This window comes from Streptomyces sp. NPDC047002, assembly GCF_040704505.1.
Lineage (GTDB): Bacteria > Actinomycetota > Actinomycetes > Streptomycetales > Streptomycetaceae > Streptomyces.
Genome location: NZ_JBEYWC010000012.1, coordinates 1 through 115,343, shown reverse-complemented (window position 1 = coordinate 115,343; position 115,343 = coordinate 1). Strand labels below are relative to the sequence as shown.

95 protein-coding genes and 1 pseudogene (1 of these 96 running past the window's edge) are annotated in these 115,343 nt (G+C 74.4%); 49 read left to right on the top strand and 47 right to left on the bottom strand.

Annotated features, from left to right (window positions below):
* Together AB0910_RS14330 and AB0910_RS14325 are read left to right on the top strand one after the other, a co-directional pair.
* Positions 1-1,178 carry the 3' portion of a family 16 glycosylhydrolase gene (locus AB0910_RS14330; RefSeq protein WP_366744889.1) on the top strand. Its footprint begins 64 nt before the window's first position, so only the last 1,178 of its 1,242 coding nucleotides appear in the window; its start codon lies off the left edge, out of view; its stop codon occupies positions 1,176-1,178.
* Positions 1,178-3,430 carry an RICIN domain-containing protein gene (locus AB0910_RS14325; protein WP_366744888.1) on the top strand — a complete coding sequence of 751 codons (2,253 nt, stop codon included), beginning with the start codon at positions 1,178-1,180 and terminating at the stop codon, positions 3,428-3,430. Before AB0910_RS14330 ends, AB0910_RS14325 begins: the two co-directional genes overlap by 1 nt.
* Positions 3,431-3,453: 23 nt before the next feature.
* Here AB0910_RS14325 and AB0910_RS14320 read toward each other — a convergent pair whose 3' ends face one another.
* From AB0910_RS14320 to AB0910_RS14305, 4 genes are all read right to left on the bottom strand, one after another.
* Positions 3,454-3,957, bottom strand: coding sequence for a hypothetical protein (locus AB0910_RS14320; protein WP_366744887.1), 504 nt, complete (start codon positions 3,955-3,957; stop codon positions 3,454-3,456).
* A 146-nt stretch (positions 3,958-4,103) separates the two neighbouring features.
* Positions 4,104-4,625 (bottom strand): sigma-70 family RNA polymerase sigma factor, encoded by a 522-nt coding sequence (locus AB0910_RS14315; RefSeq protein ID WP_366744886.1) that lies wholly within the window; start codon positions 4,623-4,625, stop codon positions 4,104-4,106.
* A 208-nt stretch (positions 4,626-4,833) separates the two neighbouring features.
* The gene (locus AB0910_RS14310) at positions 4,834-5,811 is read right to left on the bottom strand and encodes an SCO0930 family lipoprotein (protein WP_366744885.1); all 978 of its coding nucleotides are present in this window, start codon (positions 5,809-5,811) and stop codon (positions 4,834-4,836) included.
* A gap of 51 nt (positions 5,812-5,862) precedes the next feature.
* Positions 5,863-8,751, bottom strand: coding sequence for a BTAD domain-containing putative transcriptional regulator (locus AB0910_RS14305; RefSeq protein WP_366744884.1), 2,889 nt, complete (start codon positions 8,749-8,751; stop codon positions 5,863-5,865).
* 222 nt (positions 8,752-8,973) lie between these two features.
* On the opposite strand from AB0910_RS14305, the gene AB0910_RS14300 reads away from it, so the two are divergent.
* The gene (locus AB0910_RS14300) at positions 8,974-9,264 is read left to right on the top strand and encodes a UBP-type zinc finger domain-containing protein (RefSeq protein WP_366744883.1); all 291 of its coding nucleotides are present in this window, start codon (positions 8,974-8,976) and stop codon (positions 9,262-9,264) included.
* Positions 9,265-9,315: 51 nt separating this feature from the next.
* Here the strand turns inward: AB0910_RS14300 and AB0910_RS14295 are convergent, their stop codons facing one another.
* Positions 9,316-10,098, bottom strand: a complete 783-nt coding sequence (locus AB0910_RS14295) for a VOC family protein (protein WP_366744882.1) — start codon at positions 10,096-10,098, stop codon at positions 9,316-9,318.
* Between the two features lie 96 nt (positions 10,099-10,194).
* Positions 10,195-10,926 carry a YoaK family protein gene (locus AB0910_RS14290; protein WP_366744881.1) on the bottom strand — a complete coding sequence of 244 codons (732 nt, stop codon included), beginning with the start codon at positions 10,924-10,926 and terminating at the stop codon, positions 10,195-10,197.
* Positions 10,927-11,204: 278 nt separating this feature from the next.
* Here AB0910_RS14290 and AB0910_RS14285 point away from each other — a divergent pair, with 278 nt between their 5' ends.
* The 4 genes from AB0910_RS14285 to AB0910_RS14270 all read left to right on the top strand — a co-directional run bounded on the left by AB0910_RS14285 (position 11,205) and on the right by AB0910_RS14270 (position 15,869).
* Entirely contained in the window at positions 11,205-12,518 is a 1,314-nt protein-coding gene (locus tag AB0910_RS14285; RefSeq protein WP_366744880.1) for a D-arabinono-1,4-lactone oxidase, read from the top strand.
* 26 nt (positions 12,519-12,544) lie between these two features.
* On the top strand, positions 12,545-13,549 hold the full coding sequence (locus tag AB0910_RS14280) for a serine hydrolase (RefSeq protein ID WP_366744879.1): 1,005 nt from the start codon (positions 12,545-12,547) through the stop codon (positions 13,547-13,549).
* A gap of 71 nt (positions 13,550-13,620) precedes the next feature.
* Complete coding sequence (locus AB0910_RS14275; protein WP_366744878.1) at positions 13,621-14,655, top strand: AraC family transcriptional regulator; 1,035 nt, start codon at positions 13,621-13,623, stop codon at positions 14,653-14,655.
* Between the two features lie 194 nt (positions 14,656-14,849).
* Entirely contained in the window at positions 14,850-15,869 is a 1,020-nt protein-coding gene (locus AB0910_RS14270; RefSeq protein ID WP_366744877.1) for an aldo/keto reductase, read from the top strand.
* Positions 15,870-15,913: 44 nt separating this feature from the next.
* Here AB0910_RS14270 and sthA read toward each other — a convergent pair whose 3' ends face one another.
* The 4 genes from sthA to AB0910_RS14250 are packed head-to-tail and all read right to left on the bottom strand — an operon-like array spanning position 15,914 to position 20,353.
* Positions 15,914-17,317, bottom strand: coding sequence for a Si-specific NAD(P)(+) transhydrogenase (gene sthA / locus AB0910_RS14265; protein WP_366744876.1), 1,404 nt, complete (start codon positions 17,315-17,317; stop codon positions 15,914-15,916).
* Between the two features lie 50 nt (positions 17,318-17,367).
* Complete coding sequence (locus AB0910_RS14260) at positions 17,368-18,252, bottom strand: ABC transporter ATP-binding protein (RefSeq protein ID WP_366744875.1); 885 nt, start codon at positions 18,250-18,252, stop codon at positions 17,368-17,370.
* 8 nt (positions 18,253-18,260) lie between these two features.
* On the bottom strand, positions 18,261-19,346 hold the full coding sequence (locus AB0910_RS14255; protein ID WP_366744874.1) for an iron chelate uptake ABC transporter family permease subunit: 1,086 nt from the start codon (positions 19,344-19,346) through the stop codon (positions 18,261-18,263).
* Positions 19,343-20,353 (bottom strand): iron ABC transporter permease, encoded by a 1,011-nt coding sequence (locus AB0910_RS14250; protein WP_366744873.1) that lies wholly within the window; start codon positions 20,351-20,353, stop codon positions 19,343-19,345. The genes AB0910_RS14255 and AB0910_RS14250 overlap by 4 nt, the downstream gene beginning before the upstream one ends.
* Before the next feature lie 400 nt (positions 20,354-20,753).
* Between AB0910_RS14250 and AB0910_RS14245 the strand changes: the two genes are divergently transcribed.
* Positions 20,754-21,776 carry an ABC transporter substrate-binding protein gene (locus AB0910_RS14245; RefSeq protein ID WP_366744872.1) on the top strand — a complete coding sequence of 341 codons (1,023 nt, stop codon included), beginning with the start codon at positions 20,754-20,756 and terminating at the stop codon, positions 21,774-21,776.
* Positions 21,777-21,823: 47 nt separating this feature from the next.
* On the opposite strand, the gene AB0910_RS14240 is transcribed toward AB0910_RS14245, so the two are convergent.
* On the bottom strand, positions 21,824-22,534 hold the full coding sequence (locus AB0910_RS14240) for a helix-turn-helix transcriptional regulator (RefSeq protein ID WP_366744946.1): 711 nt from the start codon (positions 22,532-22,534) through the stop codon (positions 21,824-21,826).
* A gap of 387 nt (positions 22,535-22,921) precedes the next feature.
* On the opposite strand from AB0910_RS14240, the gene AB0910_RS14235 reads away from it, so the two are divergent.
* The 4 genes from AB0910_RS14235 to AB0910_RS14220 all read left to right on the top strand — a co-directional run bounded on the left by AB0910_RS14235 (position 22,922) and on the right by AB0910_RS14220 (position 30,305).
* On the top strand, positions 22,922-24,751 hold the full coding sequence (locus AB0910_RS14235; protein WP_366744871.1) for an ABC transporter ATP-binding protein: 1,830 nt from the start codon (positions 22,922-22,924) through the stop codon (positions 24,749-24,751).
* Positions 24,748-26,727, top strand: a complete 1,980-nt coding sequence (locus AB0910_RS14230; protein WP_366744870.1) for an ABC transporter ATP-binding protein — start codon at positions 24,748-24,750, stop codon at positions 26,725-26,727. Before AB0910_RS14235 ends, AB0910_RS14230 begins: the two co-directional genes overlap by 4 nt.
* 126 nt (positions 26,728-26,853) lie before the next feature.
* Positions 26,854-27,681, top strand: a complete 828-nt coding sequence (locus AB0910_RS14225; protein WP_366744869.1) for an aldo/keto reductase — start codon at positions 26,854-26,856, stop codon at positions 27,679-27,681.
* 215 nt (positions 27,682-27,896) lie between these two features.
* Positions 27,897-30,305 (top strand): glycoside hydrolase family 95-like protein, encoded by a 2,409-nt coding sequence (locus AB0910_RS14220; RefSeq protein ID WP_366744868.1) that lies wholly within the window; start codon positions 27,897-27,899, stop codon positions 30,303-30,305.
* 60 nt (positions 30,306-30,365) lie between these two features.
* On the opposite strand, the gene AB0910_RS14215 is transcribed toward AB0910_RS14220, so the two are convergent.
* The 4 genes from AB0910_RS14215 to AB0910_RS14200 all read right to left on the bottom strand — a co-directional run bounded on the left by AB0910_RS14215 (position 30,366) and on the right by AB0910_RS14200 (position 36,509).
* Entirely contained in the window at positions 30,366-32,072 is a 1,707-nt protein-coding gene (locus AB0910_RS14215) for an L-lactate permease (RefSeq protein ID WP_366744867.1), read from the bottom strand.
* Positions 32,073-32,158: 86 nt separating this feature from the next.
* The gene (locus tag AB0910_RS14210; RefSeq protein WP_366744866.1) at positions 32,159-33,685 is read right to left on the bottom strand and encodes a heterodisulfide reductase-related iron-sulfur binding cluster; all 1,527 of its coding nucleotides are present in this window, start codon (positions 33,683-33,685) and stop codon (positions 32,159-32,161) included.
* A gap of 177 nt (positions 33,686-33,862) precedes the next feature.
* On the bottom strand, positions 33,863-35,008 hold the full coding sequence (locus AB0910_RS14205; protein WP_366744865.1) for an FAD-binding oxidoreductase: 1,146 nt from the start codon (positions 35,006-35,008) through the stop codon (positions 33,863-33,865).
* 1 nt (position 35,009) lies between these two features.
* Positions 35,010-36,509 carry an FAD-linked oxidase C-terminal domain-containing protein gene (locus tag AB0910_RS14200; protein WP_366744864.1) on the bottom strand — a complete coding sequence of 500 codons (1,500 nt, stop codon included), beginning with the start codon at positions 36,507-36,509 and terminating at the stop codon, positions 35,010-35,012.
* Positions 36,510-36,953: 444 nt separating this feature from the next.
* On the opposite strand from AB0910_RS14200, the gene AB0910_RS14195 reads away from it, so the two are divergent.
* Positions 36,954-37,184, top strand: coding sequence for a hypothetical protein (locus tag AB0910_RS14195; RefSeq protein WP_345651114.1), 231 nt, complete (start codon positions 36,954-36,956; stop codon positions 37,182-37,184).
* A gap of 79 nt (positions 37,185-37,263) precedes the next feature.
* On the opposite strand, the gene AB0910_RS14190 is transcribed toward AB0910_RS14195, so the two are convergent.
* The 3 genes from AB0910_RS14190 to AB0910_RS14180 form a co-directional block, all read right to left on the bottom strand.
* A complete protein-coding gene (locus AB0910_RS14190; RefSeq protein ID WP_366744863.1) occupies positions 37,264-38,472 on the bottom strand; it encodes a cysteine desulfurase-like protein in 1,209 nt (402 codons plus the stop codon).
* Between the two features lie 46 nt (positions 38,473-38,518).
* A complete protein-coding gene (locus tag AB0910_RS14185) occupies positions 38,519-39,154 on the bottom strand; it encodes an alpha-ketoglutarate-dependent dioxygenase AlkB (protein ID WP_366744862.1) in 636 nt (211 codons plus the stop codon).
* Positions 39,155-39,241: 87 nt separating this feature from the next.
* Positions 39,242-40,006: a DUF4097 family beta strand repeat-containing protein gene (locus tag AB0910_RS14180; protein WP_366744861.1), complete on the bottom strand. Its 765-nt coding sequence runs from the start codon at positions 40,004-40,006 to the stop codon at positions 39,242-39,244.
* A 131-nt stretch (positions 40,007-40,137) separates the two neighbouring features.
* On the opposite strand from AB0910_RS14180, the gene AB0910_RS14175 reads away from it, so the two are divergent.
* Both AB0910_RS14175 and AB0910_RS14170 read left to right on the top strand, forming a co-directional pair.
* Positions 40,138-40,875 carry a beta-phosphoglucomutase family hydrolase gene (locus AB0910_RS14175; RefSeq protein WP_366744860.1) on the top strand — a complete coding sequence of 246 codons (738 nt, stop codon included), beginning with the start codon at positions 40,138-40,140 and terminating at the stop codon, positions 40,873-40,875.
* Positions 40,872-43,238 (top strand): glycosyl hydrolase family 65 protein, encoded by a 2,367-nt coding sequence (locus tag AB0910_RS14170; RefSeq protein WP_366744859.1) that lies wholly within the window; start codon positions 40,872-40,874, stop codon positions 43,236-43,238. Before AB0910_RS14175 ends, AB0910_RS14170 begins: the two co-directional genes overlap by 4 nt.
* Positions 43,239-43,313: 75 nt before the next feature.
* On the opposite strand, the gene AB0910_RS14165 is transcribed toward AB0910_RS14170, so the two are convergent.
* From AB0910_RS14165 to AB0910_RS14150, 4 genes are all read right to left on the bottom strand, one after another.
* On the bottom strand, positions 43,314-43,796 hold the full coding sequence (locus tag AB0910_RS14165; protein ID WP_366744858.1) for a spore-associated protein A: 483 nt from the start codon (positions 43,794-43,796) through the stop codon (positions 43,314-43,316).
* 159 nt (positions 43,797-43,955) lie between these two features.
* Entirely contained in the window at positions 43,956-44,687 is a 732-nt protein-coding gene (locus AB0910_RS14160) for a type 1 glutamine amidotransferase (protein WP_366744857.1), read from the bottom strand.
* Positions 44,688-44,770: 83 nt separating this feature from the next.
* A complete protein-coding gene (locus tag AB0910_RS14155) occupies positions 44,771-46,225 on the bottom strand; it encodes a cellulose binding domain-containing protein (protein ID WP_366744856.1) in 1,455 nt (484 codons plus the stop codon).
* Between the two features lie 315 nt (positions 46,226-46,540).
* A complete protein-coding gene (locus AB0910_RS14150; protein WP_366744855.1) occupies positions 46,541-47,407 on the bottom strand; it encodes an SDR family NAD(P)-dependent oxidoreductase in 867 nt (288 codons plus the stop codon).
* 203 nt (positions 47,408-47,610) lie between these two features.
* Here AB0910_RS14150 and AB0910_RS14145 point away from each other — a divergent pair, with 203 nt between their 5' ends.
* Together AB0910_RS14145 and AB0910_RS14140 are read left to right on the top strand one after the other, a co-directional pair.
* The gene (locus AB0910_RS14145; protein ID WP_366744854.1) at positions 47,611-48,108 is read left to right on the top strand and encodes a DUF6153 family protein; all 498 of its coding nucleotides are present in this window, start codon (positions 47,611-47,613) and stop codon (positions 48,106-48,108) included.
* Positions 48,109-48,261: 153 nt separating this feature from the next.
* Positions 48,262-49,020 carry a DUF305 domain-containing protein gene (locus AB0910_RS14140; protein ID WP_366744853.1) on the top strand — a complete coding sequence of 253 codons (759 nt, stop codon included), beginning with the start codon at positions 48,262-48,264 and terminating at the stop codon, positions 49,018-49,020.
* A 104-nt stretch (positions 49,021-49,124) separates the two neighbouring features.
* Here AB0910_RS14140 and AB0910_RS14135 read toward each other — a convergent pair whose 3' ends face one another.
* Positions 49,125-50,354 carry a serine hydrolase domain-containing protein gene (locus AB0910_RS14135; RefSeq protein ID WP_366744852.1) on the bottom strand — a complete coding sequence of 410 codons (1,230 nt, stop codon included), beginning with the start codon at positions 50,352-50,354 and terminating at the stop codon, positions 49,125-49,127.
* A 245-nt stretch (positions 50,355-50,599) separates the two neighbouring features.
* Here AB0910_RS14135 and AB0910_RS14130 point away from each other — a divergent pair, with 245 nt between their 5' ends.
* From AB0910_RS14130 to AB0910_RS14085, 10 genes are all read left to right on the top strand, one after another.
* The gene (locus AB0910_RS14130) at positions 50,600-51,058 is read left to right on the top strand and encodes a DUF6194 family protein (protein WP_366744851.1); all 459 of its coding nucleotides are present in this window, start codon (positions 50,600-50,602) and stop codon (positions 51,056-51,058) included.
* Positions 51,055-51,699 carry an AAA family ATPase gene (locus AB0910_RS14125; RefSeq protein ID WP_366744850.1) on the top strand — a complete coding sequence of 215 codons (645 nt, stop codon included), beginning with the start codon at positions 51,055-51,057 and terminating at the stop codon, positions 51,697-51,699. The genes AB0910_RS14130 and AB0910_RS14125 overlap by 4 nt, the downstream gene beginning before the upstream one ends.
* 188 nt (positions 51,700-51,887) lie before the next feature.
* The gene (locus AB0910_RS14120; protein WP_366744849.1) at positions 51,888-53,279 is read left to right on the top strand and encodes an MSMEG_0569 family flavin-dependent oxidoreductase; all 1,392 of its coding nucleotides are present in this window, start codon (positions 51,888-51,890) and stop codon (positions 53,277-53,279) included.
* 14 nt (positions 53,280-53,293) lie between these two features.
* On the top strand, positions 53,294-54,109 hold the full coding sequence (locus AB0910_RS14115; protein WP_366744848.1) for an amidohydrolase family protein: 816 nt from the start codon (positions 53,294-53,296) through the stop codon (positions 54,107-54,109).
* A 74-nt stretch (positions 54,110-54,183) separates the two neighbouring features.
* The gene (locus tag AB0910_RS14110; RefSeq protein ID WP_366744847.1) at positions 54,184-54,705 is read left to right on the top strand and encodes an MSMEG_0572/Sll0783 family nitrogen starvation response protein; all 522 of its coding nucleotides are present in this window, start codon (positions 54,184-54,186) and stop codon (positions 54,703-54,705) included.
* A 10-nt stretch (positions 54,706-54,715) separates the two neighbouring features.
* Entirely contained in the window at positions 54,716-55,825 is a 1,110-nt protein-coding gene (locus AB0910_RS14105) for an MSMEG_0568 family radical SAM protein (protein WP_366744846.1), read from the top strand.
* 7 nt (positions 55,826-55,832) lie between these two features.
* Positions 55,833-57,308, top strand: a complete 1,476-nt coding sequence (locus AB0910_RS14100; protein ID WP_366744845.1) for an MSMEG_0567/sll0787 family protein — start codon at positions 55,833-55,835, stop codon at positions 57,306-57,308.
* Entirely contained in the window at positions 57,305-58,165 is an 861-nt protein-coding gene (locus AB0910_RS14095) for a carbon-nitrogen hydrolase family protein (protein ID WP_366744844.1), read from the top strand. The genes AB0910_RS14100 and AB0910_RS14095 overlap by 4 nt, the downstream gene beginning before the upstream one ends.
* An 18-nt stretch (positions 58,166-58,183) precedes the next feature.
* A complete protein-coding gene (locus AB0910_RS14090; RefSeq protein ID WP_366744843.1) occupies positions 58,184-59,071 on the top strand; it encodes a carbon-nitrogen hydrolase family protein in 888 nt (295 codons plus the stop codon).
* Entirely contained in the window at positions 59,068-60,159 is a 1,092-nt protein-coding gene (locus tag AB0910_RS14085; RefSeq protein WP_366744842.1) for an MSMEG_0565 family glycosyltransferase, read from the top strand. Before AB0910_RS14090 ends, AB0910_RS14085 begins: the two co-directional genes overlap by 4 nt.
* 20 nt (positions 60,160-60,179) lie before the next feature.
* On the opposite strand, the gene AB0910_RS14080 is transcribed toward AB0910_RS14085, so the two are convergent.
* The 7 genes from AB0910_RS14080 to AB0910_RS14050 form a co-directional block, all read right to left on the bottom strand.
* Complete coding sequence (locus AB0910_RS14080; protein WP_366744841.1) at positions 60,180-62,567, bottom strand: GH92 family glycosyl hydrolase; 2,388 nt, start codon at positions 62,565-62,567, stop codon at positions 60,180-60,182.
* Between the two features lie 165 nt (positions 62,568-62,732).
* Positions 62,733-65,153: a SpoIIE family protein phosphatase gene (locus tag AB0910_RS14075; protein ID WP_366744840.1), complete on the bottom strand. Its 2,421-nt coding sequence runs from the start codon at positions 65,151-65,153 to the stop codon at positions 62,733-62,735.
* 403 nt (positions 65,154-65,556) lie between these two features.
* Positions 65,557-67,242, bottom strand: a complete 1,686-nt coding sequence (locus AB0910_RS14070) for an ABC transporter ATP-binding protein (protein ID WP_366744945.1) — start codon at positions 67,240-67,242, stop codon at positions 65,557-65,559.
* A 125-nt stretch (positions 67,243-67,367) separates the two neighbouring features.
* Positions 67,368-68,357 carry an ABC transporter permease gene (locus tag AB0910_RS14065; RefSeq protein ID WP_366744839.1) on the bottom strand — a complete coding sequence of 330 codons (990 nt, stop codon included), beginning with the start codon at positions 68,355-68,357 and terminating at the stop codon, positions 67,368-67,370.
* Positions 68,354-69,412 carry an ABC transporter permease gene (locus AB0910_RS14060; protein ID WP_366744838.1) on the bottom strand — a complete coding sequence of 353 codons (1,059 nt, stop codon included), beginning with the start codon at positions 69,410-69,412 and terminating at the stop codon, positions 68,354-68,356. Before AB0910_RS14060 ends, AB0910_RS14065 begins: the two co-directional genes overlap by 4 nt.
* A gap of 16 nt (positions 69,413-69,428) precedes the next feature.
* On the bottom strand, positions 69,429-71,144 hold the full coding sequence (locus AB0910_RS14055) for an ABC transporter substrate-binding protein (protein ID WP_366744837.1): 1,716 nt from the start codon (positions 71,142-71,144) through the stop codon (positions 69,429-69,431).
* Between the two features lie 158 nt (positions 71,145-71,302).
* Positions 71,303-71,395, bottom strand: coding sequence for an Ms4533A family Cys-rich leader peptide (locus tag AB0910_RS14050; protein ID WP_345651043.1), 93 nt, complete (start codon positions 71,393-71,395; stop codon positions 71,303-71,305).
* A gap of 289 nt (positions 71,396-71,684) precedes the next feature.
* Here AB0910_RS14050 and AB0910_RS14045 point away from each other — a divergent pair, with 289 nt between their 5' ends.
* Both AB0910_RS14045 and AB0910_RS14040 read left to right on the top strand, forming a co-directional pair.
* On the top strand, positions 71,685-73,091 hold the full coding sequence (locus AB0910_RS14045) for a cytochrome ubiquinol oxidase subunit I (RefSeq protein ID WP_366744944.1): 1,407 nt from the start codon (positions 71,685-71,687) through the stop codon (positions 73,089-73,091).
* Between the two features lie 47 nt (positions 73,092-73,138).
* Positions 73,139-74,194 carry a cytochrome d ubiquinol oxidase subunit II gene (locus AB0910_RS14040; protein ID WP_366744836.1) on the top strand — a complete coding sequence of 352 codons (1,056 nt, stop codon included), beginning with the start codon at positions 73,139-73,141 and terminating at the stop codon, positions 74,192-74,194.
* Between the two features lie 307 nt (positions 74,195-74,501).
* Here AB0910_RS14040 and AB0910_RS14035 read toward each other — a convergent pair whose 3' ends face one another.
* Together AB0910_RS14035 and AB0910_RS14030 are read right to left on the bottom strand one after the other, a co-directional pair.
* Positions 74,502-75,851: a ThuA domain-containing protein gene (locus tag AB0910_RS14035; RefSeq protein WP_366744835.1), complete on the bottom strand. Its 1,350-nt coding sequence runs from the start codon at positions 75,849-75,851 to the stop codon at positions 74,502-74,504.
* A 124-nt stretch (positions 75,852-75,975) separates the two neighbouring features.
* On the bottom strand, positions 75,976-77,199 hold the full coding sequence (locus AB0910_RS14030; RefSeq protein ID WP_366744834.1) for a cytochrome P450: 1,224 nt from the start codon (positions 77,197-77,199) through the stop codon (positions 75,976-75,978).
* Positions 77,200-77,466: 267 nt separating this feature from the next.
* On the opposite strand from AB0910_RS14030, the gene AB0910_RS14025 reads away from it, so the two are divergent.
* Positions 77,467-77,937 carry an SRPBCC family protein gene (locus tag AB0910_RS14025; protein WP_366744833.1) on the top strand — a complete coding sequence of 157 codons (471 nt, stop codon included), beginning with the start codon at positions 77,467-77,469 and terminating at the stop codon, positions 77,935-77,937.
* An 89-nt stretch (positions 77,938-78,026) separates the two neighbouring features.
* Here AB0910_RS14025 and AB0910_RS14020 read toward each other — a convergent pair whose 3' ends face one another.
* On the bottom strand, positions 78,027-78,359 hold the full coding sequence (locus tag AB0910_RS14020) for a helix-turn-helix domain-containing protein (RefSeq protein WP_366744832.1): 333 nt from the start codon (positions 78,357-78,359) through the stop codon (positions 78,027-78,029).
* A gap of 215 nt (positions 78,360-78,574) precedes the next feature.
* On the opposite strand from AB0910_RS14020, the gene AB0910_RS14015 reads away from it, so the two are divergent.
* On the top strand, positions 78,575-78,886 hold the full coding sequence (locus tag AB0910_RS14015) for an STAS domain-containing protein (RefSeq protein ID WP_366744831.1): 312 nt from the start codon (positions 78,575-78,577) through the stop codon (positions 78,884-78,886).
* Positions 78,887-78,903: 17 nt separating this feature from the next.
* Here AB0910_RS14015 and AB0910_RS14010 read toward each other — a convergent pair whose 3' ends face one another.
* The gene (locus AB0910_RS14010; protein WP_366744830.1) at positions 78,904-79,278 is read right to left on the bottom strand and encodes a MauE/DoxX family redox-associated membrane protein; all 375 of its coding nucleotides are present in this window, start codon (positions 79,276-79,278) and stop codon (positions 78,904-78,906) included.
* Between the two features lie 275 nt (positions 79,279-79,553).
* Between AB0910_RS14010 and AB0910_RS14005 the strand changes: the two genes are divergently transcribed.
* The gene (locus AB0910_RS14005; protein WP_366744829.1) at positions 79,554-80,747 is read left to right on the top strand and encodes an acyl-CoA dehydrogenase family protein; all 1,194 of its coding nucleotides are present in this window, start codon (positions 79,554-79,556) and stop codon (positions 80,745-80,747) included.
* Between the two features lie 85 nt (positions 80,748-80,832).
* Here the strand turns inward: AB0910_RS14005 and AB0910_RS14000 are convergent, their stop codons facing one another.
* A complete protein-coding gene (locus AB0910_RS14000) occupies positions 80,833-81,003 on the bottom strand; it encodes a hydrophobic protein (RefSeq protein WP_366744828.1) in 171 nt (56 codons plus the stop codon).
* Between the two features lie 175 nt (positions 81,004-81,178).
* Here AB0910_RS14000 and AB0910_RS13995 point away from each other — a divergent pair, with 175 nt between their 5' ends.
* From AB0910_RS13995 to AB0910_RS13980, 4 genes are all read left to right on the top strand, one after another.
* Positions 81,179-82,189: an SPFH domain-containing protein gene (locus tag AB0910_RS13995; RefSeq protein WP_366744827.1), complete on the top strand. Its 1,011-nt coding sequence runs from the start codon at positions 81,179-81,181 to the stop codon at positions 82,187-82,189.
* Positions 82,186-83,064: a hypothetical protein gene (locus AB0910_RS13990; RefSeq protein ID WP_366744826.1), complete on the top strand. Its 879-nt coding sequence runs from the start codon at positions 82,186-82,188 to the stop codon at positions 83,062-83,064. The genes AB0910_RS13995 and AB0910_RS13990 overlap by 4 nt, the downstream gene beginning before the upstream one ends.
* 50 nt (positions 83,065-83,114) lie before the next feature.
* Entirely contained in the window at positions 83,115-83,747 is a 633-nt protein-coding gene (locus AB0910_RS13985) for an AAA family ATPase (RefSeq protein ID WP_366744825.1), read from the top strand.
* A 70-nt stretch (positions 83,748-83,817) separates the two neighbouring features.
* Positions 83,818-84,090 carry a hypothetical protein gene (locus AB0910_RS13980; protein ID WP_366744824.1) on the top strand — a complete coding sequence of 91 codons (273 nt, stop codon included), beginning with the start codon at positions 83,818-83,820 and terminating at the stop codon, positions 84,088-84,090.
* 168 nt (positions 84,091-84,258) lie between these two features.
* On the opposite strand, the gene AB0910_RS13975 is transcribed toward AB0910_RS13980, so the two are convergent.
* The gene (locus tag AB0910_RS13975) at positions 84,259-84,816 is read right to left on the bottom strand and encodes a DUF4232 domain-containing protein (protein ID WP_366744823.1); all 558 of its coding nucleotides are present in this window, start codon (positions 84,814-84,816) and stop codon (positions 84,259-84,261) included.
* Between the two features lie 276 nt (positions 84,817-85,092).
* Here AB0910_RS13975 and AB0910_RS13970 point away from each other — a divergent pair, with 276 nt between their 5' ends.
* Both AB0910_RS13970 and AB0910_RS13965 read left to right on the top strand, forming a co-directional pair.
* Complete coding sequence (locus tag AB0910_RS13970) at positions 85,093-86,193, top strand: aldo/keto reductase (protein ID WP_366744822.1); 1,101 nt, start codon at positions 85,093-85,095, stop codon at positions 86,191-86,193.
* 127 nt (positions 86,194-86,320) lie between these two features.
* A pseudogene (locus AB0910_RS13965) lies at positions 86,321-86,542 on the top strand (SIP domain-containing protein); the annotation flags it as partial.
* Positions 86,543-86,584: 42 nt separating this feature from the next.
* On the opposite strand, the gene AB0910_RS13960 reads toward AB0910_RS13965, so the two are convergent.
* Complete coding sequence (locus tag AB0910_RS13960) at positions 86,585-87,637, bottom strand: PP2C family protein-serine/threonine phosphatase (RefSeq protein WP_366744821.1); 1,053 nt, start codon at positions 87,635-87,637, stop codon at positions 86,585-86,587.
* A 368-nt stretch (positions 87,638-88,005) separates the two neighbouring features.
* Positions 88,006-89,508, bottom strand: coding sequence for an alpha/beta hydrolase (locus AB0910_RS13955; protein WP_366744820.1), 1,503 nt, complete (start codon positions 89,506-89,508; stop codon positions 88,006-88,008).
* 289 nt (positions 89,509-89,797) lie between these two features.
* On the opposite strand from AB0910_RS13955, the gene AB0910_RS13950 reads away from it, so the two are divergent.
* From AB0910_RS13950 to AB0910_RS13925, 6 genes are all read left to right on the top strand, one after another.
* Positions 89,798-90,592, top strand: a complete 795-nt coding sequence (locus AB0910_RS13950) for a response regulator transcription factor (protein WP_366744819.1) — start codon at positions 89,798-89,800, stop codon at positions 90,590-90,592.
* Complete coding sequence (locus tag AB0910_RS13945) at positions 90,589-92,193, top strand: HAMP domain-containing sensor histidine kinase (protein ID WP_366744817.1); 1,605 nt, start codon at positions 90,589-90,591, stop codon at positions 92,191-92,193. Before AB0910_RS13950 ends, AB0910_RS13945 begins: the two co-directional genes overlap by 4 nt.
* 40 nt (positions 92,194-92,233) lie before the next feature.
* The gene (locus AB0910_RS13940) at positions 92,234-93,643 is read left to right on the top strand and encodes a glycosyltransferase (protein ID WP_366744816.1); all 1,410 of its coding nucleotides are present in this window, start codon (positions 92,234-92,236) and stop codon (positions 93,641-93,643) included.
* On the top strand, positions 93,640-95,853 hold the full coding sequence (locus AB0910_RS13935; RefSeq protein ID WP_366744815.1) for a glycosyltransferase family 39 protein: 2,214 nt from the start codon (positions 93,640-93,642) through the stop codon (positions 95,851-95,853). Before AB0910_RS13940 ends, AB0910_RS13935 begins: the two co-directional genes overlap by 4 nt.
* 135 nt (positions 95,854-95,988) lie before the next feature.
* Entirely contained in the window at positions 95,989-96,405 is a 417-nt protein-coding gene (locus AB0910_RS13930) for an ATP-binding protein (protein WP_366744814.1), read from the top strand.
* 99 nt (positions 96,406-96,504) lie between these two features.
* The gene (locus AB0910_RS13925) at positions 96,505-97,113 is read left to right on the top strand and encodes a GPP34 family phosphoprotein (RefSeq protein ID WP_366744813.1); all 609 of its coding nucleotides are present in this window, start codon (positions 96,505-96,507) and stop codon (positions 97,111-97,113) included.
* A gap of 29 nt (positions 97,114-97,142) precedes the next feature.
* On the opposite strand, the gene AB0910_RS13920 is transcribed toward AB0910_RS13925, so the two are convergent.
* The 3 genes from AB0910_RS13920 to AB0910_RS13910 all read right to left on the bottom strand — a co-directional run bounded on the left by AB0910_RS13920 (position 97,143) and on the right by AB0910_RS13910 (position 101,901).
* Positions 97,143-99,002 carry an alpha-L-fucosidase gene (locus tag AB0910_RS13920; protein WP_366744812.1) on the bottom strand — a complete coding sequence of 620 codons (1,860 nt, stop codon included), beginning with the start codon at positions 99,000-99,002 and terminating at the stop codon, positions 97,143-97,145.
* A gap of 4 nt (positions 99,003-99,006) precedes the next feature.
* Positions 99,007-101,076, bottom strand: coding sequence for a family 20 glycosylhydrolase (locus tag AB0910_RS13915; protein WP_366744811.1), 2,070 nt, complete (start codon positions 101,074-101,076; stop codon positions 99,007-99,009).
* A gap of 75 nt (positions 101,077-101,151) precedes the next feature.
* Positions 101,152-101,901: an SIS domain-containing protein gene (locus tag AB0910_RS13910; RefSeq protein ID WP_366744810.1), complete on the bottom strand. Its 750-nt coding sequence runs from the start codon at positions 101,899-101,901 to the stop codon at positions 101,152-101,154.
* A 302-nt stretch (positions 101,902-102,203) separates the two neighbouring features.
* Between AB0910_RS13910 and AB0910_RS13905 the strand changes: the two genes are divergently transcribed.
* The 3 genes from AB0910_RS13905 (at position 102,204) to AB0910_RS13895 (ending at position 104,458) form a co-directional block, all read left to right on the top strand.
* Positions 102,204-103,148 (top strand): MurR/RpiR family transcriptional regulator, encoded by a 945-nt coding sequence (locus AB0910_RS13905; RefSeq protein WP_366744809.1) that lies wholly within the window; start codon positions 102,204-102,206, stop codon positions 103,146-103,148.
* A gap of 33 nt (positions 103,149-103,181) precedes the next feature.
* Positions 103,182-104,150 (top strand): BadF/BadG/BcrA/BcrD ATPase family protein, encoded by a 969-nt coding sequence (locus tag AB0910_RS13900; protein ID WP_366744808.1) that lies wholly within the window; start codon positions 103,182-103,184, stop codon positions 104,148-104,150.
* A 113-nt stretch (positions 104,151-104,263) separates the two neighbouring features.
* Entirely contained in the window at positions 104,264-104,458 is a 195-nt protein-coding gene (locus AB0910_RS13895; protein ID WP_366744807.1) for an antitoxin, read from the top strand.
* A gap of 71 nt (positions 104,459-104,529) precedes the next feature.
* Here the strand turns inward: AB0910_RS13895 and AB0910_RS13890 are convergent, their stop codons facing one another.
* The 4 genes from AB0910_RS13890 to AB0910_RS13875 form a co-directional block, all read right to left on the bottom strand.
* Positions 104,530-105,084, bottom strand: a complete 555-nt coding sequence (locus AB0910_RS13890; RefSeq protein ID WP_366744806.1) for a DoxX family protein — start codon at positions 105,082-105,084, stop codon at positions 104,530-104,532.
* Positions 105,085-105,324: 240 nt separating this feature from the next.
* Positions 105,325-105,567: a hypothetical protein gene (locus tag AB0910_RS13885; protein WP_366744805.1), complete on the bottom strand. Its 243-nt coding sequence runs from the start codon at positions 105,565-105,567 to the stop codon at positions 105,325-105,327.
* Positions 105,551-105,802, bottom strand: a complete 252-nt coding sequence (locus AB0910_RS13880) for a DUF6400 family protein (protein WP_366744804.1) — start codon at positions 105,800-105,802, stop codon at positions 105,551-105,553. Before AB0910_RS13880 ends, AB0910_RS13885 begins: the two co-directional genes overlap by 17 nt.
* A 386-nt stretch (positions 105,803-106,188) precedes the next feature.
* Positions 106,189-109,950: a kelch repeat-containing protein gene (locus AB0910_RS13875; RefSeq protein ID WP_366744803.1), complete on the bottom strand. Its 3,762-nt coding sequence runs from the start codon at positions 109,948-109,950 to the stop codon at positions 106,189-106,191.
* 360 nt (positions 109,951-110,310) lie between these two features.
* Between AB0910_RS13875 and AB0910_RS13870 the strand changes: the two genes are divergently transcribed.
* Together AB0910_RS13870 and AB0910_RS13865 are read left to right on the top strand one after the other, a co-directional pair.
* The gene (locus AB0910_RS13870) at positions 110,311-110,487 is read left to right on the top strand and encodes an LAETG motif-containing sortase-dependent surface protein (RefSeq protein ID WP_366744802.1); all 177 of its coding nucleotides are present in this window, start codon (positions 110,311-110,313) and stop codon (positions 110,485-110,487) included.
* A 138-nt stretch (positions 110,488-110,625) separates the two neighbouring features.
* On the top strand, positions 110,626-111,171 hold the full coding sequence (locus tag AB0910_RS13865) for a hypothetical protein (RefSeq protein ID WP_366744801.1): 546 nt from the start codon (positions 110,626-110,628) through the stop codon (positions 111,169-111,171).
* A gap of 278 nt (positions 111,172-111,449) precedes the next feature.
* Here AB0910_RS13865 and AB0910_RS13860 read toward each other — a convergent pair whose 3' ends face one another.
* Positions 111,450-114,113, bottom strand: a complete 2,664-nt coding sequence (locus tag AB0910_RS13860; protein WP_366744800.1) for a Helicase associated domain protein — start codon at positions 114,111-114,113, stop codon at positions 111,450-111,452.
* Positions 114,114-114,191: 78 nt separating this feature from the next.
* A complete protein-coding gene (locus tag AB0910_RS13855; protein WP_366744799.1) occupies positions 114,192-114,764 on the bottom strand; it encodes a hypothetical protein in 573 nt (190 codons plus the stop codon).
* Between the last annotated feature and the right edge of the window lie 579 nt (positions 114,765-115,343).

Here is a 115,343-nt window from a genome sequence, read left to right as displayed (position 1 = left end):
CCACCGCAGCCACCGCGGCGCCCGCGGCCCCGCGCGCCGCCGCCGCGACGTTCACCGACGACTTCGACGGCCCCGCGGGAGCGGGCCCCGACGGCAGCAGGTGGAACACCGAGACCGGTGACAACGTCGACAACCACGAACGCGAGTACTACACCCCGGGCAACGCCAACGCGAAGCTGGACGGCCAGGGCCACCTGGTGATCGAGGCGCGCAAGGAGAACCCCGGCAACTACCAGTGCTGGTACGGCCGTTGCGAGTACACCTCGGCCCGTCTCAACACCTCGGGCAAGTTCTCCGCGCAGTACGGGCACGTCGAGACCCGGATGAAGATCCCGCGCGGCCAGGGCATGTGGCCCGCCTTCTGGATGCTCGGCAACGACATCGGCAGCGTCGGCTGGCCCAACAGCGGCGAGATCGACATCATGGAGAACGTCGGCTTCGAGCCAGGCTCCGTGCACGGCACCATCCACGGCCCCGGCTACTCCGGGTCCGGCGGCATCGGCGCCGGCTACACCCTCCCCGGCGGCCAGGCGTTCGCCGACGCCTTCCACACCTTCGCCGTCGACTGGTCGCCGAACTCCATCACCTGGTCCGTGGACGGCAACGCCTACGAGACCCGTACGCCCGCCGACCTCGGCGGCAGGAGCTGGGCGTTCAACAAGCCGTTCTTCCTGATCCTCAACCTCGCGGTCGGCGGCTACTGGCCCGGCGACCCGGACGGCTCCACCCCCTTCCCCTCCCAGCTCGTCGTGGACTACGTCCACGTCACCACGAGCAACACCACACCGCCGCCCTCGGGCACCCACACCATCACCGGCATCGGCGGCAAGTGCATGGACGCCGCCGCCGCGAGCAACGCCAACGGCACCCCCGTACAGCTCTACGACTGCAACGGCTCAGGCGCCCAGGCGTGGACGGTCGGTTCCGACGGCACCCTGCGGGTGCTCGGCAAGTGCCTCGACGCCACGGGCAACGGCACCGCCGACGGCACCCAGCTCCAGCTGTGGGACTGCACCGGCGGCCCCAACCAGAAGTTCACGCCCAACGCCGCCCACGACATCACCAACGCGCAGGCGAACAAGTGCGTGGACGCCACAGGCCAGAGCTCGGCCAACGGCACCCGGCTGCAGCTGTGGACCTGCACCGGCACCGCCAACCAGAAGTGGACGGTGAACTGATGGCCCCCTCCCGCGCTGCCCGGCCGGGCAGCGCGGCCACCGGGCCGGGGAGCCGCAGGCGGCGCGCCCTGCTCGGCGCGCTCGCCGGCGCGGCCGCCCTGTGCGCCTCCGTCCTCGTCGTCCCGCACGGCACGGCGGCCGCAGCGCCCGTTCGCGCGGCCGCCGTGCCCACCGGCTGGCTCGACGTCGTCGGCAAGGGCAGCGGCAAGTGCGTGGACGCGGCCGCCGCTGCCACCGCCGACGGCACCGCGGTCCAGCAGTACGCCTGCAACGGCACCACCGCCCAGAACTGGCAGTTCACCGCGACCAGCGGCGGCTACTACCAGGTCGGCAACCGCAACGCCCCCGCGCAGGCCTGGGACGTCACCGACGTCTCCACCGCCGACAACGCGAAGATCCAGCTGTGGAACTACACGGGCGGCACCAACCAGCAGTGGCTGCCCGTCGCCGAGTCCGGCGGCGCGTACCACTTCGTCAACCGCAACAGCGGCAAGTGCCTCGACGTGCCGGCGGCCTCCACCGCCGACAGCGTCCAGCTCGGCCAGTACACCTGCAACGGCACGGCGGCCCAGTCGTTCACCCTGCAGCCGGCCGACCCGCCGCCGCCCCCCGGCACCCCCGACCTCGGCCCGAACGTCACGGTCTTCGACCCCTCGATGTCCGCCGCGAGCATCCAGTCCAAGCTGACCTCGGTCTTCAACCAGCAGGAGACCAACCAGTTCGGCAGCCGGCGGCAGGCGTTCCTCTTCCGCCCCGGCACCTACAGCGCCGACGTCAACGTCGGCTTCTACACCCAGGTGGCCGGGCTCGGCCTCAGCCCCGACGACGTCGACATCAACGGCGCGGTGCACGCGGAGGCCGACTGGTTCCCGCCGAACAACGCCACCCAGAACTTCTGGCGCGATGCCGAGAACCTCTCCGTCACCCCCACGGGCGGCACCGACCGCTGGGCCGTCTCGCAGGCCGCCCCCTACCGCCGCATGCACGTGCGCGGCAACCTCGCGCTCGACGACGGCGGTTGGGCAAGCGGCGGATTCATGGCCGACAGCACGATCGACGGCCAGGTCAGGTCGGGCACCCAGCAGCAGTGGCTGTCCCGCAACGACAACTGGGGCAGCTGGAGCGGCTCCAACTGGAACATGGTCTTCGTCGGCGACCGCAACGCGCCGGCCAACTCCTTCCCCAACCCGCCCTACACCACCGTCAACCAGACACCGAAGGTCGCGGAGAAGCCGTTCCTCTACGTGGACGGCGCGAACAACTGGAACGTCTTCGTACCGGCCCAGCGCACGGCCACCACCGGCACCACCTGGGGGAACGGCAACCCGCCCGGCACGTCCCTGCCCCTGAGCCAGTTCTCCATCGTCAAGCCGGGCGCCACCGCGACCGACATGAACAACGCGCTGGCCCAGGGCAAGAACCTGCTGGTGACCCCAGGCGTCTACCACCTGGACCGGACGCTGGACATCACCCGCGCGGGCACCGTCGTCCTCGGGCTCGGCCTCGCCACCCTCGTACCCGACAACGGCATCGAGGCCGTCAGGACCGCCGACGTCGGCGGGCTCAGGCTCGCGGGCCTGCTCATCGACGCGGGCACCACCAACTCCGCCCGCCTGATGGAGATCGGGCCCGACGGGTCGAACGCGAGCCACGCCTCCGACCCGGCCGAGCTGAGCGACGTGTTCTTCCGCATCGGCGGCGCGGGCGTCGGCAAGGCCACCACCAGCCTCGTCGTCAACAGCCGCGACGTCATCGGCGACCACATGTGGCTCTGGCGCGCCGACCACGGCAGCGGCGTCGGCTGGAACACCAACACCGCCGACACCGGGCTCGTCGTCAACGGCGCCGACGTCACCATGTACGGCCTGTTCGTGGAGCACTACGAGAAGGACCAGGTCGTCTGGAACGCCGACGGCGGCCGCACGTACTTCTTCCAGAACGAGATGCCCTACGACCCGCCGAACCAGGCCGCCTGGATGGACGGATCCCAACAGGGACACCCCGCCTACAAGGTGGCGGACAACGTCACCAGCCACGAGGCGTGGGGCCTCGGCAGCTACTGCTTCTTCAGCACCAACCCGTCCGTCACCGCCGAGCACTCCTTCGAGGTGCCGAACACGGCGGGAGTGAAGTTCCACGACATGGTCTCGGTGTCCCTCGGCGGCACGGGCACCATCCGGCACGTCATCAACGACCGCGGGGGACCGGCCAACTCCTCCTCCAACGTGGCCGACCTGGTCAGCTACCCCTGACCCGGCAGCACACCGCACGACCCTCAGGACGCCGGGCCCCGCACCGCGGGCCCGGCGTCCGCGGGTTCCACCTCCAGACGGCGCCGCCGCCGCGGCCCCCGGTAGAGCAGCGCCTCCCAGCCGTGGCGTGCCAGCACCCCGGCGCACCGCCGCAGCGCGTCCTCCTCGGCGAGCGCCGCGCCGGAGCCGGGCGGGCCGAGCCACTCCACCACCGCCGTGCCGGGGCGCTCCCCTTCCCGTACCGCGTAGCCCGCGGCCGTACGGGCGCCCCGCGCGTCCACGGCGGACGGCGGCAGGTCCGCGGCCTCGAGCAGCAGCGCCACCGCGCGCACCGGCCGCGCCCGCTCCCAGGGCGCGGGCGCTGCCGCCGGATCGCCGGGGCCCGTGCCGGTCAGGCGCCGGATCTGGAGCAGCCCCTCGTACGCCACCGCAACCTCGGCGCGGCGCGCCCCTGCGCCGCCGGCCGGGCCCGGCGCGTGCCCGGTGGCCGCGGTGAAGCCGCCCTGTCCCGCGTGCTCGTCCGCCACACCGCATCCAAACACGGCGGGCCGCTCCGCGTCACCGCGCTGCCGTGTCGAACCCCGGGCGCCTCCCCCTCGTGTGAGAGGGGAGGAGGGCCCAGGGCCCCTGGCGGGAGACGGGTGAGGACATGGGGAGCGGAGCCGGTGCGCGGTCAGCGCCTGCCGCGGGCCCGCAGGTTGCCGAGCGCGTAGTGCTGGCGCGACTTGACGGTGCCGACGGGCACCCCGAGTATCCCCGCGGTCTCCTGCACGGTCCTGCCGCACAGATAGGTGTGCACCAGCACCTCGCGGTGCTCCGCCGAGAGCTGGCGCAGCAGGTGCAGCGCGTCCACGGACGCGAGCACCGCGTCGGCGTGGTCCCGCTGGGTGACGTCGGGGTTGTCGGCGCCGACCGTCTCGTACCGCGACGACGCGCTGCGCATCCGGTCGATCACGAGGTTGCGGGTCACCGTCAGCAGCCAGCCGCGCACCGATCCCTCGGTGCTGTACAGGCGCTCCGTGTGGTTCCAGGCGCGGATGAGCGTCTCCTGGACGATGTCCTCGGCGAGGTGCCGGTCGCTCAGCAGCCGCTCCGCGTACGAGAGGAGGGCCTTGGCGTGGTCGGTCACCAGAACGTGCAGGAGGTGTTCCCGGCGTGCGGTGGGGGAGGCGTCGGGAGCGGCGATCGTCGTCATGGTCTCTGTTTCCTGAGGGGGAGGTCGTGCGGGTGCCACGCGCGCGGAGCTGCCCCGTCCGCCGCCTGGCCAAGGGGCTCGCGGGCAGGGAGTTCCGACGAGTCGAGCGTAGGAAGAGGCCGGTGACGAAGGAGTGACGTATTTCTGTACGCGCCCGGCCCGGCCCGGCACCGGCGCGGCGGCCGCCGCGGGCCGCCGGGCCGGCTGCTCAGTAGCCGTAGCCGGAGCCCGCGGGGGCGCTCGCCGCGGTGGAGCCCTGCGCCGCGGGCGCCTGCGGCCCCTTGGCGGCGGGCACGGTCTTGCCCCGGTCGATCGCGGTGATGTGCTGCCTGACGGCGAACCACACGCCCTTGACGTTCTGGCCGTTGGTCTGGCCGGGCGCGGTGTCGCCCTTGAAGGTGTAACCGGGCCAGCAGTTGAACGACTCCTGGCGGGTGCCGTCCGGGGTGGTGAAGGTGAACAGAGCCTTCTCCGGCAGCCCCGCGGCCTTCGCGTCCGCGTTCGTGACGACGCCGGTCGGCGTCCACGCCGCCAGGCAGTCCGAGCCGCAGGCCGTCTTCATGGGCCAGGGCTGGTCCTTCGTGAACAGGTACAGCGTCCTGCCGTCCTTGTCCTGGAGCACCTTGCCCAGCTTCGGGTCGTCGAGCACGCCGAGCGCGGGGCGGGTCACGCCCGCCTTCCAGCCGTCGGGTGCGGACGCGTACCAGACACCGCCGACACCCTGGCCCTTGACGTCGCCCGGCCTGGCGTCCTTCGCGTAGTAGTAGAGCGGCTTGCCCGCGAGCGTGAGCTGCTTGGAGCCGTCGGCGCGGGTGAGGGAGCCCAGCAGGTCAGGATTGAGGCCCTGGCCCGCGGAGGCGCCCGCCGCCGGGACCGGCGGCCACAGGGCGGCGCAGTCGCCCGCGCAGTTCGAGGTGCCGGGTGTGTCCTTGTCGAACACGTAGAGGGACATGCCCCGGCCGTCCGCCACCACCGACTTCAGCTTCGGGTCGGTGTGCAGCGCGAGCGTGCCTGCGGTGGCGGAAGCGGACGGCGCCGCGGACGCGGCGCCCGCCGCTGCGGAAGCCGCCGGGCTCGCGGGGGCCGAGGGCTTCGCGTCGCCACTGCCGGCGCCGCAGGCCGAAACGGCGGCAAGGGCGGTGGCCGCGGCCCCGAACAGCAGGGCGGTGCGGATTCTCTTCGTCATCGTATTCCTAGGTGGTCGCCTGGCGTCCGCCCCTGGGCGGCGCCTCCACCCCTATATACGGAGACGCGAGGGTCCCGCGTTCAGCTCGGAGTTCCGCACTTTGCCGCGGATGTGCGCGGCGTCCGGATGGCCGATGTCCTCCAGGATCTCCGCCGCGTCGCGCCATGCGAGCACCGCGCGGGCCGGCTCGCCCGACGCCTGGAGTGTGTCGCCGATGTGCACCAGTGTGTCGGCCTCCAGAGAGCTGTCGCGTATCTCCCGGTACACGTCGAGCGCGTGCCCGAAGCACTCAAGTGCCCTGCGGTGCTCGCCGCGGTGGTGGTACGCGTAGCCGAGGCTGTCCCAGGCCGCCGCCTCGCCGTTGCGGTCGCCGATCCGCTGGTGCGCGTCGAGCGCGAGGCGGCACGCGTCCAGCGCCTCCCCGTACGAGCCGAGCAGGATGTACGTCCAGCCGACCTCGTTGAGGACGCCCGCCTCGCCGCTGAGCTCCCCCGTCGTGCGGTACAGCGCGGACGCCAGGCGGTAGTGGTCGAGCGCGTCGACGTGCCTGCCGCGCGTGTTGGCGAGAAACGCCAGGTGCCTGTGGGTGCGGCCCTGCCCCGCGGTGTCGCCCGTCTCGCCGAACAACTCCAGCGCGTGCAGCAGGTGTTCACGCGACTGGTCGGCCTGCCCCAGCCGGCACGCCGTCAGGCCGAGCGCACGGTGCGCGTAGGCCTGCCCGCGTACGTCGCCGAGCTTCTGCGCGGTCAGCACGGCCGTCGACTGCGCGGTCAGCTGCTCCTGCCAGCGGCCGTGCCGGTCCAGATAGCGTTCGAGGACGGACGCCAGGCGCCAGCAGTACGGCGCCCTGCCGCGCCGCGCGCCCTGCTCGACGGCGCCGAGCAGCACCGGGCGCTCCGTGTCGAGCCACTGGCGCGCCGCGGTCTGGTCGTCGAAGGACACCGGCTCGGAGCCGGGCGACGGCGCTTCGAGCGCGACGCGCTCGCGGTAGGGGGCCAGCACCCGGTCGGCCGCGTGGGCGCTGTGCAGGAGGTGGTCGTACAGCCGCAGGGCCGCAGCCTCCGGCTCCTCGGGCCGCCCCTCCTCTTCGACGAGCTCCGCCATGTACGCCCGCAGCAGCTCGTGCGCGCAGAAGCGGCCGGGCACCGTCTCCAGCATCAGGTGCGCGCGCACCAGTTCGGCGAGCAGCGGCCGCACCGCGCGGGTCGGCAGCGCCACCAGGCTCGCGGCGGCGCGCACCGAGCAGTCGGGCCCCGGGTGCTGCGACAGCAGCCGGAAGAGGCGCGCGGCCCCCGGGCTGAGCGTGCGGTACGACCAGGAGAAGACGCACCGCGCGTCGGTGAGCGGGTCCTCGCCCGCGAACGCGTCGAGACTGCCGTGGCTCTCCCGCAGCTCCGCAGCGATGGAGGCCAGCGAGAAGCCCGGGTGCACGGCGGCCCGCGCGCTGACGATCGCCAGCGCGAGCGGCAGCCGGCCGCAGCGCGTGATGATCTCCTCCACCGCGCGCGGCTCCAGCACGACCCGGTCGGGCCCCAGCCGGTTGGCCAGCAGCTCCCGCGCCTCCGCCTCGGTCAGCAGGTCGAGCGTCATCGACCGGGCACCGTCGCTCGCGACAAGACCGTTCAGCTGGTTGCGGGAGGTGACGACGGCGAGGCAGCCGGGCGACGCGGGAAGCAGCGGCCGCACCTGCTCGGAGTCGCGCGCGTTGTCCAGCACCACCAGCACCCGGCGGTCCGCGAGCAGGCTGCGGTAGAGCGCCGTCTGCGCGTCGAGCCCGGACGGCACCTGCTGCGCCGGCACCCCGAGCGCTTCGAGGAACGACAGCAGCGCCTCGCCGGGCGGCATCACCGCGCCCGCCGGGTGGAACCCGCGCAGATTCACGTAGAGCTGCCCGTCGGGGAAGCGGTCGGCGACCTCGTGCGCCCAGTGCACCGCGAGCGTGGTCTTGCCGACCCCCGCCATGCCGCCGATCGCGCTGATGACCACGGCGCCCGGCTGCTCGCCCGCCGCGGACAGCAGCGCCCTCGACCGGGTCAGCTCGGCCCGCCGTCCGCTGAAGACCGCGAGATCCGGCGGGAGCTGGGCGGGCCGCACCCGCGGCCCTGCGGCCGGGCGTACGGCGTCCGCGGCCCCGGCCGGCTCCTGCGGCTGCGCATCCCCGGCCGCGCCGGGCGCCGCTGCCACGCTCTGCCGCAGCACCTGCTCCTGCGCGGCCCGCAGCTCGGGACCCGGGTCGATCCCGAGGTCGTCGGCGAGCCGGGTGCGCACCGCCCGGTGGACCTCCAGCGCCTCGGCCTGGTGCCCCGTCGCCGCGAGCACCAGCATCAGCCGCGCCTGGAGCGCCTCGTCGAGCGGATGGTGCGCCGCGGCCCGCCTGAGGGTGATCAGCACCCGCTCGGTCACCCCTGGCCCCGCGGCCAGCGCGTGCTCGGCGGCCTCCTTGAGCGCGAGCAGGTGCTCGCGGTCGACGGCGGCGAACACCGGGTGGGAGCGCGCCTGCGACGGTATGCCGGAGGCGGTGGGCCCGCGCCACAGCCCGAGCGCCTCGACCAGCAGCTCCGTTGCCTTCGCCGGCTCGCCGTCCCGCGCGAGCCGCTCGGCCTCCTGCCGCATCGAGCGGAACCGCAGCAGGTCGAGCGCCCCGGGGTCGACATCGAGCCGGTACCCGCCGGAGCCGCGCACCAGGCACCGGGACGCGCCCCGGCCCGGCAGCCCGGGCTCCAGCAGGCGGCGCAGCGCGCCCACGTGCCGGTGGACGACGTTCACCGCGCTGTCCGGCGGGTCCTGGCCCCAGAGCACGTCGACGATCTCGTGCATCGCCACCGGGTGGCCCGCCTGCGTCAGGAGCAGCGCGAGCAGGGCCCGCTGCTTGGGCGGGCCCAGTGCGAGCTCGCTCTCGCCGCGCCATGCCCTGACAGGTCCCAGTACTGTGAAGCGCACGGTGAGTGAGTCTAGGACCGCCCCCGAGGCTCCCGTACCGCGCGTCCGCCATGCGCACAGGTCTGTCACACCTCCGATGTCCGCCCCCGCGGCCGCGGGGCATGTCCTGCTGGCGGGACGCCCCGCACAGCCGTACGGTTGTCGTGCGACCGACTACGCGACGTGACCGGAAAGGTCGGACGGGCGGACACCATGGCTCAGAACGAAGAACCCGCGGCGCGAATGGCGATCTGCAGCCACCTGGCGGATGTGGAACCGGTGACCGCGGACAGTGAGGACACCTGCCCCGACTGTGTGGCGCTCGGCGACACCTGGGTGCACCTGCGCGAGTGCCAGAACTGCGGGCACGTGGGCTGCTGCGACTCCTCCAAGAACAAGCACGCCACCGCACACCACGACGCGACAGGACACCCGCTGATCCGCAGCTACGAGCCCGGCGAGGGCTGGTGGTGGTGCTACGAGGACGGCGTGGCCTTCGAGGTCGAGGGCATGGGACCGGTCCGCCCCCTCTGACCCCGTACGGCCCCGCGCCCCGGCAGCGGCGGCGCGGGACCGCCCCGCGGCTCAGGCGGGCGTGACGGTGAACAGGGCGCCGTCCGGATCGCGCAGCGTGGCGTCGCGCTCCTGCGCTCCCTCGGCCGTGGACGCCACCAGCGAGCCGCCGCCCGCGACGGCCGCGGCCACGGACCCCGCCACGTCGGGCACCCGGAAGTACACCCGCCAGCGCGGCCTGGCCTCCGGGTCGGGCGACGCGGGCACCGCCCCGCCGCCGATGCGCGCCACCATCCGCCCGCCCTGCCGCAGCACCGCGTCCCCGTCCTCGTACACCGGGGACAGCGCACTGCCGCCCTCCGACCAGCCGAGCACCGGCTCGTAGAAGCCGGTCGCCGCGGCCGCGTCCCGGGTGCGCAGCTCCAGCCACGCGGGCGCGGAGCCCCGCCCGACCGTCCAGTCGGAGCGTACGGACCCCTCCCAGATGCCGAAGGCCGCGCCGTCCGGGTCGCCGGCGAGCGCGGCGCGCCCGGTGTGGAACGCGAGCGGGCCCACGGCGACGGTCGCGCCACGCTCCCGGATCCTGGCGGCCGCGGCGTCCACGTCGGTCACCGCGAAGTACGGCGTCCAGGCTGCGGCCACCTGGAGCGAGGAGGCGAGGCCCCCGATGCCCGCGACGGGCGAGCCGCCCGCGAGGGCGACGCAGAAGCCGTCGCCGAGGCTGGTGTCCCGGTAGGTCCAGCCCAGCACGTCGGCGTAGAAGCGCTGCGCTCCCGCCAGATCGCGGGAGAGCAGGGTCACCCAGCACGGTGCCCCCGCGACCGTCTCAGAACGCGCTCTCTGCACCTGCTCCATGCGGCTCTCACTCCACCCGGTTCGACGGCGTCCCCGCGGCCTTACTCTGCCAGGTCCGCGCGGGCGCGCCGGTGCCCGGGTACGGGGCCCAGGGCCTCAGCGGACCGGCAGCGCCGGGCCGCCCCCGGGGTCCGCGTGCGCCGGCGGGGGAGCCAGCAGGAAGCAGGCGGCCGCGCAGCCGACGAGCACCGCGGCGAGGCCGACCACCCCTGCGGAGGTGACCCGCAGCAGCAGCGCGCCCGCCGCCGCGCCCGCCAGCATCGTCACCACCGACGCGGCCTTGCGCAGCTGGCTCGCCTCTGCGCCCTGGCCGAGCGCGCTGCCCGCGGCGAACCCGGCGAGCGACTGGGTGATGACCGTCGTGGTCACGTCGCGTGCGCCCATGAGCCGCACGACGGACGTCTGGGCGCCGAGGCAGAGCGCGAGGACCGCGATCAGCACGTAGCGCGGCCCGCCCGTGGTGGCCAATGGGCCCGCGCCGACCAGGGCGGCGAGGGCCGCGAAGACCAGCGCCTCACCGGCGAACGCGGCCCCCGGCCGCCGCCCGCCGTGCCGTCGTGGTCCGCCGGGCCCGGCCGCCTGCCCGATCCTGCCGCCGAGCAGCGATCCCGCGGCGAACGCGGCCATCGCCGTCAGCGGGCCCGCCACGGACAGGCCGGAGCCCGGGGCCACGGAGAAGCCGAGGAGCAGGACGTTTCCCGTCATGTTGCCGACGAAGGCGCGGCCGAGGCGCAGATAGCAGAAGGCGTCGACAAGGCCGGTCGAGAAGGTCAGGAACAGCAGCGCCGGCACCGCCCACCGGTCCGCCACGGGCAGCCGCCCGGCCATGGACCCCACCTGCCTTCCACCGGACCGGGCCCGGCGTGTCAGAGTTCTCGCAGTTCTCGCAGTTCTCGCAGTTCCGGCAGTTCGCGCAGCGCCGGCCGTTCCCGCACTGCCCGCAGTGCGGGAACGCCCCGCTGCTCCCGCAGCATCCGTTGTTCCCGCAGTCCACGCTCATTCGACCACGATCGAGCGCCGGGTCCTCCCGCCCCGGCGCAGCGGGCCACCGCCCGGCGGGCCCACCGCCGCGAACGGGACCCGCGCCGCAGCAGAAGGAGACAGTCGTGCGCCCCACGCCAGGAGCGACCCCCGCAGCGAGCCGCGCCAACTGGGCAGGCAATATCGTCTTCCGCGCCGCGCGCCTGCACACGCCGGCGACCGTCGAGGCACTGCGCGCCACCGTCGCGGCAGGCGACCGGGTCAGGGTGCTCGGCAGCGGCCACTCCTTCAACGCGCTCGCCGACACGACGGGCGACCTGGTCTCCGTCGCCGGGCTGCCCGCGACCGTGGACATCGACGCGGAGGCGCGCGCCGCCGAGGTCTCCGGCGGCCTGCGGTTCGCCGGGTTCACCGCAGCCCTGCACCGCGCGGGGCTCGCCCTGCACAACCTGGGATCGCTGCCGCACATCTCCCTCGCCGGCGCCTGCGCCACCGGCACCCACGGCTCGGGTGCGGGCAACGGCTCGATCGCCACGGCCGTGCGCGCGCTGGAACTGGTCACCGCCGACGGCTCCTCGCTCACCCTGGAGCGCGGCGACGAGGGCTTCGACGGCGCCGTCGTCAGCCTCGGCGCCCTGGGCGTCGTCACCCGCGCCACCCTCGACCTGGTCCCCTCCTTCGACGTGCGGCAGTGGGTGTACGAGGGGCTGCGGGGCGCCGTGCTGCGCGAGCGGTTCGACGAGGTGCTGACGGCCGCGTACAGCGTGAGCCTGTTCACCCGCTGGCGCGCCGACGAGATCGAGCAGGTCTGGCTCAAGCAGCGCGTCGGCGACCCGGTGCCGGCCACCGAGGGCACCACGGGCGACGCGCCGGGCACCTGGCTCGGCGCGCGCCTCGCGGACGGCCCGCGCCACCCGGTGCCCGGCATGGACCCGGCGCACTGCACTGTCCAGGGCGGCGAGACGGGCCCCTGGCACGAGCGGCTGCCGCACTTCCGCGCCCAGTTCACCCCGAGCAACGGCGACGAGCTCCAGAGCGAGTACTTCGTGGCACGCGAGGACGGCCCCGCCGCCTACGAGGCGCTGCGCGCCGTCGCCGACCGCATCGCCCCCGTGCTCCAGGTCGGCGAGATACGCGCCGTCGCCGCCACCGGCCTGTGGCTCGACCCGGCGCACGGCCGCGACTCGGTCGCCTTCCACTTCACCTGGGTCCAGGACCTCGAAGCGGTCACGCCCGCGCTCGCCGCCATCGAGGAGGCGCTCGCACCGTTCGCGGTCCGGCCGCACTGGGGGAAGGTGTTCCTCATGGGCGGCGACCGGCTGCGGGAGCTCTACCCGCGCTTCGACGACTTCCGTGCCCTGGCCGCACGGCTCGACCCGGAGGGTGTCTTCCGCAACGAGCTGACCTGCGATTTCTTCGGCTGGGAGCTGGGCGGCTGACCGCGCGGGGAGCTGGGCGGCTGACCGTGCGGGCGGCCCCGGCCGCATCCCCTCGCCGCCCCCTGCTCTGCGCCGCCGCGGTCGCCGCCCTCCTCGCCGCCGCCTGGGCGGCGGCGGACGGCGCAGGCACCGCCGACGCCGCCGACGGCCGGGCCCCGATGACCGCGCTCACCACGCCGCAGCTCACCGCGATACCGGCCCCGCGCAGCGCCCCGCCTTCCCCTGTCGTCCCCGCGGCGCCGGCCCCCGCCACCTCCGTGGCCGCCCCGACACGGGCCGCGCCAGCCGCGGCCCACGGCACACCGGAGCACGCCGTGCGCGAACTGCCCATCACCCTCGACAAGGGCTCGCACGCCGCGCTCTCCGTCGCCGCGCTCGACCTCACCGACGGCCGCAGGGCCGGATACGGCACCTCGGACGAACCCGTCTTCGACACCGCGAGCATCGTCAAGGCCGACGTGCTCGCCGCGCTGCTGCTGCGCGCCCAGGACTCGGGGCACGCCCTCACAGCGGCCCAGCGCGGCCTCGCGTCCGCCATGATCAAATCGAGCGACAACCAGTCCACCGACCGGCTCTGGAACACCATCGGCGGCACCGCGGGACTCACCCGCGCCAACCGCACGCTCGGCCTGACGCACACCACGGCAGGCGCGGGCGGCCTGTGGGGGCTCACCCAGACCACCGCGCACGACCAGCTGACGCTGCTGTCCGCCGTGTACGGCACCGGGCACTCGCCGCTCACCGCCGCATCCCGCGCCTACGCGCGCTCCCTCATGGCCGGGGTGGAGGCGGACCAGCGCTGGGGAGTCTCGGCCGGCGGCACCCCGACAGGACTCAAGAACGGCTGGCTGCCGCGCAGCGCCACCGGCACGTGGGACATCAACAGCATCGGCGCCGTCACCGCGGGCGGGCACCGCGTCCTGCTCGCCACCCTGTCGTCGGGCAACTCCGGCATGGACGCGGGGATCTCCCTCGTCGAGAAGGGCGCGCGGGCCGCCGTGGCCGCGCTCGGCCTGCACGCCACGACCTGACGCGCCGGGGCCCCGGCGCGACCGCCCCGCGCGGTATGGGACGGGCCGCGCCCGGACGTACGGTGGTCCGCATGGCAGCCCCGTACCGGCGTCGGGAGCCGGCGCCCGCGGAGTCCGCGGGCGACCCCCTCTCGGACGTCCTCTCCTCGCTGAACGTGCGCACCGGCTCGCTGTCCGGCTTCGACGCAGGCGGCGACTGGTCGTTCTCGTTCGGCGTGCACGAGCACATCAAGATCGGCGTCGTCCTCAGCGGGGGCTTCTGGCTGTCGGTGGACGGCGGGGACTGGCTGGAGCTGCGGGCCGGGGACTGCTACCTCCAGGCGGCCCGCGCGTCCTTCAGCGTCGCCTCGCGGCCCGGCCTCGCCACGGAGCCGGGCGAGCCGGTCTTCCAGGCCTCCCGCACCAGGATCGTCGCCTTCGGCGACCCCGCGGCATCCCGCCGCACCCGGGCGCTCGGCGGCAGCGTGACCTTCCTCGACACCACCGTCGCCCTGCTCCTCGAAGGGCTGCCGCCCGCCGTCACCGTCCCCGCCGGCACCCCTGAGGCGCTCGCCATGCGCCCGCTGCTCGAACTGCTGATGGCGGAAACCGCGTCGGACCGCCGCCTCGGCGGCGCCGTGATGTCGGAGCGGCTCACCGAACTCCTCTTCGTCCAGGCGCTCAGGGCGCTCGCCGCCGGCGGCAGCGGGCACCGGCTGAGCGGCTGGCTCGGCGCCCTGGGCGACGACCGCATCGGCGAGGCCCTCGTCCTGATGCACCAGGACCCGGCGCACGGCTGGACCGTCGCGGAGCTCGCCGGCAAGGCCGGCATGTCACGCGCCGCCTTCGCGTCCCGCTTCCGGGCGCTGGTGGGCCTGCCGCCGCTCGACTACCTCCAGCGCTGGCGCGTGCTGGCGGCCGGGCGCGAGCTGCGCACCGGCGACCGCACCGTGGCGTCCGTCGCCGCGCGCTGGGGGTACGGCTCGGAGAGCGCCTTCGGCAACGCCTTCAAGCGCGTCACCGGGGTCTCGCCCGGTCGCTACCGCGAGGGCGCGCACACCCAGGGCACCCTGCCGGGCGGCTGGCCCGCGGCCCCGTTCAGGACGGACGGCGCCGGCCGGGTCTGAGCCGCAGCGGGGAGGCGGGCAGGGCGGCCCGCGGTGTCAGGCACGGACCGCCGCGGGGTGTCCGATGCGGTCCGTCCTGGACGCACGCGCAAGTTTCCTGGACCCTGCGCCATGGCCGGGGCCCGCCACGCTCCGTAGCGTCGCAAGGGTGAGCCCCGTGGACCGCGCGGGGGCCGGAAGACGGTGGGACCACCTTGAAATACACGCAGCTCGGCAGCACCGGCATCTTCGTCTCCCAGGTGTCGCTCGGCACCATGACCTTCGGCGGCAAGGACGTCGAGCCCTGGGACCGGATGGGCGCCCTCGACCAGAAGGCGGCCGACGAACTCGTGGGCATCGCCCTCGACGGCGGCGTGAACCTCTTCGACACCGCGGACGTCTACGCGGGGGGCGAGAGCGAGGAGATCCTCGGCAAGGCACTCGGCAGGCGCCGCGACGGCATCGTCCTCGCCACCAAGGCGTTCGCGCCGATGGGACCGGGCGCCAACGACCAGGGCCTGTCCCGGCTGCACCTGACCCGCGCCCTCGACGCGAGCCTGCGCCGCCTCGGCACCGACCACATCGACCTCTTCCAGCTGCACGGCTTCGACCCGTACACCCCGCTGGAGGAGACCCTCGGCGCGCTCGACGACGCGGTGCACCAGGGCAAGGTCCGCTACATCGGCGCGTCCAACTTCGCGGCCTGGCAGCTGATGAAGGCGCTCGGCGTGTCCGACCTCAGGGGCCTGACCCGCTTCGCCTCGCTCCAGGCGTACTACTCGCTCGTCGGCCGGGACCTGGAGGACGAGATCCTGCCCGCCGTGCGGGACCAGGGCCTCGGGCTGCTCGTGTGGGGTCCGCTCGCCGCGGGCTTCCTGACGGGGAAGTACACGCGCCAGGGCGCGACCGACGAGGACGGGCGCCGCCTGAAGGGCGGCCTGCCGCCCGTGGACGCCGAGCGCGGCCACGACGCCGTCGACGCCCTGCGGGCGGTGGCGGAGCGGCACGGCGCGGACATCGCGGCCACCGCACTCGCCTGGGTGGCCGCACAGCCCGGCGTCAGCAGCGCTGTCGTCGGCGCCAAGCGCCCCGAGCAGCTGCGGGCCAACCTCGCAGCCGCCGACGTCGACCTCACCGCCGACGACCTCGCGGAGCTCGGCGCCGCCTCGGCGCCCGCGCCCACCTACCCCGGCTGGATCACCCCGGACCCGGCGGGCCGCATCCCGCGCGGCTGACGCCCGGCCGGCGGGCGCGGCGGCCCACCGCCGCCGCGCCCCGGTCAGCCCTCCATGCGGTCGACCTGGCGCATCTTGTTGGTGACGTCCAGGGCGGCGACCTTGTACGACTCGGCGAGCGTCGGGTAGTTGAAGACGGCGTCCACCAGGTAGTCGACCGTGCCGCCGCAGCCCATCACGGACTGCCCGATGTGCACGAGCTCCGTCGCCCCGGTGCCGAAGCAGTGCACCCCGAGCAGCGAGCGGTCCTCCGGCGACACCAGCAGCTTGAGCATGCCGTGCCCGTCGCCCACGATCTGGCCGCGCGCCAGCTCGCGGTAGCGGGCCACCCCCACCTCGAACGGCACGCACGCCGCGGTGAGCTGCTCCTCCGTGCGGCCGATGAAGCTGATCTCGGGGATCGTGTAGATGCCGATGGGCTGGAGCCGGTCCGTCTCGTCCACCGGCTCGCCGAACGCGTGGTACGCGGCGACCCTGCCCTGCTCCATCGAGGTGGCGGCGAGCGCGGGGAAGCCGATCACGTCGCCGACGGCGAAGATGTGCGGGACGCCCGTGCGGTACTGCTTGTCGACGGCGATCCGGCCGCGCTCGTCGGCCTCGAGTCCCGCCCGGTCGAGCCCGAGCCCCTCGGTCAGACCCTGCCGGCCCGCGGAGTACATGACCGCGTCCGCGGCGATCTTCTTGCCGCTCGCCAGCACCGTCAGCGCGCCCTGCTCGTGCTGCTCCACCGCGGCCACGGTCTCCCCGAAGCGGAACGTGACGCCGAGGTCGCGCAGTTCGTACCTGAGCGCCTCGGTCACCTCGCCGTCGCAGAAGTCGAGCATCGACGTGCGCCGCTCCACCACGGTGATCTTGGTGCCGAGCGCCGCGAACACCGAGGCGTACTCCATGCCGATCACGCCGGCGCCCACGACGACCATCGACCGCGGTACCCGGTCCATGTTGAGGATGCCGTCGGAGTCGATGATCGTACGGTCGTCGAACTGGACGCTCGCGGGACGCGCGGGCCTGGTGCCGGTCGCGATCACGACGTTGTCGGCGGTGACAAGGCGCTCCCTGCCGTCCTGGTCGCGCACGGCGACGGTGTGCGGGTCCTCGAACCGGCCCACACCGCTGATCAGGGCCACCTGGTTGCGGCTGAGCTGGCTGCGGACGACGTCCACCTCGCGCCGCGTCACATGGTCGGTGCGGGCGGTCAGGTCGCCCACGGTGATGTCGTCCTTGACGCGGTAGCTGCGGCCGTACAGGTCGCGCTGCGAGAGCCCGGTCAGGTAGAGCACCGCCTCGCGCAGTGTCTTGGAGGGGACGGTCCCGGTGTGGATGGAGACCCCGCCCACCATCTGGGGCCGGTCCACGACGGCGACCCTGCGCCCCAGTTTGGCGGCGGCGATGGCGGCCTTCTGACCGCCGGGGCCTGAACCTATGACAAGCATGTCGAAGTCGCGCACGGCTGAAGTCTGGCACCCCGCCCCCCGTCCCGTAACCCCGGGACCGGCGCTCACGTGGCCTCGCGTCCTGCCGCCTCCCGGGCCCCGCGCGCACCGCCGCTGTGGTGGCGGCCGACCGGCAGGACCAGCGGCGTCCCCGACACCTCGTCGGCGACGACCCGGCACTCCATGCCGAACACGGTGCGCACGCACTCCTCGGTGACCACCTCGGCCGGGCGGCCCTCGGCGACGACGGTGCCCTCCTTCATGGCGATGAGGTGGTCCCCGTACCGGCAGGCGAGGTTGAGGTCGTGCAGGACGGTGACGACGGTCGTGCCGCGCGCCCGGTTGAGGTCCGTCAGCAGGTCGAGCACCTCCACCTGGTGCGGCAGGTCCAGATAGGTCGTCGGCTCGTCCAGCAGCAGGACACCCGTGCGCTGGGCGAGTGCCACCGCGATCCACACGCGCTGACGCTGGCCGCCGGAGAGCTCGTCCACCGGCCGGTCCGCGAGCCCGAGGGTGTCCGTCGCGCTCAGCGCCTCGGCGACCGCCTCGTCGTCCGCCGGGGTCCAGCGCCTGAACCACCCCTGGTGCGGATAGCGGCCGCGGCCCACCAGGTCCGCCACACGGATGCCGTCGGGCGCCACCGGGGTCTGTGGCAGGATGCCGAGCCGTGCCGCGACCTCCTTCGTGGGCACGGAGCGGATGTCGGCGCCGTCCAGCAGCACACTGCCGCCGGCCGGTGCGAGCAGCCGCGCGAGCCCTCGCAACAGGGTGGACTTCCCGCAGGCGTTGGCGCCCACCACCATCGTCATCGCCCCGGTGGGGAGGTCAGCGCTGACCCCGGCGACCACCGTCCTGCCGTCGTAGCCGAGCCGCAGCCCACGCGCCGCGAGGGTGCTCGGCGCCGCGGCGGCGGCGCTCCCGGCCGGCTGCGCGGCCCGTACGGTACCCATCGTCTTCCTCACCCTCCCTGGCCGACCCGGTTGGCCCGGGCCAGCAGCCACAGCAGACAGGGGGCGCCGACGACCCCCGTGATCACACCGACCGGATAGCCGGCGGGCCCCGGCAGGTGCTCGCCCACCAGGTCGCACCCGAGCAGCACCGCGGCGCCGGTCAGCGCGGACAGCGTCAGCGCAGGGCCCCGGCCGCCCACGAGGCGCCGTGCCAGCGGACCGGAGAGGAACGCCACGAACGCCACGGGCCCGGTCGCCGCCGTCGCCACCGCCGCGAGGCACACCCCCGTCAGGACCAGGACGAGCCGCCCGCGCTCCACCCGCGCACCGAGGCCCTTCGCCGCGTCGTCGCCGAGCGCGAGCGCGGGCAGCACGCGCGCGGCGGCCCACGCCACGGCGAGCAGCGGCGCCAGGCAGAGCAGCAGCGACCTGGCCTTCGGCCAGTCCGCGCCGTTCACACTGCCCGTCAGCCACATCAGCGCCTGCTCGGCGGTGTGCACCTCGGAGGTCGTCAGGAGGTACGACACGACGCTGCCGAGCGCCGCCGACACCCCGATGCCGACGAGGACGAGGCGGTAGCCCGTCACGCCCCTGCGCCACGCCAGCAGGTAGATGCCCGCGGCGGTCAGCAGGGCGCCCGCCACCGCGACGCCGGACACCGCGGCGCCGCCGAGCCCGAACACCACGATCGCCACCACCGCGGACGCGCTCGCCCCCGAGGTGATGCCGATGACGTCGGGGCTGGCCAGCGGGTTGCGGATCAGGTTCTGGAAGAGGGAGCCTGAGAGGCCGAAGGCCACGCCTGCGCCGATCGCGGTCAGCGCGCGCGGCAGCCGCACCTTCAGCACCACGAAGCCGGAGGCCGCGTCGCCCCTGCCGGTGAGCGCGCGCACCACCTCGGGCAGCGGCACCCGGAAGTCGCCCACCGACAGGGCCGTGGACAGCAGCACCGCGAGCAGCACCACCAGGGCGGCCGCCACCAGGGCGGTGCGCCGCCTCGGGCCGGTCCGCGCCGCCCGCAGGGCGCGCACCGCTGCCGCGTCGACCCGCACGAGCGCGGGCGCCCCCGGGGCGGGGGACCGGTGCGCGCTCACAGGCCGGCCGCCCTGCTGCGCCGCACCAGCACCACGAAGACCGGCGCGCCGAGCACCGCGGTGACGATGCCGACCTGCACCTCGCCGGGCCGCGCCACCACCCGCCCGAGCGTGTCGGAGAGCAGCAGCAGCGCGGGCGCGAGCAGCGCGGCGTACGGCAGGACCCACCGGTGGTCGGGCCCGGTGAAGGACCGTACGGCGTGCGGCACGGCGAGGCCGACGAAGGCGAGCGGCCCGGCGAGCGCCGTGGCCGAGCCGCACAGCAGCACCACCGACACCGCGCACAGCACCCGGGCAGCCGTGACGTTCTGGCCGAGCCCGCGGGCCGTGTCGTCGCCCAGGGCCAGCGTGTTGAGCAGCCGCCCCGAGCCGAGCGCGCACACCGCGCCGACCGCGAGGAACGGCGCGGCCTGCCAGGCCACCGGCAGGTCGCGACCGGCGAGCGAGCCGACCTGCCAGAACCTGAACTGGTCGAAGGTGCGGGTGTCGGTGAGCAGGACCGCGTCGGTGAACGAGGCCAGCCCCGCGCTCACCGCCGCGCCCGCGAGCGCGAGCTTCACCGGCGTCGCGCCCTCGCGCCCCAGCGCCCCCACCGCGTACACCAGCACGGCGGCCGCCGCGGCACCGACGAAGCCGAACCACACGTACCCGGTGAAGGAGGTGACCTTGAAGACACTGATCCCGATCACCACCGCGAGCGCGGCCCCGGGGCTGACGCCGAGCAGTCCGGGGTCGGCCAGCGGGTTGCGCGCCAGCCCCTGCATCACGGTCCCGGAGAGGCCGAGCGCGGCCCCCGCGAGCAGCCCGATCACGGTGCGCGGCAGCCGCAGCGACGTGATGAGGACCTGGCCGGGGTCGCGTGGGTCGTGGTGGAAGACCGTGTCGAGCACGGTGTGCAGCGGCACGGACTTCGCGCCGACCGCCAGGCTCAGCGCCACCGCGGCCGCGAGCACCGCGGCCGCCGCGACAAGGCCGAGCGCGAGCGGTCCGCTGCGCGCGCCGTTCATCCGGTTCTCCTCGACGGTCCCTGTGGTGTGGATAAGGGGAGGCTAACCTGACCCATTTCGCCCCACGGCCCGCCAAGGGCCGGTTTGCGGTGGTTCCGCGGATGGCGCGATGGCGGCCCCCGGGCCAATCGATAGCGCTGGACGGACAGCGCTCTGTCCGCGGTCCCGGCCGTTCCCGAGGGGACGGGAAGGGCCGTACTGCCCTGTGTCGCACGGGGATTGGAGTCGCGGGGCGTCCGACTCGCGCCGGGCGGTGTGTTCCAGGTGTGGCAGTTCCGCGCTATCCGATGTCCGTGTGTGCCGTGGGGCCCGCCGGGGTCCGCTTAGAGTGGCCGAAGTTAGGTAAGCCTAAGTGGGGTGTGGTGGACGTCACCGCGGCCCCCGCCTCCCGGAGGTTCCCATGCCCCTGCCGTCCACGACGCCCACGCCGCGGGCCGCGGCACCCACCCGCCGCCGCCTGCTCGGTGCCACCGCGGGAGCCGTCTCCCTCATGGCGCTCGCCGCCTGCGGGGGCAAGGACGCCGGCACGCACAGCGGCGGCGGGAAGTCCGGGTCGGCACCCGGCACCCGCACTGTCGACTCGGCCAAGGGTCCCGTCCGCGTCCCCGCGCGTCCCCGGCGCGTCGTCGCCATCAACGACTTCCCGATGTCCGCCATGTTCGACCTCGGCCAGACCCCCGCAGGGGTCTTCGACGCGGGCGAGGAGTACGTGCCCGAGCGCGACCTCGCCCGCTGGCGCGCCGTCCCCAAGGTGTCCGACGGCGTCGGCGGCGCCGTCCAGGTCGAGAAGGTCGCCGCGCTCCGCCCCGACCTGATCATCGGCATCGACGCCCAGCAGAACCTGCCCTACGACCAGCTCAGCGACATCGCCCCCACCGTGCTGCTGCCCTTCTCCAAGTCCGCGGCGCCCTGGCGGGACATGTCCGTGCAGACTGCAGGCGTCCTCGGCGTGCCCGCCGCGCTCGACGCCCTCAAGAAGCGCTACGCCCAGCGCACGGCCGCCCTGCGGAAGACGTACGCCGACGTCCTCGCCCGCACCCGCTGGGACCTGCTCCAGGGCGGGTTCGACGAGGGCCAGTGGTGGCTGTACGGGCACGGCTCGCCGATCGGCGGCATCCTCGCGGACGCCGGCGCCCGGTTCGCCACGGCGAGCACCCGCCTCGCGGTGCAGCAGTCCGTCTCCTACGAGCTCGTCACCAGCAGACTCGCCGACGCCGACGCGCTGTTCTACTACACGACCAACGACGGCAGGCCCGCCAACCTCGGCCCGAAGCTGTTCGCGCAGCAGGCGTTCGCGCGGCTTCCCGCCACCCGCGCGCACCGCCTCTTCGGCAGCGAGTACTTCCTGCCCGGCGGGTTCGAGGACGCCCTCGCCGCGCTCGACGACTTCGAGTCCGCGCTGAAGAAGCTGAAGGCGGCATGAGGCGCGGCCGTGCGCCCGGCCTGCCGCCCGGGGCCGCGGCGGTCGCGTCAGCGCGCGCCGCGGTCGCCCGCGGCGAAGTACGCGCCGGGCGTGCGGCCGGTCTCCGCCCGGAACGCCGCCACGAACGAGCTCGGCGTCGTGTACCCCACCTGCCGCGCCACCGCGGCCAGCGGCCGGTTCGCCGCCATGTGCTCGAGCCCGGCCCGCAGCCGCACCCGGGTGCGCCAGCGACCGAAGGAAAGACCCGTCTGCGCGCTGAACAGCCGGGCCAGCGTCCGGGCGCTCGCGCCCACGTCCCGTCCCCACTCGGCGAGCGCCCGCGGGTCGGCGGGCGAGGCGATCAGTGCGTGCGCGACCCGCAGCGCCCGCTCGTCCGTCGGCATCGGGACCTCGATCGTCGTCACGCCGACCGGCCGCAGCAGGTCGAAGAGGACCGCCTCGGCCCGGCGGCGCGGCCCCTGCTCCAGGTCGGGGTCGCCGAGGTGCGGTATGAGCTCGCGCAGCAGCGGGCCGACCGAGACGACCGTGGGCCGGGTCCAGCGGACGGGGCACCGCTCGGGCAGCAGGTACACGCTGCGCATCAGCGCGGGGCGGGTGGCGGTCGTGGCGTGCGGGACCCCCGCGGGGATCCACAGCGCGAGCGTCGGCGGCAGCACCCACTCGTGCTCCTCCACGTCCACGCCGAGTACGCCGGCCGACGCCCACACCAGCTGGTGGACATCGTGCTCGTGCTCGTCGAAGTGCTGGCCGCGCGGCATGTCGAAGTTGATGACGCGCAGGGCGTCACCGGAGGCGTGGTGCGCGTCCCGCCCCCCGCCGCCCGTGCGGCGCGCGGCGGGGACCCGGGCCGGGTCGGGGGGTCCCGCCGGCGCCGCGGCCGCACGGGCGCCCCGGCCGGCCACCGCGCCGCGGGCGTGCGCCGGTGCGTCCTGCTGTCCTGCGTGTCCGTTGAGCGACATGAAACGGCACTGTATCGCCTGTTGGCCAGTGCCGTGCCGCCGATAGGCTCCCTCCCGGGTGCTCCGCGCCCCCGGCCGGCCCGCCAGGTCCGGCAGACCGCGGCTGCCGGGCGGCCCGTGCCCCGCGCACGCAGGCAGCACCGGCGGCCCACCGCCCCCACGTCCCCGGAGAGGTGACCCCCCAGCATGTCCGACGCCCCGGCCGGCCACGAACCCGACCGCCCGCCGTCCGCGGCCGAGCGGCCGCCGGGCCCCGACGCGCTGCTCCTCGCCACCGCGCGCTCGCTGCGCGGCAAGCTCTCCTTCGCCGCCCTGCTCGCCTGCACCCACCAGGCGGGCGAGGCGCTCGTGCCGGTCCTCGTCGGCGTCGTCGTGGACCGCGCCGTGGACGGCGGGAGCGTCCACGAGCTCGTCCTCTGGCTCGGCGTGCTCGCCCTCGACTTCCTCGGGCTCTCCCTCTCCTTCAGGTTCGGTTCGCGCTCCGCGATCCTCTCCTCGGAACAGGCCGCGCACGATCTGCGGGTGCGGGCGGCGAGCCGCCTCCTCGCCCCCGGCAGCGCCACCGATCCCGGGATCCGCGGCCGTACCCCCGGCGAGCTGCTGTCCGTGGCGACCTCGGACGCCCAGCGCGTCGGCCAGTTCAACGCCGGCCTCGTCGTCACGGCGGGCGCCGTCGTGGCGCTGGTGCTCGCCGCGGTCCTGCTGCTGCGGATGTCGCTCGGGCTCGGCCTCCTCGTCGTCATCGGCACGCCCGCCGTCCTCCTCGGCATGAACAGGCTCGGCCGCCCGCTGGAGCGCAGGGGCGCCGCCGAGCAGGCCGCGGCGGCACGCGCCGCGGGCACGGCCGTCGACCTCGTCGCCGGGCTGCGGGTGCTCAAGGGGCTGCGGGCCGAACGCCCCGCCTACGCGCGGTACGTGGCGGTCAACGGCGCCAGCCTGCGCGCCACCCTCTCCGCGGCGCGCTCCGAGGCACTCCTCGACGGCGTGGCGCTGCTGCTCGCCGGGGCCCTCGTCGCCGCCGTCGCCCTGGTCGCAGGGCGGCTCGCGCTCACCGGATCCATCAGCCTCGGCGACCTGATCGCCTGCGCGGGCCTGTGCCAGTTCCTGATCGGGCCCACCCAGACGCTGATGTCGTTCGGACCCGACCTCGCCCGTGCCCGCGCCTCCGCAGGCCGGATCGCCGTGCTGGTCCCCGACCCCGGCAGCCCCGCGACCGCCCACGCCGCCGGGCCGACGGCGACCACCCACGACGGTCCAGGGGGCCAGGAGCCGCAGGACGCCCCGGGGCAGGCACCACCCGACACTCCCGGCGCACTGTCCCTGCGCGGCGTCGCCACGGGCCACCTGCGCGGGGTGTCGCTCGACATCGCGCCGGGCGAGCACGTCGGCGTCGTCGTGCCCGACCCCGCGGCCGCCGAGGAGCTGATGGGCTGCCTCAACGGGGAGCGGCCACCCGAGTCAGGCACCGTCGCGCTCGACGGCACGCCGCTGTCCGACCTGCCGCTGGAGAGCGCGCGCGCCGCCGTCCTGGTCGCGCCGCACCACCCGTACCTCTTCGACGGCAGCGTCGCCGACAACCTGCGCATCCCCGGCAGGGCGGGCGACACCACCCCCGCGGACGAGGCCGACAGGCGCGCGCTCGCCGCGGCGGCGGCCGACGAGGTCGTCGACGCGCTGCCGGACGGCGCCCGTACCCGGATCGGCGAACAGGGGGCCTTCCTCTCCGGCGGCCAGCGCCAGCGCGTCGCGCTCGCCCGTGCCCTGCGCGCCGATCCGCCCGTACTCGTCCTGCACGACCCCACCACCGCGGTGGACTCCGTGACGGAGGCGCGGATCGCCGACGGCGTCCGCGCGCTGCGCCCCGGGCGCACCACCGTCGTCGTGACCTCGTCGCCGACCCTGCTCGCCGCCTGCGACCGGGTCGTCCTGCTGACCGGCGGCGCGGTCGCCGCCACCGCGCCGCACGCCAGCCTCGCCGCGTCCCACGCGGACTACCGCGCGGCGGTGTTCGCATGAGCGACGTCGTCAGGGAACTGCTCCCCACCGCGACCGGGGCGCGCACCCGCCGCGCCGCCGTCGAACTGCTCGCACGCCACCGGTGGCTCACCCTCCTCACCGTGGCCGTCTTCGCGGGCGGCGCGGCGGCGGGGCTCGTCGCGCCCTTCGCCCTCGGCAGGATCGTCGACGCCGTGACCGAACGGCAGGGCTCGGGCGCCGTCACCGCGGCCGCCGCGGTGCTGCTCGCGGGGGCGCTCGCCCAGGCGGCGCTGGGCGCCGCGGGCGACGCGCTCAGCGCGCAGGTCGGCGAGAGCGCGCTCGCCAGGCTCCGCGAGCGCGTCATCGCCCGCGCCTTCGCGCTGCCGGCCCAGCGCATCGAGGAGGCGGGCGCCGGCGACCTCGCCGCCCGCATCGGCGACGACTCCTCCCTCGTCGCCGCCGCCCTGCGCAACGTCCTGCCGAAGGTCACCTCCGCCTCGCTGACCATCGTCTTCACCCTGCTCGGCCTCACCGCGCTCGACTGGCGCTTCGCCGTCGCCGGGCTGTGCGCCGTGCCCGTACAGGCGGCGACGCTGCGCTGGTACCTGCGGACGTCGACCCCGCTGTACGCGGCGCAGCGCGTCGCGGGCGGCGAGCGGTCCCGGCAGATCCTGGAGTCCGTGTCGGGCGCCCCCGCCGTACGGGCCTTCCGGCTGAGCCGGGAGCACACCGGCAGGGTCGCGGAGCGCTCCTCCCAGTCGGTGGACTACGCGGTGCGCGCCGCCGTGCTGCGGTCCCGCTTCTTCGGCCGTCTCAATGTGGCCGAGTACGTCGGGCTCGCGCTGATCCTCGTGGCCGGCTACGCCCTCGTGCACACGGGCGCCGCCCGGGTCGGCGAGGCCACAGCGGCCGCGCTGATGTTCACCCGGCTCTTCGACCCGGTCAACGTCCTGCTGGCACTCGCAGGCACCGCCCAGGAGGCGGCCGCGGGCCTCGCCCGCCTGGTCGGCGCCGCGGACCTGGCCCCCGCGACGGGCGCGGACGCCGCGCCCGGCGCGGAGGGCGCGCGAGGCGCGGTGAGCGCCGACGGCCCGGGAAGCGCGGTCGGCGCGGTAGGAGCCGAAGGCCCTGCGGCCACGGGGGCCGCCGCGGGCCCCGCGGACGCCCAGGCCGCCGCGGCCACTCCGGGGGCCCCGGGCAAGCCGCCCGCCGTGCTGGCGCGGGGCATCACCCACGACTACCGCCCAGGCCATCCGGTGCTGCGCGGTGTGGACCTGCGGATCGCGCCGGGGGAGCAGGTCACGCTGGTCGGGCCGAGCGGCGCGGGCAAGTCCACGCTCGCCCGGATCGTCGCGGGCGTACACCCGCCGACCGGGGGAGCGGTGGAGATCGAGCCCGGGGCGGGCGCGGAGCACGCGTCGGCCGTGAGCGAGGGGCCCACGGTCCTCCTGCTCGATCAGGACACCCATGTCTTCGCCGGGACGCTCGCCGAGAACCTGCTCCTCGCAAGGCCCGGCGCGCCGGCCTCCGCGCTGCGCGCCGCGCTCGACAGGGCGGGCGCGCTCGCCTGGGCCGAGGCCCTGCCCGAGGGTCTTGAGACCGTGGTCGGATCGGGCGGCGCCGGCCTCACCGCCGTACAGGCGCAGCAGCTCGCGCTCGCCCGGCTCGTCCTCGCGGACCCGCCCGTCGCGGTGCTCGACGAGGCGGCGGCCGAGGCGGGCAGCGCCGGTGCGCGGCAGCTCGCGGCCGCGGCGCGCGAGGTGCTGAGGGGCCGCACCTCGCTCGTGGTGGCGCATCTGCTCGACCAGGCCGTCACCGCGGACCGGGTGGTCGTGCTCGAAGGCGGCAGGATCGCCGAGGAGGGCACCCCCGACGAGCTGGCCGCGTCCGGCGGCCGGTACGCCGCGCTGTGGGCGGCCTGGTCGAGCCGCGGCGCCCCCGCCCCCGCGCTGCCGGAGCAGCGCGCGGCGGGGCAGGCGGAGCCCGGGGCGGGCGCAGCCCCGCCCGGCGCCTGAGGCCCCGGCCTGTGCCACCCGCACGCCCTGGGCCGTGCGGGTGGCGACCGCCGGGTAGGCGTTTCCGCCCGTCGATGAGGGGGACCCGATGGTGGTGACTGCTGCGCCCACGACGGAGGTAGGAACGTGACCGAGGTACCGGCCATCACCCTCAACAACGGTGTCCGCATTCCCCAACTGGGCTTCGGAGTCTTCCAGATCCCGCCCAAGGACACCCGGGCCGCGGTCCTGAAGGCCCTGGAGACGGGCTACCGCCATATCGACACGGCGCAGATGTACGGGAACGAGAAGGAGGTCGGCCAGGCGGTCAGGGACTCCGGGCTCGACCGCACCGAGATCTTCGTCACCAGCAAGCTGGACAACGACGCGCACGACCCGGAGAGCGCGAAGGCCGCCTTCCGGCGGACTCTCGAAACCCTCGACATCGGCCATGTCGACGCCTTCCTGATCCACTGGCCGCTGCCCAAGGCCGGCGACTTCGTGGAGACCTGGCTCGCGCTCGAGGAGATGTACCGCGCGGGCGACGTCAACGCGATCGGCGTGTCGAACTTCCAGGTCCACCACCTGCGCAGGCTGCTCGACGGGTCCACGATCGTGCCCGCGCTCAACCAGATCGAGATCCACCCCTACCTGACCCAGCAGGAGCTGCGCGCCTTCGGCGCCGAGCACGACATCGCGACCGAGGCATGGTCCCCGATCGCCCAGGGCCTCGTCCTCGACGACCCGGTGATCACGTCGATCGCGGAGCGGCTCGGCAAGACGCCCGCGCAGGTCACGCTCCGCTGGCACATCGACAGGGGCGACATCGTCTTCCCGAAGTCCGTGACACCGAAGCGGATCGAGGAGAACTTCGACCTGTTCGACTTCGCGCTGAGCGAGGACGACATGGCCCAGATCACCGCGCTCAACAGGGACGAGCGGACCGGCTTCGACCCGGACACATTCAACGGCTAACGCGGGCGGCGCGGCCCGCACGCCGCAGGGGGTGTATGGAGGTCCGACCAATGGGTCGGGCCTCCTTTTTGGCGCGCCCTGAATGCCGTTGACACAGACGGAACTTGGCAGTCTGCTACCGTCGCGTACTCCCTTGACGGCCCGATACCTCCGATGTTCACTGCGTGTAGTGCACCTGTCATCCCGCCTGTCGCCGTACGTGGGAGTGCCACACGATGAGATCCCCCCGCCTGCTCGCCGCGCTGCTCGCCGCCCTCTGCGTGTCGGGCGGCCTGGCCGCCCTGCCGTCCGCCTCGGCGGCGCCCGCCGCCGCGGCCGACGTCGCGTTCGACCCCGGGACCGGGGCGCTCGACGTCGACTACGCGCACTACCTCTCCCGGCACGACATCGTCTACAACGAGCCCGAGACCGACCCGGGCCGCGGGCTCACCGTGGGCAACGGCCGCGTGGGCGCCATGGCGTGGGCGCAGAACGGCCTCTCGCTCCAGGTCTCCGGCGTCGACGCGTCCGAGCAGAGCGTCTTCGGCGCGGGCGACCTCGGCCTCGCCACCACCCCCGCCATGGACAGCGGCTACCGCACCTACCAGCAGCGCCTCTCGCTGTACGACGGGACGCTCACCACGAAGTACGACGGCGACCGCACCGTCACCGTGATGGGCGAGGCCGGCTCCGAGGTCATGGGCATCCATGTGGAGGACGCGCGCACCGACGTCTCCGCCGTCACCCTCGACCTCGGCCTGTGGGACGTCAGCAAACTCGCCAACAGCGGCGACGTGCCCGACCTGGACACCTGGAAGACCGTCTCCGCCTACGCCGATGCCGACAGCGCGGGCATCAGCCGCGGCCAGGCCGACCCGAACGGCTTCGGCTACACACTGGCCGCGACCGTCGAGGGCGCGCCGTTCACCGCGAAGGTGGTGGACGGGCGCACCGTGCGGCTGACCATCACCCCCTCGTCCAGCTACACCGTCTGGTTCACGTCGAGCAGCAGGCTCGACGCGCCGGGCCACGACTCGCTCACCCAGGCGAAGAAGGCCCTGGGATCGGTGCGGTCCGCCGGGTACGCGAAGGCGCTCGCCGGCTACCTGGACTGGTGGCACGCGTTCTGGCAGAAGTCCTTCGTGCAGTACGCCAACGCCTCGGGCGACGCGGACTACCTGGAGAACGTGTACTACCTCGCCACCTACCTGATCGCGGCGGGCGGCCAGGGCAATTACCCGTTCCACTTCATCAACGGCGTCTTCCGCGCCACCGGCGACGACACCAAGTGGTCCAACGCGTACTGGTACTGGAACCAGCGGGACGTGTACCACTCCTTCCTCGCCTCCGGCCACGCCGACATGACCGCCACGTTCAACAACCTGTACAGCAGGAACGCCGCCGCGCTGAAGGCGTACACGAGAACCCGCTACGGCGTCGAAGGGCTGTGGGTGCCGGAGACCATGGGCTGGGACGGCAACGCCCGCGGTACGGTGAACAGCGACTACACCAAGAACATCCTCTCCACCGGCACCGAGGCGGCGGAGAGCATGTACGCGCAGTACCAGTACACCGACGACACCGCGTATCTGCGCGACACCGCCTACCCGTTCATGCGCGACGTCGCCGTCTTCTACACGAAAATGCTCTCCAAGGACGCCTCGGGCACGTACTACATGGCGAACTCCAACGCCCACGAGACGTACTGGAACGTGCGGAACGCCATCACCGACCTCGCCGCCGTGCGCAGCCTCTTCCCCGCCGCCGTCGCCGCCGCGAGGCGGCTCGGCAGGGACGCCGACCTCGCGGCCCGGTGGCAGGACGTGCTCGACCACCTCGTCGCGTACCCCTCGGACACCGCGAAGGACACCTATCTGCCGCACACCCCGCCGCTCGCGCAGACCCGCAACGACGAGAACGTCGCCTCGGAACTTGTCTGGCCCTACGGCGTCACGGGCATCGGCTACCCCGACCGGCCAAAGGCCGTCGACACCTGGAACGCGCGCCCCTTCCCCTACGACAACGTGTGGGCCAACGACGCGATCCAGGCCGCCAGGCTCGGCCTCGGCGACCAGGCGTACGACGGCATGAAGAAGATGCTGCAGAAGTACCAGAACTTTCCCAACGGGCTCACCGCCAACACCAACGGCGTCTTCGAGTACCTCGGCGTCAACCTCTCCGCGATGAACGAGTCCCTGCTCCAGTCGTACAACGGCAAGATCCGGGTCTTCCCCGCGATCCCCTCCGACCCCTCCTTCACCGGCAGGTTCACCCTGCGGGCGAGCGGCGGCTTCACCGTCAGCGCGGAGCGCGCAGCCGGCGAGACCGCGTACGTCGGCATCCGCAGCCTGTACGGCAACAGCACCACCGTCGTGAACCCCTGGGGCACCCAGCAGGTGCGGGTGCGCAGGCTCTCCGACAACGCGGTCCTGCAGACCACCAGTGCCGCCGAGTTCACCCTGGACACCGCGAAGGACACCGGGTACGTCGTCGAGCGCACCGCCAAACCGCTCGGCGACTACGGGCACACGACGCTCACCGGCACCGCCAACCAGGGCGTGAAGACCCTGGGCGGCACCGCGTCGTCACTCGGTGTCGGCGCGGCACCGGCCCCGGCGGCAGCCGCCCGCAGGGCCGCGCGGTAGCGGCGTCCCACCGCGGAGAGGGGGCGGGGGCCCGACAAGGCCCCCGCCCCTCTCGCCGTCCTACACCGTCATCCAGCCGAGCACCGGCGTGGACTGGAGGTACACCAGCACGCACATGAACGCCAGGAACACCACCGACCAGACCACGACCCGGCGGAAGATGATGCCCTCCTTGCCCTGCATCCCCACGGCGGACGCCGCGATCGCCAGGTTCTGCGGCGAGATCATCTTGCCCAGCACGCCGCCCGACGAGTTGGCCGCGGCCATCAGGGTGGGGGAGAGGCCCGCCTGGTGCGCGGCGGTGACCTGGAGCGCGCCGAACAGCGAGTTGGAGGAGGTGTCCGAGCCGGTCACCGCCGTGCCGAGCCAGCCGAGGACCGGCGAGAGGAGCGCGAAGAAGCCGCCGGCTCCCGCCACCCACAGGCCGAGCGTGGTGGTCTGGCCCGACTCGTTCATGATGAAGCCGAGGCCGAGCACCAGCATCACCGTGAGGATCGCGTACTTCAGCTGGTCCAGCGTCCGGCCGTACGCTCTGAGGGCCCGCAGCGGTCCCACGCCGAGCAGTGCCATGGTGACCAGGCCCGCGATCAGCAGCAGACTCCCGGCCGCCGAGAGGAAGTTGAGCTTGAACGTCGTCGCGACCGCGTCGCCCGCCGCGTTGGTGACGTGCAGTCCAGGCCAGTCGACGATCCGGGTGACGGACTCGATGCCCGTGCCGGAACGGCCGACGCCCGTCGGCGGTGTGCCCTGGATCGCAGGAACCCGGGTCGCCAGCACGAACACCACGATGATCACCAGATAGGGCGCGTACGCCCGGAAGACGTCGAGCGGCGCGTCACGCCGCCGCGCCTCGTGCGCACCGCCGGCGGCCGGGCCGGAGGCACCGGGGGCGGTCCCGGGCGCCTCGTCCCGCGCGCCGGCGGCGCCCTCGTGGTACGTCTCGGCAGGACGCCACACCCTGGTCAGCGCGACCACCGCGAGGGCGGCGGCCAACGAGGCGACGATGTCGGCGAGTTGGACCGACCAGAAGTTCGCGGACAGGTACTGGAACACACCGAAGACCACACCGGCGACCAGCGCGGGCAGCCAGGTCTGCCGCAGTCCCTTCCTGCGGTCCACGATGAACACCAGGGCGAGCGGCACGAACACCGAGAGCACCGGCGTCTGCCGGCCCACCATCGCCCCCAGGTCGTCGAGCGGCAGGCCCGTCACCCCGGCGAGCGTGGTGACGGGCACGGCGATCGCGCCGAACGCCACCGGTGCGGTGTTGGCGACCAGGGTCACCGTCGCCGCCTTCAGCGGTGTGAAGCCCAGCGCCATCAGCATCACGGAGCTGATGGCGACCGGTGTGCCGAACCCGGCAAGCGCCTCCATCAGCGCCCCGAAGCAGAAGGCGATGATGATCGCCTGCACCCGCTGGTCGTCGCTGACGGAAGCGAACGACCTGCGCAACACGTCGAAGTGGCCCGTCGCCACGGTGAGGTTGTAGACAAAGATGGCGTTGATGACGATCCACATGATCGGGAAGAAGCCGTTGGCGGCACCCAGCGCGCCGCTGTTCAGCGCGTCGCCCGTCGGCATGCCGTACGCGGCGACGGCGATCACCACGGCGACGGCGGTGGAGATCAGGGACGCCAGCCAGGCCCGCATCCGCACCACACCGAGCAGGACGAACAGCACGAGCAGCGGGAGTACGGCGACCAGCGACGACCAGCCGACCGAGTCGGCTATCGGACGGTAGTTCTGTTGGTAGGCGGCAAGCAGCACGGTGCACCCCTTATCGGACGGCGGGGAAACCTGCGGCCCCGGCGCCGGGACACACCACCGGGGAGATCCTTCAGCGGTGCCGGGCGCTACTCCGGCGCACCCCCTCGCGGCGGTCGCGCGCCCGCGGGCCGCACGGGCGGCAGCGCCGTGCCCGGCCCGTCGAGCGCCCGCGCGAGCACCCGCTCCACCGGCACACCGCGGATCGAGGCGTCGAGCACCTGCACGGTGTGCGCGACCGGCATCCGCTCGCCCATGCCCGCGAGGGTCGTCGCCACCTGCATCCAGCAGCCGGGGTTGGCGGTCACCATGAGGTCGGCGCCGGTCGCGAGGACCGCGCGCGCCTTGCGCGCACCGAGCTCGGCCGCGGGCTCCGGGTGCAGCAGGTTGTACGTGCCCGCGCTGCCGCAGCAGATCTCCGCCTCCGCGAGCTCCCTCAGCTCGACGCCCGGCACCCCGCGCAGCAGCCGCCGCGGCTGGTCGCGCACCCGCTGGGCGTGCGCCAGATGGCAGGCGTCCTGGTAGGCGACGGCCATCGGCAGCGGATGGCGCTCGGCCACCGGTCCGAGCTCGTCGAGGAGTTCGGTGATGTCGCGGACCTTCGCCGCGAGCGCCGCGGCACGCTCGGGCCAGCCGGGCTCGTCGCGCAGCAGGTGCGCGTACTCCTTGAGGTGCGAGCCGCAGCCGGCCGCGTTGACCACCACGGCGTCCACTCCGGCCCCGTCCCGCGCGCCCTCGAAGGCCTCGATGACGCGCTTGGCGAACCCCAGCGCCTCGGGTTCCCGGCCCGCGTGCGCGGAGAGCGCGCCGCAGCAGCCCTGCCCCTGCGGCACCACGACCTCGCAGCCCTCCGCGGCGAGCACCCGGGCCGTCGCCGCGTTGACGTCGGGGAAGAACGCGCCCTGCACGCACCCCGTCAGCAGCCCCACGGTGGCGCGGCGCGCGCCGCGCGCCGGGACGCACGGCGGCAGCGGGCGGGTCCTGCCCAGCTTCGGCGCGAGCGACTCCATCGCCCGCAGCGGCCCCGGCAGCCGGTCGAGCAGCCCCGACCTGGCGAGCAGCCGTCCGAGCCCGGCGGCCTGGTACGCGCGCAGCGGCCCCCGCAGCGCCCGCAGCCTGCGCGGGTACGGGAACACCGCGAACACCGCCTCCCGCAGCAGGCGTTCGGACCGCGGCCGCTCGACGCGCCGCTCCAGCTGCGCCCGCGTCGCCTCGATCAGCTTGTCGTACTGCACCCCGGAGGGGCAGGCCGTCACGCACGCCATGCAGCCGAGGCACTGATCGAGGTGGCGGACGCTGCTCGCGCCGAACGCGTCGCCTTCGAGCGCGCCCTTCATGATGTCGATCCGGCCGCGCGGGCTGTCCATCTCCTCGCCCCACAGCACGTACGTCGGGCACGTCGGCAGGCAGAAGCCACAGTGCACGCAGTCCCCGACGAGCGCGGCGTCCGGCGGGTGGTGGGCGTCGAACGGCCCGTCGGGCGGCGGCCCGCTGCCCGGCATGCCGAGCCCCACGGTCGCCGAGGCGGCGGTCGCGGCGATCGGCCCGCCCTGCCCGACGGACAGCGGCCCCCGCGCCCCCACCACCTCCGCAGCCGCCCGGTCGGCGGCCCGCACAGCCCCACTCCGCCCCCCGCTCCGGGCGCGCTCCTGTTCCGCCGGGCCCCGGGCGCCATCCGCCGCGTCGTCCCGCGCGACCGGGCCCCGGCCATGATCCTGTCCCGCCGCCGGGCCGGGCCCGCCGTCCTGTTCCGCCGGGTCGCGGTCCTCGGGCGGTTCGGGTGACATCGCCATTCAGAGCCCTCCGAGCAGACGGCCGGGCGACAGGCGCCGCGCCGGGTCGAACTGGTCCTTCACCCGTGTCATCAGGCCGAACGAGTCGGCCACAGGCCCCCAGTGGGCCGCCGCGTCCAGCGGCTCCGGCGCGGCCAGCACCACGGCGGAGCCGTCGTACGGGGCGAGCGCCGCGCGCAGCGCGCCCAGATCCGTGTCCGCGTCGACCGCCGCGTACGCCACCCCCGTGCACGCGGATGCCGTGCCGGACGCTCCCTCGGGCAGCGCGGCGAGCACGGCGGCGAGCGCCGCCGGCTCGTACGCGAGCCGCAGCACCAGCGGGCCCGCAGGCCTGCGGCCGAACCACCCGGGCACGGCCGGCAGTTCGCTCCCGCCGCCCAGCAGCGCGCGCGCCTGCGCCGACTGCGCCCGCACGGACGCCTCGATCGACTCGAACAGCAGCACAAGATCACCGCCGCCGCCCGGCGCGAACCGCAGCTCCACCGCGCTCGGCGTGAGCGTCGAGCGGGCCACGAGCCCCGCGAGCCTGCCCGCCTCCGCCGGGCCGGCGACGGGCACGGACACCGCGCCCGCGGCCCGCGGCAGCGGATGCAGCCGCCACACCGTCGACACCACGACGCCGAGCCCGCCGTGCGCGCCCGTGTAGAGCTTGCCGAGGTCGTAGCCCGCGACGTTCTTGACGACCTTTCCGCCCGAGCGGGCGAGCGTGCCGTCGGCGCGGGCCACCGTCACCCCGATCAGCAGGTCGCGCACCGTGCCGTAGCGCAGCCGGCGCGGGCCCGAGGCGTTCGCCCCGACGATCCCGCCGAGCGTGGCGCCCTCCTCCGGCGGGTCGAGCGCCAGCATCTGGCCGTGACCCGCGAGGTGCCGCTGGAGCGCGCCGAGCGTGACCCCGGCCTCCGCGACCACCACCAGGTCGCCCGGCTCGTGCGCCACGATCCGGTCGAGCCCCGTGGTGCGCAGCAGCACGTCGCAGGAGGCGGGGCGCGCCGCCCAGCCCGTCTTCGTGGCCGCGCCGACCGGCACCACGCTGCCGCCGGTCGACCGGAGCACCTCGGCGACCTCGTCGGCGGTGGCCGGCGCCACCACCTCGGCGGGCACCACGCCGCCGACCGCGTCCTCGGCGCCGCCGCGCACGGACGCCACCTCAGAACACCTCGCCGAGAGCCGGGTCGTGGGCATCACGCGCGGTGCGGGCGCCGGGCCGCTCCCCGCACAGCCGCGGCGTGGGGAACAGCTTGCCCGGGTTGGCGAGCCCCGTGGGGTCGAAGGCGCACCGCACCAGCTGCATCGTGTCGAGGTCCGCCTCGGTGAACTGCCGCGCCATGCGGCTCCGCTTCTCCACGCCGACGCCGTGTTCGCCCGTGATCGAGCCGCCGAGCTCCACGCACAGGTCGAGGATGGCGAACCCCAGCTCCTCCGCCTTCTCCGCCGCGCCCGGCTCGGTGTCGTCGAAGAGGATCAGCGGATGGAGGTTGCCGTCGCCCGCGTGGAAGACGTTGGCGACCCGCACCCCGGCGTCGTCGGCGAGCCGCCCGATCGCGGCGAGCACCTCGGGCAGCCGGGTGCGGGGGATCACGCCGTCCTGCACGTAGTACGCGGGACTGATCCGGCCCACGGCGGCGAACGCGGACTTGCGGCCCCGCCACATCAGCGCCCGCTCGGCGTCGTCCCGCGCGTTCCGCGTCTCGAACGCGCCCCGCGCGCCCGCGATCTCCTCGACCTGCCGGAACTGCTCGTCGACCTCGGAGCGCGGCCCGTCGAGCTCGATCACCAGCACCGCGACGGCGCCGTCCGGATAGCCGCACTGCACGGCGGCCTCCGCCGCCTCGATCGCCAGCGCGTCCATCATCTCGATCGCCGCCGGCAGGATGCCCGCCGCGATGATGTCGCTGACCGTGCCCGCCGCGTCCGCCACCGAGTGGAAGCCGACGAGCATGGTCCGCACGGTCTCCGGCGCCTGGATGGTGCGCACGGTCACCCGCGTGGCCACGCCGAGGGTGCCCTCGCTGCCGACGAACGCGCCGAGCAGGTCGAGGCCGGGGTGCTCGGGCGCGGTGCCGCCGAGGTGCACCACCTCGCCGTCCGGCAGCACCACTTCTGCGCCCGTCACGTGGTTGACGGTGAACCCGTACTTGAGGCAGTGCGCGCCGCCCGCGTTCTCCGCGACGTTGCCGCCGATCGAGCAGACCTGCTGGGAGGACGGGTCGGGCGCGTACGCCTGCCCGTAAGGTGCCGCTTCGCGCGTCACCCACAGATTGACGACACCCGGCTCCGCGACCACCCGCGCGTTGTCGGGGTCGACGGAGACGATCTCCCGCAGCCGGGACAGCACGATCAGCACCCCGTCGGCGACGGGCATCGCGCCGCCCGACAGGCCTGTGCCGCTGCCCCGCGCCACGAACGGCACGCCCTCGCGCGCGCACATCCGCACGGTCTCCACCACGTCGTCCCGGCTCCCCGCGAGCACCACGACCGCGGGCCGCACCCGGAAGGTGGCGAGGCCGTCGCACTCGTATGTGCGCACCTGGGCCGGGTCGGTGAGCACCCGGTCGGCGCCGATCAGCGCGCGCAGCCGCTCCGCGAGACGCAGCGCGCGTGGCGCCCGTCCGCCGGGGGCCTCGGCCCGCGCCAGGTGCTGACTCATCGCGTCTCCTCGTCGCTCGGGTGACCGCCCGCCGCGGCCGGACGGCGGCCCCGGTCCTCGCGAGGTCCACTGTCCTGCGCCTCACCCCTCCTGTCCCGGTGCCCCGGCCGTGGCTGCGGCGGATCACCGCACCGACGCAGTACGGGAGCGTCACGCGCCCGCACCGCCTCGACGGCGACTACCGAATACCGGTAGCTGGCTACCGGATGCCGGAAGAATGCAACTGCGGCGTTGGGGTGTCAAGAGTCCTGGCACGCTCCCCCCTCTGCACGGGCTCCCCGCAGCTTTCCCCGCGGCCCGCCCCCTGACGCCCCGTCACCGCCGCCTGGGCGGGCGCAACGGGCGGGACCCCAGGGGCCGAGGGTGCGACGAGCCCCCGGCGGTGCGCCGGTGAGCCCCCGCGCCGCCCTGCCCCCGGCTGCCGTCCCGCGGACCGTCGGGAACGTGAGCGAGTGGGAGCGCGCCTGCGCGGGCTGCGGTCGGCGGTTCGCGGCAGAGGAACTGGCCGAGATGGACGACGACACCTACCAGTGCGAGCGCTGCCTCGAACAGCTCGCGCTCGACCACCTGGTCCCCGAGCGCGCTCCGGAGCGGGACGACGGGCCCACCAGGCCGCTCGGCGACCCTGGCGAGTCGGGCCGGGGCGCCGGGCCGGGCCGCGGCACGGCGGCCTGACCCGCGCGCCCACGGCCCCACAGCGCCGCGCGCGGCCCCGGCCCCGCGCGCCCGCGGCCCCTCAGGCCCCTCAGCCCCCTCAGGCGCCGAGGAAGGCGGCGAGCCCGGCGAGCAGCCGGTCCACGTCCTGCGTGTCGTTGTACGGCGCGAGCCCGACGCGCAGCCCGCCCGTGTCGCCGAGGCCCAGCCTGCGGGACGCCTCCAGCGCGTAGAACGACGCGGCGGGCGCCGCGACGTCGCGCTCCGCCAGGAACCGGTAGGCGTCCGCGGCGTCCCGCCCCTCGAACGTCATCAGCAGCGTCGGCGTGCGGTCGGCCGCGCGCGAGTGCACCGTGAGGCCGGGCAGGGCCGCGAGCCCCGCCTCGATCCGGGTGCGCAGCACCTCCTCGTGGCCTTCGAGTGCCGCGAGCGAGCGGGCGATGCGCTCCCTGCGCGTCCCGCCGCCTCCGCCGCTCGCGAGCCCGGCGAGGAAGTCCACGGCCGCCTCGGCGCCCGCCAGCAGCTCGTAGGGCAGGGTCCCCAGCTCGAAGCGCTCGGGCACCGCGTCCGACGACGGCAGCAGCTTGTCGGGCCGCAGCTGCGCGAGCAGCTCGGGCGAGCCGGCGAGCACGCCGAGGTGCGGCCCGAGGAACTTGTACGCGGAGCAGACGTACGTGTCGGCGCCGAGGGCTTCGAGGTCCACCAGCGCGTGCGCGGTGTGGTGCACGCCGTCCACGTGCAGCAGGGCACCCGCCGCGTGCACCGCCCCGGCGATCCGCGCCACCGGCGGCCGGGTGCCGATCAGGTTGGAGGCGGCCGTCACCGCCACGAGGCGGGTGCGCCGGGTGAGGACCGCCGCCACGTCCTCCTCCGTCAGCTCGCCGGTCGCCGGGTCGAAGTCCGCCCACCGCACGACGGCGCCCGCCGCCGCGGCGGCCTGCACCCACGGCCGGATGTTCGCGTCGTGGTCCAGCCGGGTGACGACCACCTCGTCGCCCGGCTCCCAGGTCTTCGCCAGCGTCCTGGCCAGGTCATAGGTGAGCTGGGTCGCACTTCGCCCGAAGACCAGGCCCCCGGGCGGCGTGCCCAGCAGGTCCCCGAGCGCCGCCCGCGCGCCGGTGACGATCCGGTCCGCGTTGCGCTCGCCCCTGGTGAGGATCCCCCGGTTGGACAGCGGCGCCGCCATCGCGGCGGCGACGGCGTCGATCACGGGCCCTGGTGTCTGGGTGCCCCCCGGGCCGTCGAAGAAGGCGACGTGGCTGTCGAGGGCGGGGAAAGCGGCGCGTATGGCGGTGATGTCGTAGGTCACGGGCCCACGGTAGATCGCCGGCGCCGCGCGCGGGCCGCCGCGCGGCTCAGCGCACGCCGTGCGGCCGGAACTGGACGCTGATGCGGGGCCCGGCTCGCCGCGCCGTCTTGAGGACGGCATGCTCCCAGGTGCGCTGGCACGAGCCGCCCATCACCACCAGGTCCCCGTGGCCGAGCGGCACCCGGCGGGCCGCGCCCCCGCCCCGGGGCCGCAGCGCCAGGTCGCGCGGCTCGCCCACGGAGAGGATCGCCACCATGGTGTCCTCGCGCGCGCCCCGGCCGACGCGGTCGCCGTGCCAGGCGACGCTGTCGCGGCCGTCCCGGTAGAAGCAGAGCCCCGCCGTGGTGAACGGCTCGCCCAGCTCCCCGCCGTAGTGCGCGCTGAGCGCGTCCCGCGCCTGCGGGAGCACGGGGTCGGGCAGCTCGTCACCGGCCCCGTAGAAGCAGAGCAGGCGGGGCACCGCGACCTCGCGCTCGTACATCCGGCGCCGCTCCGCGTGCCAGGGGACGTCGGCGGCGAGCCGTTCGAAGAGCGTGTCGGCGCCCGTCAACCACCCGGGCAGCAGATCGAGCCAGGCCCCTTCGCCGAGCACCGCGCGCCGGACACCGGCGAGCGGTCCGAGCCGGGGCGTCGCGGCCTGGTCGAACAGCGATCCCTGGAACGGGGCGGGTGATACGGACATACCGGCCAGCGTACCGCCGAAACCGAACAGGTGTCCTATCGAATATCCGTGCGATCCGTCACGGGGCCGCCCGCGGCGCGGCCCGGCTCAGGGGCCCTCCCGGGCCGTCACGTCGCCGTTGACCGTGCGCAGCGCCAGGGTGACGGGACCGCCCTGCCGGGTCGGCACCGCGATCCGGCGCTGTCCGCTGCCCGTCGCGGCGCCGACCGTGTACGGGGGCGCGCCGCGCGGCACGGTCAGCCGCACCGAGCCGTTGGTGGTGGCCGCGTCCACCGAGGCGGGCGCGTGCGCGCAGTCCAGGTCCACGTCGCCGTTGACCGAGGACGCGGCGAGGCTCGACGCCGCGAGCCCGGTCGCCCGCACCGAGCCGTTGCGGGTCGCGAGCGACACCGGCGCACCTGCCGCGCCCAGATCCGCGACGGTCACGTCGCCGTTGACCGTGGTCAGGCGGAGAGCACCGGTGAGCCCTGCCGCGTCGATGCCCGCGTCGCGCGCCGACACGGTGACCCGGGCGCCCGGGGGCACCTCCACGGTCGGCGTCCGGTCGCAGGGCCCGCCGTCCCGGCAGGCGAGCGTCAGCACCCACGCCCCGCCGTGGTGCGACCAGCGGGCCTCGACCCTCCCGGACACCCGGGTGCGGCCGTCCGGCGCAGGCCGCAGCCGCACCCCGCCGGGCGTCGTGACCGCCAGGCGGTCCACCGCTTTGCCGGGCGCGGCGGACGCGGCGGGGGAGGAGCCGTCGGGCCAGGCACCCCCGCCCCCGACCCCGCCGGGGCCGCAGCCCGCGGCCCCGGCCGCGAGCGCCGCGCACAGCGCGCCCAGCACCACTCCCGTACCCCTCTGCCTTCTCATGACGTCCGTCTGCCCCCGCCGGGCGGGGGCACCGCGCCCGCGCCGCCTCCCCGGCCGCGGCGGGAGTGACACGCGCCTCGTCCGCGCGTCCCGCCGGGAGAGACCCGCGCAGGAGAGGGAAGGTGGGTGCCATGAAGAAACTCGGACTGCCGGAACATATCCGCGCGTGCCTGTTCGACCTCGACGGCGTCATCACCAAGACCGCCGTCGTCCACGCCGCGGCGTGGAAGGAGATGTTCGACGAGTTCCTCAGGCGGCGGGACGGCGCGGACTTCACCCCGTTCACCCCTGACGACTACGACCGCTATGTAGACGGGCTGCCGCGCGCCGACGGCGTACGGTCCTTCCTCGCCGCCCGCGGCATCGAACTGCCCGAGGGCAAGGACGACGACCCCGAGTCGGCCGACACCGTCCACGGCCTCGGCAACCGCAAGAACACGCTGGTCCTTCAGAAGATCCGCACCGAGGGCGTCGAACCGTACGAGGGCACGCTGCGCTACGTGCGCGCGGCGCGCGGACTCGGCCTGCGCACCGCCGTCGTCTCCTCCAGCGCCAACTGCCGCGACATCCTGCGCTCCGTGCACGCCGAGGACCTCTTCGAGGTGCGCATCGACGGCGTCGTGGCCGCCGAGCGCCGCCTGCCGGGCAAGCCGCGGCCCGACACCTTCCTCGCCGCCGCCCACGACCTCGACGTCCCGCCGGGCGACTGCGCCGTCTACGAGGACGCGCTCGCCGGCATGGACGCGGGCCGCTCGGGACACTTCGGGTACGTCGTGGGGCTCGACCGGGTCGGCCAGTCCGACGCGCTGCGCGAGCACGGCGCCGACATCGTCGTGAAGGACCTCGCCGAACTGGAGGCGGACGCGTGATCACCCACTCCAACTACACGGTCGAGCCCTGGGTCCTGCGCGAGTGCGGGATCAACCTGGACATCCTCCCGCAGAGCGAGTCCGTCTTCGCGCTCTCCAACGGCCACGTCGGCTGGCGCGGCAACCTGGACGAGGGCGAGCCGCACGGCCTGCCGGGCTCCTACCTCAACGGCGTCCACGAACTGCACCCGCTGCCCTACGCGGAGGCGGGCTACGGCTACCCCGAGTCCGGCCAGACCGTCATCAACGTCACCAACGGCAAGGTCTTCCGCCTCCTCGTCGACGACGAGCCCTTCGACCTGCGCTACGGCACCGTGCGCGAGCACGAGCGCATGCTCGACCTCAAGACCGGCCTGCTGCACAGGACCTGCGAGTGGGTCTCGCCCGCGGGCTGCGCCGTCAAGGTCCGCTCGACCCGCCTGGTCTCCTTCACCCAGCGCGCCGTCGCCGCCGTACGGTACGAGGTCGAGGCCGTCGACTCCGACGTGCGCCTCGTGGTGCAGTCCGAGCTGATCGCCAACGAGCAGCTGCCGCAGGGCGGCGGCGACCCGCGGGCGGCCGTCGCCCTGGAGTCCCCGCTCCTCGCCGAGGAGCACTTCGCCTCGGGCGCGCGGCTGCGGCTCGTGCACACCACGGCCCGCAGCGGCCTGCGGGTCGCCGCCGCCGCTGACCACGCCGTCACCGGGCCCGAGTCGACCAGGACGAGCAGCGAGAGCGGCGACGACGTCGGCCGCGTCACCGTCACCTCGCACCTGCGGCCGGGCGAGGTGCTGCGCGTCGACAAGGTCGTCGCCTACGGCTGGTCGTCGACCCGCTCCCTGCCCGGCGTGCGCGACCAGGTCGACGCGGCCCTCGCGCAGGCCGTCGGCACCGGCTGGACGGGCCTCGTGCGCGAACAGCGCTCCTACCTCGACGACTTCTGGGCGCGCGCCGACGTCGAACTCGACGGCGACGAGGAGATCCAGCAGGCGGTGCGCTTCGCCCTCTTCCACGTCCTCCAGGCCGGCGCGCGCGCCGAGCAGCGCGCCATCCCCGCCAAGGGCCTCACCGGCTCCGGGTACGACGGGCACAGCTTCTGGGACACCGAGATGTTCGTGCTCCCGCTGCTGACGTACACCGCGTCCGACGCCGTCCAGGAGGCGCTGCGCTGGCGCCACAGCACCCTGCAGGCGGCGAAGGACCGGGCCGAGCAGCTCGGCCTCAAGGGCGTCGCCTTCCCCTGGCGCACCATCGAGGGCTCCGAGTGCTCCGCCTACTGGCCCGCGGGCACCGCCGCCTTCCACGTCAACGCGGACATCGCGAGCGCCGCCGTCCGCTATGTCAGCGCCACCGGGGACCGGGGGTTCGAGGAGGAGATCGCCGTCGAACTCCTCGTGGAGACGGCCCGGTTGTGGCGCTCCCTCGGCCACCACGACCACCACGGCGTGTTCCACATCGACGGCGTCACCGGCCCCGACGAGTACAGCGCCGCGATGGACGACAACATGTACACGAACCTCATGGCGCGGGCCAACCTCAGGGACGCGGCCGACGCCGTCGAGCGCCACCCGCGCCGCGCCGCCGCACTCGGCGTGGACGACGAGGAGAGCGCCGCCTGGCGGGACGCCGCCGACTCCATGCACATGCCCTACAACAGCGAGCTCGGCGTGCACGAGCAGCACGCCGGTTTCACGGGGCACCAGGTGTGGGACTTCGCCGGCACCCGGCCCGACCAGTACCCGCTCCTGCTGCACTTCCCCTACTTCGACCTCTACCGCAAGCAGGTGGTCAAGCAGGCCGACCTGGTACTCGCCATGTACACCTGCGGCGACGCCTTCGACGCCGAGCACAAGGCCCGCAACTTCGCCTACTACGAGCCGCTGACCGTCCGGGACTCCTCCCTCTCCGCCTGCGTGCAGTCGGTGATGGCGGCGGAGGTCGGCCATCTCCGGCTGGCCTACGACTACTTGGTCGAGGCGGCCCTCATGGACCTGGAGGACAAGGAGAACAACACCCGCGACGGCGTGCACATCGCGTCCCTCGCGGGCACCTGGATGGCGCTGGTCGCCGGCTTCGGCGGCATGCGGCACAACGGGGAGCGACTGGAGTTCACCCCGAAGCTGCCTGAGCGGCTGCGCAGGCTCGCCTTCAAGGTGCACATCTTCGGGCGCAGGCTCCGGGTGGAGATCAGGGCGACCGCGGTCACGTACACGCTCCTCGAAGGGGAGCCGCTGACGCTGCGGCACTGCGGGGAGGAGCTCACCGTCACGGCGGAGGTCCCGGTCGAGCGCAAGCTGCCGCTCTGGTCGGTGCACCCGGCCCCGGCGCAGCCGCCGGGCCGCGCCCCCTCGCACGACCACGACCACGACCAGACCCCGTCCTGACGGGTCGGCGGTGGCCGGGGAAGCGGGCCGGGAGCCGGTGGCGGCCGTCCGCCGGCTCCCGGCCCGCCGCAGGCATCAGCGCGCGAGCGCCGCGCAGTTGGTCTGGTTCTTGCCCGCCACGGTGCCCGCGATCTCACCGCGCCAGCTGACGCACTGGCCGGGGGCGGAGAGGTACACGGGACCCGCGTACGTGGTGTAGTTCCCCTCGTCCACGACGTCCCTGGTGTGCGAGCCGAGGCCGAGCGACGCCGTCATGTGCACGGCGCTGCCCGGGTTCGCGCGGACCGTCACGACGCAGTTCTTCTTGGTGGTGGCGCTGTACGTGAGGTAGACGGTGCCTGCGGAGCCGATGGGTGCGGAGTTGACCACTCCGTACCCGGTGCCGCAGGCGTTGTTGTAGGCGGTGGCCGGGGCCTTCGCGGACTTCGCCGCCGCCGGAACGGCGTGCGCGGACGCCGCGGGCGCGGCGGCCGCCCTGCCGGACGACGGTGCGGCCCCGGCGACGGGCGCCAGGGCGACGGCGGTACAGGCCAGGCCCGCGAGTACGGTTCCGGCCACGGCACCACGCTGAGTGAACTTCATTGTTCTTTCCCCCTGCTCTCGCAGTCATGACGTCGGTCAACGTCACGCACAGTCAGACCGGCGGAGGTGGGGGAGAGTTGTACGGATGCGGCGCTGTTACACGCCCGGGACAAACACGGCCCGCAGGGGCGGGGCTCAGGCGGCGGCGACCTCGGCGAAGCGGTGGGCCACCCGCCGCCACACCGCGCACGAGGCCGCGTCGTCGCGCAGTGCCGCCCGGTGCAGCGCCGCACGGTCGGCCCCGTACCTGCCGAGGCGCTCCTCGCTCCAGCACCGGATGCGGTCGGCCGCGGCCTCCGGGTGGAACTGCACGCCCCACGCCCGCACGCCCACCCGGAACGCCTGGTACGGGCAGTGCTCGCTGCGCGCGAGCCAGGCGGCGCCCGGCGGCAGTGCGGTGATCCGGTCGACGTGGTTCTCGATGGCGGTGGGGTGTGGCGGCAGCCCGGCGAAGAGGGGGTCGTCCGCCGCCTCCGGGCGCAGCGCGAGCGGGGTGCTGCCGAACTCGGGCGCGCCGTGCGCGCCGCGCACGGCGCCGCCCGCCACCTGCGCGAGCATCTGGCCGCCCAGGCAGATCCCGAACACCGGGACGTCCCGGTCGAGGGCCTCGCGCACCAGCGCCCTGGTCGGCGCGAGCCAGGGCGCGCGGGCGTCGTCGTCCGGCAGGTAGGCGCCGCCGAGCACGATCAGCGCGCGGTGGCCGCCCAGCGACGCCGGGAGGGGCGCCCCGCCGTACGCGGCCACCACGTCGGGCGCGACACCGCCCTCGGCGAGCCACTCGGTCCATCGGCCGAGGCCGCCGTTCTCGCCGTGCTGCACCACCAGTGCCGCGGCCTTCGCCACGCCCGCCACCTGCCCCTTCTCCATGCGCCCTGCCGCCGTCCACCCTACGCGGTGCCCGCGCGGGCGAACGGCGGCAGCCGGCGGGGCGGCGGGACCGGCCGCTCGCGTCACTTGTACGCGGCGAACGCCTTCGTGAAGTCCAGCGGCTGCTGGTCGATCGAGCTGCACGTCGGGTCCGCCGAGTCCTTGGCGCCGCCCGGGCACGCCGTGTCGCGGGCCGCCGACCACATCGAGAGCCAGGCGAGGTGCTTCGAGGAGGCGAAGTCCACCAGCTTCTTCGCGTCGTCCACGGTGAACTTCTCGGTGTTCACATCGTTCACGCCGATCATCGGCGTCACTGCGACGGCCTGCCACGCGGCGTCGTCCGAGAGCCCGAGCACGCCCTTGATCTGCGCCTGCGTCGCGGTGGCCGCCTGGATCGCGTACTGGCCCATGTCGCCGCTGTACGAGGCGCCGTAGTCCATCGCCATCACATTGACGGCGGAGACCTGCACGCCGTTGTCCTTGGCGTTCGCCACGAGGTCGACGCCCGGCTGGGTCAGCCCCTCGGGCAGCACCGGGAGGGTGAACGACACCTGGAGGCCGGGGTGGGACTTCTGGAGCTGCGCGATCGCCTGCGCGCGGCGCGTGTTGGCCGCGGTGTCGGGGAGGGCGGCGCCCTCCACGTCGAAGTCGACCTTCGTCAGCTTGTACTGGTCGATGACCTTCCCGTACGCCGACGCGAGGTCCGCGGCGGACGAGCAGGCGGCGGCCAGCTCGGTGCCGGACGCGCCGCCGAAGGAGACGCGCACGTCGCCGCCCTTGTCGCGCAGCGCGCCTATCTGGCCCGCCACCCCCGAGTCGTCGACGGGGCTGCCGCCGCCCCACTTCGGGTCGCAGCCGCCGCCCGAGGTGACGAACGCCAGGTTGAAGGTGTTCACCCCGGTCTTCGACGCGGTGTCGAGCAGGTCGTAGGCCGGGTAGAGCGACGTGTCGACGTACGGCGCGAAGCCCGCGTCCGCCGCGTCGGGCGAGCCTGCTGCCGGCGGTGTCGTCGCGGGCTCCGAGGGGTCGGTGGCGGGCGGCGTCGTCGCCGGCGGCGTGGGCTGCTCGGAGGGCCGCCCGCTCGGCTGCGGCGCCGCGCCGTCGTCCACGGAGCACTTCGCCGAGTCGATCAGGCAGGAGGTCGGGTCGGCGGCCTTCCCCGAGGAGGAGGTCACGAAGCCCACGGTGACGGACCCGCCGGGCGCGATGTCCTTGTTCCAGCTCTCCGGCTTCACCGTGACATGGCGTCCGCTGACGGTGTGCGTGCCGTTCCACAGCGAGCTGACGGCGGTGCCTGCCGGCAGGTCGAACTCCAGCGTCCAGCCCGAGACCGTCTTGTCCGTGGCGTTCCTGACGACGTACTGCCCGGTGTAGCCGCCGTCCCAGGCCGCCGTCCTCGTGTACGCGGCCCCCGTCGTGGCGGCGCTCGCGGTGCCGGCGACCGCGAACGCGGCCCCGCCGATCACGCCCGCGGCGACCACGGCTCCGATCGCCTTCGTCCTGCGGGTCATCGTGCGGCGGTGTGTGCTGTTGGCCATCGCGTCTCTGCCTCTGCGTTGCGGGGAGTGTGAGCGGGGAACGGTGCCGTTCCACGGGCCAGCACACTAGCCCCGCCCGATGGGCTGAAACCCCCTTTAACAGGCGTCCGTTGAGCTTCTTAGGGTCCGCTTAAGGAACCCATCGGGGCCGGTTAAAGATCAACACCATGGGCGCGGTCCCCGTCTCGTACGTCCGCACGAGACGGGGACCGCGCCTTCCGTCGGAAACCACACCGGCTCACGGAAGCAGCCGCCACCGGCCCCCAAGCAACGAGCCCCCGGCCGCCGCCTCGCGGCCGGGGCGGGGACAGGTGCTCAGGCGCCGTCCTGGTAGCGCGGCGCGAGGGACGCGCCGGTCGCCGCGCGCAGCCCGAGCTCGGCGGCGGCCAGGCGGTCGACCGCGGCGGCCTCGTCGAGACCCGGCACGCAGACCGTCTCGCCGGTGCGCAGCGCGGCGAGCGACGCGGCCACCACGTCCTCGACCGGCATGCCGCCCGCGTCGTGCACCCGCGGGGTGTCGCCGGCCACGGGCTCCTCGCCGCGCGTGAGGTGGAACTCGGTCGCGGTGAGCCCCGGGCAGAGGAGCTGGACGTGGACAGGCGCCTGTGCCAGCTCCGCTGCCAGCGTGCGGGTGAAGGTGACGACGAACCCCTTCGTACCGCCGTACACCGCGCGCTGCGGCAGACCGCCGGGCGACGGCGGGAGGCTCCCGGCGAACGCCAGCGTCGACGCCACATTGACGACGGCTCCCCGGCCGCGCTCCAGCATCCCCGGCAGCGCGGCGCGGCTCAGGCCCGTCAGCGCCGTCACGTTCAGCGCGACCACCTTGGCCAGCAGGGCGGGGTCGGCCTCGGCGAACGGCCCGTACCCGTTGATGGCCGCGCTGTTGACCAGCAGGTCCACGGCGTCGCCGCCGACCCGGGCGGACACGGCCGCGAGCCCCTCGGGCTCCGCGAGGTCGGCGGGCAGCTCCTCCACCCGCACGCCGTGCGCGGAGCGCAGCCGCTCCGCGTGCAGCGCGAGCCGCCGGGCCCGCCGCGCCACGAGCACCAGGTCCCAGCCGAACGCCGCGAGCCGCTGCGCGTACGTGAATCCGATGCCGGACGACGCGCCCGTCACCACCGCTGTCCCGGTCCCCTCCAGCACGCTCCGCACCCCGCCACCGCCGAGTTCGCCGCTCACACCTTGCTCCTGTCCTCCGTGGCCGTTCATCCGGACCTGTCCTGCCCCGTACCCGCCCGATGATCCACCCTCACCGGAACCCATCAGTCCGCGACGGGCCCGCCTCCCGGGGCGGCCCCCTGCGGCCGGCGCCGGAGCGGGAGGCGCGCGGCCCGGTCCGCGCGACCCGGCGTGCCCGTCGCGCGCCCCTTACGATGGCGCGCATGCCAGTGACCGGTCCGTGCCTTCCGCCGCCCCGCGCGGCCGGGGCGCGCGCCCTGCTGGTCCTGGCCCTCCTCGCAGGCGTCCTCGCCATGCACGGACTGCCGATGCGGGCGGACGCCGGGCGCCACCTGACGACCGGAACGGCCGGCGTGGCCGCCCCTTCGGCCGACGCACGGCCCGCCGCCCCCGCGGACGGCCCGCACCGCGCGGCCGTCCGCGCAGGCGGCCCGCGCGCGCCCGCCGACCCCGGGCAGGCCAGGGCAGCGGCCGGCCGCGGGCCCGCCCCGTGCGGGGGCGGCGCGGCGGGCGGACACGGGCACGCGGCGACGATGTGCCTCGCCGACGCCGTCGCCACCGGGTACGCGCCGCCCGCTCCTGCGCCCGCAGTCCTGGCCGCCCCGGCCCCCGGCCCCGCAGCACCCGAGGGCCGCGCGCCCGCGGCGGCCGAGAGCCGGGCACCTCCCGACCTGAGCGAACTCCAACTCCTGCGGATCTAGAGGCGCGTCCGCTCGGCACGGCGTCCGCACGCCGCGCCGCGCCCCGGACGCGCCCACGGCACCCCGACGCCCCCCTGGGGCGCCGCCGCCATGGGGGCGCATCCGGACCGGCTGTCCGCAGATCCGCAGACCTGTACCAGGAGTCGCACCGGCATGACCGCCACCACGACCACGAAGACCACAGCGGCCCCGGCCGCCCACCCCCGCACCGCGGCCCGCGCCCTGTCCGCTTCGGCCGTCGCCGCGCTCGCCGTACTCGCCCTCACCGCCTGCGGCGGCGACCGGCAGACGGCCGGCACCGCCCAGGCGACCGGGGGCGTTTCTGCGCCCGCAAGACCCGGGCCGCACAACGCCCAGGACACCGCCTTCGCGCAGGCCATGATCCCGCACCACCGGCAGGCCGTCGCCATGGCCGCCCTGGCACCCGGCCGGGCGGACAGCGCGGCAGTGCGCAGGCTCGCCGCGCGCATCAGGGCCGCCCAGCAGCCGGAGATCGCCCTCATGACCGGCTGGCTCACGGCCTGGGGCGCGGGCCAGGCGCCCACGGCCACGCCGGGCCACGACGGCATGCCGGGGATGCCCGGCATGATGGGGGAGGACGACATGGCCGACCTGCGGCGGCTGCGGGGCCAGGCGTTCGACCGGGCGTTCCTGACGATGATGATCGGCCACCACGAGGGCGCCCTCGCGATGGCCCGCACCGAGCGCTCCGGCGGCGTGTACGCGCCGGCGAGGAAGCTCGCGGCGTCGATCGAGACGTCCCAGAGCACCGAGATCGCGCGGATGCACGCGCTGCTCGGCGACGGGCACCCGGCGCACGCCACACCGGACACGCACGGCACCCCGGACACCCGCGCCACGCACGACATGCGGGGGATGCACGGCATGCACGACACATCCGTCCGCAGCTGACGACGGCACCGCGGGGCGCGCCAGACCCGCCTGCGCGCCCCGCGGCACCCGCGCGCCGCCCATCCCCTTTGGTCCCCTCAGTCCCCTCAGTCCCCTCAGTCCCCTCAGTCCACGAGTGCCTGCCGTACCAGGCTCCGCAGGTACGCCCTGATCGGGTACGTGCTCGACGGCATCAGCTGGGTGAAGAACGACACGGTGATGTCCTCGCGTGGGTCCACCCAGAAGGCGGTGCTTGCCGCCCCGCCCCAGCCGTACTCGCCGGGCGAGGCGAGCCCGTGCAGGGCCACCGGGTCGGTGACCACGGAGAAACCGAGGCCGAAGCCCGTGCCCTCGAACGGCGTCTCGGCGAACAGCCGCCGCCCGAAGCTCTCCAGGTCGGCGCCGCCCGGCAGCTGGTTGCGCGCCATGTGGTCGACCGTCCGCGAGCCCAGCAGCCGCACCCCGTCCACCGCGCCGCGCCCGCGCAGCATCTGGGTGAAGCGGTGGTAGTCGGACGCCGGGCCGATCAGCCCGCCGCCGCCCGAGAGGTGCGCGGGCGGCGTCTGCGCCCTGCCGGACGTGCCCGTCCTGCTGAGGACGCCGCCGGGCCCGCGCACATACAGGGACGCCAGCCGGTCGGCCCGCTCCCCGGGGACGTGGAAGCCGGTCTCCTCCATGCCGAGCGGCTCGAAGATCCGGGTGCGGAAGAAGGCGTCGAGGCTCTGCCCCGACGCCACCTCGACCACCCGGCCGAGCACGTCGGTGCTGAGCGAGTAGTTCCACTCGGCGCCCGGCTGGAACAGCAGCGGGATCCCGGCCCACGCGTCGCACGAGTCGGCGAGCGTGTACCCCTCGGGCGTGCCCCACTCGAACCCCCGGGCACGCAGCATGGCGTCGGCGGGGTGCGCCCGCAGGAAGCCGTAGGTGAGGCCCGAGGTGTGCGTGAGGAGGTGCCACACCGTCATCGGCCGGTCGAGCGGCACCGTGACCGGCTGGAGGTCGCTGCCGCCCGCGAACACCCTGAGGTCGGCGAACGACGGGACGAACCGCTCCACCGGGTCGGTGAGCTGGAGCGCGCCCTCCTCGTAGAGCATCATCGCGGCCACCGACGTGACCGGCTTCGTCATCGAGTACCACCGCCAGAGCGTGTCGGGTTCCACCGGCCGGCCCGACGCCACGTCCCGGTGGCCGTACGCGGACAGGTGCACGAGGCGCCCGCCCCTGCTCACCGTGATCAGCCAGCCCGGCAGCCTGCCGTCGTCCACGTAAGGACGGAAGTACCGGTCGATGCGCGCCAGCCGCTCCTGGTCGAAGCCGAGCTCTCCGGCCTCGGCCTCCACCGCGAAGTCCGCCATGTGCCGCCTCCTGTGCCGCCGTGCGGGACGCCGCCCCCGCCGTCCCGCACGGCGGCTGCGTCCCTGGACCGTGGCAGCCTGCCACCCCGCGCGACCTGCGGCAAGGCCGCCCCGGCGGGTCGCGCCCCGGAGCGAAACGCGGTGGAACCGCGCCCGGCACGCCGGGCAGACTGGCGGCGGCCCGCACCCGGGCCCGGCGCCCGGCCCGGGCGCCCGAGCACCCGGCAGCGAAGGGACGCGCCCCCATGACCGAGGACGAGATCATCCGATACGTACGGAGCCTGCCGGGCGCCGTGGCGCTCACGGCGGGGGAGGAGACCGGCGCGCCCGAGGCCGCGTGGGGCGACTCGTTCTTCTTCCACGACCCGGACGGCGACACCCCGCAGGCCCGCAGGTTCCCGTTCGCCACCCTCGTCACCCACGACTACGCGGGCTTCGACACGGCCTCCCGCCTCGACCGCCCCGGTGCCTTCCGGCTCAACATCGCCGTGGGCCGGGAACTGTTCACCGAACTCCTCGGCCAGGGACCGGAGGCGGCGCCCGCCACCGCGCCCGACTACACGGCCCCCGACCGTCTCCTGCCGCACCCCGTCTACGCGGCCCAGGGCTGGATCGCCGTCGTCAACCCGGCCGGGTCCACCGCAGCCCGCGTGCCAGGACTGCTCGCCGCGGCCCATGACCGCGCCCGCGCGAGGCAGGCGTGACGGCGACGCCCGGCCCCCACGCCGAGGCCCGGACGCCGGACGAGTCGGCCGTCCCCGACACCGGCGCCCCCGGCACGGTCATCCTGCTCAACGGCGCGTCCAGTTCCGGCAAGTCCAGCATCGCAGCGGAACTCCTGCCGCTGCTCGACGAAACCTACTTCCACTTCCCCGTGGATGCCTTCCACGCGCTGCGGGTGCGGCGGGACATCGCGGACGAGGACCTCCAGGGCGAGATCGACAGGACCGTGAAGGGGTTCCACCGGGCCGTTGCCGGCATGGCGGCCGCGGGCAACAACCTCGTCGTGGACATCCCGATGAGCCAGCGTTGGCGGCTGCTCGACTGTGTGGAGCTGCTCGATCCGCGCCGGGTCCTCCTCGTCCACGTGTACTGCCCGCTGCCCGAGCTGCTGCGCCGCGAGGCGGCGCGCGGCGACCGCACACCGGGCCTCGCCGCCGCGCAGTTCCCGCGGGTGCACGCGCACGGCGTCCACGACGTGGCGTGCGACACCAGCCGTGCCACGCCCCGCGCCTGCGCCGAGCTGATCAGGGAGCGGCTGTACGCGCCCCGCAGGCCCACCGCCTTCGAGCGGCTCGCGCGGGAGCTGCCCGGCGCGCGGCGCGGCCGACGATCGCCCAGGTGAACAGGTAGACGCGCTGTCAGCACGGCGGAACACGGCCGTGACACGGCCGCGGCGACAGCAACCCCTCTTTATTCCGGAAGACTTCATTCGGAAATCTGCCGCCGGTGAAGTAGTGGCCGTAAGCGGTACTGAGGCCACCGGGCACCTGCCCCGGCGGCCCGCCCCGGAATCCCGCCCGGAGGTGGCGCATGCCCGACTCCACGACCATCGGCACACCCGCTGCCGCGCTCCTGCCGTCGAAACCGGCGGCCCCGTACGCCCCCGCCCCCGGCTCCCACCACCCCGTCGCCGTCGTCGGCGGCGGCCAGGCGGGCCTGTCCGTCAGCTACTGCCTGCGGGAGCGCGGCATCGACCATGTCGTCCTGGAGTCCCACCGCATCGGCCACGAGTGGCGCACCCGGCGATGGGACACCTTCTGCCTCGTCACACCGAACTGGCAGTGCAGGCTGCCGGGGCACCCCTACCGCGGCGACGACCCCGACGGCTTCATGGTGCGCGACGAGATCGTCCGCTACCTGGAGGAGTACGCGGCACGCTTCCAGCCGCCCGTGGCCGAGGGCGTGACCGTCGAACGGCTGCGCCACGGCGCGCAGGGCGCCTACGAACTGCGCACCACCGCAGGGGAGTTCACCGCCGACCAGGTGGTCGTCGCGACCGGCCCCTACCACCGGCCCGCCGTGCCCCGCCTCGCCGAGCGGCTGCCCGCCGCCGTGCACCAGCTGCACTCCTCCGAGTACCGCAACCCGCACGACCTGCCCGAGGGCGCCGTCCTGGTCGTCGGCACCGGCCAGTCCGGCTGCCAGATAGCCGAGGACCTCCACCTCGCGGGCCGCGAGGTCCACCTCGCCGTCGGCAGCGCGCCCCGCGTCGCCCGCACCTACCGCGGCCGCGACTGTGTCGCCTGGCTCGACGCCATGGGCCACTACGACAAGACCGTCGACTCCTTCCCCGACAGCGACGCCGTCCGGATGCGCGCCAACCACTACGTCACCGGCCGCGACGGCGGCCGCGACATCGACCTGCGGGCCTTCGCGCGCGACGGCATGCGGCTGTACGGGCGCCTCACCGGCGCCGACGGGGCCTCCCTCGCCTTCGCCGACGACCTCGCCGCACACCTCGACCACGCCGACGCCGTCGCCGAGTCCATCAAGGACTCCATCGACGCCCACATCGACGCGTACGGCATCGAAGCCCCCGCCGAAGCCCGCTACACACCGGTGTGGCGGCCCGCGCCCGCCGGCAGCCCCGCCTCCCCGCACACCGCGCTCGACCTCGGCCGCGCCGGTGTCACCACCGTGGTGTGGGCCACCGGCTTCAGCCGCGACCACCGCTGGATCGAGGTGCCCGTCTTCGACGGCCGCGGCTACCCGATGCACCGGCGCGGCATCACCAGCAGGCCCGGCCTCTACTTCATCGGCCTGCCCTGGCAGCACACCTGGGGCTCGGGACGCTTCGAGGCCGTCGGCAGCGACGCCGCCTTCCTCGCCGGGCACATCGACGCCGCCCGGCGCGTGGCCGACGTGTGCGGCGCCCTCACCGGCGCGCCCACCGCCCTGTCCGCCGCGCTCCCCGTCGGCTGAGAGGACACACAGCCATGCACCACGACGCACACCGCCACATCGGGGTCCTGCCCGCCCACCCCTTCTACGGCGGCCCGCCGGTCCACCCCGACACCACCGCGCGCGCCACTGTCAAGGAACTCGTCGCCGACCTCGACCGCGAGGGCACGGAACGCGCGCTCGTCCTGCCCAACTACGGCGTGCCCGACCCGTCGGTCGCCTTCACCTTCAACGAACTCGCCCTGGAAGCAGCCCAGTGTGACGACCGGCTGCGCGCCGCCCTGTGGGTGTCGCCCCGGCCGCAGGACGCCGGGCGCACCGAGCAGGCCCTCGCCCTCGCGGGCGAGGACGGCGTACGCGCCCTCAAGCTCAGCTTCCTGCTCGGCGGCCACCCCACAGACCCGGCCTGCCGCCCCCAGCTCGACCGCATCTTCGCCACCGCCGAGGCACACCGCCTCGTCGTCCACATCCACACCTCGCCCGGCGCCGCATCCGACATCGACCAGGTCGGCCGGCTCGTCGAGTGGTACGGCGACCGCGTGCGGATGCACCTCGTGCACTTCGGCGGCGGCATGAGCGGCCACATCAAGCTCGTCGGCTCCCGCTTCTTCGACTGGATCGACGCGGGCAAGCAGGTCTACACCGACCTGTCCTGGGCCATCGGCTTCGCCCCGCACTGGCTCGCCCGGGAGATCGAGCGGCGCGGCAGCGGCCACGACCGGGTGCTGTTCGCCAGCGACCAGCCGTGGGGCGACTTCGCGGGCGAACACGCCCGCATGGCCGCGGCCGTGGGCGACGGCGAGCTCGCCCGCCGCGTCTTCCGCACCACCTTCGCCGACCTCTACGACTGACCGCGCCCCGCCCCAGACCACCCCTCCCCACTGCCCGTCCGCACACCCACCCACCCACACCCAGGAGACCCACCATGTCAGAGACCGCAGAGCTCACCGAGGTGGAGCAGAAGTCGCTCGCCGAGATCGCCCACCCCTCCCTGCCCGAGGGCTCCACGATCTACGGCACCACCAAGGTCTTCCCCGACTACAAGGCGGAGGACGGCGAGACCTACTTCACCCTCGTGCACGGCATCGCCCACGAGTCCTCCGTGAGCTTCGTGGCCGTGCTCCAGGCGACCCGCGCCCTGCGCAAGGGCTTCGAGACCGCCCTCTACTTCTACGGTCCAGGCTCGCTCAACTGCCTCGCCACCCGCGGCTTCCCGACCACCGGCAACTCCGCGTTCCCCGGCGAGCACAACATCAACAACCAGCTCAAGACCTTCATCGCCGAGGGCGGCAAGGTCTACTGCTGCCGCTTCGGCCTCTCCCTGCACGGCGCCCGCGAGGAGGACCTCATCGAAGGAGTCATCCCCACCCACCCGCTCGACGTCCAGGACGCGCTGATCCACTACGCGCGCAAGGGCGCCATCATCAACTCGACCTACCAGCTGTAGGAGGTACGCGGTGAGCGCCGACACCGGAACGGCCCGCGAGGCCGCACAGCACGCGAACCCCGTGGACGTCCGCATCCTGACCCGCGCCGACCTCGCCCTGCGCGGGATCAGTACGGACACCCCCCTGAGGCGTCCCGACGGAGCGGGACCGAGCGACGACGGCCACGTACGCGTCGACGGTGTGGGCGCCGCCCTGCCCATCGACCCGGCGAGCCCCTACGCCGTACGGGATGGCAGGGTCTGGCTCGGTGAGGACGACACCGGCCTGACCCTGACCCCCGTACGCAGGCCCCGGTTCTACGACCTCGCCACCGCCGACGGGGTCCCCTACGAGCACATCGCCAGGCTGCACGGCACCGACGTGCTCGCCACCACCGTCGTACAGACCTGCATGCGCTACGCCGAGAGCGACCGCTGCCGCTTCTGCACCATCGAGGAGTCCCTGCGCGCCGGCGCCACCGTCGCCGCCAAGACCGCCGCACAGCTCGCCGAGGTCGCCGAGGCCGCCGTACGGCTCGACGGCGTACGGCAGATGGTGATGACCACCGGCACCACCACAGGGCCGGACCGGGGCGCACGCGCCCTCGCCAGGTCGGTGCGCGCCGTCCTCGGCGCCGTGCCGGGGCTGCCCGTCCAGGTCCAGTGCGAACCACCGGCCGACCTGCGCTGGATCAGTGAGCTGCACGACGCGGGCGCGACCGCCATCGGCATCCACGTCGAGTCGCTCGACGAGGGCGTGCGCCGCCGGTGGATGCCGGGCAAGGCGAGCGTGCCGCTCGCCGCCTACGAAGAGGCGTGGGACGAAGCGGTCCGCGTCTTCGGCCGCAACCGCGTCTCCACCTACCTCCTCGTCGGACTCGGCGAGGACCCCGACGAGCTGATCGAGGGCGCAGGACGGCTCGTCGACCGGGGCGTCTACCCGTTCGTCGTGCCCTTCCGGCCCATGCGCGGCACCCTCGCGGCCCGCGACGGGGCCGCGGCGCCCGCCGCCGACCTGCTGGCCCGCGTCACCGCCGCCGTCGCGGCGAAGCTGCGCGCCGCCGGCATGCGCGGCGCCGACCAGGGTGCGGGCTGCGCCGCGTGCGGCGCCTGCGGCGTCCTGTCCACGGCGGGCGGGTGAGCGGGCCGTGACGACACTCGACGGCGGACCCCCGCCGCTGCCCCACGCGGCACCGCCGCAGGACATCCTCGCGCTGCTCGGCGACCGCAGCACCCTCACCGCGCGGCGGGGCGCACCGCCCGCCTTCCGCGTCGAGGAGGCCGAGGACCCCGCAGCCCTCGGCGCCTACCGGCGGCTGCGGCACGACGTGTTCGTCACAGAACAGGGGCTGTTCGAGCGGCACGACCGCGACGGGCACGACGACGACCCGCGCACCCTCAGCCTCGTCGCACGCGACCCGTCGGGCGCGGTCCTCGGCGGCGTGCGCCTCGGACCCGCGCAGAGTGGCGAGGACATCGGCTGGTGGGCCGGCGGCAGGCTCGCCGTCCACCCCGCAGCCCGGCACCGCGGCGGCGTCGGCGCCGCCCTCGTCCGCGCCGCCTGCGCCCGCGCCGAGGCGGCGGGCGCCCTGCGCTTCGACGCGACCGTCCAGGCCGCCAACGAGGCGCTGTTCACCCGCCTCGGCTGGCAGAGCGTGCGCCCCCTGCGGCTCGCGGGCCGCCCGCACGTCCTCATGCGCCATCCCGTCGGCCGCCTGCAGGCGCTCGCCACCGCTGCCAAGGGCCCCCTCGGGGACCTGCTCTCCGCGCTCGCGGACGGCGCGCCGGGCACCCTCGGCGGCCCCGGATACATCGGCGACGACGGCGCGCCCGTACCCGGGGGCGGCGGCCTCGTCGCGGCCTGCGACGCCATCCTGCCCTCGCTCGCCGAGCGCGACCCCGAGTGGGCCGGCTGGTGCTCCGTCCTGGTCAACCTCAACGACCTCGCCGCGATGGGCGCGCGGCCCGCCGGGCTGCTCGACGCCGTCGCCGCGCGCGACCTGCCGCACGCCCGCCGGCTGCTCGGCGGGCTCGCCGACGCCGCCGCCGCGTACGGCGTGCCCGTACTCGGCGGCCACACCCAGCTCGGCGTGCCCGCGGCGCTGAGCGTCACCGCGCTCGGCCGCGCCACCCGGCCCGTACCGGGCGGCGGCGGGCGCCCCGGGCACCGCGTCCGGCTCACCGCCGACCTCGGCGGCGGCTGGCGCCCCGGCTACCACGGCCGCCAGTGGGACTCCACCACCCGCCGCACCACGGCGGAACTCACCGCCATGCTCGGCGCCGTGGCCGCCGCAGCGCCCGCCGCGGCCAAGGACGTCTCCATGGCGGGCGTCGCCGGGACCCTCGGCATGCTCGCGGAGGCCGGAGGCTGCCGCGCCGTGCTCGACGTCGCCGCCGTGCCGCGGCCGCCGGCCGCCACCGCCGGGGACTGGCTCACCTGCTTCCCCGGCTACGCCATGCTCACCACCGACACGCCCGAGCGGTCCCGCGCCCTGCCCGCGGGCCCCGCGACGAGCACCGAGTGCGGCGAACTGACCAGTGGAGAAGGCGTCGGGCTGCGCTGGCCCGACGGAGAGATCACCGAAGCGGTCACCGCAGCGGTGACCGGAATGGGGACCGCATGACCACTCTGCGCATGGCGGCGTCCGCCGCCGCGTTCGGCCGCGACCTGGAGGCCGACTTCGCCACCGTGGCCGCCGTCATCGCCGAGGCGCGGGAGCGCGGCGTACGGCTGCTCGCCCTGCCCGAGGCGTGCCTCGGCGGCTACCTGCTCAGCCTCGACACGCCGGACGGCGCGGGTGACGCCGGGCCGCCGCCGCTCGACCAGGACGGGCCCGAGATCCGGCGGCTCGCCGCGCTCGCCCGGGAGATGACCGTGATCGCCGGATACTGCGAGGCCGACGGCGGGCAGCGCTACAACAGCGCCGTCTGCGTCACCGGCGACGGCGTACTCGCCAACCACCGCAAGGTGCACCAGCCGCTCGGCGAGAACGCCTCCTACGCGTCGGGCGACCGCTTCGACGCCTTCGACACGCCCGTCGGCCGGATCGGCATGATGATCTGCTACGACAAGGCGTTCCCCGAGGCCGCCCGCGCCCTCGCCCTGGACGGGGCCCGCATCGGCGTCTGCGTGTCGGCCTGGCCGGGCGCCCGCACCCGCCCGGCCGCCGACCTCGCCAAGGACCGCTGGAAGCGCCGCTTCGACCTGTTCGACCGGGCCCGCGCACTGGAGAACCAGATGGTGTGGCTCTCCGCCAACCAGGCGGGCACCTTCGGCTCGCTGCGCTTCGTCGCGGGCGCCAAGGTCGTCGACCCCGGCGGCGACGTGCTCGCCGACACCGGGACGGGCCCGGGACTCGCCGTCGCGGAACTCGACGTGGACGACGCCCTCACCACGGCGCGCCGCGCCATGGGGCACCTGCGCGACCGGCGCCCCGACGCCTACCCGCCCCTGTCGCTGCCCGCGCCCGCACGCGCCTGAGCCGGAGGACCGCCCCTCATGGACAGCAGAGCCGCCCCGGGCCGCGCCCCGCGCGGACCCAGACCGCCCGGCACCGTAAGGATCGCCGCCGCGGCCGCCCACTTCGGCCGGGACCTCGACTTCGACCTCGCGCGCATCGGCAAGATCGTCTCCGACGCCCGCGAGCACGGCACCGACCTCCTCGTCCTGCCGGACGCCGCGCTCGGCGGCTACCTCGCCGACCTGCGCAGCCCCGACCCGGACGCACTGCCCGACGCACTCAAGCCCGACGACCCGCTCATCCACGAGATCGCCCGTCTCGCGCGGGAGATGGTGGTGTGCGTCGGCTACTGCGAGGCGGCGGGCGCCGCCCGCCACAACTCCGCCGTGTGCGTCAGCGGCGACGGCGTGCTCGGCCGCCACCGCAAGGTCCACCTCCCGGCGGGGGAGACGGTCGCCTACACCCCGGGCGACCGGTTCGACGCGTTCGACACCCCCGTCGGCCGCATGGGCATGCTCATCGACTACGACAAGACGTTCCCCGAGTCGGCCCGCAGCCTCGCCCTGGACGGCGCGACGGTGCTCGCCTGCCTCTCCGCGTGGCCCACCAGCCTCACCAACCGGGCGCCGCGCCTGGCCCAGGACCGCCAGGCGCGCCTCTTCGACCTTTACGACCAGGCGCGCGCCGCCGAGAACCAGGTCGTCCTCGCCTCCGCCAACCAGACAGGCGCCATGGGCGGCATGCGCTTCCTCGGCCAGGCCAAGGTGGTCGGTCCTGGCGGCGACATCCTCGCGCGCACCTGGTCCAAGGCGGGGCTCGCCGTCGCCGAGCTCGACGTGGCCGCCGAGATCGACCGCGCCCGCCGCATCCTCAGCCACGTCGACGAACTGCGCCCCGCCGCCTACCGCACCGGACGGCCCGTATGAAGGTGGCCCTGCTCAGCTACTCCACCAAGCCGCGCGGCGGCGTGGTGCACACCCTCGCGCTGGCCGAGGCGCTCGCCCGCACCGGGCAGGACGTCACGGTGTGGACGCTGGGCCGCGACGGCGACCACGGCTTCTACCGGCAGGTCGACCCCGCCGTCCGAACCCGCGTCGTCCCCTTCGCCCCGGGCCCCGGCGAGGAGACCGTGGGGGAGCGGGTGCTGCGCTCCATCGACACGCTGCGCGACGCGTTCGCCCCGCACGCCCGCGCGTACGACATCGTCCACGCGCAGGACTGCATCAGCGCCAACGCCGCCGGCCGCTGCGTGCGCACCGTCCACCACATCGACCACTTCACCACGCCCGAGCTCGCCGCCTGCCACGAGCGCGCCCTCGTCGAGCCGTACGCCCACGTCTGCGTCTCCCGCTCCGTCGCCGGCGAACTGCGCGCCGGCTGGGGCATCGAGGCCGCCGTCATCCCCAACGGCGTCGCCTACGAGCGCTTCGCCACGACCGACCCGGCCGCCCGGGCCCGCAGGCGCGCACAGCACGGCCGCTACGTCCTCACCGTCGGCGGCATCGAACCCCGCAAGGGCTCCCTCGACCTGCTGGAGGCGTACGCGCTGCTGCTGGAGCACGACCCGGCGCTGCGGCTCGTCGTCGCGGGCGGCGAGACCCTCTTCGACTACCGGGACTACCGCGCCCGCTGGGAGGCCAGGGCCCGCGCGCTCGACGTGGCGCCCACCGTCCTCGGCCCCGTGCCGGAGGACGACCTGCCACCCCTGGTCGCGGCCGCCGAGGCGTTCGCCTTCCCCTCGCTCAAGGAGGGCTTCGGGCTCGCCGCGATGGAGGCGCTCGCCGCAGGCGTGCCCCTGGTGGTGCGGGACCTGCCCGTGCTGCGCGAGGTGTTCGGCGGCGCCGCGCGCTTCGCCGCGCAACCCGCCGCCCTCGCGGGCGAACTCGCCGCCGCCGTCGACCCGGAGGACCCGGACAGGGCGGCGCGCCGCTTCGCGGGCCGCCGCCTCGCCGCCCGCCACACCTGGCGCGCCGCGGCCCTGCGCCACCTCGGCCTCTACGAGAAGCTGGCCTGAGCCCGGGCCCCCGGCCGCCGTCAGCCCCGGCCACCGCCCCCGAACGGGCGCGCAGGCGGCACCGGGCGGGTGCGCGAAGGCGGCGCCTGCCGCGGGTCGCTGCCCCACTCCTTGTCGGGCTCCGCCCCCATCACCAGCGTCAGCCGCCCGCCCGACACGATCTCCTCGTGGGTGATCCACGCCCGGTCAAGCACCCGCCCGTTGAGCCGCGCGGAGCGGATGTACGGGTTCGCCGTCGAGTTGTGCCGCGCCTCCACCGTGAAGCGCGTGCCGCGGCTCGTGGTGAACACCGCCTCGTCGAACAGCGGGCTCCCCAGGGCGTACACGCCGCTCGCCGGGGCCACCGGATAGAAGCCGGACGCCGCGAGCACGTACCACGCCGACATCTGCCCGCAGTCGTCGTTGCCGGCGAGCCCCGCGGGACCGGTGGCGTACGCGTACGCGCACACGTACCGCGACCACTTCTGCGTCAGCCAGGGCGCGCCCGCGTGTACGAACATGAACGCCATCTGGTGCACCGGCTCGTTGGAGTGGTTGTACTTGTCGTTCCACTTCATCATCTCGTCCGGCGGCGTCTGCTCGAACATGCCGTCGAGCCGCGAGACGAACGCGTCGCGGCCGCCGAGCAGTGCGATCAGGCCCGGCACGTCGTGCGGCACGTACCAGCCCTGCTGGTCCGGGTTGGACTCCACGCACCCGTCCTGGTCGCCCATCCACGAGCCGTCCGCGTTGCGGCCCCTGAACCAGCCCGCGTCCTTGTCGAAGACGTTGCGGTAGTTGCGCGACGTGCCGTCGAGGCGCCGCGCGTCCGCGTGCCGTCCCGTCGCCTCGGCGAACCGGGCCAGCGCGTAGTCCGCGTACGCGTTCTCCAGCGTCTTCGACAGGCTCGTGTCGACGCAGTAACCGAGCCGCGTCCAGTTCTCGAAGTCGTTCCTGTTCGACCTCTCCGCGGGGCCGAGCGCCACGTCGCGGCAGTACGCGTACGCCTTGTCGGCGTCGAAGCCGCGCACGCCCTTCACATACGCCTCGGAGATGATGTTCACCGCGGGGTCGCCGACCATCGTGTCGGTGTCCGTGCCCAGCAGCTCCCAGCGCGCGAGCCCCTTCACCGCGCCCGAGTCCGTCAGCGCGAGCAGGGTGTTGACCTGGTCGCTCACCGTCTGCTCGTCGATGATCGTGAGCAGCGGGAACTCGCCGCGGAAGACGTCCCAGCCGCTGAACACCGTCCGCTGCGTGAACGGGTCGTGCCGCACGGGCCCCTCGCCGAAGCGCGATGCGCCGTCCGCGTCGCTGGAGATCCGTGGGTCGATCATGGTGTGGTACAGCGCCGAGTAGAAGATCTCCCGCTGCGTGTCCGTACCGCCCTTGACCGCGACCCTGCCGAGCGCGCCCGCCCAGGCGCCGCGGGCCGCCGTGTGCGCGCCGTCGAAGTCCCAGCCGGGCAGTGAGTCCCGCAGATTGCCCCTGGCGCCCGCGACACCGGTGAACGAGACCCCGGCCTTCACCAGCACCTGCTGGCCGGCGCGCACCGGGAACTCCACGAAGAACCCGGCGCTCTCGCTCGCGCTGCTCTGCTCCGTGGCGCCGCGGCGGACCGTGTCGCCGTCCCAGGTGCCGAGCGGGCCGACGGGATGCTGGAAGCGCATCGAGAAGTAGACCGTGTACGCGGGCCCGTTGCCGCAGATCCAGCCGCCGCCCGAGCGGTCGGCCCGCATCGAGCCCTCGACGGTGTACGGGTCGGCGAGCCGCAGCTCCTGCGCCACCGAGTGCGAGCCGTCGAAGCCGACGCGGCGCGCCAGGTCGACCTTGATCCGGCCCGTGCCCGCCTCCCGGAAGGTGAACCGCAGCATGCCGGCGCGGCGCGCGGCGGTCAGCTCGGCGCGCACCGCGTACCGGTCGAGGTCGACGGCGTAGTACCCGGCACGCGCCACCTCGGTCTCCTTGCGGAACGGGCTCTTGGCCGCGTCCCTGCCGGTGACCAGGTCGCCGGTCTCCGGCATGACCTGGAGGTTGCCGAGGTCGCCGTAGCAGCCGATGCCGCCGAGATGGAGGAAGCTGAAGCCCTCGATCGTGGTCATGTCGGCCGAGTAGCCGCTGCCGTTGTCGCCGCCGCTGACGGTGTCCGGGCTCAACTGCACCATGCCGAACGGGGTGTCGGCGCCCGGGAAGGTCTTGCCGCAGGCGGTGTCCGGGGAGGTCGTCAGCGCGCCCGTGAGCGGGTTGACGAGGTCGACCGGCGCGGTCGCGCGGCGCACGGTCGCCGCCGCGGCCGCCGCACGGGAGACGGGCGCCGCCGGTCCCGCGGCCTCCGCGCGGCCTGCGGCCCCGAGGGCGACGAGCGCGCCCGCGCCGGTCCCGGCGAGGAACGTGCGCCTGTTGAGCCGGCTCTCAGATCGGTCCCGGTCCACGGTCCGTGCCTCCACGCTGGATGCTGACAACGTTGTCTGAGTTCGGGTCAACCTCCGCCATCGGCGGTCCGCTGTCAAGAGTCCGCGCAGATCCCGCGCCGGTCGTGCCCCGACGCGGCGGGCGCAGGGGGCCGGCCCGGCCGGGATGGCGGGCCGCCGTGGGGGTCAGCCCAGGGGGAAGCCCGCCTCGTCGCCCACCACCGGGAACCCCGTGGCACCGTCGCCCAGCGACTGCTCGGTCCAGATGGTCTTGCCCTTGCGGCCGTAGCGGCTGCCCCACCGCTGCGCGCACTGCGCCACGATGTAGAGGCCGCGCCCGCCCTCGTCCGTGTCGCCCGCGCGCACCAGCCGCGGCTGCGTGTTGCTCGGGTCGGAGACCTCGCAGATCAGCACGGAGGAGCGGATCAGCCGCAGCCCGACGGGCCCACCCGCGTAGCGCACCGCGTTGGTGACCAGCTCGCTTACGATGAGCTCGGTCGTCAGGCTCAACTGCCCCAGGTCCCAGGCGTCGAGCTGCTCGTCGGCGAGCTTGCGCGCCTGGGCGACCGCCTCGGGATCGGCGGGCAGCTGCCAGATCACGGTGTCCGAGGGCGGCACGACCCGCGTACGGGCCATCAGCAGCGCGACGTCGTCCCGCGGCTGCCGGTCGCCCAGGGTGCCCAGGAGCCGGTCGCCGAAGTCCCGCAGGCCGGTGCCGGGGCGCCACGACTCGGCGAGCCCGTCCCTGACCCGTTCGAGGCTCACGTCCGCGTCGAAGTCCGTGAGGGCGAGCAGGCCGTCCGTGAACAGCGTGAGCACGCTGCCGGGCGCGGGTTCGAGCGTCACCGACTCGTACGGCACGCCGCCGACGCCGAGCGGGGGCCCCGGCGGCGCGTCGACGAACTCGGCTCTCCCTTCGGGCGAGACGAGGACCGGCGGCGGCTGCCCCGCGTTGGCGAGCGTGCAGCGTCCTGCGATGGGGTCGTAGACCGCGTACAGGCAGGTGGCGCCCACCGCGTCCTTCTGCTCTGCGCTCGTCTCCGCGGCGAGGCGCTGGATCAGGTCGTCGAGCCGGGTCAGCACCTCGGCGGGCTCCAGTTCGAGGTCGGCGAGCGTGAGGATCGCGGTGCGGAGCCTGCCCATGGTGGCCGTGGCGGGCAGCCCGTGCCCGATGACGTCGCCGATCACCAGCGCGGCCCGCAGCGACGGCAGGCTGACCACGTCGAACCAGTCGCCGCTGATGTCCGCGCCGCCGGTCGCCGGCCGGTAGGTGCCCTCGGTCTCCACCGCGGCCATGTCGGCTGCCGCGCGCGGCAGCAGCCGCTCCTGCAGCGAGACGGCCGCCCGGTGCTCGCGCGCGTAGCGGCGCGCGTTGTCCAGGCCGAGCGCGGCCCTGGAGACGATCTCCGTCAGCAGGACCAGCTCGTCGCTGTCCATCGGCTCCGGCCTGTCGGTGCGCCACACGGACACCGTGCCGAGGCCGAAGCCCCTGGCCAGCAGCGGCGCGACCGCCACGGACGTGGCGCCGTCGGGGATGAAGCGCCGCGCCAGCTCCTCGGTGCGCAGCTCCGCCGCGACCTGCTCCCGGGTGAGGGTGAGGAGCTTGCCCTGTTCGAGGCGCTGCGTCTGCACGCTCTCCGGCAGCGGCGGATAGACGTCGCCCGGCCGCAGCAGCTCCGGCTGCAGGACGCCCGCCTCGCCCGCCATGGCCGTCCTGGTCAGGCCGGGCGTCGTCCAGCCGAGCAGCTGCGGCGGGGTCTCCCCGGCGAGCACGCCCTCCGCGAGGTCCACCGTCACGAAACTGCCGAGCTCGGGCACGAGCACGTCCGCCAGGTCCTGCGCGGTGCGCCTGATGTCGAGGGAGGGCCCGATGAGCTCCGCCGCCTTCTGGAGCAGCGCGAGGTGCCTGCGGTCCCGGCTCTCCTTCGTCGCGTCGTACGTGAGGACGGCGACGCCGTCCGGCGAGCCGTCGCCGTCGTCGAGCCGGAAGGCCGAGACCGACGCGATGGGAGAGGGGCCGCCCGGCGCGTCGGCCGGCCGCAGCCGCTGCACCTTGCTCAGCACGGGCGTGCCGGTGCGCAGCACGTCCGTCAGCAGGCGCCGCATGGTCGCGGCGTCGGGCTCGTAGAGCCGGGCCGCCCAGTCGTCGCCTTGCGCGGAGGTGCCCGCGAGCACCGTCGGGGCGGTGTTGGCGCGCAGCCGCCGCTGGTCCTGGTCGTGGATCGCCACGCCGATGCGGTCCTGCGCGAGCAGCGCCTGGAAGAACGAGATGCCCTGGGCCCACTCGGCCGCGGTCCCCGCCGCCAGCGCGATCAGCACCCGGTGGCCGTGCGGCGGCACGGGCACCACGCCGTAGGTGATGTCCCGGCCCCCGACCGCGCCGCGCCCGATCCGCACGGCGTCCGCAAGGGCGACCGTGCGGCACCTGCCCGACGGGGAGACCATCTCCCACAGCGGCACGCCGACCGCGTCGTCCGTGCCGCGTCCGAAGAGTCGCGCCGCCTCGTCGGACCAGGACACCACGGTGCCCTCCCCGTCCAGTACGGCGACAGCGACGGACTCGATCCGGAATCCCCCCTGAAGGACGCTGCCCTCGTCAGATTCCACGCTGGCTCCTCTCGCCAGGCGAGAGAGTTTCCTCAACTTTAACCCGATATGTCACAACCTTGAATCCGGGGCGACGGCCGCGCTCGTCGCCACGGACCGGCGGCTCGGGCCCTCGGAAGGACGCCGTGCGTGCCGATGCGGTCGCCGACCGTGACGGCGCGCCGCCGCACCACCGGTGGTGCGGCCGGGGTGCCGACGGGCTCCCGTGCGGTGGGCACCGTCTTCGGCGGCCCCGCGCCGCCCGGCAGACGGGTGCCCAGACCGCGGGCCGTCCACACGAGGTGTTTCCGTGCACCGCGGTGAACGGGTACGAGGCGTTCCCGCACGGCGGGCGCGGCGGGCACGGCAGGCCCGCGCGGTGAGCGGGGCGGGTCTGTGCCCCCGGCCGCTCACCGCGCCGCGCTCACCCCGCGGCCTGCCCGCCGCCCGCGCGGGCCAGCCTGCGGGCCTGGGACTCCGCCGGGTCGAGGACCGGGACGGCGGCCAGCAGACCCTTGGTGTACGGGTGCCCGGGCGACTCGTAGACCCGGTCGGCGGGGCCCTCCTCCACCACGCGGCCCGCCCGCATCACCAGCACCCGGTCGCTGACCTGGCGCACCACGGCCAGGTCGTGCGCGATGAACACCAGCGAGAGGCCGAGCTCGCGCTGGAGCTCGCCCAGCAGGGCGACGATGTTCGCCTGCGTGGTCACATCGAGCGCCGAGACCGGCTCGTCGCACACCACCAGCTTCGGCTCCGGTGCCAACGCCCGTGCGATCCCCACCCGTTGGCGCTGTCCGCCGGAGAACTCATGCGGATAGCGGTCGTACCACGCGGGGTCGAGGCCGACCCGGTCGAGCAGCTCCCGCACCCGGGCGCGCACGGCCCTGTCGTCCAGGGCGCCCGCGGCACGCAGCGGGTCCGCGATCGACTCGCCGATGCTGCGCCGGGGGTTGAGCGAGGACACCGGGTCCTGGAAGACCATCTGGAGCTCGCGCCGCACCGGCCGCAGCTGCCGCTCGCCGAGGTGGCCGATCTCCCGTCCCCCGTAGCGCAGTTCGCCCGCGGACGGCTCGATCAGCCGGACCAGCATGCGGCCCAGTGTGGTCTTGCCGCTGCCCGACTCGCCGACCACGCCCAGGGTCTCGCCCCTGCCGATGGCGAGCGACACCCCGTCGACCGCGGGGACGAGACCGCCCCTGCGCCCGAACTCCTTGCGCAGGCCCGACGCTTCGAGGAGCGCCCCGCCCGCCGCCGCGCGGGCGCCACCGGGGCCGTCGGCGTGCACCTCGTGCACCGCCTCCACCGTCCGCACCGGCCGGGCGGCCGGCGTGTCGGCGCGCGGCACCGCGGCGATCAGCTCCCGCGTGTACGCCTCGCGCGGCGCGCCGAGCACCTCCCGCACGGTGCCGCGTTCCACCGCCCGGCCCTCCCGCATCACCAGGACGTCGTCGACGGAGCCCGCCACCACCCCCAGGTCGTGGGTGACCAGGAGCAGGCCCGCGCCCGTCTCCGTGCGCAGTTCGTGCAGCAGGTCGAGGATCTGCGCCTGCACCGTCACGTCGAGCGCGGTGGTCGGCTCGTCGGCGACCAGCAGCCGGGGACGGCAGGCGAGCGCCATGGCGATCACCGTGCGCTGCCGCATGCCGCCGCTGAACTCGTGCGGACGCGAGCGCGAGCGGCGCGCCGCGTCCGGGATGCCGACCCGGTCGAGCACCTCCACGGCGCGCGCACGCGCCGCCGCGCGGGTCGCTCTCGTGTGCACCCGGTACACCTCGGCGATCTGGTCGCCGACCGCGTAGTACGGGTCGAGGGCGGACAGCGGGTCCTGGAAGACCATCGCGGCGAGACCGCCGCGCAGCCTGCGCAGGTCGTCGCCCTCCGCGGTCAGCGCGTCGACACCGGCGACCGTGGCCGAGCCGCCGACCCGCGCGCCGGTGTCCCGGTGCAGGCCGAGCAGCCCGAACGCGACGGTGCTCTTGCCGGAGCCCGACTCGCCGACGATGCCGAGGGCCCCGCCCGCGCCGAGCGTGAACGACAGCCCGTCCACCGCCCGCACGGACCCCTCGCCGGCCGGGAACTCGACGACCAGGTCGCGGACCTCGACCAGCGGCCCTGTGGCCGCCGCGACCTCAGGGGACTCCTTGCCCGCACCGGATGCACCGGATGCACCGGACACACCGGCGCCCGGTCCCGTGCCGGACACACCGGCGCCCGTGCCGGAAGCGCTGTCGCTCACTGGAGCACCACCCGTCGGTCGATCACCGCGTACAGCAGGTCGGCGCCCGCGTTCGCGACCACCACGCAGAACCCGGTCACCAGCACGAGGCCCACCACCACCGGCAGGTCGATCTGCGCCACCGAGTCCACCAGCAGCCGCCCGAGGCCGGGCAGCCCGAACAGCGACTCCGTGAGCACCGCGGAGCCGAACATCGTGCCCAGGTCGAGTGCGCTGAGCGCGATCACCGGGGTCAGCGCGCCCCGCAGCGCGTGCCGGGTCACCAGGTGCCGCTCGCTGACCCCGTAGGCGCGAAACGTCCTGATGTGGTCCTCGGCCAGCGTCTCCAGCATCGAGGAGCGCGTGAGCCGCGCGTACTTCGCCGACTCGATCAGGGCGAGCGACACCCACGGCAGCAGCAGCCCCCAGAACCACTGCTGCGGATCCGAGGTCAGCGACACGTAGTCGGGGAAGGGCAGCCACTGGAGCGTCGAGCAGAACAGCACGAGCAGCAGCAGCCCGATGACGAACACCGGCATCGCGTTGCCCGCGAGCGTCAGCGCGGTCAGCGCCCGCTCCGTGAACCGGCCGCGCCGCAGCGCCGACATCAGGCCCGTGCCGACGCCGAGCAGCAGCCACAGCACCATCGCGCCGAGCGCGAGCGAGGCCGTGACGGGCAGCCGCGCGCCGATCAGCGACGTGACCTGCTCGCCCGTCCGGTACGACACGCCGAGGCACGGCGCGTGGCAGTGCAGCACCCCGGTGCCCGTCGAGAAGTCGCGCCCCGCGACGACGCCTCCGAGGAAGCGCGCGTACTGGAGGTAGAAGGGGGCGTCGACGCCGAGGCGCCGGCGCACCTGCTCCACCTGCGCGGGGCTGCACTTGGGCCCGCAGGTCAGCTGCGCCGGGTCGCCGGGGGCGACGTAGAACGCCGCGTAGATCACGATCGAGAGGACCAGCAGCACGACGAGCGCGCCGATCACCCTGCGGAACAGATAGCGCGTCATGCCGTCGCCTCCGTTCCGCCGGCGGGGGCTACGGAACCGCCGTCGGGGGTTCCGGGGCCGCCGTCGGGCGGCGGCGCGGCCCCGCGGCGGCGCCCGGCGCCGAGCCGCAGCCTCGACGCGGCGCGCGGGTCGAGTGCGGTGCGTACCGCGTCGCCGAGCAGCGCGAACGACAGCGTCGTGATGAAGATCATCAGGGACGGCAGCAGCACGTACATCGGGTCCGCCTGGAACCAGGTCGTGGCCGCCGTCAGCATCTGCCCCCACGACGAGGTCGGGGGCCGCACGCCCACCCCGAGGAACGAGAGGCCCGCCTCGCTCACCACGTTGGAGGGCAGCAGCAGCGCCGCGTACGTCACCACCGGGGCCGCGAGCGACGGCAGCAGTTCCCTGCGGGCCACACGCCACGCCCCCGAGCCGCCGAGCCTGGCGGCCGCCACATAGTCCAGCGACTTGAGGCTCAGCGTCTGGGCGCGCACCACGCGCGCCGTCCCGCCCCACCCGAGCAGCCCGATGACCAGCATCAGCAACAGCGGGCGCGGGAAGCCGGCCGGCACGACCGCCATCAGCGCGATCGCGAACACCAGGGTCGGCAGCGCGAGCATCACGTCCGTGGTGTGCGCGAGCACCTGGTCGAGCAGCCGGTTGCCGAGGCCGGCGGCGAGCCCGATGACGAGCCCGATCACCACCTGCACCACCGTCGCGCCGACCGACACGAGCAGCGACACCTGCGCCCCGTACACCAGGCGCGCGAACAGGTCGCGCCCTGTGCCCGGTTCGACCCCGAGCCAGTGCGCGCCACTGACCCCGCCGAACGCCCCGGTCGGTACCCCGCCCGACGCCGAGTCGACCAGGGCGTCGTGGTAGGTGGTGGGGTCCTGGCCCTCGGCGGCGGCGAGCAGCGGCGCGGCGGCCGCGATCAGGATCAGCAGGACGAGGACGGCCCCGCCCGCGAGGGCGGCGGGCTGCGCACGCAGCCGCCGCCAGACCTGCCGGGCCCCGGCGGCGGGGGAGACCGCCACCGCCGGGTCGCCGGTGAGGAGTTGTTCCGTACTCATGCCCGGTGGTTCCGCGTCACTTCACCGCGACCTGCGAGATGTCGAGCACCCCGGTCCAGTCGCTGATCACCACGTTGCGCACGTCCTTGCCGACGAGCCGCTTGTACACCGGGTGCAGCAGCGGCACGGTCAGCGCCTTCGCGCCGATCTCCTTGTCCAGCGCGCCCCACTGCTTCGCGGCGGCCGTGTGGTCGGTGAGCTTGTTGATCCGGTCGATGGTGCTGTTCACCGAAGCGTCGTTCAGCTGGGCGTTGTTGAAGTTCGAGCCGTCCTTGACGATCTGCCGGCCGTCGAAGATCGGCGCGAGGAAAGGACCGCCCGAGGGCCAGTCCGCGCCCCATGTCGAGAAGAACAGGCCGGGCTCGGTGGAGACCGCGTGCACCGTCTGGCGGTACTTGTTGTCCTCCAGGCCGTCCAGCTTCACCGTGATCCCGGCGGCCTTCAGGGCGCCCTGCACGGCGGAGGCCATCGCAGGGCCCGAGTTGTTGGCGTCGCTCTCGGAGTGCGTCAGGGTGACGGTGAGCCCGTGCGGGTAACCGGCTTGCTTCAGCAGCTCCTTGGCCTTCGCCGGGTCCCCGCTCCTGCCCGCGGGGAACGGGTCGTACGGCGTGTAGCCGAAGGCCGCCTGGTTCGGCAGGAAGGTGGTGGCGGGCTCGGCGAGCGAGGAGCCGCCCGCCGCGTTCACCGCGGAGGTGCGGTTGATGGCGTACGCGATCGCCCGGCGCACCTTGGGGTTGTCGAACGGCTTCACCTTCGGGTTGAAGGAGAGGTAGTCCGTCTCGCCGAAGTGTCCTGTGCCGACGCGGGAGGCGAGCTCCTTGTCGCCCGTCACCTTCGCCAGTTCGGCCGGGCCGAGGTTGGTGTCGGTGGTGATGGCCGCGGCGTCGGGCCCTGAGGCCGCCGACAGCCGCTGGTTGATGACCGCGGTGTCGAGGCCGCCCTTCACGTCGATCGTGTCGGGGTAGTCCTTGCGCTGACTGTCGTTCGTGGCCGACCAGTTGGGGTTGCGCTTGAAGGTCAGTTCGAGGCCGTTGTTCTGGTTCTCGACGACCTCGTAGGGGCCGGAGGACATCGGGTGCTCCGCGTACTTGGTCCCGGTGTCCTTGGCCTTCGGCACCGGCGTGAACTGCGTCTGCGTCGCCAGGTAGGGGAAGTCGCCCTCAGGCTTGTTGAGATGGAAGACGATCGTCTTCGCGTCCGGCGTCTCGATCGCCGACAGGCCCTTCTTGTCCTTGTAGGGCCCCTGGTAGTCGGCCGCGCCGACCAGCCAGTCCCGCAGGTACGGCGCGCCGCCCGACAGCTCGGGCGCGAACGACCGCTCGATGCCGTACTTGATGTCCGCCGTGGTGATCGGCGTGCCGTCCTCGAACTTGAGGCCGCTCTTGAGGTGGTACGTCCACACCGTGGCGTCCTTCGACGGCGTGCCGGTGTCGGTGGCCAGGTCGGGCACCACCTTGTTGCCCGCGGCCCCGTCGGCCCGGTTGCGGGTGGTCAGCGTCCGGAAGACCAGGGACGGTATGTTGCCGCCGCCCGAGGTGTACTCGCGCGCCGGGTCGAAGTTGGTCATCGGCGTCTGGTTGAGGACGAGCAGCTTGCCGCCCTTCTTCGGCGCGTCGCCGCCCGCTGCGTCGCCTCCCTTGTCGGGGCCGCACGCGCAGGCGGCGGCCGCGAGGGCCGCGGTGACCGCGACGGCGGCCGCCGTACGGCGTGGGAGGCGGGGTGATCGGGACATCGGCTACGGCCTTTCGCTGCAGGGAACGACGTGGAGAGAGCCACGGGGCAGCAGGGAACCGACCGGAGGAAGGGAGAGCGCCGCGCCCGTGGAAGGACCCGGAACGCAGCGGAGCACGCACCGGGCACACCGGTGGCGGGACTGCGGAAGCGGGCCGGTCAGCGACAGAGGATGTCGGCGACGCAGTGCCCGGTCACCCCGATGAGCGCCAGCGCGAAGGCGGCGCGCGGCAGGGGGCGATGAGCAGTCATGCCGAGAAGACTGAACGATTGTCCGAAGGAAGTCAAAACGGTGCAGGTCAGCACCACAAGAACGTGACCACACTCACGCCCGCGCCCTCTGCGCCACCCGCGTCTCGCCTACACCGTCGTCGGGCGGGCGCCGCACGCGTACGCCGCCCGGTGGGGTCCGGTGGGCGGATGGGGGTGTCCCCGGGGGACCTGCCCGTGTCGGCGCGGTGCGTGCGCCGCCGGTACCTACACTCGGCCCGCGCCACCCGACCGACGTGAGGAGCCGCCCGTGCTGCAGGCATGCGACCCCGTGCCGGAGGCCGCCGCGCGCTGCGCCGCCTCGGCCCTCGCCTCCGTGTCGCCCGGCGGCCTGTCGGCGGCCCGCGCCCAGATGGGCTTCTCCCTCGCCTGGCACATCGTGCTCGCCTGCCTCGGGGTCGGGCTGCCGCTGCTGACCCTCGGCGTCGAGTGGTACGGCATCCGCACCGGCAGGCCGGAGCACCGGCTGCTCGCCCGCCGCTGGGCCCGCGCCATGGGTGTGCTGTTCGCGGTCGGCGCCGTGTCCGGGACCATCCTCAGCTTCGAACTCGGCATCCTCTGGCCCGGCCTGATGGGCCGCTTCGGCCAGGTCATCGGCCTGCCCTTCGCCCTCGAAGGCTTCGCCTTCTTCATCGAGGCGATCTTCCTCGGCATCTACCTCTACGCCTGGGACCGGCTGCCGCCCCGCACCCACCTGCTGACGGGCGTGCCCATCGTCGTCGCGGGCGTCGCCTCCGCCTTCTTCGTCGTCTGCGCCAACGCCTGGATGAACCAGCCCCGCGGCTTCACCCTCCGCGGCGGGAAGGTCGACCACGTCGACCCCTGGGCCGCGATGATCAACCCGGCTGCCCCGCCGGAGACGGTCCACATGATCCTCGCGGCCCTCATGGTGGCGTGCTTCCTCACCGCCTCCGTGTACGCCGTCGCGCTGCTGCGCGGCCGCCGCGACACCTACCACCGCACCGGGTTCTTCGTCCCGTTCACCCTCGGCGCCGTCGCCGCGCCCTTCCAGATCGCCGCGGGCGACTGGGCGGCCCGCTTCCTCGCCCACTACCAGCCGATGAAGCTCGCCGGCATCGAGGGCGTCTACCGCACCCGCTCCCACGTGCCGCTCACCCTCCTCGGCTACGCGGACGGCGAGCGGCTGCGCTACGGCCTGGAGATCCCCGACGGCCTCTCCCTCCTCGTCGGCTACCACCCGGGCACCGTCGTACGCGGCCTCGAAGAGGTGCCGCGCGACCAGTGGCCCCCCGTCACCGGCGTCCACCTCTCCTTCGACGCGATGGTCGGCATCGGCACCTTCCTGCTCGCCATGGGCGTGTGGCTGCTGCTCCTGTGGTGGTGGTCGCGCCGCACCGGCACCGCCCTGCTGACCCCGCGCGGCACCCGCCCCTTCCTGCTGCTCGCCGCGCTCACCGGGCCCGCGGCCGTCGTCGCCCTCGAATGCGGCTGGTGCGTCACGGAACTGGGCCGCCAGCCGTGGATCGTCTGGGGCGTCATGCGCGTCAGCGACGCCGTCAACCCCGCGCCCGGCCTGATGGCGGGCCTGTGGGTGGTGCTGCTCGTCTACGCGGCGATGACCGCGGGCACCGTGTACGTCCTGCGCAGGCTCACCCGCACCACCCCCGTACCCGTCGCCCCGCAGGAGCGCGACGTGCAGGAGTACCCCGTCGTCTGACCCCCGGCCCGGCCGAGCGCCGCCGGGCCCCGCAGCAGGAGGCGAACGTGATCGCAGACGTGATGCTGGCCGTGATGTGGGTGGGCCTCACCTGCTACGCCCTGTTCGCGGGGGCCGACTTCGGCGCCGGGTTCTGGGACCTGTTCGCGGGCAGGGCGGGCCGCGGCAGGCAGCGCCGCTCCCTGATCGAGCACAGCATCGGACCCGTGTGGGAGGCCAACCACGTCTGGCTGATCTTCGTGCTGGTGATGCTCTGGTCGTGCTTTCCTCCGGTGTTCGCCGCCGTCCTGTCGACGCTCTGTATCCCGCTCACCCTCGCCGCGCTCGGCATCATCGCGCGCGGCGCTGCCTTCGCGTTCCGCAAGGCCAGCACGGCCCTCTGGCAGCAGCGCCTGTTCGGCGCCTGCTTCGCCGTCTCCTCCGTCGTCACCCCCCTGTTCCTCGGCGCCGTCGCAGGGGGCATCGCCTCGGGCCGCGTACCGCCGGGCATCGCCGAGGGCGACACCGTCACCAGCTGGCTCAACCCGACCTCCGCGCTCGGCGGCGTCATCGCCGTCCTCACCTGCGCCCACCTCGCCGCCGTCTACCTGTGCGCCGACGCCGTGCGCGAAGGGGACACCGTGCGCGCCGCCGAGTTCCGCCGCGCGTCCGCCGCCGGCGGACTGGCCTGCGGCGCCGTCGCCCTCGCGGGCATCGCCGTGCTCGACCAGGACGCCCCCGTCCTCTTCCACGGCCTCACCCACCGCGCCCTGCCGCTCGTCGTCGTCGGCGCCGTGGCGGGCCTCGCGGACCTGGCGCTGCTGCTGCGCCACCGCTACGTCCTCGCGCGCGGCGCGGCCGCGCTCGCCGTCGCCGCGATCCTGTGGGCGTGGGGCGTCGCCCAGTACCCCCGCATGCTCGTGCCCTCGACGACCGTCGAGGGGACCGCGGCCCACACCTCCGTGCTGGTCGCCTGCCTGATCTCCGTCGCGGTCGGCTTCGTGGTGCTCGTACCGTCCCTGTGGCTGTTGTACGCGACGTTCCAGCGCAGCCCCGTCCCCGGCGGCCCCCGCGGGCCGCGCTCCGGCGGCGGTACGGAACCCGGCGGCGGCACCGCCGCGTGACCGGCACGGGAGCACCGGCTCCGCGCCCCGCGCTGCCGGGACTCGGCCCCGCACCCTCGCCGAGGTGCCGGCCGGCGGCCGCCAGGCGCTCGTGGTCACCGGCCGCGGCGCCGACTCGCCCGAGTCGTCCGCCGTGCTCTACCGGCGCACCGCCGACCGCTGCCGCGCCGGGGACACCTGGGCGGCCCGCAACGCGCTGCACGGCTGGAGCGGCCACCACCGCGCGGGCGATCTGCGCACGCCCGTCCGCCCCGGCAGCGCGGAGCGGCCCCCGGGACGTGGAAGGCCGCGTTCCGGGGGCCGGGGCTCAGCCCTGCGGCAGGGCCCGGAACGACTGGAGGGTGCTGCCGTTGCAGGCCCGCTGGACGAGCTGGACGCTGTTCGCGGTCGAATTGCCCGCGGCGGCAAGGCACTTGCCGCTGTTGCGGTTCACGAAGTGGTAGGTCCACCCGCTCTCCGCCACCGGCTTCCACTGCTGGTTCGCGCCGCCAGAGTAGGACCACAGCTGCACGGGGGCGCCGTCCGCCGTGGACACGTCTGTGACGTCGAGCGCCTTGGCCGGGTCGGCGCGGTTGCCGATCCGCACGTATCCGCCGCCGGTGTCCGCGAGCTGGTACTGCTGCGCGGCGGTGCCGTTGCAGTCGTACTGCTGTACGGCCGTGCCGTCGGCAGTGGCGGCGGCGCGCGCGTCGACGCACTTCTGGCTGGCCGCCGGGGACAGCGCGTACCAGCTGTCGCCGGAGTAGGCGGGCATGGGGGCCGGGGGAGTGCCGACCCCGCCGAGCGAGAGCAGCCCCTGGAGGACCAGCCGGGTCTGCTGGGCGCTGCCGAAGGTCAGCGACAGCGTCGTGTTGTTGCCGTAGTCCATGGCGTTGTGTCCGAAGTTGGCATAGAGCATGCGGTACTTGGTGTTCGTCCATACGATCGGGTAGTACCCGCTCGTCCAGGTGTTGCCGGCCTGGTTGCCCACCGGGAAGCTCGACGGGTCGATGGAGGCGAGCACGTCGATGTCGGGGTCGGCGCGCAGGTCGTTGTGCCAGCTGTACCACTCGCTGGTGGACGAGGCGATGGTGGCGGGCAGTCCGGCGGTCGCGGGCTTCGAGGCGTCGTCGACCTTCAGGGTCTCGCTGGTCGGCGCCCAGGTGTTGGTGGCGAAGGCGCCGGTGCCGAGGAAGGTGTTGTGGTACCAGGGCCAGGTGTTGGGGTCGGTGTTGAACGCGGAGACGTGGAAGCCCATCCAGGCGCCGCCGCCCTCCATGTACGAGCGGAACGCGCTCTGCGCCGCCGCGTCGTGCGGGAAGTCGTCGAGGAACATGACGACCTGGTACTGGGAGAGCGTGGCCGTATTGACCTTGGACCAGTCGGAGGTCGCGGTCCAGGAGAAGTTGTTCGCGGCCGCGACCTGCGGGAAGAACTGCCTGGCCTCGGCGTCGAAGCTCGCGTGGGCCTGGTCGCCCTCGTCGGAGTCGTAGAAGGCGAGGACCTTGAAGGCGGGCGTGGCCGCGGGTGCCGCGGCCGCGGTGGGCGCCGCCGCCCTGGCGGGTGCGGTGGCGCACAGCGCGGCGAGTGCGGAGGCGGCGAGCAGCCGCAGCACGCGGCGGGCGGATCTGGGGCGGCGGGCGGCGGGCTGCGTGGGAGCGGTGCCGTGGGAGGTCAAGGGAGTCCCTTCCGTTCAGGAGGGTGAAGCGGTGACGTATCCCTGAATGAGTGTCGGCACGATTACGCAGCAGTAGGCATGTCCTCGTCAAGGTCTGTACCAAAGGTGCCCGCCCGCCGCGGGGTCACCACGCCAGCGGCAGCGCCTCAGGACCGCGGTTGATCGTCCCCCGCAGCCACCGCACTTCTTCGGGCCGCACCGCGAGCCGGGCCGCGGGCAGGTCGCGCAGCAGCGCGCCGAGCACCGTCTCCGCCAGCATCCGGGTCAGGGCCGCGCCCACGCAGTAGTGCGCGCCGTGCCCGAAGGCCAGGTGCGGCGCCCCGGCCCGTGCCAGGTCGAGCCGGTCGGGGTCGGTGAAGACCGCAGGGTCCCGGTTGGCCGCCAGATACGAGACGTACACCGCCTCGCCCGCGCGCACCCGCACCCCGCCGACCACGACGTCCTCGGTCGCGACCCGCGGCAGGCCCACGCCGTTGCGCTGCGGGATGAAGCGCAGCAGCTCCTCGACCGCCGCGGGCAGCAGCGCCGGGTCGGCCCGCAGCGCGGCGAGCTGGCCCGGGTGGGTGAGCAGCGCGTACACCATGGTGGACGTCTGGTTGCGCACCTGGTCGAGGGCGTTGAGCACCACCATCACCGAGAGGGAGACCAGCTGGGCGCGGCTGAGGGCGCCCGCAAGCTCCGCCGCCACCAGTTCGCTGAACAGGTCGTCGCCCGGGTCCGCGGCCCGCAGGTCGGCGAGGTCGCCGAAGGACCGGGCGATCTCCCGCTTCACCGCCGCCGTGTCCGCGACCGGGCGGTCGCTGGAGAGGATCACCCGCCGCCACTCCCGCAGCCGCGGCAGATCGGCGGCCGGCAGCCCCATCAGCTCGGCGACCACCCGCTCGGGCAGCGGGCCCGTCAGATGCTCCGTCAGATCGGCGGGTGGCCCCTCGCCGCGCATCCGCTCCAGCAGCTCCGCCGTGACGCGCTCGGCTCCCGTCCGCAGCGCGGCGACCCTGCGGCGGTTGAACGCCTTCGCCGTCAGCCGGCGCAGCGCGGTGTGCTCGGGCGGATCCGTGCGCCCCACCCCGCCGGGCGGCGCGACCGCGTGCGGTGTCATGGACGTGATCGGGCGGTCCACCGTCAGCGCCCTGCTGAACCGGGGGTCGGCCGTGACCTCCTTGACGTCCTCGTACCGGGTGACCAGCCAGGCGTCCCCGGTGCCGTACCGCATCCGCACCCGCGCCACCGGCTCCTCGCGCAGCAGCCGGTGGAGCAGGGGGTCGAACGCGAGCCCTTCGAGGTGGCCGACCGGCCAGTCGTGCACGGCGCTTGGACCCGCGGGCGGTGCGGCGGAGACATCGGTCATACGGGGCTCCTTCGGCGGTCGGACGCGGTGCGCGGCGGCGGGGGCCGCACCCGGCAACGTGCGGCGGTCCGAGGCCCGCGCAGGGCCGGGACCGCCCTCGACATCTACCCGCGCCCCGGGCCGCCGCCGGGCCGTTCACCCGTAAGGCGGACGGGCGTCGGCCGCCGCGGGCGGGCAGGCGTCGCGGCCCGCCTGCGGGGTACCCGGAGACTCCGTCGTCCGACGCGGTCGGCAACGGCGCCGCCCGCCCGAGAGGACAGATGCACGATGGTCCACGTAGTGCGCACGATGACCGTCCGCAGGCCCCTGGCCGCGGTGGTCGCCTACCTCGCCGACTTCTCGCACGCCGTCGACTGGGACCCGGGCACGCGCTCGTGCGAGCGGGCCGACCCCGGACCCGTGTACGAGGGGGCACACTGGCGCAACGTCTCCCACTTCCGGGGCCGACGCACCGAGCTGACGTACCGGCTCGCGCGGATGGAGCGCGACCGCCTGACCTTCGTCGGCTGCAACGACACGGCGACCTCCACCGACGACCTGTCGTTCGCGGAGCGCGACGGGTCCACCCTGGTCGCGTACGACGCCACGGTCCGCTTCAACGGGCTCGCCAGGCTGGCCGACCCGTTCCTGCGGCGCGAGTTCGAACGCCTCGGCGACCAGGTCGTGCGCACCCTGCCCGCCGCCGTCGAGGCGGCCGTACCCCCGGACGCCGCCGCACCGGCGGCGGACGGAGACTAGGGCCTCTCGTCTGGATCATCCCGGGCGCACGCCGGCCGGCAGCGGGGGAGAGGACCGCGGGAAAGGGGAGGCCGCGGACCGACGGGGTGTCAGCGGTCCTCGGCCGGGCGCGGGGCGTGGCCGACCTCGTCCCGCGCGAGGAGCGCGAGCAGCGAGCCGACGGTGAGGCTGGCCTCCGCGGGGTGGCGCAGGACCTTCCCCGGGGTGACGCGATAGGTGTTCGCCCTGCCCTCCCGGGTGTGGGAGAGGTACCCGCCCTGTTCGAGGTCGGCGATGATCCGTTGGACGGCCCGCTCGGTGAGACGGCACCGTGCGGCGATGTCGCGGATGCGGACGGTGGGATCGTCCGCGACGCTGGCCAGCACGCGCGCGTGGTTGGTGAGGAACGTCCATCCACTGTGGGATTCGGGCACTGCATCCATGCCGGTCATGTTAAGGGACCGACCCTCATTGCCGCACTCCGAAGCATGAATTATATTTCGTGTAAGCGATGACCGCCATCTGGCGGGACCCACGCGGGGAGAATGGGGTGCTCATGTCCTGGGAAGCGTCTGCCGCGCCGAGGCACACGGCGACCCGCGCCACGGTTTCGCGGCGTGGCGAACGGTCCGTACCCGCAGCGGGGCCCGGCTGCCTGGTGACCCTCAGCAGCCCGGCCGAGAGCGACCGGATCGTGGTCGCGCCGCGCGGCGAGGTCGACTGGGACGCGCACGAGGCCCTCCACCGCAACCTCGTGGACGCGCTGCGCGCCACCCCGAGCGGGCTCGACCTCCGACTCGACGGCGTCACCTTCTGGGACTGCGCGGCGCTGGGTGTCCTGCTGCGGGTGCGCGAACACGCCGCGGCCGAGGGCAAGACCGTGGTCGTGCGCAGCGCCAGCCCGATCGTGCACCGCGTGCTCGAACTCACCGGCACACTCGGCCTGTTCGGCCTGTCCGCCGAGGACTGAGCGCCCGCCGCGGCGGTTCAGCCGCGGACATCCCCGGCCGCCCGCAGCGCCCACGCCACCAGCGGGACCTGCAGCGGCAGCCGGCCCCAGGCGGCGGCCTTGAGCGGCGCGGGCCTGTTGCCCCAGTCCCGCGCCATCTGCACATTGGCGGGCAGGACCGCGACGAAGAACCCGGCGGCGGCCAGCGCGCCCGCCCTGCGGGTGCGCGGAGCGGCCACCGCGGCGGCGAGCCCCAGCTCGGCCGCGCCGCTCACCCAGGTCCACACGCGCGGCGGCCCGGGCAGTGAGCGCGGCACGATCGAGTCGAACGGGCGCGGCCTGGCGAAGTGCAGGACCCCGGAGGCCGCGAGCAGGGCGGCGAGGAGTCGGGGCGAGCGCGGGGCGAGCTGCATGGCGGTACCTCCGGTGGGGGGACGGCTCCGGCCGGGACGGGGGAAGCCCGGCGCGGACCGCCACCACGCTACCCAGCGGTATCCGTCCGCCACCAGCACGGTCGGGTATCGGCGCCCTCGCGCGGCGGTCGTCTCCGCACGCCGCAGGACCCCGATCGCGGCGCACCCGCCCCCGGACGCGGCCGCCCCGCCCCGGCGGCCGGGCGCGCACGCCTGTCCGCGCGGAGACGGGGTACCCGTCGGTAACTGGATCATCGGGGAAGGACGGACGCGCCATGGCGAAGCACATCATCGACTCCGGGGCGGCTGAGGGCGACTTCTACTACGTCAAGGACCTGCTCGAACCGGACGAGCGCGCGAAGCTCGACCGGGTGCGCGCGTTCCTGGTGGACCGGGTCGCACCGGGGGCTGGGGAGCGCTGGGAGGCGGGCGAGACCCCGCTCGGCCTGCGCGACGGGATCCGCGACCTGGACATCACCGGCACCTGGGCCGACGACCACCACATCGCCCCCCGCAGCTATCTGCTGACCGGCCTGATCGGCATGGAGATGGCGCGCGTCGACGCCTCGTTCGCCACGTTCTTCGGTGTGCACGCGGGCCTTGCGATGGGCTCGATCCGCGAGTGCGGCTCCGAGGAGCAGAAGGAGCGGTGGCTGCCCGCGATGGTGCGGTGGGAGAAAATCGGCGCCTTCGGCCTCACCGAGCCGCTGGTCGGCTCGGGCGCCTCGCTCGGCCTGCTGACCACGGCGCGCCGCGACGGCGACTCCTGGGTGCTCGACGGGGAGAAGAAGTGGATCGGCAATGCGACCTTCGCCGACCTCGTCGTCATCTGGGCCAGGGACGTCGCCGACGACCAGGTCAAGGGCTTCGTGGTGGAGAAGGGCGCGCCGGGGTTCACCGCGCGGGCCCTCGAAGGGAAGATCGCGCTGCGGGGCGTGCAGAACGCCCATATCGTCCTCGACGGGGTGCGGGTGCCCGAGGCCGACCGGCTCGCGCGCGCCGACTCCTTCCGCGACACGGCCCGGGTGCTCAAGGTGACCAGGGGCGGCGTCGCGTGGAGTGCGACGGGGTGCGCGATCGGGGCGTACGAGGCGGCGCGCGCCTACGCGCTCGAACGCGAGCAGTTCGGCCGTCCGATCGCCGGATTTCAGCTCGTGCAGGACCTGTTGGCGCGCATGCTCGCCAACATCACGGCCTGCCAGGGGATGGTCGTGCGGATGGCGGCGCTGCACGAGCAGCACCGCCTCGACGACGCGCAGGCCGCGCTCGCCAAGATGTTCTGCACCACCAGGATGCGGGAGACGGTCGCCTGGGCGCGCGAGGTGCTCGGCGGCAACGGCATCCTGCTCGAACACGACGCCGCCCGCTTCTTCGCCGACGCCGAGGCGCTCTACTCCTACGAGGGGACCCGGGACATGAACTCCCTCATCGTGGGCCGGGCGATCACGGGGCACAGCGCCTTCGTGTGACCGGACCCAGGGCGCACGGGGCGGCCCGTCCCGGACACACTGCCCGGGGCGGGCCGTCATGCGTGGTGTGTTGTGGTGCGGGCGGCTACCAGCGGTACCAACGACCGCGGGAGCCGGTCCCGCTGTGCGGCCGCACGAGGAAACCGAGCAGCCAGATCACGAACACCACGATCGCGACCCACCAGAGGACCTTCAGAGCGAAGCCCGCGCCGAACAGGATGAGCGCGAGCAGCAGGACGAGAAGCAAAGGAACCATGATTATCAACCTCCGGCGAGCCGTGTGCCCCTCCACACTCCGGCCACACCTTCCGCATGCAACGGTTGGGAAACGCCCGCGCGGCACGGAGGATGCGCAGGCGACCGCCCATTGTCGTCCGGTTGACGATAAGCGCCTCACCCCTTTAGAGTCAGGGTGACGAAAAGGGGTTCCCGTGGCAGACATCACGCGCCGCTTCGGCCGGCGCCACCTCCGTTCAGCTCCCACCGCCCACATCCGCCACCACGACCGCGGCCGCCTCGTCCACGACGGCGTCGCCCAGAGCTTCTGGTTCCGCGCCCTGAACGCCGCCCTCTCCGAAGTCCCTGTCGACGACCGGGAGCTGGCGATGTCCTTCCACGCGAGGACCGCCGACTTCCAGGACGTGTCCGTCCAGGCGACCGTCACCTACCGGATCAGCGAGCCCGCCACGGCGGCCGCGTGCCTCGACTTCTCCCTCGACCCCGAGACCGGCGCCTGGCGTGCCGCACCGCTCGAGCAGATCTCCACCCTCCTCACGGAGACCGCGCAGCAGCACGCGCTCGACTCCCTCGCCCGGATGCCGCTCGCCGACGCCCTGATGACGGGCGTGCCCGCCACGCGCGAACGCATCGCCCAGGGGCTGGCCGCCGACCCGCGGCTGCCCGCGACCGGGCTCACCGCGGTCGCCGTGCGCGTCGTCGCCGTACGGCCCGAGCCCGACATCGAACGCGCCCTGCGCACCCCCGCGCGCGAACGCGTCCAGCAGGACGCCGACCGCGCCACCTACGAACGGCGCGCTGTCGCCGTGGAGCGCGAACGTGCCATCGCCGAGAACGAACTCGCCAGCCGCATCGAACTCGCCAGGAGAGAGGAACAGTTGGTCGAACAGCGCGGCACCAACGCCCGCCGCGAGGCGGAGGAGGCCGCGGCCGCCGACGGCGTGCGGGCCGAGGCGGAGGCCGCCCGCACGGTGCGCCTCGCCCGGGCAGAGGCCGACGCGGCCCGCACCACCGGCGAGGCCCGCGCCCAGGCCCAGGCCGCGTGGCTGCGCGTGCACGGCGAGGTCGACCCCGAGGTGCTGCGGGCGTTGGGACTCGACAAGTTCGCGGAGAACATGCCGAGGATCGGCAGCGTCACCGTCTCGCCCGACGTGCTCACCGGGCTGCTCGCCCGCCTCGGCGCCCGCCCCAGGGACACGGCGTGAGCCTCGGCCCGCGCGCGGTCCTCGTCCACCGCACCACCGAGTACGAGGAGTTGGTGGCCAGGCACGGCACCCACGGCCAGGCCGCCTACTTCCTCGCGACGCACGGCCGAGACATCGCGGAGCCGGCCGAACGCCACCGGCGCGCCGTCCGCGTCCTCGCCGAGGTGGCGGCCGCGGTGCCGCTCGCCTGGCGGCGTGCCCGGGTCGAACGCGCCGACCTGGACCGCTTCCTGTTCGGCCCCGAGGACATCGTGGTGGTGGCGGGCGGGGACGGCCTGGTCGCCAACACCGCCAAGTACCTGACAGGACAGCCCGTCATCGGCGTCGACACCGACCCGGGCCGCAACCCCGGCGTGCTCGTACGGCACAGGTCCGCCGACGCGGCCGGACTGCTGACGGCCGCGGGCGCGGGCCACGGCACTTACGCGGACCTCACGATGGTCGAGGCCGTCACCGACGACGCGCAGCGGCTCCTCGCGCTCAACGAGATCTACCTCGGGCACAGCAGCCACCAGACGGCCCGCTACCGCATCGGCGGCGAGGCGCAGGCGTCGTCCGGCGTCCTCGTCGGGACCGGCACCGGCGCGACCGGCTGGCTGCGCTCCGTGTGGCAGGAGCGCGGCGGCACCCTGCCGCTGCCCGACCCCCGGCTGCGCCACCTGCTCTGGTTCGTCCGCGAGGCGTGGCCCTCGCCCACCACCGGCACCACCGCATCGGCCGGCCTCCTCACCGAGAGCGAACGCCTCTCCGTCACCGTCGAGTCCGAGCGCCTGGTCGCCTTCGGCGACGGCATGGAGGCCGACGCCCTCGACCTCACCTGGGGCCAGACCGTCCACCTGGGCTGCGCCCCCACCACCCTCCGCCTCCTCACCTGACCCCGCCCGCGCCCCCGGGGGCCCGCGCTCCCTCCCGTATCGTCGTCGCCGTGAACGGAGTACGCGTGGTGCTGATCGGCGGGACCTCCCACACCGGTAAGAGCACCGTGGCCCGGGCGGTGGCGGACCGGCTCGGCTTCGAGTGCCTGTCCACGGACGGCCTGGCCCGGCACCCCGGGCGGCCGTGGCCGACACCGGAGCGCACGGTGCCGCCCCACGTCGACGCCCACTACCGCATCCTGACGGAGGCCCAGCTCATCACGTCCGTCCTCGACCACTACCGCCGGCTGTGGCCGAGGATCGAGGAACTGGTCACCGCGCGCGCCCTGGCACCGGCGGACACCGCAGGACTCGTGCTGGAGGGATCGGCGCTCTGGCCCGCCGAGGTCGCCCGGCTCACCGCGCCGCACACGGCCGCCGTGTGGCTCGCCGCGGACGAAGACGTACTGGCCGCGCGCATCCATGCCACCTCGGGGTACGAGCGGCTGACCCCGGCGGGCCGCACGCCGGTCGAGAAGTTCCTCGCCCGGACGCTGCGCTACCAGGCGGCGATGCTCGACCTCGTCAGGCGGCACGCGCTCGCTCGCGTCGACACCCACCGGGAGCGCCCGGCAGGGGAGGCGGCCGACGCGGTCCTCGCGGCCGTGGCCGCGCAGGAAGGGCCGGGCGCCGGCCCCCGCTGAGCCGGGCAGCCGCGGGCAGCGGGGGCCGGGTGCGGGTCGGTTGTCAGTGGTGCCTGCGATGCTGCGGGGCATGTACGAACCGATACGGCTGCCGCGCCGCGTGTACGGGGCGGATCATGACGACCCCGACCCGGGCCCGCGTCCCGGCCGTGCCTACCGCGAACTGGTCGGCGGCCCGCTGGACGGGCTGCTGCTCGACGTGACGGGCTGGAGCGGCGCGGCGCTCGCCGAAGGGGCAGCGCTGCCCACGGAGATCGGGGCGTACGGCGCGGGCGGCCGCGCCCTGTACGCGCCCCGCGCCGGGGTCGGTCCGAAGTGGGACTGGACGGGGGACGCGCCCTAGCGCTTCGGTGCTCGGCCGCGCGCGCCGAGGGGCCGCGGATCGCTCCCGGCTCCGCGGCCCCTCGTCCCCTCCTGCGCCCCCGCCCGTACGCCTCCGGCACCGGCACGCCCCCCGGCGCGCCGGTCCCCTGCGGCGTACGGCGGCATGCCCGCCCTGCGCGCGGCCGGGTCAGCCGTTGAGCGGCACCGTGCGGGCGACCGCGGTGATGTTCAGCTCACCGCCGTCGACCCACTGGTCGAACTTGAGCGTCTTGTGGGCGGTGGACGCCGGCGGCGTCACCTCCAGGTAGGCTGCGTGCGTGGCGTCCGGGGTCCCCGTGTTCGCGTGGGTCCACGCCGCGACCGCCTGGGCGCTCTGGCCGGGGGCGAGGCTCACCGCCTTCTTGGCGGGCGACGCCGCGTACCAGGTGTCGCCCCACACCGTCTTGGACGCGAGGACGTGGTGCGAGGAGTCCTCGAGACCGAGTCCCGGGTAGCCGAGCAGCGCGCAGGTGCTGCTGCCGGTGTTCGTGAACTGGATCACGGCGCCCTGGTGGTTCATCCCCCCGCCCAGGTTCTGGTGCAGGGAGACCCGAAGACCGGACGCCGTGCACGTCGGCACCGCCGCACCGTGCGCTGTGGCGGGTGCCGCCTGCGCCACCCCCGCTGCCGCGGTGCCCGCCAGTACGACGGCACCCAGTGCCACGGCCGCCGTCCTGCCCTTGCCCCACCGCTGGTCACTCACCATGTCGTTCACCCTCTCGTTGATGTCTTACAGAAAGTCCGATGCGGTGCCGGGCGGAAAAGTTCACGCGTTCGGAGTATTTCTTTTCCAGCTTTTCCGTGAGTCCGTCGAGGCGAGGGGAGCTCCCGTTTCTGGACTTGCGAGTCCAAAATGTTCGGACGACTCTTGGGGACCGTCCGCACGGACCACCGGAGCCGCCGGCCCCGGGCCGTCCGCACACCTCAGGGAGGGCCGCGGCGAGAGCCGCCCGCCCCTCGCGACGAGTGAAGCGAGTTCCGCATGTCAGTCGACCACTACTTCCTGCTCGGCCGCTCCGGCCTCCGGGTCAGCCGGCTCGCGCTGGGCACCATGAACTACGGGAAGGCCGGGTTCCACGCCCCGTTCGGGAAGACCGAGGACGAGGCGCGCCCCATCTTCCGCCGCTACCTCGAAGCAGGCGGCAACCTCGTCGACACCGCCGACTTCTACACGGCCGGCCAGAGCGAGGAGATACTCGGCCGCCTCGTCGCCGAGTCCGGCTCGCGCGACCGGGTGGTCCTGACCACCAAGGTCAGCCACAACACCGACCCGGGGAACCCCAACGCGGGCGGCAACGGCCGCAAGCACGTCATCAGGGCCGTGGAGGACTCGCTGCGCCGCCTGGGCACCGACTACATCGACCTGTTGCTGCTGCACGTCTGGGACACCCTCACCCCGGCGGAGGAAGTGGTGCGTACGTTCGAGGACCTCGTACGGTCGGGAAAGGTGCGCTACGGCGGCTTCTCCGACGTCCCCGGCTGGTACGCGGCCCGCGCGCAGACCTACGCCGAGGCCCACGGCCTCAACCCGTTCGTCGCCCTCCAGATCCCCTACTCCCTCCTCGGCCGCGAGATCGAGGCCGAGTACGTCCCACTGGCCAGGACCCTGGGCATGGGCATCATGGGCTGGAGCCCGCTCGGCGGCGGACTCCTGACGGGCAAGTACCGCGCGCGGGACAGGGGCGTCACCGGGGACGGCAGGCTCGGCGGGGAAGGCGCCGCCTGGACCAGCCCCTGGCAGGCCGACGAACGTGCCTGGCGCATCATCGGCGTACTGGAGGAGGTGGCCGGCGGACTCGGCCGCAGCATGGCGCAGACCGCGCTCAACTGGGCCGTCACCCAGCCGGGGATGGGCGCAGCGGTCGTCGGCGCGAGCAGCGTCGGCCAGCTGGAGGGCAACATCGCCGCGCTCGACTTCGAGCTCCCCGCCGATGCGCGCGCCCGCCTCGACGAGGCCGCCGCCGTCGCGCCGCGCACGGTCTACGCCATGTTCACCACGGCGTACCAGGCGAACGGCATCAACACCGGCAGCAAGGTCGGGGACAAGCCCCGCGGCTACGCGCCCCCGCTCTGGCACGGCTGACCCGCCCGTGCGCGTGCGGCGGGGGAGAGGGGCCGGCGGCACCGCGGCCCGTACGCCTGCCGGGACGGCCGGGCCCGCGCCGGCGCCGCTCCTCTCCGGCGCGTAGGCGGCGGCGCCCTCGCCCTCCGCGCCCGGCCGCACCCTGCGCGCGGTGCCGCGCGAGGACGGCGGCGCCACCCTCGTACGGCGGGTCCGCGAGGCCCTCCCCGGCCTCCTCGGCGACCCGGCACGGGCGTACGTGTGGATCGCCTGCGACACCGCGACCACCAGGGCGCTCGCCGCCTGTGCGCGCGAGTGCGGCGTCCCCAGGCGGCGGATCAGCGCGCTCGGCTACTGGCGCGCCGCCTGACGGCGGGCCACCGCAGCCGCCGGCTGCCGCCCGTCCCCGCGCTCAGCCGCCGGGGCAGCGGTGCAGCGCGAGCAGCGCCTGGTCGTCGTGGACCCGGCCGTGTGTGTAGCGGGTCACGTCGCGCAGCAGCAGGTCGAGCAGGGCACCGGGGGAGGGCGGCCTGCCGGACAGCCGGCGCTGACGGCTCCACAGATGCGCGAGCCGCACGGCCGGGTCGTAGAAGACGCCGTCGCGATTGCGTGCCTCCGTGCACCCGTCGGTGAGCAGGACCAGCGTCGATCCTGGCGGGAAGGCGAAGGTGTCCACCGGCGCGTCCCACCGGCCCAGGCTCATCATGCCCAGCGGCGGGGCCTCCTGTGTGGGCGCGAGCACCCGGGCCGCCCCGTCGGGGCCGAGCAGGACCGGCGCGGGGTGCCCGCGGTTGACGAGCCGTACCTGTTCGAGCCCCGGGGTGAACTCCGCGATCAGCGCGGTGGTGAACCCCTCGGACTCCTCCTCGCCGTGCCGGCGCAGCCCCTCGCGCAGCAGCGCCTCGTCCAGCGACTGCGCGAGCGCCGGCAGGTCGTCCGCCTGGTCCGCCGCGAAGCGGAAGGCCCCGATGTCGACACTGACAGCGGACACCGCGTCGAGCCCCTTGCCCCGCACGTCCCCGATCATCGCGCGCACGCCGTGCGGGGTCTGCTGCACCACATAGAGGTCCCCGCCGATGAGCGCCTCCCGGTCGGCCGGTGTGTACCGGGCGGCGACGGACAACTCGCCCAGATTCAGCGGCGGATTGGGCAGCACTGCCTTCTGCGCGACGGCCGCGGTGTGGCGGGCGTTGCGCGCGGTGGTGTGCTGGGCACGCAACGAGCGGTTCAGTGTGACGGCCAGCGCGGTGACCGCGGCCAGCGCGATCTGGTTCGCCAGGCCCCGCTGCCACCCGAAGGTCCCCTCGACGTCGGCGAGCACCGCGTGCACGCCCATCGCCAGCACGCCCACGGCGACGATGCCGCGCGCCCTGAGCGTCGTCACCGCTGCCACCGGCGCCACGGCCAGCAGTGACGCGGACGCCACCGGTGTGTAGAGGTCGGCGAGGATTGCCACCACGATCACGCCGCACGGCAGTGCGACCCTTGCCCATCGACGCGCTCTCGTTCTCACCCCGACACTGTGCCTGCCGACACTCCCCACCCGTGGGTACCTTCCCGGTGTTTTGCGTACCTGGCGAGCCGTCCCGCTCCCGTCCGCGCCGCGGCCCGCCCGCCCCCGCAGCCGCCCCCCGCGCGCCGCACGGCAACCGCGAACCCGCTGAACCACCCTATAGGGAAAGCGACTTGATGTGCCAACGGCGTGGCTGGCACGGGGTGCGCCCGCCGCCGTGCCCGGCCCGTCCGCCGCCGCCGTGCGGCAGACGGGTGAACCCGGCCCCGGCGCGGCACCCCGCCGTTCGCACAGGCGCGCGAGACGACGGGGCGCCGGGGTCAGCTCACGGCGGGGCAGCTGCCGGAGCGCGGCGGCGCGGCCCCCGTCAGGAACCCCGTCACGACCTCGCCGGCGCACCCGGACGAGGTGTCCACGCCGTGCCCGGCCGCGTCCACGGTCACCAGCCCGGCCCTGCGGCCGAAGGCGCGCAGCGTCTCGCGTGCGTCGTCGAGCGGTGTCGTCGGGTCGGCGGTGTTCTGCACGAGCTGCACGTCGGCGGGGCCCGTGCCGCTCGGCCGCGGCGCCCGGTCGGGCGTGGGCGTACGCCAGAACGCGCACGGCCACACGTTCGCCGGCGACCCCGCGGTCAGCGGATGGCGCCGGGCGCTGCGCGCCACCGCCGTCCGGTAGTGGCGCAGGTCCCGGGGCCACGGGGTGTCGTTGCAGATGACGGCGTCCTGCGCGCTGACGAAGTTGTCGGGCAGCTCGCTCGCCACCGGGAGGGCGCCGCTCGCACCCGCGGGGAGCGCCCCCGCCCGCGCGCCGGCCAGCAGACCCGCGAGCAGCGGATAGTCGGACGGCTGCTCCAGCAGGACCTCCTGCGCCTCGAGCAGCAGGTTGCCGGTGAGGTGCCCGCCACCGTCCCGCGGTGTGAGCGGTGCGCCGTTGAGGCGCCGGGCCAGCGCCAGGACCGCCGCACGCACCCCGCCCGCCGACGTGCCCAGGCGGTAGGAGGCGTCCCTGGCGGCCGCCCACCGGGCGAACGCCGCGAAGCCGTCCTCCACGCCCTCGCCCTTGTTCTCGATCGCCTCCCGCACCCCGCCGGGCGGCACGACACTGTTGAGGAGCACGCGACCCGCCGTGCGCGGGAACAGGGTCGCGTACACCTCGCCGACGTAACTGCCGTACGACGTGCCCGTGTACGACAGCGTCCCGAGGCCGAGCACGCGACGTACCCGGTCGATGTCCCGCGCGATGTCCACCGTGCTGAGGTACGGCACGACGGAGGCGGCGTTGCGGGCGCAGGCGCCGGCGGTCCGCCTGGCCACCGCGACATTCGCGCCGATCGAGCCGTCGGCCGCCGGATAGGGGATGCCGGTCGCCGCCGCCCGGTCGGCCGGGGCGATCCGGCAGTCGACCGGACTGCTCGCGCCGATGCCCCGGTAGTCGAGCCCGTACAGGTCCGTGGTGGCCGTGACCGCGGCGGGCAGGGCGCTCTCCTGGAGCGACGGCAGGTCGAGTCCGCTGCCGCCGGGCCCGCCCTGGCCGGTCATCAGGGCTCCGGCGTGCGGGGCCCCCGAGAGGATCCGGGAGATCTCCAGGCGGATCTGCCGCCCGCGCGGTCTGCGGTAGTCCAGCGGCACCGCGATGCTCGCGCACTGCTGCCTGGGGTCGCGTACGACCGGTGCGACGCCGGGCCCGCTCGCGGGCGGCGGGCAGACGCCCCACACCGGCCCGGGTGCGGTGGCCGCCGACGCCGCGCCCGGTGCCGCGCCCGTGCCGAGGGGAACGGCGGCCGCGAGTACGAGCGCGGCGGCCCGCCGAAGGATGACGAGGTGCACGGATGAGCCCCTTCCTGCCGGAAACCATGCGACGTCAGTCTCCTGACCGCCCCGCGCCCCCGGATCGACCCGCGGGGTGGAGACCAGGGTGGAGCCCGGCCCCGCACCTCTCAGGACCGGCGCCGCGCCCGCCTGCGGCCCGCCCCGGCCACGCGCGCTGTGACGGGGCGGACACCGGCTGCGGCGGCGCCCGCCGCACCGGGCCCGCGCACCGCTGCGGCCTGCGATTCTCAGGCTGTTCACAGGACCGGGCAAGGAAACTCTCACGCCGTATGGGCACCGTGCCACCATGACGACCACCTCATTCCAGGAACAGCCCCGGCTGCTGCGGCCCGACGGATCGCCCGTGCGGGTGCTCGTCGTGGACGACGAGACCGCGATCACCGAGCTGCTGTCCATGGCCCTGCGCTACGAGGGCTGGGAGGTGAGGACCGCGGGCGACACCGCGTCCGCCGTGCGCGCCGCACGCGAATTCCGCCCGGACGCGGTCGTGCTCGACGTGATGCTGCCCGACGCGGACGGCCTCACCGCGCTCGGCCGGATCCGCGACCACCTCCCCGAGGTGCCGGTGCTGTTCCTCACCGCGCGCGACGCCGTCGAGGACCGCATCGCCGGGCTCACGGCCGGCGGCGACGACTACGTCACCAAGCCGTTCAGCCTGGAGGAGCTCGTCGTCCGCATGCGCGGACTGATCCGCAGGTCCGGCGCGGCCGCCGCCCGCAACGAACGGCTGCTGACCGTCGGCGACCTCGTCCTCGACGAGGACACCCACGAGGTGCGCCGCGGCGGCGACCAGATCGACCTGACCGCCACCGAGTTCGAGCTGCTGCGCTACCTCATGCGCAACCCGCGGCGCGTGCTGAGCAAGGCGCAGATCCTCGACCGCGTGTGGTCCTACGACTTCGGCGGCAAGGCCAACGTCGTCGAGCTGTACATCTCCTACCTGCGCCGCAAGATCGACGCGGGCAGGCAGCCGATGATCCACACCAGGCGAGGCGCCGGCTACGTCCTGCGCGCGGCCGAGCCCGAGCGGCGCCCCGGCGCCGACCAGGACAACACCCCCGGCACCCAGGACACGCCATGACCCGCCGGAGCCCCCGCGCCCCGGGAACCGCGCGCCGCCGCCTGGCCGGACCGCGCGCCCACCCCCGCTCGCTCCGCACCCGCCTGGTGGTCTCGGCGGTCGCGCTGATCGCGGTGGTCGCCTCCGTCATCGGCGCCGTCACCACCATCGCCTACCGGTCCTACCTCTACGACCAGCTCGACGCGCAGACGCTCACCGTCGCCACCCGCGCGGCCGGACCGCCGCCCGGCGCCCTCCACGACTCCGTGCCCCCGCCCGGCGCACCGCTCGCCAGGGACCCGCTGACCGCGGTGACCGGCGGCGGCGCACCCGTGGGCACCGTCGGCGCCGAGATAGGGGAGGACGGCACCCTCGACCGCGCCGTCCGCAGCACCGAGCACCAGGACACGGACCGCTTCGGACAGGTCACCGAGGCCCGCCTGACCACGGCACAGAGCGCCGCCCTCGCCACCGTCGCGCGCGACGGCTCCCCGCACACCGTCGCACTGCCGGGACTCGGCGACTACCGGGTACGCCACACCGACGGCGCCAACGGCGACTTCCTCGTCGGACTGCCCCTCGCATCCCTGCACGACAGCCTCACCACACTGGTTCTCGTCGAGGCGTGCGTCACCGGCGCCGGCCTCGTCGCGGCGGGACTCACCGGCAACGCCCTCATCGGCATGGCCCTGCGCCCGCTGCGCCGGGTCGCGGCCACCGCGACCCGCGTGTCCGAACTGCCCCTGCACAGCGGCGAGGTGATGCTCCACGAACGCGTCCCGCTCGCCGAGGCCGACCCCGCGACCGAGGTCGGCCAGGTCGGCGCCGCACTCAACCGCATGCTCGGGCACGTCGCCTCGGCGCTCGCCGCCCGCCAGGAGAGCGAGACCCGGGTCCGCAGGTTCGTCGCCGACGCGGGCCACGAACTGCGCACCCCCCTCGCCTCCATCCGCGGGTACGCCGAACTCACCCGCCGCGGCAGGGAGGAACCGGGCCCCGACACCAGGCACGCGCTGCGCAGGATAGAGTCCGAGGCCCTGCGCATGGGGGACCTCGTGGACGACCTGCTGCTGCTCGCCCGGCTCGACCAGGGCCGCCCGCTCGAACAGGCGCCCGTCGACCTCGTACCGCTGCTCGTGGACGCGGTCAGCGACGCGCGCGCCGCCGGCCCCGGCCACCGCTGGAGTCTCGAACTGCCGCCCCCCGACACCGAGTCGGCCCGTACGACCGTACGCGGCGACGCGGCGCGGCTGCACCAGGTCCTGGCCAACATCCTCGCCAACGCCCGCACGCACACCCCGCCGGGCACCGCCGTGGTCGCCCGGGTGGTGCCCGTCCCCGGCCCGCACCCGTCCGTGGCCGTTGAAATAGCGGACAACGGGCCTGGAATCCCAGCGGAGTTGCTGCCCCGCGTCTTCGAACGGTTCGCGCGCGGCGACGCCTCCAGGTCGCGCGCCGCCGGCTCCACCGGACTCGGACTCGCGATCGTACGGGCCGTCACCGCGACCCACGGCGGCACCGTGGAGGCCGACTCCCGCCCGGGGCGCACCCTGTTCACGCTGACACTGCCCGCGGCACCCGCACAGGAAGAGGTCCCGGTCCACAGCCTCAGCACAGGGTGAGCACACCGCCGCGACAGCGCGCACCGCCAGCGTGGTGCCCATGCGCACCGACACCCCTCCCGGGGACGCGCTCCCGGCCCGCGAGCACCTGCCCGCGGCACCCGCGGGCGCTCCCGTGCTGGACGTGACCATCCCCGTGTACAACGAGGAGCAGGACCTCGCGCCCTGCGTCCACAGACTCCACGACCACCTCACCCGCACCTTCCCCTACGGCTTCCGCATCACCGTCGCGGACAACGCCTCCACCGACCGCACCCCGCAGATCGCGGCCCGACTCGCGGCGCAGATCCCCGAAGTACGGTCCTTCCGGCTGGAGGAGAAAGGCCGGGGCCGCGCCCTGCGCGCCGTCTGGGCACACTCCGACGCCCCCGTGCTCGCCTACATGGACGTCGACCTGTCCACCGGACTCAACGCCCTGCTGCCCCTCGTGGCGCCCCTGATCTCCGGCCACTCCGACCTGGCCATCGGATCCCGCCTCGCCCGCACCTCGCGCGTGGTGCGCGGCCCGAAGCGCGAGTTCGTCTCGCGCGCCTACAACGTGATCCTCAAGTCCTCGCTCTCCGCGCGCTTCAGCGACGCGCAGTGCGGCTTCAAGGCCGTACGCGCCGACGTCGCGGCGAAGCTGCTGCCGATGGTCGAGGACACCGGCTGGTTCTTCGACACGGAGATGCTGGTCCTCGCGGAGCGCGCGGGGCTGCGCATCCACGAGGTCCCCGTCGACTGGGTCGACGACCCCGACAGCCGGGTCCACATCGTCCGCACCGCCGTCGACGACCTCAAGGGCGTGTGGCGCGTCGGCAGGGCGCTCGCCACCGGCGCGCTGCCGCTCGACAGCCTCGCCAGGCCCCTCGGCGACGACCCGCGCGAGGCCGAGGCCGCCAGGGGCGCGGGACGGCTGGTGCGCCAGGTCGCCGGCTTCTGCGTGGTGGGCGCCCTGTCCACCCTGTTCTACCTGCTGCTGTACGCGCTGTTCCGCGGCGGACTCGGCGCACAGGGCGCCAACGCCGCCGCCCTGCTGGTCTCCGCGGTCGCCAACACGGCGGCCAACCGGCGCCTGACGTTCGGCGTGCGGGGCCGCGGCCGCGCGGTGCGCCACCAACTCCAGGGCCTGGTCGTCTTCGGCGTCGGACTCGCCCTCACCAGCGGCTCGCTCGCCGCGCTCGACACCGCCACCGGCAACCCCTCGCACACCGCAGAACTCGCGGTCCTCGTCGCCGCCAACCTCGCGGCGACCATCCTGCGCTTCCTCCTGCTGCGCGCCTGGGTCTTCCCCGACCGCGCCGCACCTGGGCCCGCCCCTGCGCCCGCCCCCGGCCCGGCCGCGGCCTCAGGCCCCGCGCCCGCCGCCGCGCCCGGCCAGGACCCGGTGGCATCCTCCGTGCCCGCGCCGCCCCCGGCCCTCCCCACGCCCACCACCACCCCCACCTCTGGCGAACGGACCGCACGATGACGACCACCTCACCGACCGCGGCCGCCCCCGGCGCCCGGCACACCGGCCACGCCGCACGCGGCTCCGGCGCCGCCCGGCTGTGGCGCGGACGGGACACCGACCCGCCGTGGGCCAGGCCCGCGCTGCTCGCCCTGCTGGTCCTGACCGCCGTGCTCGAACTGTGGAACCTGAGCGCCTCCGGCTACGCCAACTCCTTCTACTCGGCGGCCGTGCAGGCCGGCTCCACCAGCTGGAAGGCCTTCCTCTTCGGCTCGTCGGACGCGGGCAACTCCATCACCGTCGACAAGCCGCCCGCCGCCCTGTGGCCGATGGCGCTCTCGGTGCGGCTGTTCGGCCTCGGCTCCTGGCAGATCCTGGTGCCGCAGGCCCTGATGGGCGTCGGCACCGTCGCGGTGCTGTACGCGGCCGTCCGCCGCAGGTTCGACGCGGCCGCCGGGCTCCTCGCCGGAGCCGCGCTGGCGCTCACCCCCGTGGCCGCGATGATGTTCCGCTTCAACAACCCCGACGCGCTGCTCGCGCTGCTGATGACCGCCACGGTCTACTGCGTGTTGCGCGCCCTGGAAGGCGCGCGCACCCGGTGGCTGGTGGCGGCGGGCGCCCTGCTCGGCTTCGCCTTCCTCACCAAGACCCTCCAGGCGTTCCTGATCGTCCCGCCGCTCGCGGTGGTGTACGCGGTGTGCGCCCCCGCCCCACTGCGCCGCAGGCTCGGCGGGCTGCTGGCCGCGGGCCTCGCGCTGGTGGTCGCCGGCGGCTGGTGGGTGGCGCTCGTACAGCTCTGGCCCGCCTCGTCGCGCCCGTACATCGGCGGTTCGCAGAACAACTCGTTCCTCGAACTGACCTTTGGCTACAACGGGTTCGGCCGCCTCACCGGCGACGAGACCGGCAGCGTGGGCGGCCCCGAGTCCGGCGGCCTTGGCGGCGGCGGAGGGCCGGGCGGGGGCGCCGGCTTCGGCGGTGGCGGCACCACAGGGATCGGCCGCGTCTTCGGCGACGCGCTCGGCGGGCAGGTGTCCTGGCTGATGCCCGCGGCGCTGCTGCTCCTCGTCGCGGGACTCGTCCTCACCCGCAGGGCGCCCCGTACGGACGGCGTCCGCGCCGCCTTCCTCGTCTGGGGCGGCTCGCTCCTCGCGACGGCGGCCGTCTTCAGCTTCATGGCGGGGATCTTCCACCAGTACTACACCGTCGCGCTCGCCCCGTACCTGGCCGCGCTCGTCGGCATGGGGGCCTCGATGCTCTGGCGGGAGCGCGGGCGCCCGTTCGCGGCCGCCGCGCTGTGCGTGACGGTGCTCGCGACGGCGGTGTGGGCGTACGTCCTGCTCGGCCGCACCCCCGACTACCTGCCGTGGCTGCGCTGGGCGATCCTCGCCGCCGGTGTCGTCGCGGCCGCCGCCACCCCGCTGTCCCGGCGCCCGCGCGCCGGTGCCCTGGTGGCGGGCGTCGCGCTCGCCGCCGTGTTCGCAGGGCCCTTCGCGTACACGATGACGACCGTCGCGGCCCCGCACACCGGCTCGATCATCACCGCGGGCCCCGCCTCCACCGGCGGCTTCCCCGGCTTCGGGGGCGGACGCCCCGAGGGCGGCTTCGGCAACCGCGCAGGCGGCACGGGCGGCGGCATGCCGCCAGGCGCCCAGCAGGGCGGCCCCGGACAGAACACCGGCACCACCGGTTCCGCGGGCCGCCCGGCCGGCGGGCAGCTCCCCGGCGGCACCGCACCGCAGAACGGCGGCGCTCCCGGCGGCGGGACGTCCCCCGGCGGTGCAGCGGCGCCCGAAGGCGCGGCCTTCCCCGGCTTCGGCGGCGGACGCGGCAGGGGCGAGGGCGGCATGGGCGGCGGCGGACTGCTCGACGGGCAGCAGGCCGGCCCGGCCGTCACCGCCGCGCTCAAGAAGAACGCGTCCCGCTACACCTGGGTCGCCGCGGCCATCGGCTCGCAGAACGCCGCCAGCTACCAGCTCGCCACCGAGCGGCCCGTGATGCCGATCGGCGGCTTCAACGGCAGCGATCCGTCGCCCACCCTCGCCCAGTTCAAGCAGTACGTGGCGGCCGGCCGCATTCACTACCTCCTCTCCGCGGGAGAGGGCGGCGGCGGAGGCCCGCGCCCCGGCGGCAGCACGGGCACGGCCGTCACCACCTGGGTGGAGAAGACGTACACCAAGGTCACCGTGGACGGCACCACGCTCTACGACCTGACGAAGCCGCGCAGCAGCTGAGCGCAGGCGGCCCGCAGGAGGGGCACGGGGCGCCCGGCGGCCCGTGCCCCCCTCCTGCGCGCCCACCGCCTCGCCTTGCACCGGCCGATTCCGGGCACACGGGCAGGGACCAGACGGAGAGCCGGAGGAGAAGCGATGTCGGACGAATCCTCACTGAGGGCGGTGGGGTGGGCGCGCTCCCTGCCGCTGAGCAGCGGGGTCAAGGTGGCCAGGGACTGGACCCGGGAGCACTTGGAGACCCTCGGATGGCTGCGCACCGCGCCGGACACGGCCGACTCGGTCCTGCTGACCGTCTCGGAGCTCGTCACCAACGCGCACATCCACGCCCGCAGCGCCGCACAGCTCATCCTGGCCTGGGACAACGAGTGCCTGCACGTCACGGTGCACGACTCCTCCACCCGCCTGCCGCAGCCCCGCGTACCCGCCGAGGGCGCCACGGGCGGCCGCGGCATCTTCCTCGTCGACGCCCTCGCCGACACCTGGGAGGCGCACCCCTGCCCCAACGGCAAGGACGTCATGGCCTGCTTCCGCCTCCCGGCCGACGCGACCTAGGTCGCACCGGGCCGCCCCTGCCCTCATGACGGCAGAGGAGGGCCGCTATACGATGAAAAAACAGGAACGACCGTCCGGTGAGCGCCGGGGAGGGACGCCATGACCACTCCGCGTGACCTCACCCTGCTCGCGCTCGACACCGGCCCCGACGCCGCCCCCGCGGCCGGGGAGCTCTCCCTCGGGCTCGCCGCGGCCGAGGCCCTCGACCTGCTCGCCGCGGGCGCCGCGTTCCTCGACGACACGTACCGCCTCGTCCCCGCCCCCGGGCCCGCCGCCGACCCCCTGCTCGCCGAGGCCGCCGCCGCGCTCGTACGGGAGCGCCCCTACGAGCCGGTCGGCGAATGGCTGTGGCGCAGGGGCCGCGACCTGTCGTCCCGGTACGCCGAGGCGCTCGCCTCGGACGGCCTGCTGACCAGGGAACGGCGGCGCCTGCCCCTCCTGCGGCCCGGCCCCGCCCGGCTCGCGGACTCGCCGGAGCTGCGCGCCGCACGCCGCCGCCACACCGAGGGCGAGCCCGTGCTGACCGCACTGGCACGCGCCGTCGGGCTGCCGGCCCGGCCGCCAAAGGACACGGCACCGTTCGCCGAGGACGAGGGCGCCGTGCTCACCGCGCTCGACGACGCGGTCGCCGAGCTGCGGACGGAGCGCGACCGCCGCACCCGCAGGCTGGAGGAGGCCGCGGCGGACAACCGCCGCCGCGGCTACTGATCCGCGCAGGGACCCCCGCGGGGCCCCGGTCACCGCACGGCGCGGTGGAGGCCGAGCGCCGCGAGGCGCGGCGCGCCGCGGGCGGCCGTGATCCGCACCCGCACCGCGTCGGCCGTCACCGGCGCGGACGTGGCGAGGATACGGGCGTAGCCGATCGTGGTGCCCGAGGCGACCTGCCGCCAGACACCGCCCGCCCGCGCCTCCACCGCGAACGCCTCGACGTGCTGGCCCCGCGTGATGTCCTCGCCGAGCCGTACGCGGTCGAAGCGGGTGCCGGGCCGCAGCCGCACCTCGACCACCCCCGTGCGGGCACCGGCGGCGGGTGACCAGCCCGAGCCGAGCCGCCCGTCGGTCAGGGCGCGCACCGTGCCGGACGGGCCGCCGCCCGCCAGCAGGTTGCGCCCGTACACCCCGGCGACCGCACGGCCGAAGCCGGTCAGCGACGCCACGTCCTCAGGGGCCACCCGGCCCGACGTGTCCGGCGGCACGTTCAGCAGGAGCACCGCGTTGCGGCCCACCGACGTCTCATAGAGCCCGAGCAACTCCTCCGCTGTCTTGGGCTGTTCGGCCGGATGCCAGAACCACCCCGGCCGCAGGGACACATCGGCCTCCGCGGGGAACCACTGGAGGTAGCGCACACCGGGCGCGGTGAGGGCCGCGTCCGAGCCGATGTCGGCGGCCTGCGGCCCGCCCGGCAGCAGGGTCTCGCCGTGCGCGGTGGCCGGGTCGGCGGTCGCCGGTGTCACACTCCACTCCGCCGCGCGGGCGCGGCCCTCCTCGTTGCCGACCCACCGGGTGCCCTGCGGCCCGGCGAACGTCACGGTGTCCGGGGAGAGCGCTTCGATCAGCCGGAACCACGCGGTGAAGTCATAGGTCTCGGTGATCCCGCTCGACGACCACGGGTTGGCGCCGTCGAGCCACAGCTCGTCGATCGGCCCGTACTGCGTGAACAGCTCGTAGAGCTGGTTGAGGTAGTACGCGTTGTAGTCGTCGGCGACCACCCGGAAGCTCGGCAGCCGCCCCGAGCGCACCGCCGCGGCCCGGTCGTCGCCCGGCACCAGCGTCGGCACGGTCCGCTCGACCCGCGCGCTCCCGCTGCCGTAGCGCCCGTGCCCGGCGGGGGAGCGGTCCCTGTCGTCGTACGTGGACTGCTCCTCGACGCTCAGCTCCGCACCCGCGTCGTGCCGGGCCGTGACCTCCTCCACCCAGGTGCGGTGCCAGGCGTGCGGCAGCTCGGCGCCGTCGGCGGGGGAGAGGTACACGCCCACCGTGAGGCCCGCGCGGCGCGCCGCCTGCAGATAGGTGCCCAGCAGGTCGCCGCGCGGGTTGACGTTGCCGGTGTGCCGCACGCGCCAGTACGCGGCCGGGTCGGTGCCGCGCTCCCGCCCGGCCCGGACCCTGGCCGCACGCGCCGCCGCGTCGGGGCGGCCGCCCCGGTACCACCAGGGCGACGCGAGCACCGAGTGCGCGGTGTAGCGGGTCGGGTAGACGACGAAGCCGTCGTGGTGCTTCGCCGTCAGCATCACCTGCTTCATCCCCGCAGCGCGGTACGCCCGCATCCACTGCTCGACCTCGGCGGCCGGCGGGTCGAAGAGGGCCTCGTCCTCGCAGCCGGAACCCCACTCGCGGTCCGTGAAGGTGTTCATGCCGAAGTGCGTGAAGCCGGTGACCTGCCGCTCCTGCCACGCCACTTGAGGCGCCCTCGGCACGACGCGGGCCGCCTTCGCGAGGATCTCGGCCGCGCTGTCGTCAGGACCCACCGCCACCACCGAGCCCGTGGCGCCGCCGTGCCCTGCCGTGCCGGCGGCGGCCCGCGCCGCCGCTCCGGGTGCCAGCGCGACGATCCCCGCCGCCGCGCCCCCGGCCAGCACACCCCTGCGGCTGATCATGTCCTCACCCTTCCTTCCCGTCCCGCACGGCCGGGGCCGCCGGGTGCGCACCGGGCCGGGCGCCCGCCGGCATCAGCCGCCAGGCGCCGCGCGCCGCCGTGTCCCGGGGCCGCTGCACGACCGCCCCGCCGCCTGCCCGCACCGTCAGCGCCTGCTGCGTGATGGCGTCGACCAGCCGGTATCCGCCGGACACCGGCTCAAGCTGCCACTTCTGGGAGGCTGCGGCCGAGCACGTCTCGGCCGTGGCCGCGGCGCAGGTCTCCTCCACGACCTTCATGCCGTTCACCGCGCCCCGCGCCACGTCAGCGCACCGCCCGCTCGCCGCATCGACGAGCCGGTAGTAGCCGTCGTCCGTCGCCGTCAGCCGCCACACCGGCGCGGCGCCGCCGCGGCGCGCGGCCGTCAGCGGCGCGCCCGTGCCGCCGCCCGCGCCGAGCGGCCCGCCGCCCGCCGCGGCCCGGATCGTGTACGTGCCGTCGGCCACGGGCAGCGACCAGTCGGGGCCCCGGCCCGGCGCGTGGCCGACGTGCTCGGCGAGCGCCGCGAAACCGGCGTAGTCGGCGGCGGGCCGTGCGCCGCCCCACACGCCCTGCGCGAAGACCCGCAGCGATGCGTACATGCCGCTCTGCGTCTGGTTCTCCGTCTCCGCACCGTAGTTGTCGGGCCACACCAGATACTCGGCGCCGGGAATCCGGTCGCGGTGGGCGCTCGCCCTGCCGTCCGCGAAGTCCGCCGGTGTCCAGCCCTGTTCGTAGAGCTTCCGCGCGTCGGGCCGGTAACCGCCCCGCACGTAGTAGAAGGCGTCGGTGGCGTTCACCACGCGGTAGCCCTCGTCGAGGAGCCGCTGTGAGGTGACCGGCTCGGGCAGCCAGTGCTCGACCACGATGTCCTTGTCGAGCGGGACGGTGTTCTCGCCGGTCAGCCCGTCGTTCCAGATCCGCAGGGTGCGGCCCCTGGCCCGGACGTACGCGTCGACCCGGTTCACGAAGTCCACGTAGGCGTCCTGCGCCGTTGCGCCGGGGCCGTACTTCTCCCGTGCGTACGCCAGGAGTTGAGGATAGTTCCCGTACGCGGACCGGATCATGTACTCGTCCGCGCCCATGTGGAACGAGGGCCCGGGGAACAGCGCCAGATCGGCGTCGACCAGCCGGGTGAAGAAGGTGAACGCCGCGGGATTGGTGATGTCGAGGCGCGTCGGATCGGGCGCGCCGGAGCGGTCCTTGAGCTGGAGATCCGGGTACGGCGTCAGATAAGGGTCCATGTGGCCCGGCGAGTTGATCTCGGGGACCACGGTGATGTGGTAGCGCGCGGCGAGCGCGACGATGCCGCGCACCTCGCCGGGCGTGTAGTAGGAGAAGGTGTTGACGGCCGGGAACTCACTGCTCTTGACCTTGAGTTCGAGATGGAGCGTGTTCAGCTTCAGATACGCCATGTCCTTGACGAGCCGGGTCAGCCAGGCGTCCGTGACGTACGTGTAGCACGCGCACACACCGACCGCCCGCTCCCCGGACGACGGCACGTCCACCGTGCTGCCCCTCGGCACCGGCCGCCCCGCCGTGAGCAACTGCAGGACGGTGCGCGTCCCGTAGAACACGCCCGCGGCCCCGCGCCCCGTCACGGTGACCCGGTCGGTGACGCCCAGCGCGTACCCCTCGGCGCCGAGCGCCGCGCGCGAGCGGTCCGTGCGCAGCGCGATGTCGCCGCGGTGCGCCGCACCCAGGGTGACGGCGGGCCGCGCGCCGAGTGCGCCGCGCAGCTCGCCCGCGAGCATGCGCGCGGTCGCCGCGTCGGCCGCGTCCGTCGCGATCCTGGTGTGCGGGCCGAGTCGCAGGGACCCCGCGCCGCCGCTCCAGCCGTGCAGCGAGGGCAGGACGGCCGGCGCCGCGGCGGGCGCGGGCGCCGCGTCCGCCCCCGCGGACGCCTGCACGACGAGCAGCAGCGCCGCCGCGAACGAGGCGGCGACCGCGGTGAACAGGCCGCGCGCCCTGGTGCGTACCGCCCGGGCGCGCCCCGGGAGGACGCGAGGGCCGCGACCGCCCCCGTAGTGACGATGGTTCACACGTGCTCCGGCCATGCGGGCTCCAGAAGAAGGGCAGCGGGAACATGACGGCGACGGGGGGCGCCCGCGGGCCAGGGGCCGGGCGCGGTGTCAGGCGCTGCGCCGGATACGCCCGGCATAGCGGCTCTCCAGCTCGTGGTTGTGCGTGTCACCGCCCGGCACATTGGCCGACAGGTACACCGGCGGGGCGACTCCTGCCTCGATCAGCAGCCGCACCACCTCGGCGTTGACCATCTGCGCCAGGTACGCGGCGGTGATCGAGGACACCGCGCACGTCGCACCTCCGCCCGGCAGCGGCAGCAGCGCGTCGCCGAACGGGCCGCCGTTGTCGAGGACGACGTCCGCGAGGTCCGCGAGCCGCCTGCCCGAAGGGTGGCGCGGCTCGACCCGCGCGGTGTGGTGCAGGCTCGTCACGGCCACGAGCCCGTGGCCCCGCTCCCGTACGAGCTGCGCCATCTCGACCACGCAGCCGTTGATGCCGGAGTGCGACGCGATCACGAACACGTCCTCGGGCCGTGGAGCCGCCAGTTCGTAGAGGCGGTGTGCGATCGACGGGTCGCGTTCGAGCAGCGGATCCGCGAGCAGCTCGCGCGGCGCGTCGCCGTACAGCACGAGGTCCCGCAGCGCGATCTTGTTCGTGGGGACGAGACCGCCCGCGCGCCCCGCGACCTCCGTCGCCAGCGACTCCGAGTGCCCGGTGCCGAAGGCCTGCACGACGCCGCCCGCCCGCAGGGCGCCGGCGAGGAGGTGCGCGGCGCCGAGCACGGCGTCCTTCTGCGTCGTCGTGACCCGGTCCACCACATCCTTGGCCGCGGTGAGGAACCCCTGGCTGTCCGGCACCCGCACTCCCGGTGAGCGTCGTTGGAAGACTGACCGATGGAGAAGTTTTCTTCTCTCCGCGCCCCGACTGTGCGCGCACCCCTGGCCCAAGTCAAGGTGCCCGGTGCAGAATTGACCAGGAAACCCAGGAAACGAGGACACCGGGCCATTCGGCCCGGAGGCGACCAGGACAGCGGGAACGACGGAGACGACGGCAGATGAAGAACAATTCTTCGTCACACAGCACTCACGGCGCACACGGCACTCACGGCTCGAACACGGCCGCAGAGGCCACCGCAGGCACGACCGCGGAGACGACCGCAGTGAGGACCGCGTACCCGGCCGCGCGCCCCGCCGCGACAGCCGCGCCCGTCCCCGCCCCCCGCGCCGCCGCACCCGGCGTCACCGACCGCATCAGGGAACTGCTCCCCACCCTGCCCGAGGCCCAGCACACCACCGCGCGCCTCATCCTCGAAGACCCGGCGGCCGCCGCCCGGATGACGATCCTCGACCTCGCGGACGCCTGCGGCGTCTCCACCGGCTCCATCACCCGGTTCTGCCGCAGCCTCGGCCTGCCCGGCTACTCGGCCCTGCGCCTCGCCCTCGCCACGGACACCGGCCGCAGCGAACGCGAGACCTGGCGGGCCAACATCGGCCGGGACATCTCCGAGAGCGAGGACGTCAGCGCCGTCGCCGCCGCGATCTCCGCTGGCGTACGGCACACCGTCGGCGAGACCCTCGCCCGCGTCGACCTCGCCGCGGTCGAGCAGGCCGCGGCGGCCATCGCGGCCGCCCGCAGGGTGGAGATCTGCGGGGCGGGCGGCAGCGGCAGCACGGCCGCCGAATTCCACCAGCGCGTGTACCGCATCGGCGTCCCCGCCTGGTGCACGGCCGACACCCAGGTCGCCCTCACCGGCGCGGCGCTGCTCGGCCCCCGCGACGTGCTGCTCGCCGTGTCGCACAGCGGGCGCACCCGCGAGATCACCGACCTCGCCGCCGAGGCCGCCTCACGGGGCGCCGCCACCGTCGCCGTCGTCGGCGACCCCGCTTCCCCGCTCGCCCGCCGCGTCGACACCGTCCTCGCGACCACCGTCACCGCCGAGGGCCCCGCCGACCACACCATCCTCAGCAGACACGCCCAGATGGCCGTCCTCGACCTGCTCTACATCGCGCTCGCCCAGCGCACCTACGGCCAGAGCACCGAGGCCATGGCCGCCACCACCGAGGCCGTCAGCCCCTACAAGCACCCTCGCAGCCCCACGCCGTAGAGCCGCTCCAGGACCGCACCCCCGAGGAGGACCGTGCCCCGCACCGTACGGACACCGGGCGGCGACCTCGTCCTCGGCATCGACGCGGGCGGCACCCGCACCCGCGCCGCTCTCGCCCCCGCCCGCCCCCGCGAGACGCCCGCACCTCTCCTGGCCACCGGCACGTCAGGACCGGGAAACGCCCTGTCCGTACCGGAGGAGACCCTCGCCGGCCACCTCGGCGAGGCGGTCGCCGCCGCCGTGCCCGCCCCGTCGCGGCCGCGGGTGCGCGCCGTCGTCGCCGGCTTCGCCGGGGGCTCGGCCCACCCCGGCGACCCGGGCCGTGCCCGGGCCTCGCACGCCCTCGCCCGCGCCCTGGCCGCCCTCGGCATACGCCCCGAGCGCAGCCGCGTGTACGGCGACGTCGAGATCGCCTTCGCGGCCGCGCCCGCCACCCCGGACCGCGGACTCGTCCTCATCGCGGGCACGGGCGCCGTCGCCGCCCGGATCGCCGACCGTGCCGTCACCGCCACGTCCGACGGCAACGGCTGGCTGCTCGGCGACGCCGGGAGCGGATTCTGGATCGGCCGCAGAGCCGTGCGCGCGGTGCTCGCCGCCGCGGACGAACGCGGCGCGCCCACCCTGCTCACCGCCGCCGTGTGCGCCCACTACCTCGGCACGGACCGGCCCCCTGCCGACCTGCGGGACCGCCTCGTCCGCGCGGTGCACGCCCGCCCGGTCCTCGACCTGGCCGGACTCGGCCCGGCCGTCGCGGACACCGCAGCCCACGGCGACCCGGCAGCCCGCGCCATCCTCACCACCGCGGCCGAGCGGCTCACCGCCACCCTCGCGCCCCTGGCCCCCGCGCCCGGCGAGCCCCTCGTCACCACCGGCGGCCTCCTCGGCCCCGGCGGGGTGCTCCTGCCCGCCCTGCGCGCCCGGCTCGCCCCCCTCGGCCTCGCCCTGCACCCGGTACGCGACGGCCTCCCCGGCGCCACCGCCCTCGCCAGGACCCTGCTCTGACGGAACCCCGCTTCACCCCATCGAGCGATCCCCGGGAGAACGGAGGAATGCCCTGCGAAGACCCGGGTACCTGCCGTCGAGTACGACGAACGAGCGAACCAGGGAGGTATCCCATGGGCAAGCTGGGAGACATGGCGAACAAGGCCAAGGAGATGGCCAAGAGCCACCCGGACCAGGCCGACAAGGGCGTGGAGCGCGCCGAGCAGATGGTCGACGAGCGTACGGGCAACAAGTACGACTCCCAGACCGACAAGGCGGCCGACGCCGTACGCCGCTCCTACGGCGACAAGGACAAGCCGGCCCACTGACCAGGCCTCCACCCCGGCCCCCTGAGCACCCCTGCTCAGGGGGCCGCGCCGTGTACGCGCCCGGCGCCCGCCTAGTGGCGGATGACCAGGAAGACCGCGGCCGCGACGAGGCCGAGCAGCACGGCGATGCCCCCGTAGCCGATCCGGTGCTCACGCAGCACGGGCAGCGAACGGTCCACCGCGAACCTGCCGGGACCGGTGAGCGCGACGACGCCGGCGAGGCACGCGAGCAGGAGCTCGTACTCCAGGCCCTGCGGAGCGAAGAAACCGCCCCACTTGATACCGGCGGCGTTGATCATGTCGCCGAGGAGCGCAGCGGCCGCGAGCGGGGTCAGCAGCCCGAGGACGATCGCCACGCCGCCGCCCGTCTCGATGAGCCCCGCAACCACCGCGAGGAACTTGGCCGCCGGATACCCGCTGGCCTTGAAGAACTGCGCCGTGCCGTCGACGCCACCGCCGCCGAACCAGCCGAACAGCTTCTGCGCGCCGTGCGCCGCCATGATCAGTCCGAAGACGACACGGAGCAGAAGGAGCCCGGTGTCCTGGGCCGTCGAGGCGGTGGCCGCCGGTCCGCCGCCGACCGCCTCGGAGCCGCGCTGCCGGGCGAATACCTGCTGGATCGTCATGCTCGCTCCGTCGACTAACTTGAGAGTTCAAGGATTACGGGACACGACCCTACAGGCGACCATCCGCGCTTCCAACTTCCCGAGCGCAAACAGCGCGTCCGGGCGCACGGCAGCACAGCCCCGGCGAACACGGGTGAAGGGCATACGAAAGGCACGGCATCGAACGCGGCTCGCGAGGGCGGCGGGACAAGGCGCCACGGCCCGAAGGCGCCCCGGCGCGGTGCGCGGCGGACGGGTGCCTCAGCGCCGGGGCGGCATCCCGGGACCGGCCGCGCCGGGCCGGGTGTTCCACGACCACGCGTGCGCGCACCGCGGGCACTGGAGGTGGACCACGGGCCCGTTGTTGGAGATCAGATAGCGCCAGTGCTCGAAGCAGTTGCGGCTGCTCGCGCAGGCCGCACAGGAGCGGGCGTCCCGGCAGACAGGGCAGTCCACCCAGGCCCGCCGCCCCGGGTCGGCCTGCGGGTCAATGGGGAGCCGCACGACCCGGCCCCTCCCCGGGCAGCACCCCCGCGGCGACCAGCATGTCGTAGGTGCGCTGCTGCTCGGCGTCGAGCCCCGAGTACAGGAGGGCGTACGCCTCGTCCTCACCGGTCAGGGCGGCCGCCGGGTCCCAGTGCTCACCGAGCGCGGCCACCACCTCGGCGCGCCGGCGCGACTCGTCGGCGGTCAGGTCGAACGTGAAGGCCGTCAGGCCGGTGCTGTCGTCGTGGTTCATCGCGGGACTTCCGAGGGGTATGGCGCTTCCCCCGCAGGTGTACCAGCCGCCGACCCCGACCGGAAAGGGCGCTTCCGCTTCCGTCCGGTCCGGCCGGGACGCGGCTCCCACCCGCACAGAGGCCGGGGGAGCGCCTAGTCCGCGCCGCGCGCGGACCGTTGCCGATCGCGAACCGCGGCACCCGGGCGCGGCCCACCGGCGGCGCCGTGACGCACTTCACGGACCACCGGACACCTTTCGCAGGCTCGCGAGCTCGCGGGGGCCGGACCCGCGCCCCAGCGACAGCGAAAACTTCAAGGGGAGTGGCGCAGCGGGCGGGCAGGCCGGGTGGCCCGGTCACCACCCGGACCACCCGGCCTGCCCGCCCCCTGCCGCCCGACCCTCGCCTACCTCCCGGGACCCGCAGGCCCCGGCACCACATGGAAGGTCACCGCGCCCGACGGCAGCGCGTAGGGCGTGTCCGTGCCGAAGTCGAGGCGCGCCCGGTAGTCACCGGGCCCGCTCGCCGCGACCGCCCGCGCGTCCAGGACCACGCTCACCGTCGCGCTCGCCCCGGGCCGCAGGGTGACCCGGTGCGCACCCTCCGCGAGCCAGGGGACGTCCGCGTCCGGATCGACCGCGTACCCGGGCAGGCTCTCCACCGCGGAGGTGACGGCCAGCCCACCGGTCCCGCCGCCCACCTTGGCGAAGCCCAGCGCCCCGCCGCCGCGGTAGGTGGCGGTCGCGGCGTCGGGCAGGGCGCTCCAGGCGTCGGTGCGCGGGTCGTAGCCGAAGCTCTGGTTGCTCAGGACATCGCCGTCGACACCGCCCGCCACCACCAGCAGGCCGTTCGCCGCCGCGTACGCGGAGCCCCACAGCGGTACGGGCATGTCCGCGACCCTGCTCCACGCGTCGGTTGCCGGGTCGTAGACGTACGTGTGGGCGACGTTCCCCGCTTCGGTCGCGCCGCCGCCGCAGTAGAGCCTGCCGGCGACCGGCGCGCAGGACACCCAGGAGACCGGCTCGGGATAGTCGGCCGCCTCGCTCCAGCTGTCCGTGGCCGGGTCGTACACCGTGACGTCAGGGACGCCGCAGTCCACGTCGCAGCCGCCGACCAGATAGAGCTTCCCGCCCAGTACGGCGGAGCCGGAGCCCGCGTGCGGACGCGGGTCGGGCGCGCCCGTCGACCAGGTGCCGGACCCCGTGTCGTACACCTCGAGCTTCGCGTCGGGCGACTCGTCGGTGCCGGACCAGCCGCCCGCGATGTAGAGCCTGTCGCCGACGAAGCCGTGGCCCGGCGCCTCGCGGGCGTCGGTGGCCGGGGCGAGCGGCTTCCAGGTGTCGGCGCCGGGGTCGAGGACGTACAACTCGTTGCTGTCCCCTGAGCCGTTGATCGAGAACCCGGGGTCACCGAACCCGGAGTACAGCCTTCCCTGGTGACTGTCCGCGATGTTGTCCATCACCGCCGTCGGCAGACTCGGCGCGCGCTGCCAGCCGTTGACGGCGGGCGGCGCCCCCTGCCGCCCGCCGGAGGCCGAGCCCGCCGGTGCAGTGGCGGGGGCGCGGCCCAGCGGGTAGTCGCCCCTGCGGCGGCTCAGCGGCGCGCCCCGCGCACCGTCACCGAGCGGCGTGCCGGCCTGTTCGCCCAGCGTCAGAGTCGCCGTGGCCGTACCGGTGTTGGTGACCCGCAGCTTCCTGGTGACCTGCTTCCCCGGCGCCGCGATGGCCTCGAAGCTGCCCGGCCGCACGCTGAGCCGGCCGGCCTTGAGGGAGTAGGAAGCGGCGGTGGTGCGGTCAGCCCGTACGGTCAACGCCCTTGAATGGACAGCATAGTTGCTCTTGGCCGCGGTGAGCGTGTGCCGGCCGGGCCCGGGGACGAACAGGGAGAAGTACCCGTCGTCCAGGGTCGGGTCCTCGGGCGTGGCCACCGCCTGGGTCCGCACGGCGGGGTGGCCGCCCTCGGCGACGGCGGCGCCGGTCGCGGCCAGCCCGGTGTTGCCGTCCCGCACGGTGCCGGTGACGATGCCCCCTGGTGTCGGTGTGAAATCGCGCTGCCCGACGAAGACGTCGTCGACGCCCCAGTACCAGGCCCCGGACGCCGCGTAGTGGAACCGCAGTTGTACGGAGGGCGCGCCGGCGTAGTCGGTGAGCGGGACGACGACCGGCGTCGGGCCCGCGTAGTACACGGTGTCCGCGGGAGACCACACCGTTTTCCAGGTGGCCCCGCCGTCGTCCGACGCCTCCACCCCGAAGTCCATGCGCGCGGGGTTGTAGGTGTACATCGTGTCGAAGGCCAGCTCGGGCGTGTCCTTGCCCGTGAAGTCATAGACGGGGCTGGTCAGTTCGGTGTCCTGGCTGGCGTCCCAGCCGTAGTACGTGCTGTCGACCACGGCGAAGGAGCCCTTGCCGCCCGTCTGGTTGCCCTCGTGGGCGGGATCGTCGAACTCCCAGCCCCCGGTGGTCCCCTCGGCGTTGCTCACGGTCCAGCCCGATGGCGGCGCGGTGCTGGAGTCGAACGTCTCGGTCGGGCCCGTGAGATGGACGGCGTAGCCGGGGGCGGTGGCGGTCCACGGATCCGCGGTGAGCCTCAGATCGACGGTGACCGGCCGGGCGCCGACGTGGATCTTCCTGGTCAGCGCGCGGTACCCGGGCGATACGGCCGCCACGTCGAGGGTGAAGTCGGCGTCGCGCGGCAGGGTCACCCGGTAGGCGCCGGTGGCGGGGTCGGTCCACACGGCGTTGGGGTCGCCGGCCACGCCGATCCTCGCGTACAGCGGCCAGCCGTGCCCCGAGCCGTCGGTGACCTTGCCGGAGACGGTCGCGCTCGGCACCCGGTCGACCGTGACGTTGCGGGTGACGGTGGCGCCGTCGGCGACCGCGACGCCCTTCAGCGTGCGGGTGGCGTATCCGAAGGCGGTCACGGTCACGTCGTGCCGGCCCGCCGGCAGCGCGAGGCTGAAGCGGCCCGAGGCGTCGGTGCGCACCGCGTCGGTCCCCGAGGCGACGGTGGCACCGACGACGGGCTTCGCGGTGGCCCTGTCGGTGAGCGTCCCCGACAGCTGTCCGTGCGGCCCCGTGCGGAACGACTGGAGCCCGTCCGGGCTGCCGAGCCCGGTGGGCCCGTCGTATCCCTCCGCTGCACGGCACAGGTACGCAGGGTCGCAACTGCCGTTGCTCCCTGAGGAGATGTCGTTGAGCCCCGCGGGATTCCTATACGGGTAGGAGTTCGGGTAGGTGCCCGCAACCGGCTCGGCGGCGTCCGCGTACACCGAAGCGATGATCGGCGCCGACGCGCTGGTCCCGCCGTAGACCGACCAGCCGGCGTTGCCGTAGGTCTGGTAGACCGCGACGCCCGTCGCCGGATCGGCCACCGCTGACACGTCGGCGACGGCCCGGTGGTCGCACCCGCTGTCCTGCTGGAACGCCGGCTTGGGCTCGTAACGCGAACACCCGGAACCCGCGTCGGCCCAGGCCGCCTCCGACCACCCGCGGGCGCTGTCGCCGTCGCGGCTGAGCGACGTACCGCCGACGGAGGTCACATACGAGGAGGCCGCCGGGTACGAGACGCCGTAGCCGTAGTCGCCGGACGAGGCGACGACCGCGACGCCCGGGTGGTCGTAGTGGGTGTCGAGGGACGTGGTCTCCGACGGGTCCTCGCCGCTGCCGGGGCCGGCCCGGTAGTCGGTGCCGTACGAGTTGGACACGTACTTCGCGCCGAGACGCACCGCGGTGTCGACGGCCGCGCCGAGGTTGTCCGCGCTCGGGTCGTCGCCCTCGACCAGCAGGATGTGCGCGTTCGGGGCTGTCGCCGAGACCATGTCCAGGTCGAGGGATATCTCGCCCGCCCAGTCGCTGTCCGCCTGCGGATAGTCGTCGCCGCCGCGCTGGTCGGCCTTGGTGAAGCACCCCGAGGCCGAGGTGCACGCCGGGAGCCCGAACTGCGCGCGGTAGACGGCGAGATCGGCCTCCGCCGCAGGATCATCGTAGGCGTCCACGATCGCGATGGTCTGCCCGGCGCCCCCGTCGGCCGGCAGGTCGTAGGCGCCCTGCAGATCGGCGGGGCCGTACCCGGCCGGTGCCACCGCGCCGCGCAGCCCCCGCGCGGCGGGCACGTCCGTGCGCCGCAGCGCGAAACAGGTGAACTGCCCCGCCTCCGCCGACCCGCACACGGGCCTGTAGGCCGGAACGCCACCCCCGTCCGCGCCCGGCGCCGCATCGCCCGCTGCCGTCCCCGCCCCCGCCGCCGCGGCCCCCGGCGTCTGCACCCCGAGCACCACCAGAGCGACAGCCCCGAGCAGCGCCGCGGCGCCCCGCCCCCGCCGCCCCCTGCCTCTTCGCCGCCCGGAAAGCCCCGATTTCCCGTACCTGCCCACCAGCAACTCCCCAGAGACGCGCCGAAAACCACCCCTCGGAGACCACAGGGCAGCCAACCGCACAGTGAGACCATGACCGAGCCATGTCAATAACGCCTCCCTGGAAGCCCACCATCGGCCCGGCGCGGTGCCGGTTCGACCGGTGGTTCCGGCTCGGTGGGCTCTGCGGGTGGTTCGGCGGGCGATGCTTCCCAGCTGCGGGGTGGCAGTGTCCTCGCGGCCACCGGCGCGAGCGACACGACCCCGCTCGTGACCCTGGCCGCGGCCGCCCTGGTCGCCGGCGGCGGCGCCCTCTGGGCCACCCGCCGACACGCGGCACACCGCACCAACTGACCGCCCCCGAAGACCGCAGGCGCCCCGGCTGTCCCCCTCACGGACAGCCGGGGCGCCCGCAGGACCCCGTAGCGAGGACAAGACCCGCCCCAACGCCGCCCCCAACGGCGCCTGATGGCCGCACGATAGAGTGCTCGTGTGCCTGATACCGGGAAAAACGTGACGGAAGACGGCCGCTACGAGGTGCTCGAAGAATGCGTCATCGCGTGGTACCGGGCGGGCGAGGACGCCCTCGCCGGCGGCTGCTGGCAGCCCACCCTGCGGGAGCGCTGTCTCGTGGGCGACATCCTGAAATCCACCATCGTTCCCACACCGGATGAACCCCCCTACGACGGCGAGCCGTTGTGGTGCCCCTTGGCGCGCGTATCCCGCTGGGCACCCGTCTTCCGGCTGGCCTCGCTGGCCGGTGGCTGGGACATCGAACGGAACCCCCGCCCTCCCGCGGGCTACGAGAACATGAACCTGCGACGGCTGACAGACGGTCTCTACCCGTTCTTCGCACTGATCGAGCAATGCAGCGACCTGCACACCGGCGTATGGCAGGAGCAGTCCGAGAAATCAGCCGACACCCGACTCCAAGAGCTCATCCCGTCGCCCCGCACACGACTGCGCGACGCGGAGCGCGTGCACATCCACTCCATCACCATGATGCTCAGCAACGTCCTGAAAACCCCCGAGGGGTGATGCACCCCCGCACCCCACGATCCGAGACCCGAACGCACCGCCGCGAGCCCCGGATCTGACAGGCCCCCGACGGCAGTCCGGCGACCGGGCTTTCCTTCCCGCAAGCCCGGTGTGGGGTTGGTGGTTGTGGTGTTGTCGGCCGGCCTTCGCCGGCACCGTCTTCGAGGGCTCAACAGCCTCGGGCTCAGCCACGTTCTCACTGGTCATCGATGTACCCTCCATGATCGGGAGTTGCACCGAACGATTTACGGTCCCTCAGCAACCCGACAGCCCTGCTGCTAGGCCCACTTGACTCCGAGTGCAGCGAGTGCGGCACGCTGGTCGTGGGTGAGTTTGTCCCGGCGGCTCTTGGTGTTGGAGGTCCATACGCCCAGCTTGTGCTGGTGTTCCTGGCCGTTGATGACGACGGTCTCGACGTGCCGTCTTGGTACTGTTTTGTGGGTGCCTTCGCGTTGGATCCATTGTTCGAGGGCTGTCAGGCCGCGTTGGAATGCCTGCTGTGCCTTGCTCGGACCCTTCGTCGCGGACGTCGTCGCCGGGGTGATGGCCACGGGGAGGGTCGCGCCCTGCACGCCCAGTGCCTCCAGGCGCTCGCGCTGCTCGGGCATCAGCTGCGCCCAGGTGCCCGGCTCCTGCTGCCGCCACCGCCACGTGCCGATGTCGTCGCCCTCGAACGTGACGCCGGGCGCGATGTAGGGCAGGACGCCGTCGGCCTCGACCAGGTCGGCGAGCACCCGGTAGTGGCGTTGCCAGTTGAGCGGCCAGGGGCAGTTCCAGTCCGGGTCGATCTCCGTCAGCTGCTTCGCGCGCTCCGCCGCCCGCTTCGGGTCCTTCCCCAGGCCGCCCTTGCGCCGGAGGTTGGCCATGTGCTGCCCGATGGGCACCATCGCCTCGCCCTCGCCCCATACCGCGTCCTGACGCGGCGCGAGGTGCCCGGTTGCCCGCCGGTACGACCGGAGCGCGGCCAGCTTGGCCTCCCACGCCTCCTCGCCGGGCTCCCACACCATCCCGGCCTCGGGTGCGTCCAGCAGCGTCTTGCGCCGCTCCTCCAGCTCCCCGGCCCGCAGCGCCTTCCTCTGCTGGTGCACCCACCGTCCAAGCGGAAACGCCTTCGTCGCCCCGACCTCGACCTCAACGTCATACGGGACGGCGTAGACGCCGGTGATCTCGTTCTCCGCCCGCCACCGCAGCAGGGCCTGGTAGCCCTCCAGCCACACCAGCGACTCCGGCCGGTAGACCCGGGTGCGCAGGAACGCGGCGATCGTCGCCGCGTCGCGCGGGCTGGAGAAGTGCAGCAGGGCAGACTCGGCAGCGGCGTCGGTGTCGTCCTGCTCCTGGTCCTCGCTGTCGCCCTCTCCGCCGGCCCCGACGATCCGCCCGTCCTCATCGCGCTGGAGGTGGACCTTGCGCTTGCCGCTGGTGAGCGCGCGGGAGGCGAGCTGCTCGACCAGGCGCTCATCGTGGCTGCGCAGGCCCTGGAGCACAGCTACAAGGGGGCGGAAGCTGGCGGAGGCGACCATGTCGGTCGGGTCCTCGCCGGGCTCCAGGAACACCGGCACGATGATCCTGGCCACCTTGGTGGAGCCGTCCTTGTTGAGCCTCAGCGCGCGGCCGATGTTCTGCACGATCTCCACCTGGGAGCCGCGGGTGTCCGCGAAGCAGATCGAGTCGACTCCCCGCTCGCCGGTGATGTCCACGCCCTCACCGAGCACGCGAACGCTGGCGAGGAAGGCGCGGTGGACCCGGCGCCCAGCTGCGTCGATGCCGTTGGCGAACTGCCTGATGACCTCGCGCCGCTCGGTGACGAGGTGGTCGCCGCACAGCCACGCCGACCACACCCGGTCCGGCGGGACGTGGCGGCCGGCCTCGAGTTCGTAGAACTCCGCGTCGATGCAGGACTTCGGCAGCTTGTCGGCGGCGGCCAGGTCGTCGTCGGTGGCGTCGTTGACGTACAGCTCGGCAGCCGTCTCCGGGAGCTGCTCCGCGAACGCGGCGGCCTCCTCCACCTTCTGGTGGAACGTCATGACGGTCTTGAGGTTCCACTTCGCCGCGTGCTCCAGGAGCGCGGTCTTCAGGAGCGCCAGACGCCGACCGCGCCGCGCCTCTTCGGACTCCCCGATGACGGGGGAGGGGTCGCGGATCTCCAGGACGTCGATCTCGAACCCGGCGAGGATCTCGCGCTCGATCGCCTCCGAGAGCCCAAGCTCGGCGAGCCACGCGCCGTAGGTGCCCTCCGGGTCGTCGGCCATGGTCGCGATCTCCGCCTCCTGGCCCTCCGCGCTCTTCTGCGGGCGGGCCGCGGCGAGGATGCGCGGGGTCGCGGTCAGGTAGAGCCGGAAGTCCGCCGGGATCCGCTGGTTGTCGTGGATCGCCGCCCATGGACGACCAAGATCACCGGCGGTTCCGTGCGCCTCATCCACGATCGCGAGGTCGAAGCCCGCCATGCACTGGCCGTACAGCCGCTCTCCGCCCGCCAGAGCGGCCTCCAGCGGCCCGCGAACCTTCCGCTCGCCCTCGGGTGCGTCGATGTCCTCGCGGTCCACCAGGGAGGCGTACGTGGCGAACACGACCACCGGCCCGGACCCGGCCCACAGGGCGAGCTGGATCGGGTTGGTGGTGGTCTGCACGCCCAGCTCCTTCAGCACCGGGTCGTTCTCCAGAGAGCACACGGCGACCATCGGGGCCCGGTGACCCACCAGGCGCCACGCCTGGGCGGTCTGCGCGAGCAGGTCCAGGGTGGGCACGGTCACGAGGATCCGGCCGTCCGCGAACGACTCCAACGCGCACGCGGCGGCTGTGATCGTCTTACCCGAACCGGTCGCTGACACGATCGTGCCCCGGGCACCCTGCGGGGGTACAGATGACCTTGCAGAGAATCCCACCCACCTGCGAAACGCGGAGCGCTGATCTACCTGGTGTTCCTTGAGCTGAATCGCTGACATTTCCATGTCTCCCCGAGCGTGAATGTCTGTGGTCTTTTAGAGGGCCGCGTGCGGAATGCAGGCCGCGCCCAAGTCGTTTTAGATCGAGGCATCCGTCTTGTGCCAGCCGCCAGGCTTTCCGTCCTTGAAGGGCGGCTTGTCGTCCGGGTCGTAGTGACCGGCATCGAGCGTGCAGACCACGACGTCCCCGTCCGCGTTACGCGTCCGAGCCGTGCACAGACCGCTGGCCTTACCCAGCGCCTCCAGCACCCGCCGCCGCGCCGTGGTGTGCGGATGGGGGCCCGGCAGCACGCTCTCCCGGACGAACCTCTCCAGCCGAACCAGGTCGGTCCGCTCACGCTGCCTCACGTCCGCCGTGTGTACGGCCATTTCAGAGGAACCGGCCAACCGGCCGCCACGCCGGGACCACTCCCGGTCCGCGATGCCCACCAGGGCCTCGCTCACGGCCCTCACGCCGTCATCCCATCCGTACGCGAACAGCGAGCCCCGAGAGGCCGGCGCCACGCCGCCCAACTCCACCACCTGGCACTGCGCCCCGGCGACCGCCCTGGCCTCCAGGTCGTCCGCCTCGCTCGCAGGTAAATCCTGCGCCTCCAGGAGCGCGAACACCTTCAACCGGGCGTTCACGCCCGCAGTCTGGTACTGCGTCACCCGGCGCACAGAATCGCTGCTCAGCGCAGGGTCCGGTAGATTCGCGGTGACCGGTCATCTGCGGTCGTTCCTCTCGGAATTGCGGGGAGTTCCCGGGTGATTGTGGGGGTGTCTCGTATTTCCGCCAACGGTACATGGTGCATCAATCTGATGCACCCACTACACTGGAACCCACACGAACGAGCGACCCCCACCCCTCGTAGCCAGCCAGGCCCGCGTCAGCGGGCCCTAACGGTTCTGGAGGCGCAGCCGGAAGGACCGTCAGGCGGGGGAGCGCAGCGGACCCGCCAGCCAGGCTGAAGTGAAGCGAAAGCCTGATAGCGGGGCGGAGCCCCGCAGGTCCGGGAGCGCAGCGGACGGACCGTCACCCTGCTTGCGCAGCAAGCAGGGTGTGCGGGTGGCGCAGCCACCCGCCAGCGCTCCCGCGGAGCGGGTACCACATCGCTGCGCGATGTGCAAGCGAACACCCGCGCTGCGCGCGGGTGTTGCGCGCTCCCGGCCGGCCTAGCCATGGAGGCTCCCGATGCGCCACGTGCTGATCCTCGGCGGCACCACCGAGGGCCGGCGCCTCGCCGAGGC

Coding starts and splice junctions, on each gene's coding strand:
- AB0910_RS14325 (WP_366744888.1), top strand. CDS start 1,178: ATGGCCCCCTCCCGCGCTGCCCGGCCGGGCAGCGCGGCCACCGGGCCG.
- AB0910_RS14025 (WP_366744833.1), top strand. CDS start 77,467: ATGGTCCACGTAGTGCGCACGATGACCGTCCGCAGGCCCCTGGCCGCG.
- AB0910_RS13940 (WP_366744816.1), top strand. CDS start 92,234: ATGCGCACCGACACCCCTCCCGGGGACGCGCTCCCGGCCCGCGAGCAC.
- AB0910_RS14250 (WP_366744873.1), bottom strand. CDS start 20,353: ATGAACGGCGCGCGCAGCGGACCGCTCGCGCTCGGCCTTGTCGCGGCG.
- AB0910_RS14140 (WP_366744853.1), top strand. CDS start 48,262: ATGACCGCCACCACGACCACGAAGACCACAGCGGCCCCGGCCGCCCAC.
- AB0910_RS13980 (WP_366744824.1), top strand. CDS start 83,818: ATGTACGAACCGATACGGCTGCCGCGCCGCGTGTACGGGGCGGATCAT.
- AB0910_RS14275 (WP_366744878.1), top strand. CDS start 13,621: ATGGCAGCCCCGTACCGGCGTCGGGAGCCGGCGCCCGCGGAGTCCGCG.
- AB0910_RS14160 (WP_366744857.1), bottom strand. CDS start 44,687: ATGGAGAAGGGGCAGGTGGCGGGCGTGGCGAAGGCCGCGGCACTGGTG.
- AB0910_RS14315 (WP_366744886.1), bottom strand. CDS start 4,625: ATGACGACGATCGCCGCTCCCGACGCCTCCCCCACCGCACGCCGGGAA.
- AB0910_RS14230 (WP_366744870.1), top strand. CDS start 24,748: ATGAGCGACGTCGTCAGGGAACTGCTCCCCACCGCGACCGGGGCGCGC.
- AB0910_RS14000 (WP_366744828.1), bottom strand. CDS start 81,003: ATGGTTCCTTTGCTTCTCGTCCTGCTGCTCGCGCTCATCCTGTTCGGC.
- AB0910_RS14085 (WP_366744842.1), top strand. CDS start 59,068: ATGAAGGTGGCCCTGCTCAGCTACTCCACCAAGCCGCGCGGCGGCGTG.
- AB0910_RS14090 (WP_366744843.1), top strand. CDS start 58,184: ATGGACAGCAGAGCCGCCCCGGGCCGCGCCCCGCGCGGACCCAGACCG.
- AB0910_RS14120 (WP_366744849.1), top strand. CDS start 51,888: ATGCCCGACTCCACGACCATCGGCACACCCGCTGCCGCGCTCCTGCCG.
- AB0910_RS14115 (WP_366744848.1), top strand. CDS start 53,294: ATGCACCACGACGCACACCGCCACATCGGGGTCCTGCCCGCCCACCCC.
- AB0910_RS14055 (WP_366744837.1), bottom strand. CDS start 71,144: ATGTCCCGATCACCCCGCCTCCCACGCCGTACGGCGGCCGCCGTCGCG.
- AB0910_RS14135 (WP_366744852.1), bottom strand. CDS start 50,354: ATGGCGGACTTCGCGGTGGAGGCCGAGGCCGGAGAGCTCGGCTTCGAC.
- AB0910_RS14240 (WP_366744946.1), bottom strand. CDS start 22,534: ATGCCGCGCGGCCAGCACTTCGACGAGCACGAGCACGATGTCCACCAG.
- AB0910_RS13920 (WP_366744812.1), bottom strand. CDS start 99,002: ATGATCAGCCGCAGGGGTGTGCTGGCCGGGGGCGCGGCGGCGGGGATC.
- AB0910_RS13930 (WP_366744814.1), top strand. CDS start 95,989: ATGTCGGACGAATCCTCACTGAGGGCGGTGGGGTGGGCGCGCTCCCTG.
- AB0910_RS14060 (WP_366744838.1), bottom strand. CDS start 69,412: ATGAGTACGGAACAACTCCTCACCGGCGACCCGGCGGTGGCGGTCTCC.
- AB0910_RS14130 (WP_366744851.1), top strand. CDS start 50,600: ATGACCGAGGACGAGATCATCCGATACGTACGGAGCCTGCCGGGCGCC.
- AB0910_RS14300 (WP_366744883.1), top strand. CDS start 8,974: ATGGCGATCTGCAGCCACCTGGCGGATGTGGAACCGGTGACCGCGGAC.
- AB0910_RS14010 (WP_366744830.1), bottom strand. CDS start 79,278: ATGCAGCTCGCCCCGCGCTCGCCCCGACTCCTCGCCGCCCTGCTCGCG.
- AB0910_RS14030 (WP_366744834.1), bottom strand. CDS start 77,199: ATGACCGATGTCTCCGCCGCACCGCCCGCGGGTCCAAGCGCCGTGCAC.
- AB0910_RS14110 (WP_366744847.1), top strand. CDS start 54,184: ATGTCAGAGACCGCAGAGCTCACCGAGGTGGAGCAGAAGTCGCTCGCC.
- AB0910_RS13915 (WP_366744811.1), bottom strand. CDS start 101,076: ATGGCCGGAGCACGTGTGAACCATCGTCACTACGGGGGCGGTCGCGGC.
- AB0910_RS13950 (WP_366744819.1), top strand. CDS start 89,798: ATGACGACCACCTCATTCCAGGAACAGCCCCGGCTGCTGCGGCCCGAC.
- AB0910_RS14175 (WP_366744860.1), top strand. CDS start 40,138: ATGAAGAAACTCGGACTGCCGGAACATATCCGCGCGTGCCTGTTCGAC.
- AB0910_RS14290 (WP_366744881.1), bottom strand. CDS start 10,926: ATGGCCGGGCGGCTGCCCGTGGCGGACCGGTGGGCGGTGCCGGCGCTG.
- AB0910_RS14155 (WP_366744856.1), bottom strand. CDS start 46,225: ATGGCCAACAGCACACACCGCCGCACGATGACCCGCAGGACGAAGGCG.
- AB0910_RS14005 (WP_366744829.1), top strand. CDS start 79,554: ATGGCGAAGCACATCATCGACTCCGGGGCGGCTGAGGGCGACTTCTAC.
- AB0910_RS14235 (WP_366744871.1), top strand. CDS start 22,922: ATGTCCGACGCCCCGGCCGGCCACGAACCCGACCGCCCGCCGTCCGCG.
- AB0910_RS13975 (WP_366744823.1), bottom strand. CDS start 84,816: ATGGTGAGTGACCAGCGGTGGGGCAAGGGCAGGACGGCGGCCGTGGCA.
- AB0910_RS13860 (WP_366744800.1), bottom strand. CDS start 114,113: ATGTCAGCGATTCAGCTCAAGGAACACCAGGTAGATCAGCGCTCCGCG.
- AB0910_RS14310 (WP_366744885.1), bottom strand. CDS start 5,811: ATGACGAAGAGAATCCGCACCGCCCTGCTGTTCGGGGCCGCGGCCACC.
- AB0910_RS13925 (WP_366744813.1), top strand. CDS start 96,505: ATGACCACTCCGCGTGACCTCACCCTGCTCGCGCTCGACACCGGCCCC.
- AB0910_RS13935 (WP_366744815.1), top strand. CDS start 93,640: ATGACGACCACCTCACCGACCGCGGCCGCCCCCGGCGCCCGGCACACC.
- AB0910_RS14200 (WP_366744864.1), bottom strand. CDS start 36,509: ATGAGTCAGCACCTGGCGCGGGCCGAGGCCCCCGGCGGACGGGCGCCA.
- AB0910_RS14095 (WP_366744844.1), top strand. CDS start 57,305: ATGACCACTCTGCGCATGGCGGCGTCCGCCGCCGCGTTCGGCCGCGAC.
- AB0910_RS14050 (WP_345651043.1), bottom strand. CDS start 71,395: ATGACTGCTCATCGCCCCCTGCCGCGCGCCGCCTTCGCGCTGGCGCTC.
- AB0910_RS14185 (WP_366744862.1), bottom strand. CDS start 39,154: ATGTCCGTATCACCCGCCCCGTTCCAGGGATCGCTGTTCGACCAGGCC.
- AB0910_RS14295 (WP_366744882.1), bottom strand. CDS start 10,098: ATGGAGCAGGTGCAGAGAGCGCGTTCTGAGACGGTCGCGGGGGCACCG.
- AB0910_RS14260 (WP_366744875.1), bottom strand. CDS start 18,252: ATGGGTACCGTACGGGCCGCGCAGCCGGCCGGGAGCGCCGCCGCCGCG.
- AB0910_RS13945 (WP_366744817.1), top strand. CDS start 90,589: ATGACCCGCCGGAGCCCCCGCGCCCCGGGAACCGCGCGCCGCCGCCTG.
- AB0910_RS13890 (WP_366744806.1), bottom strand. CDS start 105,084: ATGACGATCCAGCAGGTATTCGCCCGGCAGCGCGGCTCCGAGGCGGTC.
- AB0910_RS13895 (WP_366744807.1), top strand. CDS start 104,264: ATGGGCAAGCTGGGAGACATGGCGAACAAGGCCAAGGAGATGGCCAAG.
- AB0910_RS14065 (WP_366744839.1), bottom strand. CDS start 68,357: ATGACGCGCTATCTGTTCCGCAGGGTGATCGGCGCGCTCGTCGTGCTG.
- AB0910_RS14145 (WP_366744854.1), top strand. CDS start 47,611: ATGCCAGTGACCGGTCCGTGCCTTCCGCCGCCCCGCGCGGCCGGGGCG.
- AB0910_RS14245 (WP_366744872.1), top strand. CDS start 20,754: ATGCCCCTGCCGTCCACGACGCCCACGCCGCGGGCCGCGGCACCCACC.
- AB0910_RS14020 (WP_366744832.1), bottom strand. CDS start 78,359: ATGGATGCAGTGCCCGAATCCCACAGTGGATGGACGTTCCTCACCAAC.
- AB0910_RS13970 (WP_366744822.1), top strand. CDS start 85,093: ATGTCAGTCGACCACTACTTCCTGCTCGGCCGCTCCGGCCTCCGGGTC.
- AB0910_RS13880 (WP_366744804.1), bottom strand. CDS start 105,802: ATGAACCACGACGACAGCACCGGCCTGACGGCCTTCACGTTCGACCTG.
- AB0910_RS14180 (WP_366744861.1), bottom strand. CDS start 40,006: ATGAGAAGGCAGAGGGGTACGGGAGTGGTGCTGGGCGCGCTGTGCGCG.
- AB0910_RS14220 (WP_366744868.1), top strand. CDS start 27,897: ATGAGATCCCCCCGCCTGCTCGCCGCGCTGCTCGCCGCCCTCTGCGTG.